The 115343-nt window shown below is 62.9% G+C and carries 100 protein-coding genes, 1 tRNA gene and 3 pseudogenes (1 of these 104 running past the window's edge); 41 read left to right on the plus strand and 63 right to left on the minus strand.

All coding sequences use genetic code 11. The annotated features are described in order from the left end of the window. Positions 1 to 124: 124 nt before the first annotated feature. Positions 125 to 625, minus strand: coding sequence for a phage scaffolding protein (locus HNO79_RS08420; RefSeq protein ID WP_048857149.1), 501 nt, complete (start codon positions 623 to 625; stop codon positions 125 to 127). 29 nt (positions 626 to 654) lie between these two features. Further along, positions 655 to 2067 (minus strand): portal protein, encoded by a 1413-nt coding sequence (locus HNO79_RS08425; protein WP_214165524.1) that lies wholly within the window; start codon positions 2065 to 2067, stop codon positions 655 to 657. A 115-nt stretch (positions 2068 to 2182) separates the two neighbouring features. Here HNO79_RS08425 and HNO79_RS08430 point away from each other — a divergent pair, with 115 nt between their 5' ends. Next, the gene (locus HNO79_RS08430) at positions 2183 to 2812 is read left to right on the plus strand and encodes a DUF2726 domain-containing protein (protein WP_214165525.1); all 630 of its coding nucleotides are present in this window, start codon (positions 2183 to 2185) and stop codon (positions 2810 to 2812) included. 191 nt (positions 2813 to 3003) lie between these two features. Here HNO79_RS08430 and HNO79_RS08435 read toward each other — a convergent pair. Together HNO79_RS08435 and HNO79_RS08440 are read right to left on the minus strand one after the other, a co-directional pair. Then, positions 3004 to 4280, minus strand: a pseudogene (locus tag HNO79_RS08435) (phage terminase large subunit). Positions 4281 to 4431: 151 nt separating this feature from the next. Next, positions 4432 to 4830 carry a terminase small subunit-like protein gene (locus tag HNO79_RS08440; RefSeq protein WP_048857146.1) on the minus strand — a complete coding sequence of 133 codons (399 nt, stop codon included), beginning with the start codon at positions 4828 to 4830 and terminating at the stop codon, positions 4432 to 4434. 336 nt (positions 4831 to 5166) lie between these two features. On the opposite strand from HNO79_RS08440, the pseudogene HNO79_RS08445 reads away from it, so the two are divergent. Beyond that, a pseudogene (locus HNO79_RS08445) lies at positions 5167 to 5831 on the plus strand (integrase core domain-containing protein). Between the two features lie 440 nt (positions 5832 to 6271). Next, positions 6272 to 10300 carry an NACHT domain-containing protein gene (locus HNO79_RS08450; protein ID WP_214165526.1) on the plus strand — a complete coding sequence of 1343 codons (4029 nt, stop codon included), beginning with the start codon at positions 6272 to 6274 and terminating at the stop codon, positions 10298 to 10300. 164 nt (positions 10301 to 10464) lie between these two features. Here HNO79_RS08450 and HNO79_RS08455 read toward each other — a convergent pair whose 3' ends face one another. The 8 genes from HNO79_RS08455 to HNO79_RS08490 all read right to left on the minus strand — a co-directional run bounded on the left by HNO79_RS08455 (position 10465) and on the right by HNO79_RS08490 (position 18503). After that, positions 10465 to 11544: a hypothetical protein gene (locus tag HNO79_RS08455; protein ID WP_214165527.1), complete on the minus strand. Its 1080-nt coding sequence runs from the start codon at positions 11542 to 11544 to the stop codon at positions 10465 to 10467. Positions 11545 to 11675: 131 nt separating this feature from the next. After that, positions 11676 to 12347, minus strand: coding sequence for a hypothetical protein (locus HNO79_RS08460; protein ID WP_200409233.1), 672 nt, complete (start codon positions 12345 to 12347; stop codon positions 11676 to 11678). Between the two features lie 137 nt (positions 12348 to 12484). Next, on the minus strand, positions 12485 to 13600 hold the full coding sequence (locus tag HNO79_RS08465) for a DMT family transporter (RefSeq protein ID WP_214165528.1): 1116 nt from the start codon (positions 13598 to 13600) through the stop codon (positions 12485 to 12487). A 185-nt stretch (positions 13601 to 13785) separates the two neighbouring features. After that, complete coding sequence (locus HNO79_RS08470; protein WP_214165529.1) at positions 13786 to 14364, minus strand: hypothetical protein; 579 nt, start codon at positions 14362 to 14364, stop codon at positions 13786 to 13788. Positions 14365 to 14690: 326 nt separating this feature from the next. Then, on the minus strand, positions 14691 to 16088 hold the full coding sequence (locus HNO79_RS08475; protein WP_244987478.1) for a virulence-associated E family protein: 1398 nt from the start codon (positions 16086 to 16088) through the stop codon (positions 14691 to 14693). Between the two features lie 97 nt (positions 16089 to 16185). Beyond that, positions 16186 to 16374, minus strand: coding sequence for a hypothetical protein (locus HNO79_RS08480; protein WP_214165530.1), 189 nt, complete (start codon positions 16372 to 16374; stop codon positions 16186 to 16188). 560 nt (positions 16375 to 16934) lie between these two features. After that, positions 16935 to 17135 carry a hypothetical protein gene (locus HNO79_RS08485; protein WP_146221651.1) on the minus strand — a complete coding sequence of 67 codons (201 nt, stop codon included), beginning with the start codon at positions 17133 to 17135 and terminating at the stop codon, positions 16935 to 16937. 528 nt (positions 17136 to 17663) lie between these two features. Next, the gene (locus HNO79_RS08490; RefSeq protein WP_214165531.1) at positions 17664 to 18503 is read right to left on the minus strand and encodes a bifunctional DNA primase/polymerase; all 840 of its coding nucleotides are present in this window, start codon (positions 18501 to 18503) and stop codon (positions 17664 to 17666) included. 94 nt (positions 18504 to 18597) lie between these two features. Here HNO79_RS08490 and HNO79_RS08495 point away from each other — a divergent pair, with 94 nt between their 5' ends. The 6 genes from HNO79_RS08495 to HNO79_RS08520 all read left to right on the plus strand — a co-directional run bounded on the left by HNO79_RS08495 (position 18598) and on the right by HNO79_RS08520 (position 23823). Continuing rightward, positions 18598 to 19566 carry a helix-turn-helix domain-containing protein gene (locus tag HNO79_RS08495; RefSeq protein ID WP_010514957.1) on the plus strand — a complete coding sequence of 323 codons (969 nt, stop codon included), beginning with the start codon at positions 18598 to 18600 and terminating at the stop codon, positions 19564 to 19566. 510 nt (positions 19567 to 20076) lie between these two features. Beyond that, entirely contained in the window at positions 20077 to 20664 is a 588-nt protein-coding gene (locus HNO79_RS08500; RefSeq protein WP_010514959.1) for a YceI family protein, read from the plus strand. Between the two features lie 26 nt (positions 20665 to 20690). Continuing rightward, on the plus strand, positions 20691 to 21119 hold the full coding sequence (locus HNO79_RS08505) for a DOPA 4,5-dioxygenase family protein (RefSeq protein WP_048855975.1): 429 nt from the start codon (positions 20691 to 20693) through the stop codon (positions 21117 to 21119). 144 nt (positions 21120 to 21263) lie between these two features. After that, positions 21264 to 21908, plus strand: coding sequence for an EcsC family protein (locus HNO79_RS08510; RefSeq protein WP_214165532.1), 645 nt, complete (start codon positions 21264 to 21266; stop codon positions 21906 to 21908). 181 nt (positions 21909 to 22089) lie between these two features. Continuing rightward, positions 22090 to 23349: an AAA family ATPase gene (locus HNO79_RS08515; RefSeq protein WP_214165533.1), complete on the plus strand. Its 1260-nt coding sequence runs from the start codon at positions 22090 to 22092 to the stop codon at positions 23347 to 23349. A gap of 9 nt (positions 23350 to 23358) precedes the next feature. Continuing rightward, the gene (locus HNO79_RS08520) at positions 23359 to 23823 is read left to right on the plus strand and encodes a hypothetical protein (RefSeq protein ID WP_214165534.1); all 465 of its coding nucleotides are present in this window, start codon (positions 23359 to 23361) and stop codon (positions 23821 to 23823) included. A gap of 598 nt (positions 23824 to 24421) precedes the next feature. Here the strand turns inward: HNO79_RS08520 and HNO79_RS08525 are convergent. The 6 genes from HNO79_RS08525 to HNO79_RS08550 form a co-directional block, all read right to left on the minus strand. Further along, positions 24422 to 25486, minus strand: a complete 1065-nt coding sequence (locus tag HNO79_RS08525) for an alkene reductase (protein ID WP_214165535.1) — start codon at positions 25484 to 25486, stop codon at positions 24422 to 24424. Between the two features lie 83 nt (positions 25487 to 25569). Next, a complete protein-coding gene (locus HNO79_RS08530; RefSeq protein WP_200409225.1) occupies positions 25570 to 25950 on the minus strand; it encodes a hypothetical protein in 381 nt (126 codons plus the stop codon). Positions 25951 to 26004: 54 nt separating this feature from the next. Further along, positions 26005 to 27096: an Lnb N-terminal periplasmic domain-containing protein gene (locus HNO79_RS08535; protein WP_148371086.1), complete on the minus strand. Its 1092-nt coding sequence runs from the start codon at positions 27094 to 27096 to the stop codon at positions 26005 to 26007. Then, positions 27093 to 29249 (minus strand): esterase/lipase family protein, encoded by a 2157-nt coding sequence (locus HNO79_RS08540; RefSeq protein ID WP_214165536.1) that lies wholly within the window; start codon positions 29247 to 29249, stop codon positions 27093 to 27095. The genes HNO79_RS08535 and HNO79_RS08540 overlap by 4 nt, the downstream gene beginning before the upstream one ends. Next, positions 29246 to 29485 (minus strand): hypothetical protein, encoded by a 240-nt coding sequence (locus tag HNO79_RS08545; protein ID WP_010514971.1) that lies wholly within the window; start codon positions 29483 to 29485, stop codon positions 29246 to 29248. Before HNO79_RS08545 ends, HNO79_RS08540 begins: the two co-directional genes overlap by 4 nt. 139 nt (positions 29486 to 29624) lie before the next feature. Continuing rightward, positions 29625 to 30224, minus strand: coding sequence for an HD domain-containing protein (locus HNO79_RS08550; RefSeq protein WP_244987479.1), 600 nt, complete (start codon positions 30222 to 30224; stop codon positions 29625 to 29627). A 350-nt stretch (positions 30225 to 30574) separates the two neighbouring features. On the opposite strand from HNO79_RS08550, the gene HNO79_RS08555 reads away from it, so the two are divergent. The 3 genes from HNO79_RS08555 (at position 30575) to HNO79_RS08565 (ending at position 33865) form a co-directional block, all read left to right on the plus strand. Further along, positions 30575 to 32071: an FAD-dependent monooxygenase gene (locus HNO79_RS08555; RefSeq protein ID WP_048855994.1), complete on the plus strand. Its 1497-nt coding sequence runs from the start codon at positions 30575 to 30577 to the stop codon at positions 32069 to 32071. An 8-nt stretch (positions 32072 to 32079) separates the two neighbouring features. After that, entirely contained in the window at positions 32080 to 32577 is a 498-nt protein-coding gene (locus HNO79_RS08560) for a DUF1543 domain-containing protein (protein WP_010514976.1), read from the plus strand. A gap of 406 nt (positions 32578 to 32983) precedes the next feature. Further along, positions 32984 to 33865 (plus strand): CPBP family intramembrane glutamic endopeptidase, encoded by an 882-nt coding sequence (locus HNO79_RS08565; RefSeq protein ID WP_214165538.1) that lies wholly within the window; start codon positions 32984 to 32986, stop codon positions 33863 to 33865. Positions 33866 to 34061: 196 nt separating this feature from the next. On the opposite strand, the gene HNO79_RS08570 is transcribed toward HNO79_RS08565, so the two are convergent. The 3 genes from HNO79_RS08570 to HNO79_RS08580 form a co-directional block, all read right to left on the minus strand. Continuing rightward, complete coding sequence (locus tag HNO79_RS08570) at positions 34062 to 34499, minus strand: lysozyme inhibitor LprI family protein (RefSeq protein WP_214165539.1); 438 nt, start codon at positions 34497 to 34499, stop codon at positions 34062 to 34064. Between the two features lie 153 nt (positions 34500 to 34652). Then, the gene (locus HNO79_RS08575; RefSeq protein WP_214165540.1) at positions 34653 to 35267 is read right to left on the minus strand and encodes a GrpB family protein; all 615 of its coding nucleotides are present in this window, start codon (positions 35265 to 35267) and stop codon (positions 34653 to 34655) included. An 82-nt stretch (positions 35268 to 35349) separates the two neighbouring features. After that, positions 35350 to 36090 (minus strand): glyoxalase superfamily protein, encoded by a 741-nt coding sequence (locus tag HNO79_RS08580; protein ID WP_187294168.1) that lies wholly within the window; start codon positions 36088 to 36090, stop codon positions 35350 to 35352. An 86-nt stretch (positions 36091 to 36176) separates the two neighbouring features. On the opposite strand from HNO79_RS08580, the gene HNO79_RS17245 reads away from it, so the two are divergent. The 7 genes from HNO79_RS17245 to HNO79_RS08615 all read left to right on the plus strand — a co-directional run bounded on the left by HNO79_RS17245 (position 36177) and on the right by HNO79_RS08615 (position 38908). Then, positions 36177 to 36665 (plus strand): hypothetical protein, encoded by a 489-nt coding sequence (locus HNO79_RS17245; RefSeq protein ID WP_244987480.1) that lies wholly within the window; start codon positions 36177 to 36179, stop codon positions 36663 to 36665. A gap of 90 nt (positions 36666 to 36755) precedes the next feature. After that, on the plus strand, positions 36756 to 37034 hold the full coding sequence (locus HNO79_RS08590) for a putative hemolysin (RefSeq protein WP_042658900.1): 279 nt from the start codon (positions 36756 to 36758) through the stop codon (positions 37032 to 37034). Positions 37035 to 37050: 16 nt separating this feature from the next. Further along, positions 37051 to 37269, plus strand: coding sequence for a hypothetical protein (locus HNO79_RS08595; RefSeq protein WP_010514985.1), 219 nt, complete (start codon positions 37051 to 37053; stop codon positions 37267 to 37269). Positions 37270 to 37332: 63 nt separating this feature from the next. Then, positions 37333 to 37614 carry a hypothetical protein gene (locus tag HNO79_RS08600; RefSeq protein WP_048855983.1) on the plus strand — a complete coding sequence of 94 codons (282 nt, stop codon included), beginning with the start codon at positions 37333 to 37335 and terminating at the stop codon, positions 37612 to 37614. Between the two features lie 72 nt (positions 37615 to 37686). Beyond that, positions 37687 to 37944: a hypothetical protein gene (locus HNO79_RS08605; protein WP_010514988.1), complete on the plus strand. Its 258-nt coding sequence runs from the start codon at positions 37687 to 37689 to the stop codon at positions 37942 to 37944. A 46-nt stretch (positions 37945 to 37990) separates the two neighbouring features. Then, a complete protein-coding gene (locus HNO79_RS17250) occupies positions 37991 to 38398 on the plus strand; it encodes a hypothetical protein (protein ID WP_244987481.1) in 408 nt (135 codons plus the stop codon). Between the two features lie 72 nt (positions 38399 to 38470). Continuing rightward, complete coding sequence (locus tag HNO79_RS08615) at positions 38471 to 38908, plus strand: hypothetical protein (RefSeq protein WP_010514991.1); 438 nt, start codon at positions 38471 to 38473, stop codon at positions 38906 to 38908. A 151-nt stretch (positions 38909 to 39059) separates the two neighbouring features. Here HNO79_RS08615 and HNO79_RS08620 read toward each other — a convergent pair whose 3' ends face one another. From HNO79_RS08620 to HNO79_RS08635, 4 genes are all read right to left on the minus strand, one after another. Further along, a complete protein-coding gene (locus HNO79_RS08620; protein WP_200409215.1) occupies positions 39060 to 40520 on the minus strand; it encodes an efflux transporter outer membrane subunit in 1461 nt (486 codons plus the stop codon). Next, complete coding sequence (locus HNO79_RS08625) at positions 40510 to 41685, minus strand: efflux RND transporter periplasmic adaptor subunit (RefSeq protein WP_214165541.1); 1176 nt, start codon at positions 41683 to 41685, stop codon at positions 40510 to 40512. Before HNO79_RS08625 ends, HNO79_RS08620 begins: the two co-directional genes overlap by 11 nt. After that, the gene (locus HNO79_RS08630; RefSeq protein ID WP_214165542.1) at positions 41678 to 44851 is read right to left on the minus strand and encodes an efflux RND transporter permease subunit; all 3174 of its coding nucleotides are present in this window, start codon (positions 44849 to 44851) and stop codon (positions 41678 to 41680) included. The genes HNO79_RS08625 and HNO79_RS08630 overlap by 8 nt, the downstream gene beginning before the upstream one ends. A 338-nt stretch (positions 44852 to 45189) precedes the next feature. Beyond that, a complete protein-coding gene (locus HNO79_RS08635; protein WP_214165543.1) occupies positions 45190 to 46062 on the minus strand; it encodes an AMP-binding protein in 873 nt (290 codons plus the stop codon). A 265-nt stretch (positions 46063 to 46327) separates the two neighbouring features. Here HNO79_RS08635 and HNO79_RS08640 point away from each other — a divergent pair, with 265 nt between their 5' ends. After that, positions 46328 to 47773 (plus strand): helix-turn-helix domain-containing protein, encoded by a 1446-nt coding sequence (locus HNO79_RS08640; protein ID WP_048856000.1) that lies wholly within the window; start codon positions 46328 to 46330, stop codon positions 47771 to 47773. A 144-nt stretch (positions 47774 to 47917) separates the two neighbouring features. Here HNO79_RS08640 and HNO79_RS08645 read toward each other — a convergent pair whose 3' ends face one another. Continuing rightward, positions 47918 to 48814, minus strand: a complete 897-nt coding sequence (locus tag HNO79_RS08645; protein ID WP_048855987.1) for a fructose bisphosphate aldolase — start codon at positions 48812 to 48814, stop codon at positions 47918 to 47920. Between the two features lie 497 nt (positions 48815 to 49311). On the opposite strand from HNO79_RS08645, the gene HNO79_RS08650 reads away from it, so the two are divergent. After that, positions 49312 to 50271, plus strand: a complete 960-nt coding sequence (locus tag HNO79_RS08650) for an alpha/beta hydrolase (protein ID WP_048855988.1) — start codon at positions 49312 to 49314, stop codon at positions 50269 to 50271. A 264-nt stretch (positions 50272 to 50535) separates the two neighbouring features. Here the strand turns inward: HNO79_RS08650 and HNO79_RS08655 are convergent, their stop codons facing one another. After that, the gene (locus HNO79_RS08655) at positions 50536 to 52137 is read right to left on the minus strand and encodes a B12-binding domain-containing radical SAM protein (RefSeq protein WP_214165544.1); all 1602 of its coding nucleotides are present in this window, start codon (positions 52135 to 52137) and stop codon (positions 50536 to 50538) included. Further along, a complete protein-coding gene (locus HNO79_RS17405; RefSeq protein WP_275878279.1) occupies positions 52134 to 52262 on the minus strand; it encodes a hypothetical protein in 129 nt (42 codons plus the stop codon). The genes HNO79_RS08655 and HNO79_RS17405 overlap by 4 nt, the downstream gene beginning before the upstream one ends. Before the next feature lie 301 nt (positions 52263 to 52563). Between HNO79_RS17405 and HNO79_RS08660 the strand changes: the two genes are divergently transcribed. Then, entirely contained in the window at positions 52564 to 52875 is a 312-nt protein-coding gene (locus HNO79_RS08660; protein ID WP_214165545.1) for a plasmid stabilization protein, read from the plus strand. Between the two features lie 829 nt (positions 52876 to 53704). Here HNO79_RS08660 and HNO79_RS08665 read toward each other — a convergent pair. The 3 genes from HNO79_RS08665 to HNO79_RS08675 all read right to left on the minus strand — a co-directional run bounded on the left by HNO79_RS08665 (position 53705) and on the right by HNO79_RS08675 (position 57476). After that, entirely contained in the window at positions 53705 to 54505 is an 801-nt protein-coding gene (locus HNO79_RS08665) for an OBAP family protein (protein WP_048855990.1), read from the minus strand. A 125-nt stretch (positions 54506 to 54630) separates the two neighbouring features. Further along, complete coding sequence (locus tag HNO79_RS08670; RefSeq protein ID WP_200409207.1) at positions 54631 to 56121, minus strand: carbohydrate porin; 1491 nt, start codon at positions 56119 to 56121, stop codon at positions 54631 to 54633. Positions 56122 to 56132: 11 nt separating this feature from the next. Then, positions 56133 to 57476 carry a GntT/GntP/DsdX family permease gene (locus HNO79_RS08675; protein WP_010515011.1) on the minus strand — a complete coding sequence of 448 codons (1344 nt, stop codon included), beginning with the start codon at positions 57474 to 57476 and terminating at the stop codon, positions 56133 to 56135. Between the two features lie 493 nt (positions 57477 to 57969). Here HNO79_RS08675 and HNO79_RS08680 point away from each other — a divergent pair, with 493 nt between their 5' ends. Next, the gene (locus tag HNO79_RS08680; RefSeq protein WP_214165546.1) at positions 57970 to 59034 is read left to right on the plus strand and encodes an L-idonate 5-dehydrogenase; all 1065 of its coding nucleotides are present in this window, start codon (positions 57970 to 57972) and stop codon (positions 59032 to 59034) included. A gap of 325 nt (positions 59035 to 59359) precedes the next feature. Beyond that, entirely contained in the window at positions 59360 to 60847 is a 1488-nt protein-coding gene (locus tag HNO79_RS08685; RefSeq protein WP_214165547.1) for an alpha/beta hydrolase-fold protein, read from the plus strand. A 131-nt stretch (positions 60848 to 60978) separates the two neighbouring features. On the opposite strand, the gene HNO79_RS08690 is transcribed toward HNO79_RS08685, so the two are convergent. From HNO79_RS08690 to exbB, 3 genes are read right to left on the minus strand one after another with little or no spacing between them, the layout of a single operon-like run. Then, positions 60979 to 61836, minus strand: a complete 858-nt coding sequence (locus HNO79_RS08690; RefSeq protein ID WP_214165548.1) for an energy transducer TonB family protein — start codon at positions 61834 to 61836, stop codon at positions 60979 to 60981. Next, a complete protein-coding gene (gene exbD / locus HNO79_RS08695) occupies positions 61833 to 62267 on the minus strand; it encodes a TonB system transport protein ExbD (RefSeq protein WP_010515018.1) in 435 nt (144 codons plus the stop codon). The genes HNO79_RS08690 and exbD overlap by 4 nt, the downstream gene beginning before the upstream one ends. A gap of 11 nt (positions 62268 to 62278) precedes the next feature. Then, positions 62279 to 63013: a tonB-system energizer ExbB gene (exbB, locus tag HNO79_RS08700; RefSeq protein ID WP_010515019.1), complete on the minus strand. Its 735-nt coding sequence runs from the start codon at positions 63011 to 63013 to the stop codon at positions 62279 to 62281. Between exbB and HNO79_RS08705 the strand changes: the two genes are divergently transcribed. Further along, a complete protein-coding gene (locus HNO79_RS08705) occupies positions 63012 to 63257 on the plus strand; it encodes a hypothetical protein (RefSeq protein WP_214165549.1) in 246 nt (81 codons plus the stop codon). The two genes, exbB and HNO79_RS08705, sit on opposite strands and share 2 nt — an antisense overlap. 142 nt (positions 63258 to 63399) lie before the next feature. On the opposite strand, the gene HNO79_RS08710 is transcribed toward HNO79_RS08705, so the two are convergent. From HNO79_RS08710 to HNO79_RS08725, 4 genes are all read right to left on the minus strand, one after another. Further along, the gene (locus HNO79_RS08710) at positions 63400 to 63582 is read right to left on the minus strand and encodes a hypothetical protein (protein ID WP_214165550.1); all 183 of its coding nucleotides are present in this window, start codon (positions 63580 to 63582) and stop codon (positions 63400 to 63402) included. A 166-nt stretch (positions 63583 to 63748) separates the two neighbouring features. Continuing rightward, a complete protein-coding gene (locus tag HNO79_RS08715) occupies positions 63749 to 66244 on the minus strand; it encodes a TonB-dependent receptor (protein ID WP_244987482.1) in 2496 nt (831 codons plus the stop codon). Positions 66245 to 66356: 112 nt separating this feature from the next. Beyond that, complete coding sequence (locus tag HNO79_RS08720) at positions 66357 to 67634, minus strand: MFS transporter (protein WP_234448178.1); 1278 nt, start codon at positions 67632 to 67634, stop codon at positions 66357 to 66359. Next, entirely contained in the window at positions 67615 to 68526 is a 912-nt protein-coding gene (locus tag HNO79_RS08725; RefSeq protein WP_010515024.1) for a LysR family transcriptional regulator, read from the minus strand. The genes HNO79_RS08720 and HNO79_RS08725 overlap by 20 nt, the downstream gene beginning before the upstream one ends. A gap of 116 nt (positions 68527 to 68642) precedes the next feature. On the opposite strand from HNO79_RS08725, the gene ggt reads away from it, so the two are divergent. Then, positions 68643 to 70394: a gamma-glutamyltransferase gene (gene ggt / locus HNO79_RS08730; RefSeq protein ID WP_234448177.1), complete on the plus strand. Its 1752-nt coding sequence runs from the start codon at positions 68643 to 68645 to the stop codon at positions 70392 to 70394. 350 nt (positions 70395 to 70744) lie between these two features. On the opposite strand, the gene HNO79_RS08735 is transcribed toward ggt, so the two are convergent. The 5 genes and pseudogenes from HNO79_RS08735 to mobA form a co-directional block, all read right to left on the minus strand. Then, the gene (locus tag HNO79_RS08735; RefSeq protein ID WP_214165551.1) at positions 70745 to 71095 is read right to left on the minus strand and encodes a hypothetical protein; all 351 of its coding nucleotides are present in this window, start codon (positions 71093 to 71095) and stop codon (positions 70745 to 70747) included. 62 nt (positions 71096 to 71157) lie between these two features. After that, a pseudogene (locus HNO79_RS08740) lies at positions 71158 to 73363 on the minus strand (outer membrane protein assembly factor BamB family protein). Next, positions 73363 to 73749: a hypothetical protein gene (locus HNO79_RS08745; protein WP_010515029.1), complete on the minus strand. Its 387-nt coding sequence runs from the start codon at positions 73747 to 73749 to the stop codon at positions 73363 to 73365. Before HNO79_RS08745 ends, HNO79_RS08740 begins: the two are co-directional and overlap by 1 nt. A gap of 192 nt (positions 73750 to 73941) precedes the next feature. Next, entirely contained in the window at positions 73942 to 74748 is an 807-nt protein-coding gene (fdhD, locus tag HNO79_RS08750) for a formate dehydrogenase accessory sulfurtransferase FdhD (protein ID WP_214165552.1), read from the minus strand. A 99-nt stretch (positions 74749 to 74847) separates the two neighbouring features. After that, positions 74848 to 75477 (minus strand): molybdenum cofactor guanylyltransferase, encoded by a 630-nt coding sequence (mobA, locus tag HNO79_RS08755; RefSeq protein WP_244987483.1) that lies wholly within the window; start codon positions 75475 to 75477, stop codon positions 74848 to 74850. Positions 75478 to 75545: 68 nt separating this feature from the next. On the opposite strand from mobA, the gene mobB reads away from it, so the two are divergent. Beyond that, positions 75546 to 76076 (plus strand): molybdopterin-guanine dinucleotide biosynthesis protein B, encoded by a 531-nt coding sequence (mobB, locus tag HNO79_RS08760; RefSeq protein ID WP_214165553.1) that lies wholly within the window; start codon positions 75546 to 75548, stop codon positions 76074 to 76076. Positions 76077 to 76216: 140 nt separating this feature from the next. On the opposite strand, the gene HNO79_RS08765 is transcribed toward mobB, so the two are convergent. The 11 genes from HNO79_RS08765 to HNO79_RS08815 all read right to left on the minus strand — a co-directional run bounded on the left by HNO79_RS08765 (position 76217) and on the right by HNO79_RS08815 (position 92245). Beyond that, a complete protein-coding gene (locus HNO79_RS08765; RefSeq protein WP_214165554.1) occupies positions 76217 to 77431 on the minus strand; it encodes a molybdopterin molybdotransferase MoeA in 1215 nt (404 codons plus the stop codon). Positions 77432 to 77444: 13 nt separating this feature from the next. Further along, complete coding sequence (locus HNO79_RS08770; RefSeq protein WP_214165555.1) at positions 77445 to 79751, minus strand: FdhF/YdeP family oxidoreductase; 2307 nt, start codon at positions 79749 to 79751, stop codon at positions 77445 to 77447. 199 nt (positions 79752 to 79950) lie between these two features. Beyond that, a complete protein-coding gene (locus HNO79_RS08775; protein ID WP_010515038.1) occupies positions 79951 to 80361 on the minus strand; it encodes an RrF2 family transcriptional regulator in 411 nt (136 codons plus the stop codon). Positions 80362 to 80707: 346 nt separating this feature from the next. After that, a complete protein-coding gene (locus HNO79_RS08780) occupies positions 80708 to 81127 on the minus strand; it encodes an RrF2 family transcriptional regulator (RefSeq protein WP_010515040.1) in 420 nt (139 codons plus the stop codon). Between the two features lie 6 nt (positions 81128 to 81133). Beyond that, the gene (locus HNO79_RS08785) at positions 81134 to 82876 is read right to left on the minus strand and encodes a putative bifunctional diguanylate cyclase/phosphodiesterase (protein WP_010515042.1); all 1743 of its coding nucleotides are present in this window, start codon (positions 82874 to 82876) and stop codon (positions 81134 to 81136) included. Positions 82877 to 82906: 30 nt separating this feature from the next. Next, positions 82907 to 85219 (minus strand): EAL domain-containing protein, encoded by a 2313-nt coding sequence (locus HNO79_RS08790; RefSeq protein ID WP_244987484.1) that lies wholly within the window; start codon positions 85217 to 85219, stop codon positions 82907 to 82909. Positions 85220 to 85242: 23 nt separating this feature from the next. Further along, a complete protein-coding gene (locus HNO79_RS08795; RefSeq protein WP_010513223.1) occupies positions 85243 to 85869 on the minus strand; it encodes a Crp/Fnr family transcriptional regulator in 627 nt (208 codons plus the stop codon). Between the two features lie 132 nt (positions 85870 to 86001). After that, positions 86002 to 86382 (minus strand): hypothetical protein, encoded by a 381-nt coding sequence (locus tag HNO79_RS08800; RefSeq protein ID WP_214176806.1) that lies wholly within the window; start codon positions 86380 to 86382, stop codon positions 86002 to 86004. A gap of 344 nt (positions 86383 to 86726) precedes the next feature. Further along, the gene (locus HNO79_RS08805; protein ID WP_214165704.1) at positions 86727 to 88061 is read right to left on the minus strand and encodes an ATP-dependent DNA helicase; all 1335 of its coding nucleotides are present in this window, start codon (positions 88059 to 88061) and stop codon (positions 86727 to 86729) included. 118 nt (positions 88062 to 88179) lie between these two features. Next, a complete protein-coding gene (nagA, locus tag HNO79_RS08810) occupies positions 88180 to 89286 on the minus strand; it encodes an N-acetylglucosamine-6-phosphate deacetylase (protein WP_010513226.1) in 1107 nt (368 codons plus the stop codon). Between the two features lie 361 nt (positions 89287 to 89647). Further along, complete coding sequence (locus tag HNO79_RS08815; protein ID WP_214165703.1) at positions 89648 to 92245, minus strand: EAL domain-containing protein; 2598 nt, start codon at positions 92243 to 92245, stop codon at positions 89648 to 89650. Between the two features lie 251 nt (positions 92246 to 92496). Here HNO79_RS08815 and HNO79_RS08820 point away from each other — a divergent pair, with 251 nt between their 5' ends. From HNO79_RS08820 to HNO79_RS08835, 4 genes are all read left to right on the plus strand, one after another. After that, on the plus strand, positions 92497 to 95241 hold the full coding sequence (locus HNO79_RS08820; RefSeq protein WP_244987485.1) for an HWE histidine kinase domain-containing protein: 2745 nt from the start codon (positions 92497 to 92499) through the stop codon (positions 95239 to 95241). A 53-nt stretch (positions 95242 to 95294) separates the two neighbouring features. Next, positions 95295 to 96422, plus strand: coding sequence for a PQQ-dependent sugar dehydrogenase (locus HNO79_RS08825; RefSeq protein ID WP_214165702.1), 1128 nt, complete (start codon positions 95295 to 95297; stop codon positions 96420 to 96422). Between the two features lie 45 nt (positions 96423 to 96467). Further along, positions 96468 to 97049: a cupin domain-containing protein gene (locus tag HNO79_RS08830; RefSeq protein ID WP_214165701.1), complete on the plus strand. Its 582-nt coding sequence runs from the start codon at positions 96468 to 96470 to the stop codon at positions 97047 to 97049. Between the two features lie 253 nt (positions 97050 to 97302). Then, positions 97303 to 98676, plus strand: a complete 1374-nt coding sequence (locus HNO79_RS08835; RefSeq protein WP_214165700.1) for an amidohydrolase family protein — start codon at positions 97303 to 97305, stop codon at positions 98674 to 98676. A gap of 41 nt (positions 98677 to 98717) precedes the next feature. Here the strand turns inward: HNO79_RS08835 and HNO79_RS08840 are convergent, their stop codons facing one another. The 3 genes from HNO79_RS08840 to HNO79_RS08850 all read right to left on the minus strand — a co-directional run bounded on the left by HNO79_RS08840 (position 98718) and on the right by HNO79_RS08850 (position 102463). Then, positions 98718 to 99749: a DUF5655 domain-containing protein gene (locus tag HNO79_RS08840; RefSeq protein ID WP_244987486.1), complete on the minus strand. Its 1032-nt coding sequence runs from the start codon at positions 99747 to 99749 to the stop codon at positions 98718 to 98720. A gap of 31 nt (positions 99750 to 99780) precedes the next feature. After that, positions 99781 to 100929: a BMP family ABC transporter substrate-binding protein gene (locus tag HNO79_RS08845; RefSeq protein WP_214165699.1), complete on the minus strand. Its 1149-nt coding sequence runs from the start codon at positions 100927 to 100929 to the stop codon at positions 99781 to 99783. 184 nt (positions 100930 to 101113) lie between these two features. Then, complete coding sequence (locus HNO79_RS08850; RefSeq protein WP_214165698.1) at positions 101114 to 102463, minus strand: amidohydrolase family protein; 1350 nt, start codon at positions 102461 to 102463, stop codon at positions 101114 to 101116. A gap of 945 nt (positions 102464 to 103408) precedes the next feature. Here HNO79_RS08850 and HNO79_RS08855 point away from each other — a divergent pair. The 5 genes from HNO79_RS08855 (at position 103409) to HNO79_RS08875 (ending at position 109014) form a co-directional block, all read left to right on the plus strand. Further along, complete coding sequence (locus HNO79_RS08855) at positions 103409 to 104104, plus strand: YoaK family protein (protein ID WP_048855796.1); 696 nt, start codon at positions 103409 to 103411, stop codon at positions 104102 to 104104. Positions 104105 to 104156: 52 nt separating this feature from the next. Further along, positions 104157 to 104702, plus strand: a complete 546-nt coding sequence (locus HNO79_RS08860; protein ID WP_283095649.1) for an aminoacyl-tRNA deacylase — start codon at positions 104157 to 104159, stop codon at positions 104700 to 104702. Between the two features lie 51 nt (positions 104703 to 104753). Continuing rightward, positions 104754 to 107705 carry a glycosyltransferase gene (locus HNO79_RS08865; protein WP_214165697.1) on the plus strand — a complete coding sequence of 984 codons (2952 nt, stop codon included), beginning with the start codon at positions 104754 to 104756 and terminating at the stop codon, positions 107703 to 107705. Between the two features lie 44 nt (positions 107706 to 107749). Then, on the plus strand, positions 107750 to 108436 hold the full coding sequence (locus HNO79_RS08870; RefSeq protein WP_214165696.1) for an NUDIX domain-containing protein: 687 nt from the start codon (positions 107750 to 107752) through the stop codon (positions 108434 to 108436). A 215-nt stretch (positions 108437 to 108651) separates the two neighbouring features. Beyond that, positions 108652 to 109014: a YidB family protein gene (locus HNO79_RS08875; protein WP_214165695.1), complete on the plus strand. Its 363-nt coding sequence runs from the start codon at positions 108652 to 108654 to the stop codon at positions 109012 to 109014. Between the two features lie 39 nt (positions 109015 to 109053). Here the strand turns inward: HNO79_RS08875 and HNO79_RS08880 are convergent, their stop codons facing one another. Beyond that, positions 109054 to 109911: an N-formylglutamate amidohydrolase gene (locus tag HNO79_RS08880; RefSeq protein ID WP_214165709.1), complete on the minus strand. Its 858-nt coding sequence runs from the start codon at positions 109909 to 109911 to the stop codon at positions 109054 to 109056. 182 nt (positions 109912 to 110093) lie between these two features. Here HNO79_RS08880 and HNO79_RS08885 point away from each other — a divergent pair. Next, positions 110094 to 110168 (plus strand) — tRNA-Val (locus HNO79_RS08885). A gap of 310 nt (positions 110169 to 110478) precedes the next feature. Further along, the gene (locus HNO79_RS08890) at positions 110479 to 110634 is read left to right on the plus strand and encodes a hypothetical protein (protein WP_214165694.1); all 156 of its coding nucleotides are present in this window, start codon (positions 110479 to 110481) and stop codon (positions 110632 to 110634) included. Between the two features lie 308 nt (positions 110635 to 110942). Here the strand turns inward: HNO79_RS08890 and HNO79_RS08895 are convergent, their stop codons facing one another. Both HNO79_RS08895 and HNO79_RS17255 read right to left on the minus strand, forming a co-directional pair. Next, positions 110943 to 111098 (minus strand): hypothetical protein, encoded by a 156-nt coding sequence (locus tag HNO79_RS08895; RefSeq protein ID WP_187294152.1) that lies wholly within the window; start codon positions 111096 to 111098, stop codon positions 110943 to 110945. 201 nt (positions 111099 to 111299) lie between these two features. Continuing rightward, positions 111300 to 112100: a hypothetical protein gene (locus HNO79_RS17255; RefSeq protein ID WP_244987487.1), complete on the minus strand. Its 801-nt coding sequence runs from the start codon at positions 112098 to 112100 to the stop codon at positions 111300 to 111302. On the opposite strand from HNO79_RS17255, the gene HNO79_RS08900 reads away from it, so the two are divergent. Then, positions 112099 to 112944 carry an alpha/beta hydrolase gene (locus HNO79_RS08900; RefSeq protein ID WP_244987488.1) on the plus strand — a complete coding sequence of 282 codons (846 nt, stop codon included), beginning with the start codon at positions 112099 to 112101 and terminating at the stop codon, positions 112942 to 112944. The genes HNO79_RS17255 and HNO79_RS08900 overlap by 2 nt on opposite strands. 24 nt (positions 112945 to 112968) lie before the next feature. Here the strand turns inward: HNO79_RS08900 and HNO79_RS08905 are convergent, their stop codons facing one another. Genes HNO79_RS08905 through HNO79_RS08915 form a run of 3 tightly spaced genes read right to left on the minus strand, consistent with a single transcriptional unit; the run spans position 112969 to position 114076 of the window. Next, on the minus strand, positions 112969 to 113421 hold the full coding sequence (locus HNO79_RS08905) for a hypothetical protein (RefSeq protein WP_214165692.1): 453 nt from the start codon (positions 113419 to 113421) through the stop codon (positions 112969 to 112971). 53 nt (positions 113422 to 113474) lie between these two features. Beyond that, entirely contained in the window at positions 113475 to 113627 is a 153-nt protein-coding gene (locus HNO79_RS08910) for a hypothetical protein (protein WP_214165691.1), read from the minus strand. Between the two features lie 29 nt (positions 113628 to 113656). Then, positions 113657 to 114076, minus strand: coding sequence for a hypothetical protein (locus tag HNO79_RS08915; RefSeq protein WP_214165690.1), 420 nt, complete (start codon positions 114074 to 114076; stop codon positions 113657 to 113659). 481 nt (positions 114077 to 114557) lie between these two features. On the opposite strand from HNO79_RS08915, the gene HNO79_RS08920 reads away from it, so the two are divergent. Together HNO79_RS08920 and HNO79_RS08925 are read left to right on the plus strand one after the other, a co-directional pair. Continuing rightward, entirely contained in the window at positions 114558 to 115202 is a 645-nt protein-coding gene (locus HNO79_RS08920; RefSeq protein WP_244987489.1) for a ParA family protein, read from the plus strand. Beyond that, on the plus strand, positions 115199 to 115343 hold the 5' end (the start) of the coding sequence (locus HNO79_RS08925) for a hypothetical protein (RefSeq protein WP_214165689.1). It continues 563 nt past the right edge of the window; only the first 145 of its 708 coding nucleotides appear in the window; it begins with the start codon at positions 115199 to 115201; its stop codon lies beyond the right edge, outside the window. Before HNO79_RS08920 ends, HNO79_RS08925 begins: the two co-directional genes overlap by 4 nt.

Below are 115343 nucleotides of genomic sequence, written 5' to 3' on the forward strand. Positions count from 1 at the left end.
CGGTTCCGCCACTGGCCGGTCAGGCCACATGAACAGGTCATGCTGAAACCCGCGCGGACCATGATCAGTCAGGATCCGCGCGGTTCATGCAGTCCGGGCGGGGCATGGCATCCCGGCCATGGTCCTATGTCGCGACCGGCCAGCGTAGGCCGGCCGCGCTGGCTGCCGCCCTGACATCCCGCGCGCCTGCCGTGCGGGCATCGAACGGGGCGGGATCGCCCGCACGTGGCGCCGGGCCGGATGCGGTGGTGCCTGTGGCCGCGCCGGACGCGGGCCGGGGCGTGGTGAACAGGTAGGCACGGCTTTCACGTGCGGCTTCCATAATCGTGTCCAGCCCCTGCGGCGCACCATCTTCGGACAGTGTGACGGCGGACAGGTCCACCAGACGCACCACATCGGCAGGCTCCACCGCGCCCATGCGGGCGGCCATGGCGCGGGCTTCGGCACGGATCACGGCACGGCTGGCGCGGGTGCGGGCCGTTGTGGCCTGTTCCGTGGCGCGGGCAAGGTCGGCCTCCAGCGTGGCGCGGGCCTGCACGGCATCGTCACGTTCGGCGCGCAGGGCGGCCAGTTCGCGGCGCATCGTGTCCATGTCGGGGGTTTCGGGAACGCTTGATCGGGTCATGTCGTGCTTCCTTCAGAACAGGGGAAAAATCAGCTCGGGCTTTCGGCCCCGATACGCGCCCATTCCGCATGGGGGCCGGGCGTGCCCGCGCGGGCGGCCAGGATCACGCACGCCGTCTGCCGCGACAGGAAGCCGCCGCGCACCGCCGTATCCAGCCCCTGCGCCAGTTGCGCCAGATCGGCCTCCGTTCCCGCGAAATAGGGCGGCCACTGCAATGCCAGCCCATCGGCCTGCAACCCCGCGTAATCGCGCCCGCCAATGCGCAGGCCGCCGGCAATAACATGGGAAAACGCGCACACCATGCGGTACAGCGCCAGCAGCCCGTATTCGCCATATGACAGGCGCATCCGGTCCGCCAGCCACAGCAGGGGCTGGTACAGCAGTTCCATCGCACGACCCGACGTGGGGGCACCCAGCCGGTCGGCCTGCGCGCGGTTGCCGTGGATCTGCTCCATCACGCTGGCGCGCAGTTCGCGGTAATGGTCGCGCATCGCACCCGCCGCGTCACCATTGATTTCCAGCAGCTTGGCATCCCCATCCAGCGGCAGGGTCAGGGCGGATGCCGCGCCCCCTGATGACGCGGGCGACCCGTCCGCATACGGGTCGGGTCCCGCGCGGATCACCAGCCTTGGGTCGGCGCTGTATTTCAGCCCCCGCCCGGATTGCGACAGCAGGTAATCGCATTCGATCACCGTATCGATAGCGGGGGCAAAGGTGCATGGCCCGTCCACCACGCCGGGAGCGGCCAGGTTGGCCATCCACACCCACGGCACGAACCCCAGCCCGTGGTGCGTGCTGCGCGTGGGATCGACCTGCACGGGCAGGCCGGTATCGACCCGTCGGGGCACGTAAACGTGGCAGTCCGCGCGGTCCCATATGCGCAGCCACCAGAATATGGCTGTCGCATCATCGGGGCCAACCTGCCACCCCTGCCCCGCCAGCGTGGCGCCCGTGACCTTGTAGCATTCGCGCATGCATGCAAGTTCGCCCGTGCCATCCCGGTGCGGGGTCAGGTACAGCGTGTCATGCACCGCAAAACGCAGGCGGCGGTCCACCGCTTCCACCAGCACGGCCACCGACCCGACCGACCCGCGCGTTGCGGCATCGATCATAAGGGCCGGCAGCGCGGTGTCCGCCGCCACCTGCGCCAGAACGCCCGGCACGGCGGGGTCGGCCGCAACCGTGGTGGGCCAGTGCGATGCACCGAACAGCAGCGATACCGCGTCATCCACCACCGCGCGGCACATGTTGGTGCGCACCGACGGCCTGCGCTGCGACAGGGGAATGTATTCCCCCGCCCCGTTATATTCGGTGCCGAACGGGTTGGGGATGGCGTCGTACTGCGTGCCGTCCAGCACGCGGGCCAGTGCGGCAAGCGCATGGGCGCGCGCGGGCAGGTCCGGGTCGCGGGGGTAGGTTTTCCTCAGTTCCTGCCAGTCCATGCTGTCTCTCCGGTGTAATGGGCAAGGGGATGCGGATTTGGTGGTGATGCGGTGGCAAAACCGCGATAGACAGGCGGCCGTGGGGCACATGACCGTGCGGAGAAGGAAAAAGAAAATGGATATCAGTCACCTGCTGCTGACCCCGGTGCGCCTGGCGGTGGAAATTGGTGTGGTTGGCGCGGCCATTGCGGTGGTTGTGGGCGCGTGGCGCAGGCGGCATGGCCATCCGCCCGCACTCCCCCCTTTCCCGCCCGCGCAGCAGCCTGCCCCCGCGCCACCGCCCGCACCCGTACCCGCGCCGGTGGCAGATGCGGGGTTTGACGTGCCGGTTTCCATGACCGATTACGACTGGGCGGTGCGGCTGTATCAGCCCACGGCCCTGCTGTCGGGGTGGGAGCGGCGCGTGCTGTCCACGCTGGTGGCGCAGGTGCCGCGTGGTTATTACGTCTGCCCGCAGGTGCGGCTGGCCGATTTCATCGTGCCGCGCGGACCGGATCGTGACGCCAACCGGCATGCGTTTTTCAAGATCGCCTCCAAATCCATCGACTTCGTGGTGACGCATGTACAAAGCGGCACCGTGGTACTGGGCATCGAACTGGATGATGGCACCCACGCCCACCCCGAACGCCAGTACCGCGACGAGCTGGTTGATGCTGCCTTCGCCCATATCGGCATTCCGCTGCTGCGCTTTTCACCCGGCGGGCGGGTGGATATCAGCGGGTATTTCCGCGCAGCCGCGGTATGATCCGGTCCGCCCGGTTCTGGAATAAGGAAAAAATAAAAGTTTTCGGGTACCATATTTCTTCAAAAAGGCGTCGTTCTTCAAAGTATTTCAGCAAAAGGCTCACCAGAACCGTCTTTATTATTTCCATATATTGCAAAACTGACCCTTCAGGCAGTCCATAACGGATCGGGATACGGACTGGGTAACCACCCTTACCGCCCCAGTGTAAACCGCGTTGGCACCCATCGCGCCGGGGCTGCGGGCGGTGTGGACAGCATGAGGTCACTCAGCGCCCAGACCAGTGCATCCGCCCGGTCGGGGGAATGCGGGCCGTGGTAGCCACTGGCGGAAAACTGGCACAACTGTTCCTCCAGCGTGGCAAAGCTGCCGTAATGGGTCACGCGGCCCTGTTCATACAGCGCGGCCACAGGCTCGGCACGCGCGGCCTTGCCCCGGCTGGCGGTCACCATGCGCAGGGGGGCATTGGGGTTGATGCCGCGCAACGTGGCCTCGACCAGTGCACCGCCAAAATTATGCTCGGCCACGATCCGCTCCGCGCCCCAGTCCATTTGCGCCTGCAATGCCGCGCGCGCCCACCCCGCCGGGCTGTCCCGCCGTGACAGGTCGGCCAGCACATGCCCGTTCCCGCCCGCATCCACGCCACACACGACAATGCCGATTTCGTCCGACCGCGTATCCTCCGGCCCTGAACAGCCCGACGGGTCCACCGCCACGACAATGCGGCGCATCGTCGCGGCCACGCGGCCACGGGTTGCGGGGGTGATGGCGGCCGCACGGCGAAAATCCTCCATCCGCCACAACGCGCCATCCACCGCCTGCTGATATTCCCCCAGCATGAAGCGCCTGCGCTCACGTTCCGGCAGGGCCTCAAGCTGCGCCATGTATTCGGGTGACAGGTTGGCGCGGTTGCCGTCGGGGTTCAGGCGCATGGTGGCGTAACGCGCGCGGTCCAGCGGCGCGCCGGATGTCGGGTCCACCCCGTCCTCAAACACGCGGTACAGCCAGTGCGCGGTGGTGGGCGGGTTGGCGTCGATATATTCCTTCAGCGCAAGGGGCGATTTCTGCGCCAGCCGCGTCAGCAGCATGTTGCGCGCGCCATAGGTGATCTGGCTAGCTTCGTTCAGGTAAACGGTGGCGAATTCCAGTCCCAGTATCTTTTCCGTCCGGTCCTCATCATCCAGCCCGCCGAACAGGATGGCCGACGCGTTGGGCATCTCCACCGTCCAGTCGGTGCGCGACAGTGCCCACGGCACGGTGGGAAAACACCGCCGCATGACGGTGGGAAACGTATCGGCCAGGACGGTGGCCCGGAGCGCGTTCAGCCGGTGGCGGAATTGCCGTGCCGCGTGCCCGCCGCCTTCAGTGCGCGGATTACCACCGCGCGTACCAGCACGAACGTCTTGCCCGACCGCGCGCCACCGCGCAGCAGGATATGGGTTGCGGGACCGCCCAGCAGCCGGTTGGCCATACGCTGGTCCGGTGTCAGGCTGAAGGCGTGTTTCAAAAGCCTGCCCCCTGAAAGTAAGAAAAAGTTTTTGGTGAAGCTTTTTTCAAAAAGCTTTGAAGAACACCGCCTTTTTGAAAAAAAGGCGGCACCCGGAAACTTCTATTCTGTTTTTTTACAGGTCCGCATCATCGGTCGTGATCGTGATGGCAATGGTGTTCCCCCCTTCCCGCCGGTCAGCGGGCGGCCGCAGGCGGGTTGCGACCCACATCCGTGCCTCCATGCGCAGCTTCATGGCGGGCACGTCGTCACGGCCGGTGGCGCGGTCGGCTATGGTTATGATTTCCTCGGCCAGCGTATCGGCTGCCGCTTCCCGCGCGGTGGCATACAGCGCGCGAAAGGCCGCATTGTCGCGCAGCCAGCGAAACACCGTGGCCCGGTGCGGCATGGCCGGATCATTACAGATCGCGCGCAGGCTGTGCCCATCAGCCAGCCGGGTGCAGATTTCCTCCGCCAGCCTGCGGCTGTACGCCCCGCGCCGCGCGCCCGGTATGGCGGGTTCGGGCATGGTCATCCTTCCCTGTTATCCGGCGGACATGAAAACGCCCGGGCTGCCGTGCGGGGCAGTCCGGGCGCGGTTGTGTCATGATAGGGCTGTTATCGTGAGAAACCGCGCAGGTGGGAAGCGGTTTGTTCTGCCCGCCGGCTGTTGCGGGGGAAAGCGGAAGGTCGGCTACTGGGCCACACGCAGGTGCAGACCACCGCACAGTATGCCCACCTCAAGACCGATCCAATTTGGAGCACGGCAGATAAGATAGCCATGACAATTGCGAGTGCATTTCTTGCTACTTAGGTGTTTAGTCTCGGGGTTTGATGGTGTTGTAGTTTCACGCGAGTGGAAGGAAGCATTATGGGACAGATACGTCATGGGAGCGCCACGACCACGCACGCCGTGCGAGCGGCAATACAGCGATCGCAGGCTTCGCTCACGGCGCTGAGCGAGGCGTTCGGGATCAATCCGAAAACGGTGGCGAAGTGGCGGAAGCGTCAGACTGTCGAGGATCAGAAGACAGGCCCCAAAGAGCCGCGCTCAACGGTTCTGTCCGAGACTGACGAAGCGATGATCGTGGCCTTTCGTCGGTACACCTTCGCGAATATCTTCTGCGCATCGTCCCTTATCGGGTTCATACCATCCTGACGGACAATGGCATCCAGTTCGCTGAACACCCCCGCAACCGGGGCACGGCATGGTCACGTTCCATGCGTTTCGACATGATCTGCGAGGCCAACGGGATCGAGCATCGCCTGACAAAACCCAATCACCCCTGGAGCAATGGTCAGGTCGAGCGAATGAACCGCACGATCAAGGAAGCAACGGTCAAACGCTTCCATTACGACAGCCATGAGCAGTTGAGGACGCACCTCAATGACTTCATCGCCGCGTATAATTTCGGGCGACGGCTCAAGACACTCAAAGGCCTCACACCCTATGAATACATCTGCAAGATATGGACTTCAGAGCCAGAACGATTCATCATCAACCCAACCCATCAAATCCCGGGACTAAACATCTAGGACTGTGTTCGACCGAGATCCCGCCACACCGGATGCCGATACGTTCGGAAACCTATGGGAATGACGCCTTTGCGGGGGAGAGCAGAATGTCGGCTATAGGGAAGAAACAACCGAAAGCAGACAGTCGCCACACTCACGCTTATGATGACCTCGCGTTCTCGCTCCGCCATAAGCAGCGTATGCGCTTGGCCCATTGACTAATGGTGAGCCTGCACATTGTCGCTCAGATTATAGCCACTGACGAAGTCGAGCCATTGGTCCGCTTCGAGCGCCTCTATGATGTGCTGCAAGCCACTGAACATTTGCCCGACGGGAATTAGAGGATCGTAATCGATCATCTTGGCTAGGTCGCGACCCAAGAAGCAGGCCTGTTAAGCGGTCGAGGTATCACATGGATGCTGTGCGTTGATTGAAAAAGTAGAAATGATTAAATTAATATCATGGCGGATGTGACACCAATTACTGATATTAACCGGAGGTTGAAGCGCGAAGATCCCGCTACGCACTCGTCGATCATCATCGATCAGGCAGCGATCCTTGATCTTGATGGTCCCGTCATCATCCTTGGTGATCCGGGCATAGGCAAGAGCATGCTGGCGCAGAAAATCGGGCAAAAGGCCGGCTTCTTCTATGTCCGCGCATCAAGTTTTGTGCGGAATGCTCAGCCTGAACGCGTGATCCCCAACGGCAAATGTCTTGTCATTGATGGTCTGGATGAGATCGCGTCTGCGGGCGACGGCGTTGATGCCATCCTCGGCCAACTGTCGAAGCTGGGCCATCCCCGCTTCATTCTGTCAAGCCGCGAAGTCGACTGGCGTGGGGCGGCCGATCGAATCAAGATTGAGGATGACTATGGGCGCGCCCCGACCATCCTTCATTTACTGGCGTTCAACCACAATGACGCGACTCACTTCCTTCGTCGTAGTTTTCCTTCTGTAGATGCCGAGAGCGTTCTCACCCATCTCGCGCACCGTGGCCTTGATGAGATTTACAAGAATCCATTGACGTTGCGGCTGATCGGAGAGGTAGCGGCGAGTGATGAGGCGCTGCCGACCAGTCGTGCGCAATTGCTTGATCGCGCCTGCCAGCTGCTCGTGCAGGAAGATAATCCCCGCCATCAGGACGCCGACCGTGCGCACGCCACATCCGAGAAACTCCTTCTCGCCGCCGGTGCCTATGCCGCCACCCAAATACTGTGTGACATTGCGGGACTGTTCAATGGTCCGGTAAGCAAGACTCCCGGTGACTGCGTCCACGTCAGAAGCATTGCCGCACACCTGCATGCCGAAGCAATCGAAGTCGCGCTCCAGACTAGGCTGTTCGAAGCAGAAAGCAGCCAGCGTTTTCATCTCCTGCATCGGGTCATCGCCGAGTATCTCGGCGCGAAGTGGCTCGCGCACTGTTTCCAGTCCGGCATGTCGGAACGGCGGCTCTTCTCGTTGTTCGGCCAAGGCCACGGCGTACCGACATCGTTACGTGGGTTACACGCCTGGATGGCTCATTTCGATGATACGCTAGCAGAGGTCTGTGTTGCCGCAGATCCCTATGCTGTGTTGCGCTATGGGGATGCCGAGACGGTGCCCGTCCATATCGCGCGCCGTCTACTCGGCGCCCTAGCTTCGCTGTCCAATCGTGACCCGTTTTTCCGCGCGGAAGATTGGGGGCGGCATCCGGCAAGCGGTCTCATGCGTACCGAACTTAAGGACGATATCCTGACTCTGATCGGAACACCCGATCAACACATGCAGCTCACGCTGCTGCTTGTCGAGGCGATGGCGGGAAGCAAGCTCACTGCGATGTTGGAGCCGGAATTGCGCGCGATGATGCTCGACAAGGCGCGTACCTACAGCGTGCGTCACCGCGCCGCCGACGCGCTGCGCGTAATGCGCCGGATCGACAATCCCGCCGAGGCAATCGAACATCTACTGGCGCAAGGGGGTGAAGATGATCTGCGGCTGGCCTGGGATTTGTTGTATGATCTTGGGCTAGATACCGTCGCGAGGGATCTGGCCGTCCGTAAGTTCTATGCGCATCTCGACGTCACGGTCAGCAACGCTGCTCAGAGTGACGACAAATATGTACGTCTCAACGGGAGATCGATCGAGGCATTGACGAGCACTCAACTGGAAGAGCTGCTTGACGTAGTTCAGAATTATGGTGAGCGAATGATCAGTAAAAGTGGTCATTGGTATAAGTGGCAAGCTGTCGATCTAGTACATCGCGCCGGGCTTTGCGCATTGACGACTAATCCCGGGATGGCCGCGGCTGATATCTGGCGACGGCTGTCTTGGGTTGGTAACACCCCATACCGTAAACTAGAGTCGACCAAAGCGCTCACAAAATGGTTCAGCCTACACCCGGCGGTTCGGCGCGCGGTTCAGAGCTATGTCGTTTTCGACGCCGGCTACGAGCATATCTACCGCGCTACCGATGACCTCGACTATTGCGGTCTGGACCTCAAGCCAAATGCGAATGAGGTCATTGCGCTGATTGAGGAGTTCGGTCGTCGCCTCGGAGACACAGCAACGGACCTGAAAATGCTAGAAGAACTTGTCCAGCTCGTACCACGCGGAAACGTTAATGCCGCGACTGTACGGCAGGCTGCAGCCAAAATAGGAAATGGCGCGCCCAAATTTATGGCGAGGCTCGATGAGTGGTCGAAGCAGCCTGTCCATAAACGGCAAACTGAACGCGAAGCGGTTGATCAGGAACGCGAAGCTCAGCGGACTGCAGACCAGCAAACATTACGCGACACACTTGCCAAGGATCTTTCATCGGTCGACTTGGGCACACCGAACCTGTTGCATGATGCGGCCTGCATTTATCTGGGCAAACGCACGGACCTTTGTTCGGGCTTAAGCTTTGGAGCACGGCCAGAAACGCGCTTAACGAATGTGTTAGGGGCAGAACTCAGCGAGCGGGTGATGCAGGGCTTTATGGCCAGCTGCGACCGTAATGACACGCCGTCCGCGCGCGATATTGTCGAGATGCGCCTTGACCGTAAGACCTATTCTGTCGCGCTTGTCTTTGTGTGCGGGGTGGTCGAACTGCTGCGGCGCGGCCTTAGTGTTGATCATCTGACGGTCGAAGTGCGCGAGGCAGCGTTCATGGCAGTGCGGCGGATAAGGATTTTACATTGCATCGACTTAACGCCGCTTGAAAATGCCGTGCTTTACGATGATTTTACAATCGAACGCTTCTTTCGCACGTCGATCGAGCCGCAACTCCAACGCAAGAAAATCGACATAGAGGATCTCTCTTTTCTCGACAGGGATCCGCGCTGGCGGCCCTTAGCGGGGAGGCTGGCGGTGGAGTGGTTGGAACGTTTTCCGTCTCTTCCGACAACGGTCTTGGAGAAACTACTCGACCAAGCGACCCGCCATGCCAATCCGGTTGAACTGCAGTCTCTGGCGCGTAAATTCCGCAGCCGCCGGTATTTCCGCAGAACGAAATTGGCATGGCTCGCGCTCGATTTTCTGGTCGATTTCGGTGCAACCTACGACATGCTAGTGAAAGTTGCGGCGGATAATCCCGATTTTCTCTGGTGTATTAGAGACCGCGTCTCCTGCAGATGGGGCGATGAAGATCAACGGCTTTCGGTCGCCCAGTACCAGTTTATTGTCGAGCGTTTCAGCCATGCCTGGCCGCAAACCTCGCATCCGCAGGTCGGCTCGAACGGAAATACCAATCCTTGGGATGCGACAGCGATAATCGAGAACTGCGGCTACGCTATTGGCGGCGACCCGTCGCGCGATGCGACCACCGCGCTCGAACATCTGATCGCCGTTGTCGATCCGAGCTACCTTGATCCATTGCGGCATGCCTTGGCGCTTCAGCTGCGTGTGCGGCGCGATTCGGAGTTCACGCCGATGTCGGTTGAGGGTTTCACCGCCGTCGTCAGCGGCGGGCTGCCGTCGACGATTGACGATATGCGGGCATTTTTTGGCGACCGCATCATAGCCCTCGACGACCGGATGCACTCAACAGCAACCGACATGTGGGAAGCCTATTGGAACGGCGCGAAACCACGCGACGAGAATTTCTGCCGCAACCGCCTGATCGAACATATCTCCGGCCAGTTGCCTGACGCAATCCGCTTCGTACCGGAAATGTACATGCCACAGCAGAAGCGCGCGGACATTGCCGCGATCCTCGGTGGCATTGGTCTGCCGGTCGAGATTAAGGGGCAATGGCACCCCAAAGTCTGGACCGCGCCGGTCGAGCAGCTTGCTGCACGTTATCTGCATGATTGGCATGCCGAGGGCCGGGGCGCATACATCGTCCTGTGGTTCGGCGATCTGCCGGGAAAGAATCTGCCCGTCCATCCTGACGGGTTGGCACGACCGAAGACCCCGGATGACCTTAGGACGATGCTCATCGACCGTCTGCCCGAGAATCTCCGCGATGTGATCGATGTCTATGTCGTCGATGTCTCGCGACCTGATAAAAAAGTATCCCCGAGCGTATGATCAATCCCGACTTTTCAGAGCGCAGCCATGGAGGTTTGAGTGGCCCACGATCATGTCGGCTTTCGTGAGGCTCAGCTTAGCGTTTTTATGTCCGGGTTGAAGGCGACACCTGCCATCCGTTTTCCCATATCAACCTTGGGCGGCAACGCCGCCAGCAACAGTATTTATGGTCCTGCGCCCTGCCGGCCCGGTATGTCCTGCACAACATCAAATACAACATCCGTATACGCGCGCTGACAGTACCGGAATCCCGTCAGCGCAGACACCACCTCCACCGGAATATCGAAATAGAAATCCAGCATGCCGGGCGGATAGCCACTTTCGGTTTCCTCGCGGTCCATCGCGGCAATGGTTTCGTGTAACGCTGCGGGCGGGGTGCCGGTTATGGTCAGGTCGTGCGGGCCTGCGGCCTGTCCATGGTGGCTTACGGTCCAGATCTGCGTGCCGTCATGGTAGAAACTGGCGGCGCTTTCATACCGGCGTTCATCCACGGTGCAGGTTGCAATGGTGGCGCCTGCGGAATACGCCGCCAGCCGTGCTTCATGCGCCCGCGCCATGGCCGGGTCGTTGCACACCACCACCGTCCACCCATCGGGCAGGCTGGTGATGGACGTGGGCGCGGGGCGGGCATCGTCCTGTGGCGTGCCGGTATCCGTCAGGCCCATGCGGGCGCACACGGTGGCGCGGTCGATGCCGTGAAACGCGAACGCCGTGACCGCATACCCCGCCGGACGGGGCGGGCAGGTTTCGCGTATGTGGAACCGCAGGCGGATGGGCGGAAAGATGTCCTGCGTGCCCTCGGTCACCTGTGCGGGGGCGAAGGTCACGCCCGCCTCCCCCACGCGGTAGGGATAGACGATATTTTCCGCCGTGCCGTCGCGGTGGGCGCACATGATGACGGCGGCCTGTACCGGCCCGTCGCCACCGGGCAGCAGCACGGTGCAGTTGGCAGCCACAGCCGCCGCCCGCGCGCCCGTCCGCAATGCCGCGTCCTGCACCGCGTCGCGCGCGCGGTCCAGCTGTATGGCGCTGTCGGCCTGCGCGTTTGGCGCGGCCACCGTCCCGATCACACCCAGATAACGGCCCGGCGCCATGACCGCGCCAAACGGGGCGAACACGCCCTGCGCCGCCAGTAGCCGCTCCACCTCGGGCCGCAGGTGGGCGGCAAGGCGGTCAAAATCCCGCCGCGGCGTGGCCAGCCAGTCCGGCAGGTCGGTTTCGGCCCAGCCCGCATACCCATCCATGTCCCGCCTCTCCTCCCCATGCCGGTTGCCGGGCATGATGGGTGGCGGGGGGCTGGCGTGTCAATCCGGCCCGGCCGTGCGCGGCCTCCCGGCCTGAAACGGGCCCGCGCCGATGGGGTGGTCGTGGCGCGTCAGTGCCCCATGAACAGCCGGCTGCCCAGTGTGAAGGCACCAGCCAGCAGGACCAGCATGCTGCCAAGTGTGGCCCACAGTTGCGCGGGCTTCAGCGATGACAGGATCTGCCCGATCGTCATGTCGGCGGGATTGGCCGTGGCGGTGGCCTGTGCTGCCGCCTGCTGCTTTTGGGCCTGTTTTTCCGCAATCTTCTTTTTCCACGCATCAAACATATCGTTGAAAGACACGTTTACGAACGAATCCGTGGTGAACGGGAACGGAATGGGCAGCACGATCCAGTCATAGGGTTCCAGCAGCCCTTCCTGCCGCACGCCTTCTTCCATAACGACAAACACCGGCAGTCCCTTGCAGTACGCCATGCCGGCCTCGATCTGGTTCCACGGCGTGGTCAGCTTCACGTCCTTCAGGGCACGTTCGTTCTTGCCGCCCCGCCGTTCCGTGCCGGATTCAATATAGACCCGTTCTTCGGCAATGATCATCGCGCCGACGGATTCATTTATGGTCTGGATGATTTCCTTCAGCGGGGCTTCCGCCGCGAAGCGCGTCCGGCCCACGGTCTGGGGTTCAAAGCCTGCATCACGAAGCTTCTGTTCAATCGCTTCGATAAATTTTTCCTGGGCCTCGGTTGATGGGGAACCGGCGCTGACGAAAATCTTGGGCTTGTCCACTATCTCAATTCTCTTCCGCAATGAATGTCCTGATCAGATCATTCCCCTATACCGGTCACCATGTCGGGAGGGAACGGCAAAAGGCCGGACATGCCATGATTTCGCCATAATACCGTCGCCCCCCGCTCCCGGCGGGGTCAGGCGGCGTGGGTATGCCCGTCCGGCCCGTGCGTGTGGTCCGGGTCGTGGGAATGGCCGTCCCCGTCATGGTCGTGGCGGTGATGCAGGTCGGGGTAATGCGGATGGCTGTGGACCAGCCGGGTGTGCACGTGGTGGTGGGTGTGCGGTTCGCCCACCGGGTCATCGGGGCCGTGTTCGTGCTGGTGGTGTTCGTCATGCACATGGCGGTGGGTATGGGCCATGACCGTGTGCTCGTGTTCATGGTCGTGGCGTTCGCTCAGATGCAGCCACAGCCCCACGGCCATGAACGCGCCCGCGACAGCCAGCCGCCCCAGGTCATGCGCGTGGAACAGCACGACCGACACCACCGCCCCGATAAACGGGGCCAGCGCGAAATACGCCCCCGTACGCGCCGCCCCCAGGTGGCGCAGCCCCAGCATGAACGCCACAAGGCTGACGCCATAGCCAAGGAAACCGATACCCCCTGCCGCCGCCACCACGGCGGCACCCGGCATGCGGGCATGCTGCAGCACAAGGGCCGCGCACAGGTTGACGCTGCCCGCCACCACGCCCTTCAGCATGGCGATGCGCACCGGGTCGGCAGCCGACAGCCTGCCGCTGAGGTTGTTGTCAATGCCCCAGCACACGCATGCCGCGATGATGTAAAGCGCCCCGGGCGCAACCGCCGCGTGCCCCTGCCATGACAGCACGCCCGCCCCCAGCACGATGCACGCGGCACCCACAAGCAGCCTGCGGTCCACGTTTTCGCGAAACACCACCCATGCGATCAGCAGGGTGGCGATGCTTTCCATATTCAGCAGCAGCGACGCGCTGGCCGCGTCGCTGCGCGCAAGGCCGGCCATAAGCAGCAGCGGCCCCGCCACCCCGCTCGTGGCAATCACACCCAGCAGGCACGGCAGGTCGGCGCGCGTCAGTGGTGCCTCGTCATGACTGGGCAGCCGCAATGCCGCACGCGCCCCCAGCACCACCGCCAGCCCCAGGCCGGAGCCAAGATACAGCAGCCCCGCCGCCATCTGTGCCGACATATCCCCCAGCAGCAGCTTGGCAAATGGCGTGCTGGCCCCGAACAGCACGGCAGACAGCAGGGCAAGGACAAGACCGGTTCTGTTCATTCCCTCCCCATACCACATCACCGGCCTGTATCACGACCTTTAGCCAACAGCCCCGGACAGGCGCCGCGTTTTGCCAGCACAGGCGGCAGCCTGCGAGGTATCCGGAAAAAAGCATGACCGGCCACATCCGTCAGGGTCATGCTGTTCCGTTACCGGACGGAAACGGCACGCGGCACGCCCGTTCGTCACCACCGTTCATGCAGGATATCCAGCGCCATGTGCAGCGTGCGGATGCGCGTGCCGGGGGCTTCGTCCATGCCGCATACGTCGCACACCACCCGTGCGCGCGCGGGGGTCAGCAGCGACAGGGCGCGGTCCATGGCGCGGCGGGCGTGGACGCTGGCCTCCGTGTCCTCCATCGTGCCACCACCGCCCGCGCCGGTATGGGGGGTGTAGCGCTGCACCAGCCGCCCGCCCCGCGTGGCGCGCCGCCATATGGCCCGGAACCGCAGGCCCGCCGCGTGCTGGTCTGCCGTCAGGGCGGCATTGGCGCGGTAAAACAGCCGGTCCAGCATGCAGGTGTCGCGCGTCAGGCGCACGGCCTGCGGCCGGGTGCGCGGGGCCAGTTCCATGCGGGTGGTCTCCACACCGCGCGCGCGGGCGGCGGGACCGTCGGCCCCCATGTCGGGTTTCAGCCCCATGGCGATGTCACGCGCGGCAAGGCGCGCACGCCGGTCGGCACGCAGCAGGGCGGCCACGCGGCGGCGTTCCCCATCGGGGGTGGTACGGGGGGCATCCGGGGTACGGGGCTGCGGTACGGGCATGGCGTTTCCTGTGCGGTCTGTATGATATTTTCATACTAACCGGCACGCATGCAGGCAGCACGCCCGCGCGTGCCCCAGCGCCGCCGGGCATGGGGTACGCCGGGCATGGCCTGCGGGCCACGGCAATCCTGCCATCCCGTGCGGGCGTGCCCCTGTTCCCACCGTACCCCATGAAATGGGAAATGATATAAGGAAGGAGGGTATATAGGGGGCCGTCAGGGTTTGGGGGGTTATGGGGTACGGTGGGAACACACACCGTCATGCGCATGGGCCGGGGTCGCCTTTTCGGGCAGAGGCGGTGCCTCCCCTGCCCCCACGCGGACGGATCAGGGCGCGACCCACACCCATTGCGGATCCCCGCCAAGGCGCAGCCTGCGCCGGGTCCAGCCAAGGCTGCGCAGCAGGGTGGCCACGCGGTTCTGCGCCGCGCGGTCCTGCCGGTCGCGTGGCAGGCCAAGGGCCAGGTGCAGCACATCGGCCATGCGCACATGTGGCGCCGACCGCATGCGCAGCCACATGGTCACGGGCGTGCGCCACGGGTCGTCATGCATGCGGTCGTCCTGCGCGCGGCGGGCGGTGGCGCCCACGGCGTCATCATCCAGCCACAGGGGCACGGGGGATGTGGCCTCCATATGGTCGGCTTCCGCCCATAGCTGCGCGCGCCACGTGGCCACCCACGCCACATCGGCATGCCGGCATGCGATGGGCCAGTAGCGGCGGTTGCCCGTGGGGTCGGTCAGGTACTCGGCTTCGTTGGTGGTCCCGGCGAAAACGCACTGGCGCGGGCGGCTGACCTCGAACGCGCCATAGGTGGGGCGGTACCGGTCATGCTGGCGGCTGAAAAAGGCCTTGGCGTCGCGCAGGGTGCTGCGGCCCAGCGCCTGCAGCTCCGCCATTTCCACCCCCCATACACCCAGCAGCCCCTGTGCCGCATCCTTCTCCCCCAGGTCGCGCGGCAGGTCGTCCTTGAACCACGCCGCCCCGAACAGGGTGGACAGCAGGCGGCTCTTGCCCATGCCCTGACGCCCCTCCAGCACGGGCACGTAATCGAACTTGCACCCCGGCTGGCGCACCCGGCGCACGGCGGCGCACAGGAAACGCGTACCCACGGCACCGTGATAGGCATCGGGCGTGCAGCCCAGCGCGGAATGCAGCCATGTATCCAGCCGGGGCACGCCGTCCCACCGCAACCCGTCCAGCCATTCGCGCACGGGGTGCGTGCGGCACATCCCCGCGACGGTGCGGCACGCCTGATCAGCCACCGCGCGGCCAACCGGCAGGTCATAGGCGCGCTGCAGGTAGGCCTGCACCAGTCCCACATCCACGTCCTCCATGCCACGGGGATAGGGTCCGGGCAGGTCCGGCGCGCCGGCATAGGGCGGCGGCGGGGCACGGGTGATGATATGACGGCAGCTGAATTCGTCCCACGCCACCATTCCGCGCAGCCGCGCGTCATGCCCCAGCAGCACAAGGCAGTTGCTGAGCGACGGCACCACCCGTCCCCCCGCCCCACGGACCAGCAGGTCCATCCACGCGGTGGCAACGGGGGCGGCAGGGTGATCTTGCATGCGCAACGGGCCTTCTGGTCTGGGGGCGACGGCGGGACGGCCCACGGGACCCCGGCGGCCCGCACCATGCAGCGCCCGCCCCGAACCCGCCCGCCCGCCGCTGCCCGCGTGGGTGGCGGGCAGGATAATGCGCAGGGGTGCAGGTGGCGTGCGCAATCATTCGATGGCGCAATGCATCCCCGCGCCCTGCCCGCGGAACCCCACCAGACACATACAGGCGGCACGGAGCCGGAGCGAAAGCCACCCCGGATATTCAGTCGCGCCGCGCAGGTAGCCCGCAGCGCGCGTGCAGTCGGTCACATGCCGGCCTGCACCACGGGCCATCATCCGACCGGACATGGACCAATGACACGCGCACCGCCGCATGGAGGGAGAGGCCACGCCCCCGATGGCCAGCTACGTCAGGCAGGAACCCGCCACGACGTGCGGGACGGCTGGTCATATGCCGGACCCGCACTACGGTCAGCCATCCGAACGGGTATTGACCAGCGACGGGTGCAACGTAGCGTGTGACCTGACCGGCCCATGCCTCCACCGATCTCCGGCAGCGTCGAGAAAAATCGGCCACACGGTACGGGACGACCGCTCATGTAACGGACCCGCGCCAGAGCCAGCCACCTGAACATGTACGGGACAATAGACGCAGCGCCACATGGGGCAGGAACGGGGGGCCATGCCTCCCCGGCGATGTCCGGCATGCTGGAATGAACCGGCCACGGCGTGTGGAATGGCTGGTCACGTGCCGGACCAGTACCACAGCCAGTTACCCGGATCGGGGCGGCCACATACTGCCACCCCACGGGACCGGGCGTATGTCGCCCCATGCCGGGCGCCGGGCCGTGAACCGTAACGGATGGTATGTCCGGTAAACAACGCGCCGCACTGCCTGCCGCGCGGGGGCGGGACAGGCGGTGCGGCGCGATGATCCGCCCTGCATGCAGCATGGCGGCATGTGACCCGGTCAGTATCCGTGCAGATGCTGAACGGTCCGGACGGGGCGTGTTACCCTGCGTTGCCTTCCGGGATCGGGCATGGCGAACGGCGTGGCCGGTCATCCTGCGCCAGAGAGAGGATCCGGTTATTCAGCGCATCCACTTCCGCCAGCAGGGCGTAAATCACATCAACAGCAAATTTGTTGTTCTTGGTACATACATCGATCGCCAGTCGGATGGCGGACGGATCAAGACATTCGCCCCTGTTCAAATGGAAAGGCGTATGTCCGTTCGGGAATACTTGCTGCAGGACCATCTTCAGGCTCCTTTTACCAGATCATTAACTTTCCATACCCACCAACGATCTTCCGGAAATGGATATGAAATTACAAGTAAAAAAAGCGCGTATAATGATGTTATATAGAGTTATATGAAACGGATATGTCGGTAACCATTCATAAATATTCATTTCAGGTGCAGTTTATGGAAAGGACTATATTCCTTCTATTCTTTTCACAACCACGATCCTGCCTGTCAACGGGCGCAAAATGGGCCCGTCTGTGGCCCGGATGACACAGTGAGCGATGTGGATAACCCGATCCGGGACATACGCGCCGACCCGACTATTACGCATGCGGACCGCCCTGATGGCTGCCGCACGGAAACGGCCGCAGCCCGTGCAGGGCCGATTCCCGGCACCCATCATGGTTGCGTTCACAGGTTTCACGAATGGAAATGGGGCAGGCACCGGATGACACGCCCTCCGCATGACGGGCGGGCATGTGTGACCCCTACCATGTCAAGGTAGTGCCCTACCGGTCGGGCGTGGGTTGCGCAGCCCCGCGTTCAGGCCCGAGCGGATGGTGGCGCGGGCTTCGGGCATGGGTATATGCCGACGCTGTGCGGCATGTAACAGCGTATCGCGGGCCTGCGTAAGATCCATCATCCCTGCCCCGCACCACCGGCCCAGCGTATAGGCACGCGCGTTGAGCGTGGTGTTGGCCATGCCCGGCGGCGCGTCGCATACGGCATGCAGCGCGCGCATCAGCACGCCGGGCGCGCGGTCGGCCACCATGCGGGGCGCGGGCGTGACGGCAGGGTCCGGCGCGGGGGCCAGCAGCCGGGCCAGCCAGCGCGGAATGGGTGGCGGCGGAACCTCCCACGGGGGGACGCGCCATGTATAGGCCCCGCCCGTAGCCGGGTGCGTGCCCGGCGGGATGGTCACCGCCTGCCGCCCCCGGTGCGGGTCCAGTCCCGGCGCGGGATATCCCGCCTGCCCGCGCAGGGGCTCGCCATCATGGCGGAAGAACAGGACCGCGCCACCCGACCCGCCGGTGCGCGTCATGGGACGTGGCGGCAGCGGGCCATGGCGGCGCACAAGGGCGGACAGGGCCGCCACCCCATCGGCCGCATGCGTGCCGGGGCGGTCAACATCCAGCGCGAACAGGCCGGACGGCCCGCACACCACCCGCCACCCACAACCGGGCCAGCGCGCGGCCCAGCGTGCGAGGGTGTCGGGACAGGTGGTGGCGTGGTCCACCGCACCGCGAAAACATGCGGCCCGCGATCCCGCCCGCACCGGCAGGACATGCCAGCCCATGCGGGCCACGCGCAGCAAATCGGGCGGAATGGTGTGCATGCGCGGGTTGTATGGGACATATCCCAGTACGTCAAGCAGAAATGGGATATATCCCCTCTACACAGGCCCACCGGATTATGGGACAGTTCCCATTATGGAGACACGATCCCCCGCCGCCGCCGAGATCGAGCGCCGCATGGCGCTGCTGAACCTCAATAAAAAGCGCCTTGCCGAACTGGCGGGCCTGAACGAAACCTACGTGCATGACATCCTGCGTGGCAAGTCACGCAACCCCGGTGGCGACCGGCTGGAAAAAGTGGCCGCCGTGCTGGGCTGCACCGCCAGCGACCTGCTGCGCGGGGGGGCTGCGGGCGGGTCGGGCACGGCGGCGCTGCGGCTGAAGGCGCTGCGGGAACGCGCGGGCTATACCGTGCGCGGGCTGGCGCGCGACCTGGGGCTGGGGGAAAAGTTTTCCAGCTACGCCTTTTATGAAAACAAGCTGAAGAAGGATTACATCCCGGTTGAGCTGGTGCGCAAGCTGGTGCCGCTGCTGACCGACCGGGGCGATCCCCCCATTGCCGCCAGCGAGGTCTGGGCCCTGTGCGGTATCGTGCCGGGGGCGACCGACCTGAACGAAAGCATCCGCCGCGCCGAACGCGCCGCCATGCCCATGCAGGCCGATGACGGGGCGATCACGGTACATGAATACGACATCTCCCCGCAGGCCGGCGCCGGCGCGATCGTGGATCATACCGCCTGTGGCGATGGGGAAGGCCACCCCACGCTGGAATCCTGGCGCATTCCGCGCGACTTCATCCGCAACTACCTGCCGGACACGGCGGGCCTTGCGATCATCCGGGTTGCGGGCAATTCGATGGAGCCGGAATTCGCCGCGGGCGACCGGGTTCTGGTCGATACCGGCCACCGCGTCCCCTCGCCCGACGGGGTGTACGTGCTGTGGAACGGCATGGGCGTGGTGATCAAGCAGCTGATGCTGGTGCCCAATTCCCGCCCGCCGCGCATCCGTATCATAAGCGTCAACCCCACCTATCCCGTGGATGAGGTCGATGCATCCGACCTGGTGATCAACGGCCGGGTGGTGGGCAAGTGGGTGTGGAAATAGGCACACCCACCCCGGACGTGGCGGACAGCATGCCGGTTTACAGACAGCGGCGGAAAACACCGACATGCCGAAAAAACCGGCATCCCTTACCATTCCGCAGGCGGTCTGAACGGATATATCCGGCAATCATACGGACGTGTCCGGGCGGGCCTGAGGCTTCGGAAGGCGTTGCCTGTGTGGAAAAAGGTGACGCGCGACAGCTTTTCCTGTTTCTGGCAACACCTTGAACATGTGCGGATGCCGCATCTGGTGGCTCATGCGTAAAATGGAATGCATCCCCCATGCACCAGCCAGAATGGAACAGCGCACGGTCCGGCCCCATGCCCGCTGCCCATGCCGGACCGGCGCCATCGTCCCGCCTGCCCTTTCCCCCGTCCCCTGCCCTACTGACGCCGCATTCGCGCATTAGGCACGCATCCGTTCCCCGCCGCCCGGATGCGTCATGCCTGCTGCCCCCACACCACGCCACAACCCCACGCCCCCATGGGCGTTAGCCCGGTCATGACAGACATGATCCCCCGCCCCGTCCGCCTGCCCGCCATGGCCGTGCTTGGCATGGCCCTTCTGGCCCCCCATTCCGCCCGGGCCGAAAGCCAGCACCTGACCCTGACCCCCGCCAACACCACCGTGCTGCTGCATGCCGACAGCGTGGTGGGCGCGATGGAGGGGCAGTTCGCCAAGGTGTCCGGCACGCTGGACTACGACCTGTCGCGCCAGACCTGCCATGTGGACCTGACCATGGACGCCACCAGCGTGCACATGGACACCATAGTCGAACGCAAGGCCGCGAAATCGGGCAACATGCTGGACAGCGACCGGTTCCCCACCACGCATTATGTGGGCGACTGCAGCCCCCGCGTGGTGAAGGGGCAGGTCCTCTCCCGCATGGTTGGCCGCCTGACCATGCGCGGGCAGACCCACCCCATGACATTTGACACGCAGATGGTCTTTACCGGCAACACCCTGACCATGCTGGACAGCACCGGCACGTTCGATGGCCGCCAGTGGGGCATGTCCACCATGCTGCATACCGTAAAACCCCGCATGCGCACCGAAACGCGCATCACCCTGCCCGCCACCCCGGCCGCCCACGGCTGACATTTACCCCACAGGAAGCGCGCCCCATGACCGACCAGACGACTACCCCCCGGACGATTGACGAAATCACCAGCTACCACGCCCATGTCTATTTCGATGGCGCAGCCACCCGCGACACGGCCGCCCGCCTGCGTGACCAGATTGCCGACCGCTTTGCCGTCCGTCTGGGCCGGTGGCACGATGTAGCGGTCGGCCCGCATGTGGCCCCGATGTACCAGGTGGCGTTCGGCACGAACCTGTTCGCGACGCTGGTGCCTTGGCTCATGCTGAACCATGCCGGACTGAGCATCCTGATCCACCCCGGCACCACCAACCCGCGCCGCGACCACATGCGCGACAGCATGTGGATCGGCCGCCCCCGCGCCCTGCTGTCCGACCGGCTGCCCGAACATACGTTCGAACCCGACGGCGTGGGCGAAATCAACACCCACCCCGATGGCAGCGCCATGGTGTAACCCGCCCGGACATGCCGCAGGCCACCGCCACCCCGCGGCGCATTCACGCCCCGCATGCCAGCGCCCCACGCATGCCTGCATGATGGCAGGACTGTTTATCTTTTCGTGTTTCCATAGTACCTGATCGTTTTTTGTGGGAATACAATGGCAGGCGAACACCACGGTCAGGACCCGTCCTTTCTCCGCTTCCTTGAATGGGCGTATCAGGCGTCTGTCCATGGCGTGGGTAGAACCGGCACGGCGCAGGACATGGCGCGCACCTACCTTGCGCGCCACGGTAATGACCCCCACCGCGCCGCGCGCGCCCTGATCCGCTGGCAGAACACCAAGGCCGCGACGGCGGGGTTCATAAGCGGCCTGGGCGGCCTTGCCACGCTGCCCGTCGCCCTGCCCGCCAATGTCGCGGGCGTGCTGTATGTGCAGGTGCGCATGATTACCGCCATCGCCGCCATGGGCGGCCACGATATCCATGACCCGGCGGTAAAGGCGGCCTGTCTGGCCTGCCTGTCGGAAGTGGGGATGGAGGAAGTGGCCAAGAACATCGGCCTGTCCCTTGCCGGGTCCACCGTCGTGAACAACCTTGGCAACCGCATGGCGGCCGAGGCCAAGAAACACCTTGCCCGCCACGCCCTGCACGCGGTTGCCGCACGTGGGCTGGCGCACACCGCCGCCATCGTGCCCGTCCTGGGCGGCGTGATTGGCGGCACGTTTGACGGCCTGAAAACCAACCGCATCGGCCGTGCAGCCATCCGCAGTTTCATTGTAAAACATATGGCCTCGCTCAGTTGATGACTATAAAGAGCAAGCGTTTTACGATTCTACGATACGTTATTTTTAAATAAATCCCGAAGTGTATAAAACTTATTTATTTAAAAATTTTATATTTCAGTATTTATTAATAAATATTGTTGTATTGTATTTTTAAATTTATTTTTTACCATGAACGGCATGTAACAACAAGGATCATGAAATGCTAGAAGTATTGGCACGGAACTATAGAGGTTTTAAAGATATACGGGAGAGAATAAACAAAGTTATTTTCTTAGTTGGAGACAACTCTTCAGGAAAAAGTTCATTCTCGTACTTGGTAAATTATATAATAAACTCTGAGTTGCGGTTTAATCCGCACTTAGATACAATGTCACATTCAGAAGAATATGATTTTTTCTCTCCTTTTTTTGATTACAACGATGTTACAATCGGCTTTAAGTTGTGCAAAGGAGAAGACATATACTTTAAATTTATTACTATTAAAAAGCCTAGAATATACGAAAAGCCTAAAATTTCAAAAGCTACATTTATACACAATAAAGATGCTTATGTATTAAAAAATGTCTCAGGGCATGCGAATATAAAATATTTAAAAAATAAAGAAAAAATAGAAAATATTGACGACGCTTATATAATACATGATTTAAATTCTGGATTTAAGAAAACGTCCGTAAAACTTGGTGGAATGAATGTAAATGACAACAACATAGTAGTCGAATCTTTATTTGATTTGGATTCAAAAAAAGATTATGCTAAAAAATTTATTATTTCGTTTGGTAGCACCATATTAGATAACTTTAGATTAATATCTCCTCTTCGAGCAAATCCATCTGTTTATTATGAATATAATTCCCGAATAGAAAAGACAGGAGAACATTTTGCTTCAATGATGTATAGAATGTTCAACAATCCAAGGACAAAAAAAGAGGGAAGATTTATAATAAATAAGTTTGGAAAGGAAAGTGGTCTTTTTGAAGATGTTAATGTTGAAAGAATGTCTAAGAATGTAGAAGACTCGCCCATAGTACTTTCTGTTGAAAGGAATGGGAATAATTTTATGTTACCTCAACTTGGGTTTGGGGTATCCCAGTCTCTGCCAATTATAACTGAATGCGCCCTATCTATTGTCTTAAAAAGATCCAATATGAGTTTTGGCATACAACAACCAGAACTGCATCTCCATCCTAAAGCTCAAGCTGCATTTGGGGATTTCATATTTTATTGTGCTTCAAAAGATCTTGGGATGATAATAGAGACGCACAGTGACTTTATAATAGATCGATTTAAAATTGCTCTACGCGATTCCGAAAAAAAAGTAGAATCTCGGATACTGTTTTTTCAATCGACAGAAAAAGAAAATAAAATACATAATATTGAAATATCTGAAGATGGTTGTCTAGGAACTTATCCTGATGCGTATAGAGATTTCTTTATAAAAGAATATATAAAGACGATATGAGGTATTTTTATGTCGAAAATAATAATAGACACGTGTGCATTTTCCTTACCTTGGATGGGGAATGTAAAAAAAGATATTTTGTCACAAACAAACAAAAAAGTATTTGTATGCTTTTCTGAAACAGAAAAATGGAAAAAAGAATTCACAGAGGAATATATGAAATTTTTAAAAATTGCACAAATGGCACAAGTTTTAATTAAAATAGACTCAAAAAAAATAGAACAGATAGAGAAGGAGTTAATTAAAGAACCATTTTGGGGAGAGTGTGATGCTTGCGATGATGAGCACATATTTTCCGTATGTTTAGAATGTGATATAAACTTTATATTTAGTACTGATCAGAGAATGTGCAGATGTCGAAATATTTCGAGGCAAGACAATAAACTGAAGCATATAGGAAAATATAGCGTAAACTTTAAAATGATTAAAACAGAACAACAATATGGAAAGCAAAAAAGTATCATTTTTAGATAAAAATATTAACGGATCTGACATGGCTATGCCAATAAAAGCTTAATATGTCATACGAAAACACATCGCCTCAGGCGACTAGAAAGGTCGCCGTTTTCGGACTCCTTAAAACGTGGTAGCCATATTCATACAGTGATGATTCCCGCCCGATGCAGGAAGCCGGACGCTTATGTTGGCTATCCGAAATAAAAAACGAGCAGGTTCAATGCTTTGTTCAAATACATGCATGGTATGCTTGCCAGACGCTCGACTTCTCCAATTTTTGTCATGAAAAGGTCAAATACCCCAAATAATTCAGCGAAGGATGAAACCATATGCATCAAGAATTTCTGGAGACAAGCGAAGCGACATTTGCAGCCATACGCAGCCATACAATGGAATACCTTGGCAGGACTTTTATCTCTTCATTACGGAATATAGATGGCATTTTAATTACCTCAACCACCGCTCGCTCAGTGGGCTAACATCCCGATCGGAGTTCTCACTTAATCTCCTTCAATCAATGCCAACCCTTTAATTTATATTATTGACCATTCATTCAAGATTCCATCTGGAGATGCAGACAAGCCCGCCCGCCTGCATCCCCGCATTACGATGACAATCAGTCCCCCGCCGCCCCCATGGTGGGGTAGTCGATATAGCCTTCCGGCCCGTGGGTGTAGAAGGTGGACGGGTCGGGCGGCGTCAGGTCCACACCCGCGCGCAGGCGTTCGGGCAGGTCGGGGTTGGAGATAAAGGCCTGACCGAAGGCCACGGCGTCGGCGCGTCCGTCCTCGACGGCCTTTTCGGCGCTGGCCGCGGTAAACTTTTCATTGGCGATATACACGCCGCCAAACTGTTTTTTCAGCTGCGGGCCAAGGCTGTCCGGTCCCTCGGCCTCACGCGCGCACAGGAACGCGATCTTCCGCCGCCCCAGTTCGGTCGCGACATAACCGAATGTCGCGGCGGGGCTGGAATCCCCCATGTCATGCAGGTCGCACCGGGGCGAGATATGCACCCCCACCCGGCCCCGGCCCCATACGCCTGTGGCGGCGTCCGTGACCTCCAGCAGCAGTCGGGCGCGGTTTTCGATCGACCCGCCATACCGGTCGGTGCGGTGGTTGGTGGAATCCTGCAGGAACTGGTCCAGCAGGTAGCCGTTGGCGCCGTGGATTTCCACCCCGTCGAACCCGGCCACCTTCGCCAGTTCCGCGCCACGGCGGAAGGCGTCGATTATGCCCGGAATTTCGTCCGTGCGCAGGGCGCGGGGGGTGACATAATCACGCTTGGGCCGCAGCAGGCTGACATGCCCCTTCGCCGCGATCGCGCTGGGGGCGACCGGGGCCTCCCCATTCAGGAAATACGGGTCCGAAATCCGGCCCACGTGCCATAGCTGCAGGAAAATCCGCCCGCCTGCGGCATGCACGGCATCGGTAACCGTCTTCCACCCCTGTGCCTGCGCATCCGTCCAGATGCCGGGCACGCCTTCATACCCGATCCCCTGTGGCGTGACCGGCGTCGCTTCCGACAGGATCAGCCCCGCCAGCGCGCGCTGGGCATAGTATTCGGCCATCATGTCGGTGGGAACGTGCCCGGCACCGGCGCGCAGGCGCGTCAGCGGCGCCATGACAATACGGTTGGGCAGCGTCAGGTCGCCTGCCGTCAGCGGCGTGAACAGGGTTGGCATGATACGTCTCCACGGTTCTCGTTTCGGGCGATGATGGGCGGATCACCGCCCGCCCGCAACCCCCCCCGCCCGTGGGGTCGGCCCTACAGCCCCTGATGGGTGCGTACGGCCGATGCCGACAGGGTATGGTGCCAGACGACATCGTTATTGAAAATAATGGTCAGGCTTTTGCGCATTCCGCGCGAACCACTTGAAAACACGCCATAATACGGGATGAAATTCGTGCCGTTGGGGCGCGTGGTCATGAAATCGTATTGCCAGATCTCATGTCCGCCATCAGTAAAACTTATTACCATCGGGTCGCCAAACAGGGTGCGGACCTGCTGTTTCGTGGTCTGGTCGTCATGGATTTTCTGGTCGATGGTTTCGGCAGTTTCGCGCCGGATGGACGTATTGCCCGTCGATGCGCAGCCCGCAACCGCAAGGGCCGCGCCAAGACACGCCGCAATGGACATCCGTTTCATCAGTACTGCTCCGCTTTCCATGTCGGGGCCATGTTACGGGACGGGCGATATATTTCAATGCATGTCAGCGCGACCCGGCCCTTCCGGCGGAGGCAGGTCCGCACGGATGGCGGCGGAATAGCCGGGGTCGATCACCGCATCGCGCGCGCGGTGGATGCGGCTTGCGTCATGCACGGCGGCAAAACCGGGATAGCGGCTGCGGTCATACGGACCAAGCAGGTCCATGTCGTACGCCATGGCCGCCGTATGCCCGCTGAGGATCACGCGCCAGTCGAACCGGTAACGCAGCCGCGCCCCCGCGCGGGCCAGGATGCCGGTGGTGCAGTTATCGGTCAGGGTATTGTACCACACGGGGCGGTAGATGATGTCATGGATCGCCCCAACGTAGCTGAGGAACAGACGTTCGCGGACTTCGGGCGCAATGTCCAGGCGGTACAGGTACACCCGTTCGCGCCGGATGTCGGTGCGCACGCCAATCAGGTCGCGTTCATCGGCGGTGACATAGAACAGTTCGTAATGGTGAAAGAACCCGGCAATGGTGGAATAGGGAAAGCGGGCCTGGCGCCGTGTCTCGATGGAAACCGCAAGGTGCTGCCCGTCGGAAAACCCGAAGCTGAGGAACACATGCGCGATCGCCTCCCCCGCCCAGTAGGAGGTCACCATGTCCACGCTGTCCAGCCGCGTCAGGTCATACGTCGCGTCGTACCATGCCGGGGTATAATCGGTTTCGGTGCGGTGATAGCGGAAATTGCGCACGTTATGGACATGCACCACGTCCCCCACCCGCCATGCATCGGCCGGGACGGCATATTCCCCCGCCCAGATCCGGTCATTGCGCGGCGGGTCGGTCACGTACCATACCGCCAGCGCCGTGACCGCCACGATCCGCACCGGGCATGACAGCGCCGCAGGCCGCAGCCAGCGCGCGCCGACCATGATGGCGGGAAAGGCTGCCGACAGCCCCAGCCGCAGCGCATCGGGCAGGATGGTGGAATAATAAAGCGCCCCCACCCCCAGCAGCAGGCCCAGCCCCTGCACCGCGCGCAGGCCCCACCGCGCCACCCGGCGCGGCCATGTGCGCGGCCTGCGGGGCGGGTGGCCCGCCGTCCCGCCGGGTGCCGGGTCCACCCCGCGCCGGTCCGTCATGACCGCCCGGCCCGCCGTGCCGCGTGGCCCGACGCCACCCGTGCCGTGCCCGGCTGCATGTCCCGTGGCGGGTTCTGGGCCAGTTGCAGCAGCAGGATGCGCTGCACCTCGGCAATGGTGGCGGGATTGGACTGGGTGGAATGTTCGGAATTGCGCACCACCAGTTCGGACTGCACGCCGGGTATGTGCGCGCTTTCATACGACACTACCCCGTCATCGGCATGGCTCAGGTCGCGCGGGTTGCCACAGACGGGAATGATGGAGTGGGTCTGCACGTCGGGGTCGATGGGAATGGTGGGCAGCGTGCGCATGAACGCGCTGTGGGGCGACATGGCATATACACTGCCCAGCCGCAGCACGCGGTTGTTCAGGTGCGTGCTGTCCCCCGCCCCGGTCACGATGTCTCGCGCGGTTTCGGTCACGCGCACCGGCAGGCTGACCATGCTGCCCACGAAACGCGCAATGGACATGGCCGCAAGGTAGCTGCCGTGCTGCGGGGTGGAAATGAACACCACGCGCTGGATTTCGGGCATGGGGGTGGGGAACATCGTCTCGCGCACCAGTTCGCGCGTGCTGTCGTTCAGGTGGAAGGACGACAGCGGCCGCCCCGCCGTGCCGTCCCACAGCCGGTCACCGGGGTTGATGACCAGCATGCGCGCCAGCAGCCCGCCCTGGCTGTGGCCCACCAGCGTGATATGCCCCAGCGCCGGGTCCGCCTTCACCCCGCCCAGACTGTCCACCGCCTGCGTGATCGCATGCCGCAGCTGCCATGCCGAATACGGGATGGGGTTGGATGTGGCGTAGGAGAAGAACCAGAAATCGAAATGGTCGCGGATGCGCCGGTCTTCCAGCAGGTCATTGACCATGATGGCCCAGCGGTACGGGCTGGACGCCGTGCCGTGTATGAATACCACCGGCATGTTGCCATGGTGGTGCGGCGTCATGGCGATCAGGCGCGGACGGGTGCCGTCATAGGTCGTGCCGTCAAAGAAACCGCGATATTCCTTGGTCCACAGCGCGGTGTCCACCAGGCTGAGCGCGCGCGCGGCGGTCTGGTCATATTCGGCGGGCACGCGGGCATGGCCGATGGGGGTGTCCGGGCTTTCGTCCATCACGCGCAGGACCAGCCGCCCGGTCAGGTGGTCACCCAGCACCTGCGTACGCGGGCTGTCGATTTCCAGCAGCAGGCTGGCGGGCACGCGCAGCCTGTCCGACACGCTGAAGCTGCCGTCATCGGGGGTTGCGGGGCCACCATCAGCCGTCCCGGTGGGGTCGCCGCTGGCCGGTCCCCCGCTGCCCTGTGGCGCGGGCGGCGTGGGCACGGCACGCAGGGCGTCATCATGCGCCGGACCGGTCAGGTCGGCCACGGCAGATGGCTGGGTCAGGTGCTTGGCTTCATGCGGGGTATCGGGGGCGGCCGGGGCCGGATGGCCCGCTGCCGGGTCGGGACGGGCCAGTGCGGTCAGCGGCTCACCCAGACCGGGGGTGCGGTAGATATTGGGTATGCCACCCACCCCCAGCGTGGCCGTGGGCTGCAGGCGTTCAAGCAGCCGCCCGTGCCAGCGCAGCTGCGCAGGGTCGGCATCCAGCACGATATCGCCCCATGGCAGGGCGCGCGTCTGCGCCGTGACGGACACGGGGGCGGGAAAGGCCGCACTCAGCCCGAGGTTATACAGGTCGCATGCCTGCCGGAAGCGTTCATCATACGGGCTGGGGCCACCGGCCCGGCCGGGCTGAAGGAAGGCATAGGCATAGACCGCGGCAGCAAGGAAATCCTGCGCATGGTGGTGGCGCAGGCCCTGCCGGTAACTGAGTTCCGCCAGCGCGAACAGCACATCGGCCTCGTCATCACGCCCCTTTGCCTGCGTGCGCAGGGTGGCGATGGCGCGGTCGGGGTTGTCGCGCCATGCGGGCAGCAGCCCGTGGCGGCGCAGCACCACCATGGTCGGATCGCCCGGCCTGCCGCCCTGCAGCGCGGTGCGCGTGGTGTCACGGTAGCTGTGCACCAGCGATACATGCCGCACCGTAACCGGCCCCGCGCACCCCGCCAGCATGACAAGCGCCAGCATGCCGGCCCCCCGCGTGGCATGGCGCCGGGACGGGCCGGGACGGCGTGCGGGCGCATGGCGGCAGCCCGGATGGGTTCGTGTCATGACAGCAGGTTAAGCACCAGTCCGTCCCCCGCGCAATGCGCTGGCACCAACTGCGGCCACGGGCAGAAGGCCGGTTCCGGGCAGCGGGCACCGGGCCAGCCGGGCTGACCGGACCCGACGTGGCCGATAATGGCTTCGGGACCACGCGGCATCGTGACATCGAACGCGCGCAGGCCCGGTACATCCGGTTTCCGGATGCCCCCTGTCGGCATGACTGTCGGGCCGACATCGGTCATCCTGCGCCCGGTGGGCCCGGTGCGGCCTGCCGGTACATGATGTCCGCCGGGTCGATTTCAGTGACCATGGGGAACCACGCCCGCGCCGCGCCATGCGGCAGGGGACGGGGCATGCGCCCTTTCCCCCCGCACCGGACAGTCAGCAGCCGGTATCGCGGTTTATGTTCCCCCGCGTCGCGTCATCCACGATCCGGCGGATGGCTTTCGTCAGGTCGGAACATTCGGTGTATGTCCGCCCGTAGGACAGGTTGAAATCATAATTGAAGCCGGGCGGGTTGCGGCCCGCATTGTGCTGCGTGATGGTTTCCAGCTTGTCGAACGCCTTCGCCAGCCGGGCTTCGGGGGTTGTAGCGTTTTCGTATTCATCCCACAGCGCAAGGAATTCGGCCCGCAGGGCGGGTGGCAGGGGGCGCATGATCGTGTCGAGATCCGCGCGTTCGCGGGCCGACTTGTCCCCTGCCGCGTCCTGCGCAATGGCGGGGATGTCACCGTTCAGGGCCTCGCCCAGATCATGGATGATGCATATCCTGAGCAGTTTCAGCAGGTCGATGCCCTCCATCCGGTCCGCAAAGCACAGGACCATGAGGCATAGCGACCATGAATGTTCCGCCGTGCTTTCGGGCCGTCCCTCCCATGTGAAGGATGATCGCAGGACATCCTTCAGGCGGGCTGCGTCCTTCAGGAAGGTCAGGCGGTCGCTGATCTGCGCCGCCGTCAGGCTGTGGTTGTGGTCTTTCATGCAGGTCGGACCCATGTGTCAGGCGCGTCCACCGCCGGGCATGCCGGGGCGCGCAGGGAAAGGAAAATACGGTTTCGCATCACCTGCAACCCTATCACCGCCTGCCCGTGCGTAAATCGCCTTCATGTGTCCACATGGCCCGCGTCACCCCGGCGGGGTGATGGACGGGCGATCCACACAGGGCACGGGGCGGACGCCCCGCCGGAAACCGGCCCTTTCCCAATCGGTTGCAACGCATCGGGCGGGCGCGGCGTTAAGGGCCGGCCTGATGCGGGCGGGCGGCGCGGGGCAACGCCACCAGGCGCCTGCGGTATCAGGCCGGCCCTTCCATTGCCTTGCGGATGCAGATCATGCCGAAACCTGTCCTTGTTGTTGGCGCGGGGCCTGTGGGCCTGACCATGGCGGCGGAACTTGCCCGCCATGGCGTGCCGGTGCGGCTGGTGGACAGGCTGCCTGCGCGCGATGGGCAGTCGCGGGCGCTGGCCATCTGGGCGCGCACGCTTGAACTGCTGGACATCGCGGGCTGCGCCGACGCCTTCATGGCCGCCGGGCTGCGTGCCCGGACGCTGGACATCCATGCGGGGCGCACGGTGCTTGCCCGCATTGCGTTCGGTGCCATTGCCTCGCCGTTCGCCTGCCTGCTGATGCTGGCGCAGCCGGATACCGAACGCCTGCTGGAAGATCACCTGCGCACGCTGGGGGGGCACATTGAACGTGGCGTGGAACTGACGGATTTCGTGGATACGGGCACGGGCGTCACCTGCACCCTGCGCCACGACAGCGGTGAGGTCGAGACGATGGACGCCGCCTGGCTGATCGGCTGCGACGGCGCGCATTCCCTTGTCCGCCGAACGCTGGGGCTGGCATTCACGGGTGCCACGCTGCCCACGCGCTTCATCCTGGCCGATGCGCATGTCACGGGCCTGCCCACGGCGCCCGACGCGCTGGCCATGTTCTGGCACCCCGACGGGGCGGCCATGTTCTTTCCGGTACCGGGCGGGCGGTACCGCATCATTGCCGATGTCGGGCCGGCGTCGGTGCATGCGCCCGACCTGCGGGCGGTGCAGACGATCGTCAACCGGCGCGGGCCGGGCGGGGTTACGGTGTCCGACCCGGTATGGCTGTCGGCCTTTGGCGTGAACGAACGCCGGGTGCGCGACTACCGTGCGGGGCGGGTGTTCGTGGCGGGGGATGCGGCACATGTGCACAGCCCCGCAGGCGGACAGGGCATGAATACCGGCATGCAGGACGCCTTCAACCTGGCGTGGAAGCTGGCGCTGGTGGAACGGGGGCAGGCCGGGCCCGCGCTGCTGGACAGCTATGGCATCGAACGCGGCGCGGTGGCGCGGCAGGTGCTGTCGGATTCCGGGCGGGTGACCCGCATCGTCCTGCTGCGCAACCCGCTGGCCCGCCTGCTGCGCGCGCTGGTGGTGCGGGGGGTGTCGGGCCTGCCTGTCATACGCCACATGGTGGCGGCGCATCTGTCGGAAATCATGGTGGCGTATCCCGGCAGCCCGCTGAACATGGGGGATGCGGCGGGGCTGCGCGGTCCACGCCCGGGGCAGCGTTTCGCCCCCGCCCGTGGCCATGCCGGGGCGCATAGCCCGTGCCTGACGCTGGCGGCAACGGACCATGACGCCGCCCGCGCGCTGGTCGCCCGGCATGCGGGGCTGCTGTCGCCCCATATCCGCCCCCCGCCCGACCCGCGCGGCATGTGGCTGCTCCGGCCCGACGGGTATGTCGCGGCCACGGCGCGCGCCGACCGGCCACAGGTCATTGACCGCGCACTGGAGCGCATCCGCGCCGGTGCGCCACCGCACCGTGACAGCGGGCCCGTGGCGGGATAGGGTGCGGCATGAAGCTGTTTGTATTCTATCTTGGCGGTGCAGCACCCGGTGCCAATATCGAGGTGCATGACGTGCAGTTCGCCGTGGCGGAAAAACCCGAGGACGCATGGCCCGCCCTGGCCCGGCGATGGTACGGCACGCGGGCGTCACTGCATATCGACGCCTATGGCATCGTAAACTGGGCCGACGGGTTCGCCGTCAGCCTGACTGCGGAAAAACCGGCAGGCGGGCAGAAGCTGTATTTCGTCAATATGGGCGGCTACGCCCCCGGCGCGTTACGCGAGGAACATGAATTCACCTTCCTGGTGGCCGACAGTGCCGAGGCAGCGAAGGCAAAAGCCCGGCAGACGCTGCTGCCCGGCCTTGGCCACCGCCACCGTGACAATTTCATGGAAGTTGATGACTGCGTGCCGCTGGAACAGATCGACGGCCTGCACATCCACCTGACCCCCTGCCCCCATGGCACCCCGGTGACGGCTGCGTGGCAGGGATACCAGCGGATCTAGCCGCGCGCGGCAGCCGTCGCGCCGGACCATGACTGCCCGCATCCGTCCCTTGACCCAACGGAAGTATCCTGCACGCCCTGTGGCTGAAAGACCGCGGCTGCCGACGGACAGCATCAGAAACCACGGGCAACGCCTTCATACGGCGGACGCCATCAGCAGACAGGTCGGAAAAACCGACGCGGCCTGCAGTCATTCACCCATAAAGACGTCATAAAAGTTTCCGGGTGCCGTCTGTTCCCAAACAGCGACGGTTCAGGCGCAGGTCAGCGGGCAGTCTTGCACAGGGCTGCCGACATCAGGGCGCGTGCATCCGATGGCCGTTTCCTGCCGATAGTGCCCTTTTTTCTGGACACCTCCACCCGTCCATGCATCCATCGGGCTGATGGCAGCGTGATGAGCACCGGGGATGAGATCCATTTTTTCCGCATCCGGGTCCGGCGGCAGGGGGGTGGCGGTGCGCAACCTTGTCCTTTACCTGCTCATTGCCTTCGCGGGTGGCATCATGGTGTCATCCATCAGCCGGTTCCTTTTCCATGGTTCGCTGCTGGCCCTTGCCCACCGGGGGCTGACCGGACAGATCATGCGCGCGCTTCTGCTTCTTCTTGGGTTTGTCGCCCTGCCTACGATCGTTTTACTGAAGCTGAACAGGGAACCTTACACATATTCCGGGTGGAATACTGACGGGTGGCCCATATATGCGATCCATGGGTTCCTGTCCGGTGCGCTGCTCATGGGGGGCATCGCGATCATCATTGGCCCGCCACGGATCAGCCATATGGTTCACCAGCCCGCCACTGTCTGGCCGGATATTGTCCTGTCGCTGCTGCTGTGGAGCATACTGGCGTTGGGGGAAGAAGGCCTGAACCGGGGATATGCCTTCGTGCAGATGGCCCGCGCGCTGTCCTTCTGGCCCGCCACATTACTGGGCAGCGCGGTATTTGCAGCGGAACACCTGCCCAACCCCGGGGAAAGCCTGATGGGCGTGATCAATGCGGGACTGCTGGGATCTGTATTGTCATATGCACTCTACAGGACCGGGTCCGTGTGGTTTTCCGTATCATTCCATGCATCGTGGAATTTCTTCCAGACATCCGTATTCGGTCTTGCAAACAGCGGCAGCGCGACAGGCACGGGCCTGCTGCATGTCATCCCGACCGGCCCCCGCTGGCTGACGGGGGGAAGCACCGGCCCCGAAGCCAGCGTGCTGGTCATACCGGCCTGCCTGATCCTGACCGGACTGATCCGCGGGATAACGGCAGGCAGGCCCCACGGCCAGATGGACACGTAACGCCCCCCTTCCATGCTGCCGTGTGGTGTCCTGCATGGCGATCGCCGCCTGCTGGCGGGCCGTCACCTTATCTGAAGAAAAGGCGGCACCCGGACCCATCCGTTATTTCAAGGCAACGGGGCGTCTTCAGACCGCGTGCTGCCCGGAAGACGTGGCGCCCCCTGTGTGCCGCGCCCGCCGCGGTTCCGCAACACCGTCATTCCTGCGCCGGAAATATTGGCCGTGGCAATGTGGGCGGGGTGCCGTCGGGATATGTCAGCCATAACTGCCAGATGTCCCGTATCCGGCTTTCGGTCAGCGTCTGGCTGCATTGCAGTTCCATGCTGCCCCGGATTGTCCCGCCGGACCACGCCGCGAACATTGCCCTGCATTCCATGGCGCGGTACTGTTTCCACCGGTCCTGCGCCTGACGGAACTGCGCCAGGGCATGTCGGGGATCGGATGACTGGCGCAGACGCTGCTCCGCCGCCATGACGTAGCGATCAAGCATGGCCTCCGTCCGCTGCCCCGCTGCGCGCTGGCAGGCCTGGATTTCCGGGGTCGTCATACCCGGACACCGTGCCGCTGCGGCCGGGGCCGTGCACGGCAGGGTCATCGCCCCGGCCAGAAAAACACTCCCGGTTATCGCCTTCATCGAACAAAACCTTTCGTGACGGTCATGCCGGTCCATCCATGCCGTGGTCATGTGGCTTTTTTTCGTCCCCAGCCTGCCCGCAGGCGTGGGCTGACCGGCAGGGTGCGCCCTGTTCAGGGCATCCGGGTGGCAACCGGGCACGGCCCTGCCCGCTCAACCGGCAGTCCAGCCACGACTGGCAAATATGTTGTGATATATCCTGTATATCTCATCCTGCTTCTTCATATTGTAGTCCTGTACATCCGCAGCCCCTGCCCCCGCCGCCCGTTTTACGGTGGCGTAACGGTCCCGGTCATCCGGATGGGTGCGCAGCCAGTCGCGGAACAGGACATGCCGGGCGTGTTCGGGGCAGCCGGGGCCAAAGACGTGCAGGTTGATCCGGGGGGCATCATGGCGCAGCATCCGGTGGTGGTACCAAGTGCGCTCCCGCACCGTCAGCCTGTAGCCCAGCGCGGTCAGGTGCGGCAGATATGCATCTTCATCTTCCGGGTCGCTGACTGTCAGGTCGATATCGATCACGGGTTTCGATGGCAGGCCGGGCACCGCGGTCGATCCGACATGCGTGATCCCCCGCGCCCCCCCATGCAGGGCGGCGGCAAGGACCGCCCTGGCGGTTTCAAAACGCGCGGCCCACTCCGGCGCATGGGGCTCGATCCTGATCACCTCCGGCACGGGACGGCCGGCCACCCACGGGTTTTCGTCCGGGTCGCCTTCATCGAACGTCATGATTGCCGATGGCGCTGGCCATTGTTCCGCGCTGTTGCGCATGCACGCCTCCTCCCCATCCATTCTGCCGGGCACAGTCACCCGCGATGGCCCGCCCGCGCATCAGCAGGCGGGCGCCAGTCCGTCAGGCCATCTGGCCCAGGTCGAGATTGCGCGGCGTTTCGGGCAGTTCCTGCGGGTGTTCGTCCCCTTCCGCCAGGCCAAAGGACAGCTCCGCCGCGCGGAAACTGCCCGTGCCCGACCCGAACAGCACCCCGAAGCCGATATAGACCGCTGCCTCGGGCACCGCGATCGTAACGCTGCGCCGGGTCCACCCGGTCGTGCCCGTAATCGGTCCGGCCGCCCCCCGTTTCAGCCCGAGGTTGTCGAAGGCCAGACGTTCACCGCCATGGCCACGGGCATGGATCCACACCCGCCCGCTGCCGGTTGCGTCATTACAGCACATCCGCGCGCGGAAACTGACCGCCTTCCCGCGATACCGCGCGGCGGAAATGCGCTGCATGATGGTGACGAAGTCACCGGGCTTTATGGTTCCAATGGGCTGTAACGCCCGGCTTTCAATCAGCACGGCGGGCACACCACCGGGCCCCGCGCCAGCCAGAAGGTCATGACGGAACAGGTCGGCCCGGCCGGAGGCGAACCACCCGTCGGGCAGCCTGTCGCCCGTCGTGCCTGCATGCGGCGTGGGCGCGGGGCCGGATGGGGCGGTCTCCTGTTCATGCCGGGCGGCCAGAACATTCCAGTCGCTGTAGCCCAGCTGCCGCGCCACCAGTTCCAGCGCGGTGGCATGGCTTATGGTCAGGTGCCGCTGCGCAAGTCCGTCACGCAGGATGCGGGCCATCATTTTCGGGTTCGGGGTCTGCATACGTCTCATCTCCGTCCGCGGCGAACAGCGGGGGTATGGTCAGGGCCTGCATTCCCGACATCCATTCGCCACATCCGGACAGGTGCGTGCACGATACGGACCGACGCATTCACCAAACCGGTCCCTATGTCCCGGCGCAGGCGGCAGGCTGCGTCCTGAGCCTGCTGTCAGCCTGTCCGAAAACGCGGCGTCTGGCAAGAAAAACACGCCCCTCATGCACGCCCCGCCGCGCGGCGCTGGTCCCACCCGTGGCGGGCATGATAAGCCGGGGCGTGCACACACCCTTCACCTGCGCCAATGACCGCTACCGCACCGATACCCGCCACGGCCACCCCCATGGCGCGGGACAGGCACGCGGCAGCGTGCTGCCCGCGCCGCTGGTCACGCGGGCGGATACGGGGGACACGCTGTGGCTGGAATACGTGGCGGGGGCACAGGACATGCTGTACTGGCTGATGTGGTACGATGCCACGGGCCGCCCGCGCGTGACCTACAGCGCGGTCATGGACCACCCCAACCTGTGCATCATGCTGCGCGCGCTGGGATACGGCCACGCGCTGCCGCCTGCGTCCTGACCGCCGCGCGGCGCTGGCCTCGGCGGGCGTTTGCTGGTAGCTGATGGAACCATGTTACATCCGGATACACACGATACGGGGATCGCGCCCATGACAGATTTCCTTTCCACCGCGCGGCAGGCGGCACGTGGCATGGCGCTTGGCGCGGTTGCGCTGCTGGGCGCATGCGCGTCGGGCCACCACGCCCCGGCCCATGCATCGCGCATCGGCATGGCCAATCCGGCCTCGGTCTACTGCCAGCAGCGTGGCGGCACGCTGGAAATGCGTTCCTCGCCACAGGGGACAAGTGGCTGGTGCCACCTGCCCGATGGTACGGTGATGGAGGAATGGGCCCTGTTCCGCCGCGATCACGCCACCACCACACCATGACGCGCGGGCGGTGCGCATGACGCGGCCTGCCGCCCTGCGTGTCGGGGCCGTGGCCATGGTCGTGTGCCTGGGCGCATGCGACGATGCGCTCATGGCACGGCGCACCCCGCCACCTGCGGACTGCGCGCGCCGGGGTGGGACATGGCAGGCCAGCGATACCGGGCATACCGGGCACTGCACCCTGCCCCCCGGCGCACGGGTGGCGGGGTGGACGATTATGCCGCGCCGCCATTAAACTGTCATGCGTGCGCCCCGTTCCTTCCCTATTACTGCCCCACTGCCCGGACATGAGTGGCATATGAAATACAATGGATTTTCTTCCGTCCTGACCATCCTGCGCGGTGCGCTGCGGCACGGGACACTGATTATCGCGATCGGGGCCACCGTCGCCCTGCCCGCGGCGCAGGCCTGGGCGCGGCCATGGGGGCCAAGATGGGGCCCGCCACCGCGCCACCGTGTGTGGCGTCGCCCGCCGCCGCCGCCACCATATTATGTGCCGCCGCCCATGCGCATGGGCCGGTTCTACGGGCCGCCACCGCCGCCCCCACCGCCCATGATGCCGCCGCCGCCCGTGTGGTAGGATGCAACCTTGGCACCACCGCTTCGTTTTTCATCCACACAGAACAGGGAGGACAGAGTGCCAGCCGTGCCCATGACCCGACAGCCCCGCCCGTGGGCCATCCGCCGCCTGCTGCCCGTCATGGTGGCGCTGGCGCTGCCACTGGGCGCCTGTGCCAAGGGTAAATTCGGGGAAGATTTCTGCATTTCCTGCGCCAGTGAAAAACAGGCCGCCACCACAACGGCAGCCGGCACCGGCCCCGCCACGGGTACGCCCGCCACCGGCGCTGCGCAACGCCCGCAGGGTGCCGTCACATCCACGCAGGCCCCGTCGGGCACGCGGCACCTGTAAGGGAGAAACGGGGCCACCGGGGGACGTGCGGCGGCGAATATGGGGCATGGACCATGGGGCCAGCCCCACACCGCTGCGCCGCATTACCGGATCATGCCATCCGCCTGCGCCGACACCCGGTCACGCCAATGTGTCCATGTCGGCCCGGATCGCGGCAAACCCGTCCCCACAGCCCACGTTTGCCCCATACCACCCGCATGAATACACAGGAGGACAGACGATGCGGCAATCCGTTTTCTGCGCCCTCCCGATCACATTGGGGTTGGGAATAGGCCTGCCGGCGAAAGCATATTCCGCCACGCCCGCAACACCGCAACAGGTCGCGGCCTGCAAGGTCGATGCCCTGCGGCTGTGTCCGCTGGACATACCGGATACAAGACTGGTTGAAGCCTGCATGCATCGCCGCGTTGCCGATCTATCACCTGCATGCCGGGACACCGTGCAGGGTAAATGACGCCGTCCCGTAAACTCCGGGGGCAGGTCGTGGCACAGGCCCGGACCGCCCCGCCGACGTTCGGAGGCAGACATGAAAATCTCACGAAACCTGACCGAAAACATTTCCGACATGACGACCGCCATCGGTGATTTCCTGACTGGTGCACAGGGGGACCGTTCCGGCGCGCTGTCGGTGCTGAACGACATCCTTGGCCCCCTGCCCGCGCCGGACCAGCCCAGCATGCTGGAACACCGGGCGGAGGAAATGGGCATGCTGCCGCTGATCCGCACATGGCAGGAACGCGACAACACCTCGGTGGCGGATGAAAGCACCATCCACGCCCTGTTCCGCCCGGCGGAACTGCAACGGTTTTCCAGCCAGACCGGCCTGTCGGACCGCGCAGCGATGAATATCCTGCGCGACCTGCTGCCCTCGGCCATCCGTCATCGCGCCATCAATGCCCGCGCGGCGTGGCAGCAGCACACGGCCCATACGGATGCCACCGCCCAGAGGGCGGCTGGCGAATAACAAGCAGCCAACAAACCGGCGGTGGCGCGCAGGCCCGCCGCCTTCCTGCCCGCCCGCCATGGGGTCCCCCTCCCCCATGGCAGGCGGGCTTTTTTTTTTGGCCCCGTTTTCCGGACTGATGGCGATCCCTGACGCATCGTGAAAAACACCCTCACCAGAAACTTTTTGCTGACCTGCCGGGTGGCTGCGTGCCGCCCCCGCGAGGGGACGCGGCATCCGCCGTCCAGCCCCCGCCCATGGCGCGCATGAGGTCGATGCCGCTGACAAGGCGCCGCGTATCGAGTGTTATCAGGTCCTCGCGCGCCTGCAGTTCGGCGGTCTGGGCAATGACGACCTGCAGGTAATCCACCGCCCCTTCGCGGTACTGCACTGCGGCCAGGCTGTCGGTGCGCGTGGCGGCCACCACTCCCTCCCCCTGCCGGGACGCCGCATCGGCCAGATGGTTGAGCAGCGCAAGCTGGTCCTCCACTTCCCGCAGGGCGCTCAGGGCTGTCTGCCGGTAATCGGCCGCCGCCTGCGCGTATTGCGCATGTGTCAGGGCAAGGTTGGCGAACCGCCGCCCCCCGTCGAATATGGCCAGTGTGGCCAGCGCCGGGCCCAGCGCCCACACCCCGGTCCCGGCCGATGCCAGCATGCCGGTCGTGCTTTCCGACCCACCATTGGCCCCCAGCGTGATGTTGGGGAAAAAGGCCGCCCGCGCCACCCCGATCCGGGCATTCGCCGCCGCCATGTGCCGTTCCGCCGCCGCGACATCGGGCCGGCGTTCCAGCAGGCGCGACGGCGCGGTTACCGGAATGACCGGCACGGCTGGCAGGTCATCAACGGGTGGCAGGGAAAAGGTCGAGGGCTGTTCGCCAATCAGCACGGCAATGGCATGTTCGACCACCGCCCGGTCCGCCACCTGCTGGTCCAGTGCGGACTGCGTGGTGGCAAGCTGCGTGCGGGCGCGGCCGACATCCAGTTCATTCGCCGCCCCGCCGGTAAAGCGCGTTGTCGTCAGCGCCAGCGCCGCCCCGTACGCCGCGATCGTGCGGTGCAGCAGGGCAATGCGGGCATCAAGGCCGCGTAGCTGGAAATAGTCATCGCCCAGTTCCCCCTCCAGGCTGAGGCGGACGGCGGCAAGGTCGGCCGCACTGGCCTGCGCGCCCGCCCGCGCCGCACGGACCAGATTGCGGATGCGGCCCCATATGTCGGGTTCCCACGATACGGTGCCGCCCGTGGCCTCATCGGGGTATTCATAATACCGGCCCGTGGCGGCAAACAGTGCGCGTTCGCGCTGGGCGCTGGCGGTTGCGTCAATCTGTGGAAAGAAATCGGCCCGCGCCCGGCGCACCAGCGCGCGCGCCTGATCATACCGCGCAACGGCGCTGGCCAGTTGCGGGCTGCCATGTTCGATCCGGTCTTCCAGCCGGTTCAGGCCGTCATCACCCATGGCCGTCCACCACGCGCCGCGCGGCGTGGCATCGGCAGGGCGCGCCGGGGTCCACGGGCCGGCTTCGCGGAAGGTTGCGGGCATGTCCGGCAGTGTCGGGCGGTGGTAGCGCGGCGCAAGGTTGCAGCCACACAGCACGACCAGCATGGACACCACCACCCGGCCGCGTTCAGGCGCCATGCCCGGCCTCATGCGGGTGGACGGTGTCGCCATCGCCAATGTCGTCAGGGGGGTTGGTTATGACCCGGTCCTGTGCCGACAGGCCCGTGACCTCCAGCTCGGTCCCGAAATCGGTCACGATGGATATGGGCCGGATGCGGACATGGTCGCTTCCGTCCACCAGTGCGACACCCGTTCCCTCGCGGCGGAACAGCAGGCTGCTGGCGGGAATGCGCACCGCCGGCGGGGCCTGTGGGCCGGGACCGTCAAACCTGAAGGTCACCTGCGCATAGGCCCCGGGTTTGAGCAGGTTGGCCGCATTGTCATACACAAGCTGGACCAGCATGGTGCCCGACTGGGAATCCACCGCGTCGGCGGAATGGATCAGGCGGGCGTCAAACGGGCGGGTGCCGTAATCGGGCACCGTGAAGCGCGCGGCAAAACCGTCATGCATCCGCGCGGCATAGGCCTGCGGCACGCGCACGTACAGCCGCAGCCGGGTCACGTCCGATACGGTAAACAGCGGCTGGCTGGCTGCCGTTCCCGCCACGATCAGCGCCCCGATATCGGTGGCGCGGCTGGTCACCACCCCGGCAAAGGGGGCGATGATGCGCTTGAACCCGGACAGGGTTTCCAGACGTTCGACATCCGCCGCCGATTCATGGCGCGTGGCCTCGCTTGCCGCAAGGTTGCCCCGGCGTTCGTCCGTCTCCTGCTGCGATACGGCATTGAGGGCATTCAGCCTGTCCCATCGCCGCGACGTGATGCGCGCAAGGTCGCGCTGTGCCGTGCGCGTGCCCAGCGCCGCCCGCGCGCCCGCCAGCTGCAGGTCCACATCAGGCGTGTCGATTTCCGCCAGAAGCTGCCCCGCCGTGACCTTCTGCCCGATATCGACATACCACTGCCGCAGGTAGCCACTGGTGCGGGCATAGACCGGTGCGCTGTACCATGCCTGCAGGATGGCAGGCAGCACCAGCGTGTCCACCGCATGGCCGCCGGGGTGCACCACCGTCACGGCGGGTATCAGGGCCGCGACATTTTCACCATGCAGCCGGTGGCGGTCATGCAGGCGCGTCAGCGTGCCAGCCACCACGATGATCCCGAACACGCACGCCCCGCCCACGATGATCCAGCGCAGGCGCGGCCCTGGCCCGCCATGGACGGTGGCGGCGTGGGTATCAGCCATTGGCCCGCGCCCCGTCCGTTGCATCACCCGCCGCCCCGTCCGCGCGCGATCCGTGGATGATGGTGAAAAGCGCCGGCACGAAAAACAGCGAGGCACAGGTGGCGAACATCAGCCCGCCTATCACCGCCCGCCCCAGCGGCGCGTTCTGTTCCCCCCCTTCACCCAGCCCCAGCGCCATGGGCAGCATGCCGATCATCATGGCCAGCGCGGTCATGATGACGGGCCGCAGGCGGGTGCTGCCCGCCGCCTGTGCCGCGCGCGACGCATCGCCATGTTCGCCCATCTGGTCGCGGCAGAAACTTATGACAAGGATGGAATTGGCCGTCGCCACCCCCATGCACATGATCGCCCCCGTCAGCGCGGGCACGGACAGGGGCGTATGCGTGGCGAACAGCATCCAGCATATGCCCGCCAGCGCCGCCGGCAGGGCAAGGATGACAATGCATGGATCGATCCAGCTCTGGAAATTGATGACGATCAGCAGGTAAATCAGCACGATCGCCCCCAGCAGCCCGAACCCCATGCCCGAAAACGCCGTGGTCATGGCCTGGTACTGCCCGCGCAGCGTGACGGTGACCGTCCCGGGCCGTTCGTGGTCCAGATGGCGCAGGACAGCCAGCACGTCGGACGCGATGGCGCCAAGGTCGCGGCCATCGCCACCGGCGAACACGTCAATCAGGGGGCGGATGTTGTACTGCGCCTCCACCGGGGAGGTCGCGCCGCGCGTGATCGTGCCCAGCGCGCCCAGAACCTGCAGCTGTGGCGTCGAGACCCCCGTTACCGGCAGGCCGATGATATCCGCCAGCGAACTGATCCGGTATTCGGGCATCTGTACCGCAATGGGGTATGTGACCATGCTGTGCGGGTCCAGCCAGTACAGCGGCGCGGTCTGCACCGTGCCCGCAATCGAGGTGGCGATGGCTGTGGTCACGTCACCTTCGGTCAGGCCAAGCTGGCTGATGCGCGTGCGGTCCGCCTCGAACCGCAGTTCGGGGTAATGGCCGGGCTGCTGGATGCGGGCATCAACCAGCCCGTCAATGCGGCGGATGGCATGCAGGATCTTCTGCGCGAACTGCCGCGTCTCATCGGGGTTGATGCCCGATACCTGTATGTCGATCGGGGCGGGTGCGCCGAAATTCAGGATCTGGGTGGTGATGTCGGATGGCAGGAAGGCGAAGCTGGCCTCGGGGAACGCACGCGGCAGGTCACGGCGCAGCGCGCGGATGTAGCGTTCGGTCGGGCCGTGGTTTTCCTTCAGCGCCACAAGGATGTCGCCATCCTGCGGCCCGATCGTGCCCGATGCGTTATAGGCGGTGTTGATGGCGCTGGTGGGCAGGCCGATATTATCGGTGATGGAGTCCAGCTCGCCCGCGGGGATGCGCTGGCGGATCAGTTTTTCAATGCGCTGGAACAGGGCCGCCGTCTCCTCGATCCGCATGCCGATCGGGCCGCGCACATGCAGCGTCATGGTACCCGCATCGACCTGCGGAAAGAAGTTGCGGCCAAGGAAGGGCAGCAGCCCCATGCTGAGCACCGAAAAACACACGAACCCGATCACGAACCGCCCGCGATACGCCATCACGCTGCCCAGAAGCGCGGCGTAACGGGTGCGCAGGGCGTCGAAACGCCGCTCGAAACCATGCTGGAAACGGGTCAGGACCGTCTCGCGGTGGTTCACGTCCTCATGCGCGCGCAGCAGGAACATGGCCATGGTCGGCACCAGTGTGCGCGACAGGATGAAGGACATGACCATGGCGAACATGACCGACAGCGCCATGGGCACGAACAGGAAGCCCGCAACGCCGGGCAGGAAGAACATCGGCACGAACACGATGCAGATGCACACCAGCGACAGGAAGGCGGGGACGATGATCTCCGCCGAGCCGTCGATGATGGCCGCATGCACGTCCTGGCCCATTTCCAGATGGCGCTCGATATTCTCGATCGTGACCGTCGCCTCATCCACCAGTATGCCGACCGCCAGCGCCAGACCGCCCAGCGTCATGACATTCAGCGTCTGCCCCAGTGCCGCCAGTGCCGCGATCGCCCCCATGACCGATAACGGGATGGAGGTCGCGACAATCAGCGTGGACCGCCATGACCCCAGGAACAGCAGGATCATGAGGCTGGTCAGCCCGGCCGCGATCGCCCCTTCGCGCATGACCCCGTTGACGGCCGCGCGGACGAACAGCGACTGGTCATTGACGGGCCGGATTTTCAGCTGCTTCGGCAGGCCGCGCGTCGCATCGGGGATCATCGCCCTGATCCCCTGCACGATGGCGATGGTGGATGTCGCCCCCGATTTCAGCACCGTCAGCAGTGCCGAACGCTGTCCGTTTACATGCACCACGTTCTGTTGCGGCGTGGACCCGTCGCGCACATGGGCCACGTCACGCACCCGCACCACCGCGCCATTGACCGTGCGCACCGGCAGCATGTTCAGCAGGTCAACGGACAGGGGCGCGTTGTTCAGGCGGAAATTGTACTGGTATTCCCCGATCTTGACGAAGCCCGCGGGCGTGATCTGTGTCTGGGTGGACAGCGCGGTGCCCACGTCCTGCGCCGATACCCCGCGCGACTGCAGCTTTGCCGGGTCAAGGTCCATCTGGATCTGGCGCACCTTCCCGCCATAGGGAAACGGGATGGCCGCCCCCGGCACCGTGATCAGGCGGTTGCGCACGAAGTTGAAGCCATAGTCATACAGCTGCTGTTCGGTCATGCCCTCGCCCGACAGCGCCAGCTGGACGATGGGCACGGTGGAGGCATTGTAATTCAGGATCAGCGGCGGCGTGGTGCCGATGGGCAGCTGGCGCAGTATGGTCTGGGCAATGGCGGTGACCTGCGTGTTGGCGATGCGGATGTCGGTTCCGGGCTGGAAAAACACCTTGGTCACGCCGATGCCGGTCAGGGACAGCCCCTCGATATGCTCGATATTGTTGACCGTCGTGGTCAGCACGCGCTGGAACGGCAGTTCGATGCGCCCGGACATGTCCTGTGGCGACAGGTTGCTGTATGTCCACGCCACCGCGATGACGGGAATGCCGATTTCGGGGAAGATGTCCTCGGGCGTGCGGATGGCGCACAGCACGCCGGCCATGGCGATCAGGATGGCCATCACGACAAAGGTATAGGGACGGGCAAGCGCCAGCTGGACAATTGCATTCATGCCACCTGCCTGTTTCCTGTCGGCTACGCTGCCCTATGGTTTTCGTGGGGCCCGGCTACAGGTAACGCCCGGTCCGCTGGCCGGTTTATGGGGGTGCGGATAATTTTGCACCATGGCGCATGGGCCGGGTCTGTGCGGCCCCGGCGCCAGACATGCCGCAGGGTCTGGCGACCGGGTGGAGACAGCCGGCGTTTTCTTCAGGCAGGTTCAGGCGGCATGTGGAAACAGGTCATTGGTCAGGTCGCAACAGAAGTTTCCGGGTGTTGCCTTTTTTCAGTAAAGGCGGCGTCCCCCGAAGCGTTCTGGGAAAAAGGCTTCACCAGACATCCCTTCGTGTTTCAGGACAGGCAAACAGTGCCGCCCTGTGTCAGCACGCCAGCCACAAGGGCGCTCTGCCCCGTTCGCCATGCCATGTCGATCATGCCGTACGGCAGCGCCCCGTCGCCGTGTGGCGACAGCATGTCCATCGTGTAGGACACCAGCCGCCCGTATTCCGCCACCGTATGGACGCTGCCATGCGCCCCACCCGCGCGATACAGCATGAACAGCGGGTCATCCGCACAGGTGGTTTCGGGCGGGCAGTCAGGTTCGTACCAGTCCACGACCGCGTCATACCGGTGGTCGCGTCCGGCCTGCATCGGCAGGGGCGCATCCGCTGGGGCCGCCACCAGCACCATCCTGACCCGGCTGCGCGACCCGGCCATGGCCAGCGCCCGGTCCAGCATGGATTTCATCCCGGCCTGCGTGGCGTCATGGCCCGCATCCCCACCCGCGATAACCGCGACGGCGCAGCATTCCGACAGCCCCGCCGCCATGGCGGGCGCGTCCAGCCCACCAGCCAGCAGCACATGCACCGCGCCAATGCGCATGCATGCCAGAACCGCCACGATCCCGTCCACGCCCGGCGGCAGGGTGACCGCCACCGTGTCCCCGCGCCGCACCCCCTGGTCGTTCAGCGCGTTTGCAAGGCGGCAGACGCGTTCATGCAGGCTGCGGTAGGACACGATTTCCGGCCCGGTAATGGCGGCCCGGTCCGCATGGTCGCCCAGATGGCGGTCCACGCACAGGGCGGACAGGTTGAGCATGCGCCGCCCCTGCCCGAACGGCATCGGGGCGGGCTGCCGCGCCATGCGCCCCGTCACGCGCGGGATGCAGGCCCGAACGGGCGGGGCGGACAGCGTGGCGTAATCGTTGTGAAAATGGCTGGTCATGGTCGTGGTCCCTGTTCGTTGCGACGCACCGGCCCGTGCGCCGGGCGGCGGTCAGTTGAAGGAGAGGCAGCGCATGGCGGGCAGGACCGCAGGCCCATGCCCGCGTCCGGAAAAGCCCCGGCCCCCGCCCGGCCATGCCGTGGCACCCGTGCCGTTCCCGTCTTTTTTTCGTGTCCCGGACTGTGACAAATCCCGATTGCGGGCGGAAGACGTTTTGCCGTTTAAAGAAGCGAACGCAGCGCCCCCGATTGCAAAGATTGCGAAGATGAAAAAAGCCGCCACCAAGACCTTTACCGGTTCGCGCATCCGCCACCAGCGCAACCGTGCCGGCATGACCCAGAGCGCGCTGGCAACCCGCCTTGGCATATCCGCCAGTTACCTGAACCAGATCGAGCACGATGTCCGCCCCCTGCCCGCATCGCTGCTTGACCCGCTATGCGATATATTTTCGGTCGGGGTGGATTATTTCAGCGATACTGAAGAAACGCGCGGCATACAGGCCCTGCGCGAAATACTGGCCGACCCTGTATTCGATACGCAGGCCGTCCGGCGCGACAGCATCCATGCCGCCATGCGCGCGGCCCCCGATCTGTGCGCGCAGTTCATACGGCTGTATCGCGCCTACCTGCTGCGGCATGAACATGCGGCCGCCCCGCTGGTGGGCAGCACGCCGCCCGCCCGGACGGGACCGCAGGCGACGGGCGACCGGGTGGAACCGTACGAGGCCGTCAACGACTGGGTACAGACCCAGCGCAACTATTTCGACGAAGTTGACCGCACGGCGGAACAGCAGTCCGAACGGATGCATCTGGATGACGCCAGTCCCGCCGAACAACTGGCCCGCTACCTGCTGGACCATCACGGTATCCGCACCGAAGTGGATCTGGGACTGAGCCGCAGGGGCCTGATGTGGCATATGGACCGGCGGCGGCGCACGCTGTTCCTGTCGCGCATGGTGCCATCGGAAAGCAGCACGTTCTGGATGGCGCAGGCGCTGGGCCAGATCGAACATCAGGCCGTGTTTGCCCGCACCATCCGCCGTTCCCCCCTGCGTGAGGCCGAGGCCCGGGGGCTGGCGCGCGTCTACCTGACCAATTATTTCGCGGGCGCGCTGCTGCTGCCCTATGACCGTTTCCGCGCCACCGCGCATGAGGTGCGCCATGACCTGGAACGCCTGCAGCGCCATTTCGGCGTCAGTTTCGAACAGGCCTGCCACCGCCTGAGCACCCTGCAGCGTCCGGGCAGCGAGGGCATACCGTTCTACTTTCTCAAGACCGACATCGCGGGCAATATCCTGAAAAGCTTCAGCGCGAACCGCTTTGCCCAGTCCCGGTTTGGCGGTCCCTGCCCGCTGTGGAATATCTTTCGCGCGTTCAGCACGCCGCTGCAGGTGCAGGTCCAGCTATCACAGACGACCGATGGCGCGGTGTACCTGAATATCGCCCGCACCGTGGGGCGCAACAGCATATCCTACCTTGACCGTCCACGGCTGACCGCCGTGGTGCTGGGGTGTTCCATTGCCGATGCCGGGCAGCTTGTCTATTCCGCCGGGCTGGACCTGAATGATCCGCGCATGATCATTCCCATCGGGCCGGGCTGCCGCGCCTGCACCCGCGAAAACTGCCACCACCGGGCGCTGCCCATGGTCGGGCACCGTGTCGATATTGATAATGAAGGACGCGGCATCGCCCCCTACCGCGCAGTGCCGTAAGGAAATCTTTAACGAAAGGACTGACGGAAACAAAAGGTTCTGGTGAAGCGTTTTCCAAAAGGCTTCAGAACCTGCCGCCCTGAAAAAAAACGGCCCCCGTTTACCGGGAGCCGTTTTTCATGCCTGTAGCGCAGGCGACAGGGATCAGTCCTTGTGGGTCGATGCCGCGTAGATCTGGTCGATGGATTTCGCGAGGGCTGCGTCAAATTCCGCGTCCGTCATGGTGTAGCGCAGGTCTTCGAGCAGCGCGCGCGAGAAGCTGGCGATCATGCCGTGGTTCTTTGCCAGACGCTCGCACGCCTCATCGCGCGGGTAACCACCCGACAGCGCCACCACGCGCTGCACGCGGGGGTGTTTGATCAGATCAAGGTAAAGGTCGGCCTTTTCAGGGATCGAGACCTTGATCATCACCTGATAGTCACCGGGCAGCGCATCCAGCCCACGGTGCAGTTCATCATGCAGCAGGGCTTCCGCACCGGCCTTGTCCGGGCTCTTGATCAGGACTTCGGGTTCCAGGATGGGCACAAGGCCACGGGCCGCGACCTGTTCGGCCAGGGCGAACTGCTGCTTCACGATCGCGGCAACGCCCTCACGTTCGGGCAGACGGATGACCGAGCGGGCCTTCGTGCCGTAAATGCCCTTGCTGACCGCCTGATCCAGCATGGCCTCCAGCGTGGGGATGGGCTTCATCATCTGCACGCCCCCCGCCTCGGGTTCCAGCCCCTTGTCCACCTTCAGGAAGGGGACAACGCCCTTTTCGCGCCACAGATAGGTCGGCACGGGCGTGTCCTTCACCAGCCCGTTCATGGTCTGCTCGAACAGGATGGCGGCGAGGATCTTCTTCCCCGTGAACGCTGGCGCGGTGATGACCCGCACCCGCATTTCATGCATCAGGGCAAACATCTGGGCATCGGTGCTGTAGGCGCTGTCGGGTATGCCGTAATGCCGCAGCGCGCCCGGCGTGGAGCCCCCGCTCTGGTCCAGCGCTGCTATGAAGCCCGCGTTTTCCGACATGTTCTTACGCATCTGGCCAACAGGCATGACGATCTATCCTATGCTTGATATATATCACTCGTGGGTGAATGATTATTATATGTAACCTTCCGCGAGTTCATTGATTAACAAATTAAAATATAGGTGAAGGGACGTAAATACAAAAAATAGGCACGACCCTGCTCCCGTTTCCGAACAGTCGCGTAAGGCGATATCACGCGGGCATATTCCGCGCATGCGCCCGGGCGGTCAATGCGCCAGGTCAATGCATGCGCCCCGGCCGGACCGGCGGGCCGGTCCCCCGCATCAGCCCGGCGCGCCGTTTTCCGGGGCTGCCGGCCACCGCCAGTCACGGCGCGACTGCATGGCGGCCACGGCAGCATGCCTGCATTGCGCGGACGGGCACCATGTGCGCCCATGTGTCCGGCAGAGGGGTGCAGACCGGACATTTTTCAAATAACACTTTATGTTCAATCAGTTGGACGTGATGAGGCCTTTCCCGCCGCGCACCCTATCGTGGGCATGGATAACGTGGAGAAATCATCATGTCCCCCAATCCTGTCGCCCCGGAGTTCCGCACGGCCCTGGAGGTCCTTCCGTCCTTTGATGGCATTTCGGATGCGACCCTGGACGCAACCCGCAAGGCGTTCATTGCCGCCATCCGCAATGTCAGGGTCCGGCATTATCCCGATGTCACGGTCACGACCGGCCACGTGCCCGGACCGCCCGGCGCGCCACAGGTGCCGGTCGTGACCTACCGGCCCGTGGCCAGCCACCCCGGCGCGCCCGCGCTGGTCTATATCCACAGCGGCGGCATTGTCAGCGGCACGCCGGAGGTGGATGACGCACGCTGCCGGCAGATCGTCAGCGAACTGGGCATGGTCATATTTTCCGTTGATTACCGCCTGGCGCCCGAAGCCCCCTATCCCGCCGCCATCGAGGACTGCTACGCCGTCCTGAAATGGGTGCATGGCCATGCGGCGGAACTGGACATTGACCGGCAGCGTATCGTGATTGGCGGCGACAGCGCGGGCGGTGGCCTGACGGCGTGTCTGGCGCTGATGGCGCGCGACCGGGCGGAGGTCCCGGTGCTGTTCCAGCTTCTGATCTATCCCATGCTGGATGACCGGACCGGGACCACGGTCATGCCGCCCCCGGTCATGGGGGAATATATCTGGACGCGGGCCGCCAATCATTACGCATGGAACGCCTATCTGGGCCAGATACCGGGCGGCGCGGGTGTTCCCGGATATGCCGCCGCCTTCCGCGCGGCGGACCTGACCGGGCTGCCGCCCGCCTATATTGGCGTGGGGTCGCTGGATCTGTTCCTGGACGAGGATCTGGACTATGCCCGGCGCCTGATGGCCGCAGGCGTGCCAACCGAGGTCTGCGTCATTCCCGGCGCCTATCACGTTTTTGACGTATTCATTCCCGACGCACCGCTAAGCCGGGCGTTCACACAGTCCTATTTCGCTGCCCTGAAACGCGCCATTACGCGGGACTGACCGCGACACGACCGGTGGATGGAAAGCGGAAGCGTGCGGGTGCCGCCCTTCTTTGGAAAGGCGGCATTCGCGAAGCAGGCCCTGCGCAGAATGCAGGCCGGACCCATGAAATGGCGCGCGCAATCACATTAACGTGCGATAATGACGTGGCCGGACATGCGCGTATGTCCCCTGCCCCGTTACCCGACGGGACCATGCAACCGGCATGCATGCTTCCCCACTACGGCGCGCCGGCACGCGCCGCGGGGGACAGGACGGTACGGATCAGGCCGGGACCAGTTCCGCGCCAGCCGATATCACGGATGGCGGGGCCTGCCAGCGGCCCGTGTCGACATTGCTGATTTCCTGATCGATTTCACACACGACCTGCCGGGCAAATGGGCCAAGATGCAGGTAAAGCGCGCTGGTCATCACCACATACGGCAATGCCCGTGGGTTATGCAGCGCGCAGTCCACCAGCATGCGCCAGAACTGTCCCGCTGTTCCCGGCCCCGCGCGGTGAATGCGCAGCAGAAGCCGGACAAAGCTGCGCAGATCCCCCTTCACCATCCGGTGTGTCCGTTCACGCCGCAACATCCGGCCCAACCGCCGCACGCGGCCGAAATAGGCCACGGGGTCATAAATTGCCTTCAGCACCGTGCGGTAATCGTTCAGCACGTCACGGCGCGGGCGCTTTGTTTCGAAATTCAGCCCTGCCGTGCACTGGTCGCCCGACTGCGTGTCCCCGCCGCCGGAAAACAGGCGCCCTTCGGCCAGAAGGCGGCGCGTCAGCTGGGTCGTGGGCAGGGCATACAGCAGGCCGACCATGCAGACCGGGATCGAGGTATCCTCGATACAGTCGATCATGCCTGCGGCCACGCTGCCCTTCTCGCTGTCAAAGCCGACGATGAAGCCCGCGTTGACGAAAATCCCGGCCTTGTGGATCGTCTCGATGCTCTGGCGCAGGCTGCGGCGCGTATTCTGCTTTTTCTGCATCAGCACGAGGGAATCCGTATCCGGGCTTTCGATTCCGACGAATATGGCGAAGAAATTGCTTTCGGACAGGCTACGCAGCAGGTCGGCATCATCGGCAAGGTTGATGGATGCCTCGGTCGAGAATTCGAAGGGGAAGTTCCGTGCATCCTGCCAGCGCTTGAGGTCGGGCAGGAATTTCTTTAGCGCCTTTTTGTTGCCAATCAGGTTGTCATCAACAAAATCCACGTGCCCGCGATACCCCAGCGCGTACAGGGCGTCGAGTTCAGCCATGACCTGCCCGTTCGTCTTGGTACGCGGCACCCGGCCATACAGTTCGATAATGTCACAGAATTCGCAACTGAACGGGCACCCGCGCGAAAACTGGACGCCCACATGCAGGTACTGGTCCAGCTTCAGCAGCTCGAAACGCGGCAGCGGGCTTTTTGTAACATCCGTCTTGCCCATTGGCGCTTCAAACACGCCGTGCCGTTCACCACCGCGCCAGGCGGCGATGAAACCGGCCATGATTTCCTCCGCCTCGCCCAGGACCTGAAAATCCGCCGCGCGGTAAAGATCCGGGCTGGATGTGACATCGGGGCCGCCCACCACCACCGGCCGTCCACGGGCATGGCATGTCTCGATGATATGGAGGGCGTCGTTGCGCTGCGGCAGCATGCCGCCGGTCATCACCATGTCGGCCCAGTCGATATCATCATCGCTCAGGGTTTCGGTATTACGGTTGACCAGCCGCACATCCCAGTGCGGGGGCAGCATGGCCGCAACGGTAATCAGCCCCAGCGGCGCCGCTGGGTAGCGCGCATCGGCCAGATCGCAGGCCGCCTGATAGTTCCAGAATGAACTGGCGTTGAAAAGCGGAAAGACCATCAGGACCCTGCAGCGATCGGACATCATGCTGGCACCTGCTGGCGTGCCTCCCGTTCCGGATTGAAGTGACCTCCCCGGCTGGGGGCGTGGCCCATGCGGACGGACGGATCCATCTGTGGCGGAATGACATTCTGCGGACGAACGGTCGTCATATGGATCTTCCATCTGTATATGGAACCGTTCCTACACCCCCTGCCCCGTCATGGCGATAGATGATTACTGGCGATATATGATGGTTTTATTTCTCAATGTAACAGAAATAAGGCACTTTTCAGTGTCCTGCCTGTAAAATGGCGCGTGGATTGTGAAAAAAGTTCCCTGTACCGCTTTTTCCAGGGTCCGGAAACGGCACGACAGGGCCATGCGGTGATACCGAAAACTTTTCCCGTCGCCGTGCATTGTCACGGCAGGGCGGCCTGCACGCCCCAACCGCAGGAAACGGGAGCATGGATCATGCCACGTGGTGACAAATCCGCCTACACGGACAAGCAGAAGCGACAGGCCGAACATATCGAGGACAGTTACGAACAGCGTGGCGTCAGCGAGGAAGAGGCCGAACGCCGCGCATGGGCCACCGTCAACAAGGAAACGGGCGGCGGCAAGAAAAGCGGATCGGGCCGGGGTCACGCCGTGACGCACGCCCCGTCACGCAAGGGCGGGGAAACGGGCGAGGCTGCTTCCGCCCACCGTCCGGCGGCAGACCGTTCGGCGTCGGCGCGGAAAGCCGCCGAAACCCGCCGCAGGAACGCGGAAAAACGGGATTAGGACCAGTCATCCCACCGCGTGCCGCAACAACCCGACAGTCATCCAGCGCGGCTGTTTGAAAAGAGACCGCTGGTCAAAACAGCAAAAGTCTCTGGGTATCGCCTTTTCCAAAAAAGGCGATGTCTTCCGAAGCGGTCTGAAGGCTGGATATGTTCCGGACAGAATGTTTCAGGCAGCCCTTTAACCTTTTCTGACCGGATGGCGGTGCGTGCACGCGATGCTTACGCCGCAGCGGGGTAACGGGACGCAATCCCCGGCGCCTGATACCTGCACGGAATGCGCGTGCCATATGCCCGCGATCACGGACGGCACGAACCAGCGAACGCGGCAGATCATCATGCCCAGCCCTGATGGTCTTTATCGTGCGGCCGGGGCCAGCCGGTAAAAAAATGCTTATCGGCCGGAGCGGTTGCGCCGTCCGTAAGCTGCGGTTCAAACAAACTCCGCCATATTTCAGGGCTGAGGCCCGGCAGGCGAAGACCTGTTTCGCCGGCAGGTCCCATAATGCGGCCTGCTGGCAGGTTTCGCCGTGTTCAACCGTGCCGAGCGGTGTGCATCATTACCTTTTTTTCCGAATTTCCGGACAACACTTCATAAGTTAAGGACGCATCCGGACTGGTCAGGCAGGGATGATCCGCCCTGCGGGACGTATTCTCGGCTTCCTGTCCACGTAAGTTCACCTGTAAAACATGATGTCAGATAAAATACCGTAACAGTATTTCCATGAAATGACAGGGACCGTGTCCGTTCTTTTCCTGCGCCGTTGCGGGCAATGGCGCGCCGGGCCGGATATCGGGCAACATTGCCCTCCCGACGGAAGGCTGCCCGTCTATCCCTTCAGGTTTTTTACCGGCCGTTCCACCATATGCACCTGCATGGCCGTGCCCCCCTGCCATGAATTCGCACCGGGCACGATGCGGGGCGTGGGAATATCGGCGCGGTTCTTTTTCTCGCCTGCGGTGGATACCCCGAAACGCCGGTCCCGGTCATCCAGCAATGCCTGCCGGACCTGCCCGTCTGCGGTAAATCCCATCATCAGCTGCGGGATGCCAAGCGGGAAGTCCGGGTTCCGGTCAACCTGCCATGTATGCCATGTCTTGCCATACGTGGTCACAAGGTCGGTCATGAACGCATGTTCCCCCAGATCGGGCACGCCGGGGGCGACCAGCATGCCGGACTTCACCTCGTAATGATGGCTGTGCCACAATTTCTTTTCGTCTTCCGGCAATGTCCGGAACAGACGCTCGCTTACAATGTATTCAATGCCGATCAGCTTGGCGTTCTTCTGGTTGGCTTCGTAAATCACGCATTGGTGGAAGTCCTCGGTCAGGTGCGTGCAGAAATGATTGGCCTCGACCTGGCGGCCCATGTCATCGGCATAGAAATGAAACCCGTTCAGGTATTCACTCATCGCATCAATGGGCCTTTTGACCTGTAGCGCATCCGCCGCCGTGTCCAGCACATCGCTGCGTGCGGATTTCGGGCTGCCGGGCGCCGGGGCCAGTGGCCTGTCCGCCGCGCGTGCACGCCCCCCGCGCCCGGCCAGCGCGGCAAGGGGCGCTGCAACAAGTGTTGCGGCAAGGCTGCGGCTGAAACAGCGGCGACAGGTAAAATTGTGCAGGAACGACATTGTCCGTCCTTTCTGGCCATATGAACCGTGTCGCCATAAAGCCCCCGGGCCGCCGGGGTTGCCTGCCGCCTGCTGCCGGACGCGCCCGGCGGGGCGACAGGGCAACGCCGCCTGTCCGTGGTGTGTTACATGAGCTGGATATGGCTCTTGAATCCCAGCAGCGCGGCATCGCGCAGGTTGGACTGGGCATTGGGGTGGATGTAGTATTCGAACAGGGGGGTGAAGATCACACCCGGCATGACATGTATCGCGTAATTCGCTTCCATGACGACCGTGTCGCGCTGCACGCCGGTTGCATGGTTGGGCAGGCTGCTCCGGTTTCCGATGTCGATCATGTCCTGTTCCGTCATCGTCACGCCATCGGCAATCCGTGTATAGGTCAGGGCAAAACCCATCGTGTCATACGGACGCGAGCGGAAGTAACCGCGATTGATCAGTGCCGCATACACAAGGTATTTGCGCAGCGACGTGCGTGGGTCGTTATATATCGCGCCGGACAGCGCGGTCAGGCCGGAATCCTTGTCATGGTAATGCAGCAGGCGCTGGTCGAACATGACCCATGTGGACCATGACGCGCCATGCTGCCTCTGTTTGCGGCCCGTCAGCGCATAGGGCGCGCCGGCCACATCAAGGTAATTGTCGTTCTGCGGCGTGCTGAACAGCTGCGCACCGAATTTGTAATGTCCCGGCAGGGTACCATGGCGGAACACGGGTTCCCACGCAGTTTCGATTGGTGCTGCATAACCGATGATGTTCGCGCCATTGAACTTGAAACCTGTGCGGTGCTGGTACACCTGGTAAATCCCGTTTTCAATCGGGTACAGGCCGGTCTGCACGTAAACCGACCGGGCGGGGCGGCCACGTACGCGGAACCCCCATGTGCCCGCGGGGTAGCCCGCGTCGTAATTGGTGTCGGTAATGCCCTTGGGCCGTCCGCAGAAACTGCCGTTCTGGAAGTTGCAGAACAGGGGGCTGGCCGCGAAATCCGATATTTCGGACATGCGGCCTGCGGCAATCGCCAGCCGCCCGCCCAGAAGCGTTTCCTCCCCATAGGCATAGACAAGGTGGACCACCACGTTGCCACCGCCGCCATAATCTTCGGATGCATGGTTCAGCCAGTCGCCAAACATGCGGTTGGCGGTCGTGCCATACCGGCCCACGGTTATCATATGGGTGGCGAACCCGCGCCAGCCCGCCAGCCTGTCCCAGTCCACATCCAGCTGCATGGCGTACTGCCCGGCATTGCTGGCCCCCTGCTTGTAATTACTGAACCCCGGCGTGCTGCCCCGCGTGGGCGGCGTGATCGCGCCTGCGAATTCATTGGTATTGTCCACAAGGAAGTTGATGCCGCGACGGCGCAGCCATTTTGACACGGGGTTTGGCGCCACCGCTTCGGGTTGGGAAAACGGCGGCACCCATGTCTTGTGCGAGGCATGCCTGGGCAACGGGCGCGACACCAGCAGGCTGGGGGCCGATCCGATGTCACGATCCATGACCTGTGCCCCGGCGGGCATGGCCCCGTACAGCAGGCCGCCCAGCGCAAGGGCGGCGGCCTGCATTGCCGTCCGCGCGATATTGCGCGCATGCACCGGCATTGCGGTATCAGGAAACAGCATGATGCGTCCCTTCAATGCACGAAAATGGAAGCGATCAGGCAGAAGACCAGCCCGCATACCGCAATCAGCGTTTCCAGCACCGACCATGTCTTTATGGTCTGCGGTACGGTCAGGCCCAGATATTCCTTGATCTGCCAGAAACCCGCGTCGTTCATCGGGCCAAAGGCCACCGATCCCGCCCCGGTCACCAGCACCATCAGTTCGGGTGAAACCCCGGTGCTGTGTTCCAGGATGGGGGCGACAATGCCCGACGCCGTTGCCATCGCCACGGTGGACGACCCGCACGCCACGCGCACGATGGCCGCCAGAACCCACGCCAGCACCAGCAGCGGCATGTGCGCGCCAAGGGCGGCATCGGTAATGGCGCGCGACACCCCGCTGTCGATCAGCACCCGGCCAAAGCCACCGCCCGCGCCGATCAGCAGCATGATCAGCGCCGTGGGCCCAAGGCATTCGTTGGTGAAGCGCAGGATGGTGGCGGCCGAAAACCCCTGCGCCACCCCCAGTACATAAAAGGACAATAACGTCGCCAGCACCAGCGCGATATCCGTATTGCCCACGAAATGCAGCACCGTGTTGGCCGTGCCATGCACCGTCGTGATCTGGTCAGCCAGCGAACCGACCAGCATGAGGATGACAGGCGACAGGATGGTTGCCACCGTCAGGAAAAAGCCCGGCATGTTGTCCGCGGGTTCATGCTTCACAAACTGTTCCGCCAGCGGGTTGGCTTCCGTCAGCGGCACACGGGCCGAGGCAAACCGCCCGAAGACCGGCCCCGCGATCACCGCGATGGGGGTGCCGATCACGACGCCCAGCATGATCGTATGGCCGATATTGGCATGGTACGCGCTTAACGCCAGCAGGGCCGCCGGGTGGGGCGGAATAAGCGCATGCGTGACCGACAACGCCGCCCCCATGGGCAGCGCCACCCGCAGCAGGGGCATGCTGGTGCGGTCGGCCAGCACGAACACCAGCGGGATCAGCAGGACGAAGCCCACTTCAAAAAACACCGGCAGGCCGATCAGCAGGCCAATCACCATCATGGCCCAGTCCACGCGTTCCCGCCCCGCGAACGCGGATATGGTCAGCGCGATGCGGTCCGCACCACCGGATTCCGCCAGCATCTTGCCCAGCATGGTGCCCAGTGCAATGACGGTGCCAACATGGCCCAGCACGTGGCCCGCGCCATTTTCAAACGACGCAACGACATGGTCCGCCGGCATGCCCGCAAACAGGGCAAGGGCGATGGAGACGATAAAAAGGACAATGAAAGGGTTCAGACGGAACCGGGCGATCAGGACAATAACGGCCAGAATTGCCGTTACAGCAAGAGAGATGGCAAATGCCGTGCTCATCCCGTAAATACTCCCATGGTTTGACACCACGCCTAACGCGCCCGATCGGTGGGAAGCCTGCGTCATAAAGTAAATGTTATGACATTATTGCCCGGATTCGACCAGAACGGCTGCCTTCCCCGTCAGTATCTGGAATAAAAACAAAACATTACAAATATAGGCAGATTTTCTGTTACAATTCGGTCAATCGGGCATTGTGCGCGGCACAATATGGACGGAGTGGACCGCATGCCCGGGTTCCATTATTAAATTATTATATAATGCGCTGTCGTGATGGCTGCTGGCGGCAACTTTTTCGCGCGTGCCCGTGGCCCCTTCCCTGCCGCAACCTTTCATCCATCCGGATCGTTTGGGTGCCGCGCGGTACAGCCGCGCACCAATATGTCACGCATACAGGACCGGGCCGATATGATTTTCCGTGGGGCAGCCATGGCGTCACGCTGCGTCCTGCCCCTGCCTGTATGGACGGGACTGATCAAAGGCAGGCAGCACCATGAATGTGTACAGTACCAAAAACAGGGAAGAGACAGTTACCCGGACCGAAGCCCTGGTCATCCACGCCCGGCGCGACCTGCGTCTGGACACGCGCGCCCTGCCGCCCCCCGGCCCGGACGAAGTGCGGGTGAACATGGCGTGGGGCGGCATATGTGGGTCGGACCTGCATTATTTTGCCCATGGCGGCGTGGGCGCATCCGTGCTGCATGCCCCGATGGTGCTGGGGCACGAGGTTTCGGGCACCGTTGCCGCAGTGGGGGGCGCGGTGGACGGCTTTGCCGTAGGGGACGCCGTGGCCATTCACCCCGCGCGGCCCTGCGGCGCATGTCCCGAATGCAGCCGGGGGCAGCGCAACCTGTGCCGGAACATGCGCTTTCTGGGCAGTGCAGCATACGACCCGCATACCGATGGCGGGTTCAGCCGCGCCATGATCGTCAGCGCGGCACAACTGCGCCATCTTCCCCCCGGCCTTGATACCCGCCGCGCCTGCCTGGCCGAACCGTTATCGGTGGGGCTGCATGCCATTGCGCGGGCGGGCGATGTGCGGGAACGTAGCGTGCTGGTGCAGGGTTCGGGGCCAATCGGGCTGCTGCTGGTTGCGGGGCTGGTCCACCATGGAGCGGGCCGCATTGTCGTGACCGACCTGGAGGATTTTCCCCTGCGCTGTGCTGCGCGACTGGGCGCGGATGCCTGCCACAACACGCGGCATGACACGGTAGATGAAGAATTCGATATCGTATTTGAAGCCACAGGCGTGCCCCGCGCGCTGCCCGGCGCCATAGCCCGCACCCGGCGCGGCGGCATACTGGTGCAGGTGGGCATGTTCCCGCCGGGCGACGTAGCGGTGCCGGTGGCCCAGATCATCAGCCGCGAACTCGATTTCCGTGGCACGTTCCGCTTTGATACGGAATTTGACGCAGCCCTTGCCCTGCTGGCCGAACGGCCGGAAATTGCTGATATCGTTGTGACCCAGCAGTTTCCGCTAAGCGACTTTGCCGCCGCCTTCGCCCTTGCCCCGGACCGCACACAGGCGGCAAAAATACTGCTGTCCCTGCCGGATTAGAACAATGATACCCCTTCCCGCTGTTGTACTGTCGGGAAGGGGAATATCCATTCATCCGGTCCTTCTTCTTTCCCGCCAGCATGCGCAAAATATCCTGAAAATAAAAAGCGTCAGGTCACATCGTCTTTTAAAAAAAGACGGCAGCCGGAACCTGTCATCAGGTCCACCGTCCCGCCAGCACACGCGTCGCCCGGCCGTTCAGGCATATCAGGCGGATGAAACATTTCGAGAGTTTTGTTTCCCGGCTTTCGCAATACTATCCGCGCATTGTCTGATGGTGTTACCGCCTGTCATAATGACGCGCGACCGGAACGGGAGAAGACACATGGCCGATGTATCAAGACGTAACTTCGTAACCGTCGGGGCTGTTCTGGCCAGTGCGGCTTCGACCATCGGGCTTGGCATGCAGCAGGCGCACGCGGCGGGGGGCGGGCATGGTTTCATGGCGGCGTCCTCCGCCGGGCCGGACGGCGACGACGGCCCCGGTCCGCATAAAAAGAAAACCCCCGGCCTGCAGGGTATCTGCGCGCTGTGCGAAGTTACCGGCGGTGGGGAAAAGGTATACGGCATCGCGGTGGAATACGATGTCGCCATCGACCCGGCCAGCCTTACCCCCGATACCTATGCAACCGCCGTTTTTCCCGCCGCCACGGGGTTCTTTCCCGGCATGCCGGATGAACCAGACAAGAATCACACGACCGCCACCGCCCGCCCGCGCGCCATTGCCGCCATCTACACCAATGCCGGACCCGCCCTGCGCCCCGACGGCAAAAGTGTCCCGGGCCGCTACGTCATTACCGAATTCCACCATGACCCGGACCTCAGCCTGCCCACGACCGACAGTGACCGGGTCAGCCTGAAGCAGAACCGTGCCGTCAGGACAACGGCTGGCGCGGTGTACGCCGCCAGCACCACCGTCTGGACCAATGCCGACCGGCGCGGGAACCGTGTCGCGATCCGTGGCGTGGATGCGTGGGAACAGAATCACTGGTGGTGGGACGATACGCGTTCCACCTGGCTGGAATACAGCATCTACCTGCCGAAATCCTTTCTGGCCGAAGGCGGGGAAAACCGTGCCTACCCGCTGATCCTGGCGGTAACCCATTCGGGCACCAGCCCCGATGGCACCTGCGCGCAGACGCTGACCGAACAGTGTATCGCAAGTATATGGAGCCTGCCCGAAGTGCAGGACCGGCGCGAATGCGTGGTCATTACCCCGCGTTACGAACGCACGACCATGAATGATTACTGGGAACACACGTCCGATGTTGAAAATACATACCGACTGGTTGAATCCCTGCTCGGCAATACATGGAATTTCGGCAACCCGAACCTTGCGGACAGATGCGACAAGATCCTGAAAATCGACCCGAAGCGGGTGTACTGCACCGGCTGGTCCATGGGGGCCATGACGTCACTGTGGCTTATGGCGCGCCACCCGCAGACATTTGCCGCCGGGCTGATCATTGCAGGCCAGCAGCGGCCGTCAGACCTTCTGCCACTGGCCAGCCAGAAGGTGCTGATCATTACCGGATCGAAAGATGACAAGGCCACGCCATGGAACGAAAAATGCGTGCCGGTCTGGGAAAAGGCCGGGGCGAAGGTCGTCCGCCCCAGACAGTATCTTGACCCCACCATGATTTTCCCCGTGGAAAGCCAGCAGAAGCTGACCGACCAGATCAACGGCTACCTGTCCGCGAACGCCAACATCACCTTCCTGACGTTTGAAGGTGTCGACCACATGGGCTCCGCGCGGAAGTTCTTCCATATCAATGCCGCGCGGGACTGGCTGCTGGATCAGGTAAAGGCATAAGGAACTTTTGCGGCTATCCCCAGGAAATAAAAAAAGCTTCAGAAAACGTCGCTTTTTTTACAAACAGGACAGCACCCAGAAATGTCTGTTCCACAGATTCACCACCACGGCGCCAGCGGACCACGCAGGGGTCAGTCCTGATTGAGGTGAAATTCAACCGGAACGGTCAGCGTAATGGGATCTCCCGGCACGCTGTCGGGCGGAATGGGCAGGGGCTGCGCGCGCCGGGGCAACGCCATGGCTTCCTGATCCAGCAGGGGGTGGCCGGAACTGCTGGCCAGCCGGACAGACAGCACATGGCCCCCGCGGTCCATGGAAAAGGTTACGGTGGGCGTGCCTTCGTGCTGGCTGTCCATGGCGGCGGGGGGATAGCGTTTGCACTTTTCCAGTTGCGCCAGCAGCGCGCCCTGCCACGTAAGCGGATCATGCGCCGCGTGGGCGGAAGATGATCCCGCCACCGGTGCCGCCTGCGTCGGCGCGGGCGGGGCGTCGGTGGACGGGGGCGCGGTCGTGGCCGCGGCTGGTGGCAGCCTGTCCGGCACCCGCTTTTCCTGCGACAGGGCCGGCCGGGTCTTTTTTCTGGGTGGCCTGCGGTTTTCGTCCTTCGGCACGGGCACCGGCGGGGTGGGGACAGGCGCAGGGGGGGCCGTAATGCGGGGCGGCGGGTCGGGTTGCGGGTCCGGTATGGACAGCGTCTGCTTCGGGCCGACCGCAACATCGGTCGGCGGCGCGGGGGTGGACACCGGTTCGGGCGCCATATCTATGGCAATGGCCGCAGGCGGGGGGGCAGGCACGGGTACCGGCGGGGATGGCAGGCGCATGATCCACCCCACCGTTCCCCCCGTAACCGCCAGCACACCCAGAAAGGACAGACCCCAGCGCATGGCGTCCGCACGCCGGGCCTGCCGGTCCCGGCTGTCCTGCCAGTGGGCAAAAGACAGCGTGACGGGATCGCGTTGCGCAACCAGTGTATCAGCCACGTCCGTCATGGCCCTGCCCCGTCATCGTGCCCCTGCAGGGTGACCAGTGAAACCCTGAGGTACCCGGCAGCGCGCAGCCTGTCCATCACCCCCATCAGCGTGCCGTAATCCACCGCCCTGTCGGCACGCAGGAAAATCCGTTCGTCGCGGTTGCCCCGGCTGGCGGCCTCAAGGGCTGGTGCCAGTCCGTCCATGGTCACGTCATCCTCGCCCACCGCAAGGCCGTGATCGGCCTTCACGGTCAGGAACACCGGATCATCCGGGCGCGGCGCGGGCTGCTGGGTGGATGACGGCAGGTCCACCGGCACGTTCACCGTGGTCAGCGGGGCCGTAACCATGAATATGACAAGCAGGACCAGCATCACGTCAATGAATGGCGTGACATTGATCCCGCTGGCTTCATGCGGGCTGTCATCGGCGTGGCGGATACGGGTGGCCATGATCGCGCCCCCTATTCCGCCGCCGCAAGGGCGTTGTCCGCCCGCGCGTCAAGCCGCACGACACGCCCCTGCCCCATCCGCGCCCGCCCCAGATCGCGTGAGACCAGGCGCATGACCAGTGCCGTCAGGTCCGCCACCTGCGCACGGCATGCTGCTGTCTGGCGGGCAAGGTGGTTGTAGATCACCACCGCCGGAATGGCGGCGACCAGCCCGAGTGCTGTCGCCAGCAGGGCTTCGGCAATGCCGGGGGCCACGACGGCCAGGCTGGTCGCCCTGCTGGCCGCAATGCCGGTAAACGAGGTCATGATGCCCCACACCGTACCGAACAGTCCGATGAAGGGCGAGGTCGCCCCGATGGTGGCCAGAACGCCAGTGCCGCGCAGCAGCCTGCGCCCCTCGGCCGCTTCCAGCCGTTCAAGATGCAGGGCGATGCGTTCCTTTACCCCTTCGCCATCATCATGAATGTCGGCGGAACGGTGACGCTCGGTTTCGGCGGCCATGACCAGCGCGTGGGCGATGGAGGTATTCTCACGGGTCCATTCCTCGCCCAGATCAAGGGTATTGGCGTCCTCCAGCGCGTTTTCCGCCGCCCGCAGCCGGACGCGCATGCGCAGCAGTTCGGCCGACTTGGCAACGAAAATGGTCCATGTCAGCACGCTTGCCGCCCCCAGCAGCAGCATCACGCACCGGACGACGGGACCGGCATTGAGGAACATGTCCCACGGGGAAAACGGAATCGGGGTCATGCACGACCTCCTGTACACTGCGGGTTCGCCATCGTGCCCGCGCGCGGCGGGCAGTCGGCAGGGTGAAGGAAAAGGCAGGCGCGCCCACGGGCGCGCCGTCCCGGCCGGGGGGCGTTGGCCATCTGCCACGACAACAGCATCGGCACTCCGGTTACGCACGCCGCCCGATGCCGGGACAGTGCGGGAAGGACTGGCCCATCGGGGTGAGGCACCGGCGATGGAGAGTATGGGTTCGGGTGACTAAATAATGCGTATGATAATTATTCGCAATATAATTCCACACGAACTGCGCAACATATCATTGCACGGCCCCATCCCCGCCAGACGCCCCGCCCACACGGCAGGCATGGAGGGTTTTTTCCAGACAGACGTTCATACCCTGCCGATCAGGGGCGGCCCCCGCACCGCAGGTCAGGCAGGCCATGGACAATGGATCGGCCACCGGGGGCGCCCTGCCCCACGCCGGTCATCATGGACCGATCGCACCAGACAGCATTATGGCCCACCGCATGCGGCAGGCCATCAATGACCGGGTTATAAAAAGAAAGGGATATACCGATGCCGTCCATCCGGGGTGGACCAGCCCGACCGCACACCGCAATGTGGCGATCTGGCCGTTCCCGTCATCCGGCACGGCAGGGACACCGGGTGGACCCGCATGGTCGTGGTCCGATCTGGATCAGGCACAAAGGACAGGCAGCCGTGATCGCACCGCCGCCTGTCCGGTCATGCCATTCAGAAGGATGTCGAGACCGTTCCGATCATGGAGAAGTTCGCCATCGGGTAGTAAAGCGGCGATCCGCCACTGGCAATCCGGTTGCCGTTCAGGCCGTAGGTCGGGTGCGCGTTGGTGGAGAAGCTGTAAACACCCGCCGCCTTGTACGTGCCCGTCAGGTTGGTGAAGTTGAGCTGGAACGTCGGGGACTGCGCGCGCCAGATCTTGGGGAAATGGTACCCGAGGGACAGCGTATCCGTGTAGTAGTGGCTCATGTATTCATCATTCATGAACGACGAATACTGACGGCCTGTATAATGCAGGCTGAAGTTCATGAAGAACGGACCCTCATTATAGGTCGTCCCGATGCTGAACATCACCTTTGGCGTCATGACCGGCGTGTTGCCCTTGGTCCGCAGGTAGTCCATCTGGCCATTTTCCGCCGCTGCCGGCAGGTTGTTGTCCATGGTGGCATGCAGGTATTCAAACGACACATAAGGCCGGAGACGGTGAAGCAGCGGGCGCGTGGACAGCATCACGTCAACACCACGTATGGTTTCGCCACCGGCATTGACGGTTTCACTGACCGCGTCATTGTTGGACGTATAGGTATTCAGTGTCAGCAGCCGGTTGGTGATGTTGAAGTTGTACAGGCTGACATCGGCGATCAGGAACTTGCCGGAATAACGGTAGCCCAGTTCTTCCTTGATGGAATACTGTGGCTTTACGTTTGCGCCCGATGTCGTCATCGCACCGCTGGTCAGGCTGTAGCGTGTCACCAGTCCTTCGGGCGACGGCGCACGGAAATCACCTTCCGCGTTGACATAGATCTGGTGGTGCGGCGTCAGGTTCCACGACCACGAAAAACGCGGCATGGGCGACACGAAATTGCTGGTCATCCTGCTGTTCGATCCCGGCAGGTAGCTCTGCCCGGTCAGTTCTTCGGTAAAGATCTTGAAGCCTGCGGTCACGGACATCTTGTGGTTCAGGAAATACTGCGTGTCTTCCACGAAACCGGTGTGCGAGCGATACGTGCCCAGATAATTCGTGGCGTAATAGATCGAACCATCCGCCAGGTGGTAATAGGTGTATGTATCGTTATCCGCGTACTGCCCGGACGTGACCTGGTTCATTTTCTGGACCGGGGTCTTGAGGGAATAGGAACTCTGTTCGTACCAGTAGCCGATCTGCCCCTCGTTGTTCTTCAGGTGCCAGTGCAGGGTGCTGACCACGCCGCCCTGCTGGTTGAGGGAGATGGCCGGCTCCGACACGTCCTGATAGGCGCTGGTCACCGCACCATCCCCGTTCAGGTCAACCGCCACCGGCTCGGACCCGGAATAGGTGTGGCCTTCCTGCAGGCGCGCCGCCGTATTCAGCGTAAAGGCCGAACGTTCGTAATACGGCACGATGCTGAGTGACAGCTGGTGGTTCAGGCGCAGCTTGACCGGCAGCGAGGTGTAGAACGTGTCCTTGTCATTGCCGTGCACGCCATAATAGCTCTGCGGGGAACTGGGGATCGGATCGGCGTCGTAGTTGAGCGGGATGCTCGGCTTGGTCCCGTTCATGTCGGCTTCCAGGTTCGCCATGGTCGGGAAACGGTTCTGGAAGTTGTGGCTGTGATTGTAGCCCAGGAAGAAGTCGATCGTGCTGCCGTCGTTGAACTTCTTCTGCAGGCGGTAATCCAGATGCTTGCGGTCGCTGATGCCCGACCCGCGCCACGCTTCCGCACGGGTATGGGACAGGGAGATGTAGCTGGTGACACCAGAATGCCCGATCTCGCCCGAATCAACGCGCAGGAATTCGCGCGAGGTATCAAAGGTGCCGTAGCTGCCTGAAATCATGCCGCCGAATTTTTCCGACGGTGCGCGCGTGGTCACTTCCAGCGAACCGGCCGCAGCGGAGTTGAGCGGCGCACCAACCGAAGTGGAGCCTGGCGACATGGATTCCGCAGCGATATTGTTGCTGTCCACATAGTTCTGGATGAAGCCGGTCGCTGACGATGTGGAGCCGTTGGAAATCGGCATGCCGTTGATCAGCACGCCAATATCATTGTCGTTCAGGCCACGGCTGCTGATCGCGCCGCCATCAATGCCGCTGGGGTCGGACGATGACACGTTGACGCTGGGCAGGTTGCGGATCAGGTCCAGCGGCGCGCTGGTCGGGCTCTGCATCGCGATATAGTCCTGCGTCACCGTCTGGACTGCGTGCGCCGCCGTTTCCCGGCGCATCATGCCGCCGCCGGGCGCGCTGTTGCGCTGGGCCGTAACGCTGATGCTTTCGGGGTGGTCAGGGGACTGCGTCGTCTTGGCACTGGTGTCCGTGGTGGCGGCACCCTTCTTTACCACGCGGGCGTGGGATGTGGGGGTGACCGACGGGGCCTGCTGTGCCGAGGCGGTTTCCATGGCACCCAGTCCGCCAAGGACCGTTGCCATGACCAGACAGCTTTTTCTGCTCCGCAGGGCACGGGCCAGGGTGGACTTGGTGGCGTTCGGACGGAAGAGCACATGAAACGGCATTGGCAACGTATCCTAGCAGGGCGTCAACGTTCCGACATCGTTTCAAAAACGGACCCGTTGATAAAGGGGCCGCGACTGGGGAAATTATCAACCTGATGTTGATAGTCCCGCCTCAGGCCGGGCGAGTCCGCCGCAGAAGGCCCGCCGCCAGCAGCAGCGAAACCAGCGCCAGAACGGCCAGCGCCGAGACATAGAGCATGGGAATGCTCTCCAGCCCCGTATGCGCGATCAGCGCGGCATTGACCAGCGGCGCCAGGCTGCCGAACACCACAACGCCCGATGAATACCCGATCGCAAGCCCCCGCCCCCGGCTCCCGCGCGGAAACAGCAGGCTGATGAAGCCATCCAGCACCGCGAAATACATCAGCGCCGCCATGTTGAACACCAGCGGCATCGCCAGCAGCGCATAGGAATGACGGTGCAGGACGGAAAATGCAAGCCATGGCAGAATCATCATGATCACGCACCCCAGCGCGGGCGGGCGTATGTCGTGGGTGCGATCGAAATAACTGGCCAGCTTCCACCGCAGCGGCGTGAACACCAGCTGCACCGCGTATGTGGTCAGGCTGACGACATAGACGGTGCGGGTTTCGATATGGAAATGATGCCGCGCGTAATACGGCATGTAGATCCCCAGATAGGTAATGCCGCTGCCAAGGGAAATCATGCCCGCAACCAGCAGAATGCGGATGATGGTGCCCGGTTCGACAAACGGGGCGGCAACGACCGGCCCGGCGGGCAATGGCAGTGAAAGCAGCCGCCGGCGCAGCACCAGCCCGGCCATGCCCGCGCAGATTCCGCCCAGTGTCGCAATGCGGAAGCCGTAGCCGTCAAACGCGGCGGGCGGCAGCACCACGCTGAGGGCAAGCGCCATGGCGGCGGCCAGGAAGGAGGCAAGGATCTGCCCGATGGGCTGCCAGCTTGCCGCGCGGGCTTCGTGGTGGGGCGAATTCTCGATCAGGCACGACGTGGCGCTGCTGAACTCCCCCCCCAGGGAAAACCCGTGCAGCAGCCGCGCGCCAATAATGGCCACGGGCGCCAGCACGCCAATCGTGTCGTAGCCCGGCGTCAGCGCAAGCAGCAGGCTGCCCAGCGTCATCAGCCGGATGCACAGGATCATGGTCGGCAGCCGCCCCCTGCGGTCGGCATAGGTACCCAGGACCACCGCCCCCAGCGGGCGGCCGACCATGGTCAGGCCGAACGTGGCCAGCACCAGCGCCAGTGGCGAGAACGCCAGCCCGGTAGGAAAGAATGTCTGGGCGATGGAGCCGGAAAAATAGGCATATATAACAAAGTCATAATATTCGATCACACTTCCGATGACGCAGGCACAGATCACCAGCCAGCGACCGGGGACGGAACTGCCCATTTCAGGAAGAGGACGTGCCAAGATGGCTGATCATGAAGTCAATGAACGACCGCAGGGTCGGCGCATTGTACCGTTCCCTGTGGTACAGCAGATAGATGGGCCGCGACGGCAGCGCGTATTCCGGCAGCAGCGCCTGAAGCTGCCCGTTATGCAGGTCGGCCTGCACCACGTCCTCGGGCAGCATGGCCACCCCCAGCCCCGCCAGCGTGGCGCGGTGCATGGCCTGCGTGTTGTTGAACAGCATCCGCCGCTTCATGGGCACGATCACCTGCCCCTCGGCTCCCTCCAGCCGCCATTCACGCTGCCCCCATGCCTGTGGCGAAGTGGCGGAATAGGCAAAGGCCAGCCCGTCATGGGTAGCAAGCTGGTGGGGGTTCACGATTTCCTCGTGACAGGCGACGTAGGCAGGCGCGGCGCACAGGGTCATGCGGTAATCGCCCAGCCTGCGGCAGATCAGCGATGAAGGTTCCGGCGTGCCCAGCCGGATGGCCACGTCGAACTTGTCGCGCGTCAGGTCCATTGCGCGCGCGCTCAGCACCACCTCGATATCCACGGACGGGTGCCGCGCCAGATAACGGGCAATGCACGGCGTGACACTTTCAATGCCATAGGTAATGGGCGTTGTTATACGCAGTGTCCCCGCCGGGCTGTCCTGCGCCGCCTGCGCCAGTTCCTTCGTTTCATCCACAAGACGGAGGATTTCCTTGCATTTGTCAAAATACAGGGCACCAAACGGGGTCAGGCTCTGCCGTCGGGTGGTGCGGCGCAGCAGGGTGCTGCCCAGTTGTTCCTCCAGCACGCGCACGTAATTTCCCACCATGGTGGACGAAATGCCACACCGTTCGGCGGCGGCTGTCATGCTGCCGGTCTCGACAACGGCGACGAAGATGGAAATGGCCTGAAAAACGTTCATTATGAACCAACAATTGATAATCTTCTTACCGTAAGCGCATTTATCGGCCCACGTAAAGTTTGTAACGGTAAAGGTACGATATTTTGGTTCAGAGTATGAAAGTTGCTGATTCCAATATGCAAGCATCTGCCGCCCGTCCGTCTCCTTTCATCCGTTCGCAAAAAAAACGTCTTGTCGCCAGCGCGGTGGGTGCGGTCATGCTGATTATTGGCTCAGGCACCCCGGGCCGGGCGCAGGATACGGGCGACACCGCCCGGGCACGCCATTTCATGGTGGCAACCGCCAACCCGATGGCGTCCCATGCCGCATCTGTCGTGCTGGAACATGGCGGCAACGCGGTTGATGCCGCCATCGCGGGCCAGATGGTGCTGGCCGTGGTCGAACCGCAGGCATCGGGCCTTGGTGGCGGGTCTGCCATCATGTACTGGGACAAGGGCAGCAGGAAGCTCGACTTTTACGACGGGCTGGCCAGCGCCCCGGCCAGTGTGCCGCAGGACTACGCGCATGATGCGTCGGGCCAGCGCCTGCCCACCGATGCGCTGGAACGCAGCGGCCGGGTGGTCGCGGTGCCGGGCACGCTGCGCACGCTGGCCCTGCTGCATGCCCGTTACGGCAGGCTGCCGTGGGCGGACCTGTTTACCGACGCCATCCGGCTGGCGCGTGACGGGTTTCCCCTGCCGGGCTACCTGCACCTTGTCCTGACCGAACGCCCCGAACTGTCGCGCCTGCCCGCCTTCGCGCAGTATTTTGACGACAGGGGGCACCCCCTGCCACAGGCCACCACGCTGCATAACGAAGCCCTGGCGCAGACGCTGGAGCACGTGGCGAAAGATGGTGCGGAATACCTGTATAAACCCGAATTCGCCGCCAAGATCGGGGCCGCCGTCGCCACCGGGGCGTATCCCGGCAAAATCGTGCCGTCGGACCTTGCCGGTTACCGGGTGCGCGAACGCGCGCCGCTGTGCATTACCGCGTTTGGACGCCGGATCTGTTCCGCCGCCCCGCCGGTGGCGGGTGGCCTGTCTGTCCTGCAGCAGCTGGCCATACTGGACCGCCTGAACATAGGCCACTACGCCCCCGGCAGCGTGGAGGCGGCCCACCTGCTGCTGGAGGCATCGCGTCTGGCGGAAGCCGACCGGCGCAAATACGCGGCCGACCCCGATTTCGTGCCCGTGGCGACGGCACAACTGCTTGATCCCGCCTATCTGGACAGCCGGGCGGCACTGGTGTCCGACAGCCGCGCAATGGACAGGGTCGCGCCGGGCACGCTGACGCAGCATGCCTTCGCACAGCCGGTATCCGATGCGATGACCGTTCCCGCCACCACGCATCTGGCCATACGTGACAGCAAGGGCAACGCGCTGTCCTTCACCACCACCATCAACCTGAATTTCGGCGCGGATATCATTGTCGATGGCGTGGTGCTGAATAACGCCATCACCAATTTCGCGACCCGTCCGGTGGTGGATGGCCAGACGGTGGCCAACATCGCGGCACCGGGCAAACGACCGATCACGACCATGGCCCCGACCATCGTATTCGGCAAGGATGGCCAGCCGGAAGTCATCATTGGCGCCGGTGGCGGCGCGCGCATCATTGATTCGGTCGTGCAGACGCTGGTGGGCTATCTGGCATGGGGGCAGAATATCCGCACCGCCATTGAACAGCCGCGCATCGGGGCACAGAACCGTGGCCAGGAACTGGAACGCGGAACCGCCGCCGCGGGGCTGGAGAAATCCCTGCGCGACATGGGGCACAAGCCCAAAATCGCGGTCATGAACGCAGCGGTGCAGGCCATTACGGTCGGGCCGGACGGCATGCAGGGCTGGGGCGACCCCCATCGCGACGGCGTGGCGATGGGCCAGTAAACGCCACCGGCCCGCACGGCTGACCCCCCCCTCCCCCATCATCGGACAGGATCATAGGATCCGGCGCAGGGGAATGCAGATCCACCCGAAACACACGGACATCCTGGCATCTTAAACAGGATGTCCGTCTGTTCAGGTCTGTAGCAGATGCCCTTAGCGGTGGGGGCAGGGAAATATCCTGTCCAGATCCGGCCTGCGCGTGGCCCTGAATGACGTGACGGCATGGGGCCAGACCAATAAAAGGCGGCAATTCATCCGCACGGATGTGCCCCGTCCAGTCGTGGCCCGGACTGGCCGTCGAGGGGTTCAGGCAGGGGACGGCAGCCATCTGTTCATGACCGACATATTCATCAAAACGGCCCCAGCCCCGTTACCCGGACTGGACATATATCAGGACATGGGCAGAACCGGGACAGCGCCGGGTGGCAGAAAGTCTGTGATGACAGACCCGTGCGCAACGGATGAGACTGTTCAAAAAAAAAACCATTGGAAAAACAGGAAGAAGTCTTGGGTATCGCCTCTTCCAAAAAGGCGACATCTTCCGACACTTCCTGAAAAAGCATCAACAGCATCTGCCTTATGATTGCTGGATATTTTCCGGACGGGTTTTGCAAACACTCCCCGATGCCGTGTAACCGGGCTGCCCCCATGGGGCCGCGGCCGATTTCCACACGGTGCAGAATTCCAATACCGGTACGCATAAAAAAACCGGGGCCGCATTACACGGCCCCGGTCGGGATCGGTCACAACAGGACGGATACCCTCAGTTCACGTTATCCAGTGCGTAAACCACCAGGTCATCCGTCACCGGCGTCATCATGAAGTGGTGGCCACCGGCCATGATGGCGACGTACTGCTTGCCCTTGTATTCATACGTCATGGGCGTCGCCTGTCCGCCACCGGGCAGGACATCGTTCCACACCTCGCGTCCGGTATGGATGTCGAAGGCGTGGATCATGTTGTCCGTCGTCGCGGCAACAAAGATCAGACCACCGGCGGTAATGACCGGGCCGCCATTGTTGGGCGTGCCAATGGTCAGCGGCAGGTGGGTGGGCAGGCCGAACGGGCCGTTGGCGCGCGCGCTGCCCAGCGGGTGCTGCCACAGCACCTTCTGCGTGTGCATATCGATGGCGGTGATCATGCCATAGGGCGGGCGGTTGCACATCATGCCCGTATATTCATCCCAGAACGGGGAGACCACGATGCCATACGGTGTTTCCGCCATGGCCCCTGCCCCTTCGGCACCGCCGCCACCGGGCTTGTAGTTGGGGTCATCCACCGGCATCAGTCCCAGCTTGTCCGCCTTCTTGCGGCTGACCAGCTGGTCATACATGGGCGTGTTGTTCCAGTTGGCGATCAGGATGCCGGTCTTTTCATCATAGGCCACGCTGCCCCAGTCGGACCCGCCGTTATAGCCGGGATATTCCAGCCACGGCTTGTCGATGCTGGGCGGGGTGAACTCACCCACATAATGGGCACGGCGATATTTCAGGCGGCAGTACAGCTGATCGATGGGGGACATGCCCCACATGTCAGCTTCCTTCAGCGGTGCGAAGCCCAGACGCGGCATGCCAACCGACCACGGCTGCGTCGGTGCGCGCGTATCGCCCGGTACCATGCCCGGAGATGGCGCGGGCCGTTCCTCCACCGGCAGCACCGGCTCACCCGTGCGGCGGTCCAGCACGAAGGTCTGGCCACGCTTGGTCGGCATGATCAGCGCGGGAACGCTGCTGCCATCCGGCTTGGTGAAGTCCATGAGTGTCGGCTGCGACCCGATGTCGTAATCCCACACGTCCTTGTGCACGGTCTGGAACACCCAGCGCGGCTCACCCGTTTTCACGTCGATCGCGACAACGGCGGAAGACACCTTTGTTTTCTTCAGGTGAACGCATGGCGCTGTAATAATCGGCGGCGGAATTGCCGGTCGGCACGTAAACCAGACCCAGCGCATTGTCGCCAATCATCGCAGCCCAGGAATTGGGGGTGCCACGGCTGTAATGTTCGCCTTCCTTCGGTTCGCCATGTTCATGCGGACGGTTGACGTCCCATGCCCACAGGAAGCGACCGGTTTCGGCGTCGTAACCACGGATCACGCCCGACGGTGCCCAGCGGCGCTGGCCATCGAGGACTTCCTGGTTGGTGATGATCGCGCCATTGACGATCGGCGGCGGCGCGGTTTCGGCCACGAAACCGGGCACGGACTCACCCATCCCCTTCATCAGGTTGACCATGCCGTGCCAGCCGAAGCCCTCGCACACCTTGCCGTCCTCGCTGTCTACTTCGATCAGGCGTTCATCCAGCGTGGCTTCAAGGATACGGTGGTGGCAGTGCTCGCCTTCCGGCACGGTGGAGGACGTGTAGTACACAACCGCCTTACACGCCGCCGTATAGGGAATGCTGTCGTATTTTTCATTGGCGTGGAAGTGCCAGACTTCCTTGCCCGTGGCCGGGTCGATGCGCATCATGTCGTTCATGGCCGAACACATGTACAGCCCGTCCCCCACCTTGATCGGCGTGGTTTCGGCGGCCCACTTGTTCACCTGCCCCGGCGCGGGCTTGCTGCCGGTATGGTAGATGAACGCACGCTTCAGATGGCCGACATTGGACGGCGTGATCTGGTCCAGCGGCGAGTAGCGCGTGGCCCTGTCATCACGGCCATAGCCGGGCCAGTCATCATGCGCGGGGTTGGCCGTGACCTGCTCGACCATCGGCGTGGCCTCGCTGGGTTCGGCGGGCGGGCCGTCGGGAATGTTGGCGGCATTCACGCCGGGCGCCTGCGGCGCGTTGGGCGACGGAGGCGAAAATGCATCCTGCGGCGGCGTGGGCGTGCCGGGGGATACGGTGGCGTTGCCATTGCCCGGCGGCTGGTCGGCGGGGGGTACCTGCGCCAGTGCGGAGACACCGGCAGTACCGGCAATAATGGTGGCGCCCAGCAGCAGGGTGCGCAGGATCGGGGTATGGTTGGACATCATGCGACCTCCCGCACATGGGTTGTGCGTGCCTGTTCCGCACGCCGCAGCACCGGCAGGCACAGCGCCACGCCAATGGCCAGCAGGGTGGGACCGAACACGCGCGGCAGCAGCCCCCAGCCGTCCAGTCCGACCTCCCAGAATGCCCACAGCCATGTAAAGGCGCATGCCCCCAGATACAGCAGGCCACCGGCCGGACGGCCCATGGCCATCAGCACGCCAGCCACCGTAACCACCAGACCGCAGACAACGTAGTAAAGCGAGCCACCAAGGAACGCGAGTTCCGCGCCCATATAGACCAGTGGCAGGCCGAGCAGGATGATGATGACCGCAAGTAATAGCGTCGCCCATCCTGCGGCGCTGTGCGGTTTCATGAAAGCAGACATAATGGATGTTCCTCCAGTATCATGAGGCGGAGGCTAGTCCCGCGCCCGTTAAACGCGAAAAAACGAAATCGCGAGGTTGGTCACGACTTTATTACTATTGTTTCAGAACTATAAGTATTCCGCCACAAAATGGCTGTTGCCATGTCGGATCGTGAATCCAGACCTGCCACGGTTGCAGACAAAATGTTTTTTTTACTTCTCGATGACCAGATCGGGAACCATTACGGATGCAGCCCGCGCGGGTGCGGCCAGATACAGCCCCGCCTCCGCCGCCACCCGCAGCGCACGCGCCGTTGGCGCCGATACCGCCACCAGTCCCGGCATGCCCGCCATGATCGCCTTATGCGCCATTTCATACGAACACCGGCTGGTAATCACGCAGAACCCGCGCCCGAAATCCACCCCGTCGCGCAGGCCCGCCCCCACCAGTTTGTCCAGCGCGTTGTGGCGGCCGACATCCTCACGCACATGCATGATTTCACCATCAGGCGCGCACCACGCGGCGGCATGCAGCATGCGCGCGCGGGCATTGAGCACCTGCCGCCCCGGCAGCGCCGCCAGCGCACGGCCCACCGCCATCAGGTCGGGCGGCGCGTCAGGCACCGTGCGGCGCGGGCGGTCCAGCACGTCACGCGCATCCGTGCCGCATACGCCACAGCTGGTGCGCCCCGTCATCGCCCGCCGCCCGCGCGCCAGCAGCCGGTGAAAGGACGGGCCGTCTATGCGCATCTCCACCCCCGCATGATCGTCCCCCGCCCGGACCGTGACATCTTTCAGCGCCGCAAGGTCGGGAATGATCCCTTCGGTCAGGGCGAAACCCGTGGCAAAGTCACGCAGGTCCAGTGGCGTCGCCATCATCACCCCATGCGCCATGCCGTTGAAGGACAGGGTCACGGGGGTTTCCTCGGCAATGTCCAGCGTGCGCCGGATGGCTGGCGCGCCGGGCGCATGCACCGTCATGGCGCAGGGTACGATGGCGGGCGGCAGGGGGCGGGTCATGGCATGGTCCTTCGTCCGCCATGGCGGATCACGACGGGCGGCCTGCGCCCGGCGCGAAATGGCGGGGCAACAGGTCGCCGCATGGCGGCTGTCATGACGTCAGTCACGTACATATTGCCGGGCCATGGCGTAATCGTCCGGGGTATTGATGTTCATGAACGGGTCCGGCCCACCGGGCGGCACGACAAACGCCACCCCACGCGCGCCCAGTGCCTCGGCCAGCGTGCGCACGCGGGTCACCTCGCGCCGGGTGGCGGGTGTCATGTGGCCCAGTTGCCTGGCCAGCAGGTCGCGGCAGCCCACCGGCCATGCCGCGACAAGGCTGTGCCGTTGCCCGCCGCTGACGGCAAAGGACGGCGCAGGCAGCAGGCGGGACACAAGGTCGGCAGGGATGAACGGCGTATCGCCCGGCACCGTCACCAGCACGTCACACCCCTGCCCCGCCGCCCAGTCCAGCCCGGCCAGCACGCCAGCCAGCGGCCCCACGCCCGCAACCGTATCGGCCAGAACCGGCAGGCCATGGGCCGCAAACCGCGCCGGGTCGCCATTGGCGCTCAGCGCAATGGCGGCGCAGCACGGACGCAGGCGGGCAACAATACGCCCAAGGCAGGTCTCGCCCCCCAGCACCAGAAGCGGCTTGTCACCACCGCCCATGCGCTGCGCCATGCCACCTGCCATGACCAGGCCGGCCACGCGTGGCGGCTGCACCCCGCGCATCACTGCCCGCATTGCGCATGGCGGCCCGGGGCCGTACCCTGCGCCGGTCTATTGGCCAGTCCATTCAGGAGGTGCGTTTCATGTCCCATCCACCACGGCAGGCGGTGATCGGCATAACCGGGCGCAGCGGGTCGGGCAAGACGCACCTGCTGTCGCGCCTGCTGCCGGTGCTGCGGGCGCGCGGGCTGGCTGTGTCCACCATCAAGCATACGCATCATGATATCGACATGGACCGGCCGGGCAAGGATTCCTGGCTGCACCGCAACGCGGGTGCGGCCGAAGTCATGCTGGCGACGCCGGGCCGGTGGGTGCTGCAGCATGAATGTACGGACGCGCCCCCGTCGCTGACGGACCTGCTGGCGTCCATGCGCCGCACCGACCTGGTGGTGGTTGAAGGATTTCACGCCACCACGCCCGCCTGTATCGAGGTCTATCGTCCCGCCACCGGTAAGGAACCGCTGTTCCGCCATCAGGACAACATCATCGCCATCGCGACGGATACACCCCACGACCCTGCCCTGCCCGCGCACCTGCCGGTGCTGGATGTGAACGATGCCGGGGCCATTGCCGATTTCGCATGGCGGCATGCCTGTTCTGTCGTGCTGGACTGAAGGGGGCATTGTCTCATCCGGAAGTCATATTCAGGGGTTCAGGAATTACTTTTTCATCAAAGGCAGCGTTCGCGGGAGCGTTTTGAAAACAGCTTCACCAGAAACGCCACCCGGCTGTCACGCCCGATCGGGGACATGACCTACATATCAGCGCGAAGCGGCATACCCCATGCAGGCTGCCCCGCCCGGATCGGGCTGTCCTGCGTTACGGCCAGCAGCGCATCCGCGCGGGAAAAGGCGATGATGTCAGACGCCCCTACCGTTGGCACGCGCCGGCACAGCCAGCCCTGCGGCCCCGGATGCAGGCTGACGGGAATGAACAGCGTTACCCCCGGTGGCGCATCCGCCGTGAAATCGGCCGTGGCGCATACACCGGGCCGTGGCATGTCCTGCCCCATGATCGTCCGCAGATAGGGCCACACGAACATCAATGCGCAGATGGCCGCAGCCCCCGGGTTGCCGGGCAGGCAGAATATGGTCTGGCCATCATGTTCCAGCACCGTCAGCGGACGGCCGGGCCGGATCGCAACGCCCCGGAACATCACCCGCGCGCCCGCATCGCGCAGGATATCCAGCATATGGTCCGTATCCCCGACCGATATGCCGCCGGTGGTCACCATGACATCGGCACCGCGCCGCGCGGCATGCAGGCAGGCGGCCTGCCGTGCCACGTTATCGGTGGGGGCGGCATGGGTGGTCACGCGCGCACCGATGCCTGTCAGCATGGACGCCAGCATGGGGGCGTTTGAATCAGGGCATGCGCCCGGCGCATCCGCCGCCAGTTCCGCACCATTGGACACGACCGAGACGCGCGGCCTGCGGATGACCGCGACATCGCCCACACCCTGACTGGACAGAAGGGCGACGTGCCGCCAGTCCAGACGCTGACCGGCAGCCACAAGCCGCGTGCCGGACGCAAATTCCTCCCCCTGCCTGCGGATGTTTGCCCCGGATGCGGGCAACGGCGCCGTCGGGGCAACGGTCCCGTCCACAACCGCCATGCGCTCGGCAGCCATGACACAGTCCGCACCCGCCGGGATGTGCGCACCGGTCAGGATGGCGCGCGCATGACCCGGTGCAAGGGATATCGCCGCATCCCCCGCTACCGTCCGACCCGCGACCGGCAGCCGGCCATGCGCCACCATGGCGTCATGTGCAAAGGCATAGCCGTCCATGGCAGAAATATCGGCAGGCGGGCGACAGGTCCGCGCCATGATGTCGGCCGCCGCCACCCGTCCCGTCGCCCGCGCCACCGGCACGCGGGTTGCGGGGGGCATGACCCGCGCGGCACGATCGCGCACCAGCCGCAGGGCGGTGGCGTAATCCACCTGCCGCGCGAAACTGTTGGTTTTCATGATCGGACCGGGTTCAGGCCGGTTCGGGCTGGGCTGCGGGCGCGGCGGCGGTCACGCGCACCGGTATGGACTTGGCAGCGGGCGTTCCGGCGATCTGGTCAAAATGCGACAGTGGCAGCAGTGGGTTGAGTTCGGGATAATACCCCGCAATCGACCCGCGTGGCATGGGGTACGGCACCACCATCAACCCGTCCACCCGGCGCTGCGTGCCATCGGTGCTGATGGTTTCAAGGTCGGCCATCGCCCCGTCCACCAGACCGCGTGCCGCCATGTCGTCTTTATTCATGAAGACGACCATGCGGGTGTTGTACACACCACGGTAACGGTCATTATTGGTATAGACCGTGGTATTATACTGGTCGTGCGACCGGATGGTGGACAGGCGCAGCATGTCCGGGCCGCCTATGGGCGTGTCCTCGTCCAGTCCGTCAAAGAGCAGGAAATTGGCCTTGCCCGTTGGCGTATTCCATATCCGCTGGCGTGGCGGTACCGGCAGCGAAAAGCCCTTGCCCTGACGGATGCGCGTGTTGAAATCCGCATACAGGTCGGGATAGACCTGCGCGATCGTGTCGCGGATCAGGTCGTAATCATCGACAAAGCCTTCCCAGTCGATCGTGCTGTCCGGCAGGGTTGCACGGGCCATGCGGCAGACGATCTCGATTTCCGAACGCAGGTCGGCGCTGGCGGGGTGCAGCACGCCGTGGGACCGCGTAACACCGGACATCGCATCCTCGATGGTCACGAACTGCGGGCCGGTTTTCTGCATGTCGATTTCGGACCGGGCAATGACCGGCAGGATCAGCGCGTCACGTCCATGCACCAGGTGCCCGCGATTGAGCTTGGTGGCGATGCCCACGGTCAGGTCCAGGCGCGCCATCGCTTCATACGCCACGGGCGTATCGGGAATGGCGTGGATGAAGTTGCCACCCATGCCAATGAACACCCTGGCCGTACCATCAATCATGGCCTGCACGGATTCAATGACATGGTGCCCATGTTCGCGCGGCGGGCTGAAGCCGAACGCCGCCTGAAGCCGGTCGAGGTAGATGGATGTCGGCTTTTCATCAATACCGACCGTGCGGTCGCCCTGCACGTTGGAATGGCCGCGCACGGGGCAGATACCGGCTCCGTCCTTGCCAAAATTACCGCGCAGCATCAGCAGGTTGGCGATCTGGTGGATTACGCGCGATCCCTGCTGGTGCTGTGTTACGCCCATGCCGAAGCAGATGATGGTGGCGTTGGAGGCGGCATAGATCCCCGCCACCCGGCGGATCTGTTCTTCCGACAGGCCCGAGGTGGCGACGATATCGGGCCACCGTGTCGCCTCGATATCCGCCTTCAGCGCCGCAAACCCGTCGGTATGTTCAGTAATGAAGGTATGGTCCAGTACGGCCGGCTCGCCCTTGGCGGCGGCATCTTCATCCATCTGGAACAGGGTTTTCATCACACCCTTGAGGAACGCGACATCACCACCAATGCGCACGTGACAGAACTCACTGGCGATGGGTGTTGACCCGAAGGTCGCCATCTTGATCGGGTCCTGCGGTTCGGTAAAGCGGATCAGCGCGCGTTCAGGCATGGGGTTGACCGCAACGATCGGCGCGCCGCGCTTACGCGCATGCACCAGTTCGGTCATCATGCGCGGGCTGTTGGTGCCGGTGTTCTGGCCAATGATGAAAATGGCCTCGGCATGGGCAAAGTCCTTCATCTGCACCGTGCCCTTGCCGATACCGATGGACATGGGCAGGCCACGGCTGGTCGGCTCGTGGCACATGTTGGAACAGTCGGGGAAGTTGTTGGTGCCAAACGCACGGACAAATACGGAATACAGGAACGCCGCCTCGTTGGAGGTTCGGCCGGAGGTATAGAATTCCGCCTGGTCCGGATGATCGAGCGCGCGCAGGTGGCGTCCGATCATGGCATAGGCTTCGTCCCAGGTGCACGGCACGTAATGGTCGGTCGCGGCGTCATAGCGCATGGGCTGGGTCAGGCGGCCCTGCTCCTCCAGCCAGTGATCGCTGCGGGACATAAGGTCGGTTACGGTATGGGTGGCAAAGAAGTCCGCGCCAACCTTGCGCTTCGTCGCCTCGAACGCCAGCGCCTTGGCCCCGTTTTCACAGAACTCCAGTGTCTTTTCACGGTCGGGGTCGGGCCATGCGCAGCTTGGGCACTTGAACCCGTCCGGGTGGTTCATGGCCAGCAGCGCGCGCGACCCCTTGGCCAGCACGCTCTGTTCCATCAGCACCCGCGCGGTGGCGTTCGCCGCCCCCCATCCGCCGGCGGGATGGGTATAGGGTTTGAATTCCGGTTTGTCAGACATGGCAACCTCCCCGTGTGTGCACGCAGGAAACCGCCCCAATCGCCGTATTGCAATCGCAAACGGCAAGATTTTACCATAAATAACAGAGATTTATATGATCATAACCGCAGATTATCAGGTGTGGATACCCATCCGGCCTGTCATCTGTATATAACCGAATATAGTTATGGACGTCCATAGTCCTGTCATGACGGTCAGACTAGATATTGCGCGGCATGATGTCGTGCAGCGTGGTCTGGTCCAGAACCCCCATGAAGGCATCCAGCGACCGCGACAGCAGGTGCCGCAGGCGACAGATGTCCGCCAGCACGCAATGCTGTCCGTTTTCAGGCTGGCACGACACGATGGCCTGCATGTCGGCCTCCATCAGGCGCACGATATCCCCGATGATGATGTCCTGTGGTATGCGCGGCAGGTGCAACCCGCCGGACCGGCCCCTGCGCGCCTCCACGATTCCGCTGTTGGACAGACGGTTGACCACCTTGACCAGATGGTTGTGGGAAATGCCATGATGGGTGGAGATTTCATGCACGGACACGCGTCGGCCTTCATTGCAGGCAAGATAGACAAGCACGCGGATGGCATAATCGGTATGAAGGGTCAGGCGCATGACGGGGTGTTCACGGCCTCCCTGTCCCGGTGGCTGTCGCATATGCCTGTCGCGGCGATGGCGCGGTTCCCTGCCCTGATGGCGGGCACGGCCCCGTATTGTAACATGCGGCGCATGGGTATCCTGTGATCAGACATGGTGACGATATAAAACAAGTATTAAAAAAAGACCGGATCGGTACACACTGCAACCTAAAAGTGTGCTGCCACACTCCCCATAAATAATTTTTATTGTGTTATAAATATAATTTATACGTTTCTCGTAATAATTTAAGGAAATCATCTTACTGATTCAGGTTCTTTATGCAGAAAATAAATAAAACCCTCTTTTATTATTTTTTATGGAATCAATGTTTCTTCTGCCCGGTTAACATATCATGCAGCGTCACGCCGTCCAAAACTGCCATGAATGCACCGATGGACCGCGTGATCACCCCGCGCAGGCGGCAGGTATCCGCCAGAATACACGGCTGTCCCTTGCCCGGTATGCATGGCACGATGGCCGCCGGCAGGTCGGCTTCCATCAACCGCACGACATCGCCAATCAGTATATTCTGCGCCGCCCCTGCCAGCTCCAGCCCGCCACTGCGCCCACGCCGCGCCAGGACGATGCCATTGCTGGACAGGCGATTGACAACCTTCACAAGGTGCGTTTGCGAAATCCCGTGAACATCGGCAATTTCCTGAATCGCAACCCGTCTGCCCGGGTTCTGTCCCAGGTAGATCAGGATGCGAATGGAATAATCGGTATAAAGTGTCAGGCGCATGGCACCTCATGACGCCTGCAGCGCGACTTCGGTATGATCTGGCGCAAGGATATGTTCCGCCAGCACAAGATTTGCTGCCGAAATGGGTGGAGAAATGTAGAAACCCTGAATTCGGTCAACATTCATCGCAACCAGGATGTCCATCTGCTCCTTTGTTTCCACCCCGCTTACGGTCACGCTCAGGCCAAAGGCATGGGCCAGTCCCGTCAGGTGGGCGATCACGTCACGCGCCTGCTGGCTGTGTTCAAGGTCGCACACCAGCCGGCGCGATATCTTGGCCTGCGTGAAACGGATGTCACGCAGCACCGCAATCGGCAGCGTCGCCAGCCCGAAATCATCCAGCGTCAGCTGGAACCCCAGATCAGCCAGTTCCTGCAACCGCAGCAGCACCCTGTCCGACCGGCGTCCCGCCAGCACGCTTTCGGATATTTCCAGCACGTAATCGCTGGCGTCGCCGCCCTGCCGCTTGATCTCGGCTTCAAGATCATTCTGGAACCCGACATTGAGCAGATCCAGCCGTGACAGGTTGATGGTCAGGTTGGGATAGGTGGACAGGCTGGAATTCCACAGCCGCATGTCATTCTGGAATGACTTGACCAGACGCGGGCTCATGGCCTGCGCGAGTGCTGCGTCAAGGAACACGTCGCGGAAGCTTTCCGCCGCCAACAGCCCCCGCAGCGGGTGGTGCCAGCGCAGCAGGGCCTCGATCTGGTCGCACCGGCCGGTCTCAAGGTTCAGGATCGGCTGGTAATACAGTTCGAACTGGTCCTTCTCCACCCCCTCGCGCGCATCGGTCAGGATCTGCGCGCGTTCCAGCGCATGCTGGTGCAGGGTGATGTCGAACATGCGCGCCTGGTGACCACCGGCGCGCTTGGCGGCATACAGCGCGATATCGGCGTTTTTCTGCAGCGATTCCGCGCTTTCCTGACTGGCGACGGGGCTTATGCCGATGCTGCCGGACACATTGACCACGGTATTGCCGACCTCGATCGGCGCTTCAAGGATAGCCAGCAGCCGTTCCAGAATGGCCGTAAGCTGCGTGGTGCGCAGTGTGTGGTTGAGGATAAGCGCGAATTCGTCCCCACCCAGCCGGCATACCGCATCCTGCGGGCTGACCAGTTCCTGCAGCCGCCGCGAAATGACCTTCAGCACCACATCGCCCGCATGGTGGCCATGGATGTCGTTGATCTGCTTGAACCCGTCGAGGTCAAACATCACCAGCATGATTTCACGGGTGATGTTGCGGGCCTTTTCCTCTACCGCTGCCTGCAGCATGGTGTTGAAGCCGCCACGGTTGAACAGCCCCGTCAGCGGGTCGGTCGCCGCCAGCGACTTCAGCCGGTCACGGGTGTTCATAAGTTCCGTGATCTCGAAACGGGTCGCGACATAGCCCTCGATCGCACCCAGCGAGTTGTGCTTGGGCATGATGGTCGTCGCCACCCAGTACAGCGTGCCGTCCTTGGCGCGGTTACAGATGTTGCCGCGCCAGATATCCCCCGAACGGATGGTACGGTACATCTGCCGGAAGAAGCTGGCGTCATGATACCCGGAATTGACGATCCGGTGCGTGGCCCCCAGCAGTTCATCACGCGGGTAGCGGCTGATTTCACAAAAGCGGTCATTGACGTAAGTGATCACGCCACGCACGTCAGTAATGGCGACGATCAGGACATTGTCCACCACATCGGCCCAGAAATCGGAATCCTTGTGGGTGAGCGCACGCAGGCGATCATCGTGTTTGAGTGACATGGCGTTGCTCCATCTGTCGCCTTGAATGGATCAGGACTTTGCTTTGGCTGCGGGTGCCGGGGCCGGTTTGGCGGGCTTGGCCGCGGGTTCCGGGGCTGCGGGCTGTTCCGCCGCCGGTGCCGCCGCCTGCCTGGCCGCGCTGGCGCGGGCGGCTTCGATTTCGCGGATGACGGCAGGCGCGCCCCCCTTACGGACCCACTGTTCCAGATCGCGCGGCGCCAGCGGCTTGGCGAACAGGTAGCCCTGCATCACGTCACAGTTCAGTTTTTCCAGCAGGTCACGCTGCTGTTCGGTCTCCACCCCTTCGGTCACCACCGTCATGCCAAGGCGCGAGCCAATGCCGATCACGGCCATGGTCACGGCCTGCGCGTTGGTGTCGTATTCGAAATCATTGATGAAGCTGCGGTCGATCTTGATTTCCGTCAGCGGCAGGCGCGTCAGGCGCGACAGCGACGAATACCCCGTCCCGAAATCATCCATCGACAGGCCACAGCCAAGGTTGCGGATGGACTGCAGCACTTCCTCGGTATCGCGGCTGTTGTCCATCATCACGCTTTCGGTGATTTCCACCGTCAGGCGCGCGGCCTTGAGGTCGTGGTCCTTCAGCAGGGCGGCGATGTGTTCAGGCAGCGCGCGGTTGCGGAAATGCACCGCCGACAGATTCACGGCCACGGTCGGCACATGGATGCCGTCGCGGTCCCATTTCACGATCTGGCGGCAGGCCTCCAGCAGCGACCACCGGCCGATGGCCTCGATCTGGCCGGTTTCCTCCGCCACCGCAATGAAGCGCGAGGGGAAAATGTTGCCAAGGTGCGGATGGTGCCAGCGCGACAGGGCTTCCACCCCGCTGAGTTCAAGCGTATGCGTGCGCACCTGCGGCTGGTAATGCAGCTGCAGCATGCCCTGCGCCAGTGAATCACGCAGCGCGGAGCCCAGCACCAGACGGTCCTGCGCCACCTGGTTCTTTTCAAGGTTGGCGAAGCGGAAGATGCCGCGCCCGTCCTCCTTCGCCTGCCGCATGGCGGTATCGGCATGGCTGAGCAGGGATTCACTGTCCGGCCCGTTGGCGGGGAACGTGCTTATGCCGATGGAACACGAGATGGACAGCGTGTTCTGGCCGATCTGCAGCGGACGGCCGATGGTTTCCAGAAGTTTGTGGGCGATTTCCTCGATCCGCTTGCCTTCGCAGTCGGGCACCACCACCACGAATTCATCCCCGCCCGAGCGGCTGATCACGTAATCATCCTTGGCGATGGAGCGGATGCGCCCTGCGATCTCGACCAGGAACTGGTCGGCATAGACATGGCCCAGCGCGTCGTTGATGTCGCGGAAGCGGTCGATGTCCAGCATGAAGATTGCCAGCGTCCGGTTACCCGGCTGGGCGATGATGTCTTCCATCACCCGGTGCAGCGCACCACGGTTCAGCAGGCCGGTCAGGGAATCATAACGGGCAAGCTGGGTCAGGTGCGTCTTGGTGGCGTGCTGTTCCAGCGCCAGCGCGCAGAACGGCAGGCACGATCCGACCAGCCGCTGCGGCCATGCGCCAAGCTGGTTGGGTTCGCGCAGGTACAGCGCGAAAATGCCCGTCACCCGCCCGTCGCCCGCCAGCACCGGGGCGGCATAGCACGACTGCAGCCCCAGCGAACGGCACATGGACTGGTAATTGTCCCATACCAGACGGCCGGTATAGGACGGGTTGGCCATAAGCTTTTCCACGTCGGACGGCGACGGCACGGTGGTTTCCAGCGCATTGCGGATGCGCGGCGGCAGGGCGGACGTGCAGATCACCCGCCACGGCTGCGCGTCATCCAGCACCAGCAGGGCGGCGACGGAATTGGGAACGAAGGCCTCGACCTTGCGGCAGATCAGTTCCCCGAGATCCTGGATCAGCATGTCGCTGGCCAGCGCCTGCAGCACATCGTTCTGCAGGATCAGGATCTTGCGGCGCTGGCTTTCCTCCGTGACGTTTTTCATCACGCCCATGTAATAGGTCAGCTTCCTGCCATCCTTGTCGATCTGCACCTTCGACAGGGACAGTTCGCCGCAGATGTATTCGCCATCCGCCCGCGTGAATTCCACTTCGCGCGACGTGCCGACAATGCGGTTGTGGCCACTTTCGCGGTTGCGGTCGATGTAGCGGTCATGCTCATGACGCAGGCGCACGGGCACCAGGCAGTCCACGTTGCGGCCCATGACTTCGGCACGCGGGATGCCCCACAGGGATTCCGCGGCCTGGTTGTAGAAGATGATTTCGTTGTCCTGGCCGATGATGACCGTGGCGTCGATCGCCTGCTCCAGTGCGGGCAGCAGGATTTCGGTGGTGAGTGCTGTGATCTCGGACATCTGCGTGCTGTCTTTCTTCGCTGTCATTCGGAATGGGCCACGATCGCGCGCAGGCGGTCAGGGTCGAGAATGTGTATGGCGCGCCGTTCGCGGGAGATGAGCTTCTCCCGGTGAAAGGCGCTGAGCAGACGGCTGACCGTCTCGGTTGTCAGGCCGAGGAAATCGGCTATGTCGGCGCGGGAAATGCCGGGATCGACCGGCCACAGTTCGCCCCGTCCCATCCGGGTTCCCTGCCCGATCAGGAAGGCGGCCAGCCGTTCGCGCGCCGTCTGGCGCCCCAGCATGAGCAGCCGGTTGTGAAACCCGACCAATAGCTGCCGCGTCGTACGCAGGGAGGCCGCGCACGCGCCGGGCGATGTTTCATGAAGGTGCCGCAGGTAGGGTGCGGGCACACACGCCACGCGCAGCGTGCGCATGGCTTCGGCACTATAGTGATAATGGGTGCAGGGATAGGCAGGCAGCACGTCGCCTTTATGAGCGAAGCCAATGATCTGTCGCCGTCCATCCGGCAGGGACTTGAACAGGCGCGCCCCCCCGCTCACCACATGGAAGTGCATGCTGGCGGGAGTGTCTTCCGTCATGAATTCCTGCCGGTCGCCAAAACTGCGCTCCATTCCGGCCGGATGATTATGAGGCTGCGTTAAAGACATCTTTATCTTTTTCTGTTCCCAACAGGACTGCGATAGTCGTGATTAATGACATAATTTTGCCATAAGTTAATTTGTAAAATACATGCAGAATAAACATTCGGAATTGTTTAATTTTTCGCACATCTTATATTTTCATGTAATTGTCGAACGACTGCTGCAGCCTGTTCTGTAAGTATCCCGCCATGCGCGGCCTGGTGGCTGGTCTGCAGGGTTTGGCGCGTCCCGACCGCTGAGGTCTCCACGGGCGACATGGCACGGTTGCATGGATATGCGGTCCGTCCGGCTGCCGCCATGATCTGGATCACGTCTGGCCCGGGCATGCTCCCCGTCGCCACGCGGGTCGGGCACAATGCCCGGTTTACCGCGATCCGTCAGGGGGATCGCGCTGCTCTTCTCCCTCTGCGCCGCCGGGGCATGTCGCCCGGAATACTGCGGCGCCAGTTCGGTTGCCTCGCCTGTCACGACCGGGATGGATGGCCCCGTCGCGTGGTGAATGCCCGGCCCCGTTGTCAATAACGATAAAGCCGGGCGGCCTGCCTACACCCGCGTGGACAGTGTAAACGGCCGGTATGGTCAAGTAATCACCCGCCCTGCATTGCAGCAGTCCGGACGCGATCTTTCTTTCGTTACCTGTTATCGTTCCCTGCTGCACAATGCGGCAGGGGTGGAGCCATATGCTGGTCATGCCATAAGCATGAGCCATGACCATTGCGCAAACAGTTTAATATTTCATGAAAATATATTGAAATATATTGAAATATGGAAATAAAATTTGTGAAAAATACATCTGAAAATAATTTTATCATGTAACGGAAATATTTTTTTAAATAATCCCCCCGGGGGTAATACCCTACCCGTCAGGCCCCGCCGCGCGCCGTGTTCCGGTGCACGGGCAGGCCCGTCAGGATCATGGCAGTGGACGGGCGCGTGGCCGCCACATACAGCAGTTGCTGCGTTTCCAGCACGTTCGTCGTGGCCCGGCGGGTAATATCACCAATATCGACAAACACACGGCCAAACGTACTGCCCTGCGCGGTATGCACGGTCATGGCATACACGGCCTGCAGCCGCCCGATGCCACGACGGAACACGAAACGGTGCTGCCAGCGCGCGCGTTCTTCCGCCGCTTCGCGCCTCAGGCGGCGTTCGATGGCCGCCATGTCCGCGCCGGGACGCAGGATGGGCACGGGTACCTCCTCGCCTGTCAGTGTCCGTAGCACAACGTCATACACCGGCAGTTCGGTGGTCCAGCCCGCGACCTTTGACGTGGCGGGAAAGGCATGGCGCAGGATGGCAGGACGGATGTCGATCACTTCCGCCTCCTCATTGGTGGCGACGACAACACGCCGTCCTTCCACATCCATCACCGGGGTACGCGCGATCACGCGCTCGCCCGCGACAAAGGGCGTGGGCGTCTCCCCCCCATGCACCCAGCGGCGCACCATGCGGTTGACCGCATCCACCCGCGCATTGGTCCAGCACAGGTACCGGAAGGCGTCGCTATCGGCGCGGAATTCATCGGATGTGAAGGCGCGCTGCATCCATGCGTCGGGCGTGCGGGGCACGAACAGGCCGGCGCCGTCATGGTGATTGGCGCGACACCATGACCAGTCCAGCGGGCCGCCCTGGCTTTCGCGTATGGCCGTCGCGGCGGCGACCAGCGGGTTGCCCGCCGCCTGCCGCACCACTGTTTCCAGATGCGAGGCCGAGCGGATGGCGAATGACGGGCTGATCGCCTCCCCCACCGGCGGCAGCTGCGCCGGATCCCCCACGAACAGCACGAACCGGTCGGGCACCAGTTCACGCACCCAGCGCATCAGTTCCGATCCCACCATGGAACATTCGTCAATGATGATGACATCGGCGGTAATCGGTTCAGGCCGGTCGGCGCGCTGCAGCACCTCGCGCCCGCCATCCTGCGTGCCGGGCTGCAGCGACAGGACATTATGGATGGTGCGGCAGGGCGCAAGGCTGCCCACCCGCGCCTTCAGCACGGCGGTTGCCTTGTGGGTCGCGGCGGTAAAGACGACCTCCGCCCCCTGTTTGCGCAGGGCACGGGCGACACGCTGCATGAGCGTGGTCTTGCCCGTCCCGGCATAGCCGGTCAGCAGGTGCGTGGCGCAGGTTTCGCGCGCGGTCAGGATTTCCGCCAGCGCACGTTCCTGGCATGTCGTCAGCTCCAGGCGTGCCATGGACCGGAACACAGGAAACGGGTGGACACCATGGGGCTGGGAACATTCCTTCCTTCATACGCGAACGCACGCAGTATTAGGCGCGCTGGCGCGACAGGGCCAGCGGAAATGCCCCGGCCTATGCGCAGCGGCGACCGGCCACCCAGACTTCCTGCACCGTCAGGTCCGGCCCCATCACCACCATGTCCGCGCGGCGTCCATGCATGATCGCGCCGCGGTCATGCAGGCCCAGCCAGTTGGCGGCATGGGTGCTGACCAGTGCCGCCGCCTGTGGCAGGGACGCCCCGGCCTGTATGGCATTGCGCAGCGCCTGGTCCAGCGTCAGCACGCTGCCCGCCAGCGTGCCGTCCGGCAGGCGCGCCACCCCGTCCTGCACCATAACGGCCTGCCCCCCCAGCGAACTGGGGCCATCGCCGCCGCCGGTGGCGCGCATGGCGTCGGTCACGAAAACCAGCCGCCGCCCCATGACCCGGTGCGCAAGGCGGAACAGGGCGGGATGGACGTGATGGGTATCGAAAATCATCTCGGCATAGGCGTCATCGCTGCACATCAGCGCCGTGGCGGGACCGGGCGCGCGCGCCATGACGGGCGGCATGGCGTTGAACATGTGCGTGCCACCCGCAACCCCGCCGCCGCCACATATGCGGCAGATGGCGCGGTCCGTCTGTTCATGATCCGCCTGCGTGTGACCGATGCTGACCCGTATGCCCGCATTGACGAACTGCTGGATGGCGGTATCGGCATGTTCCACTTCCGGCGCCAGCGTCACCAGCTTTACGGCGCCGGTCCTGATCACCGCGCTGACCCGCGCGGGCACGGGCGGCAGGGCGTGTGCCGGCTGCGCACCAAGGCGGTGGGGGCTGATGAACGGCCCCTCCAGATGCGCGCCGGGAATGCTGGGGCCGCCATAGGTGCCATTGCGCATGACATCAGCCACCGCGTGCAGCGCATCGGTTATGTCCGACCATGGCGCGGTAATGGTGGTGGGCAGCAGGGTCGTGGTGCCCTGCGCCATGTGGAACATCGACATGTGGCGGATCGCGACCACACCATCCATGGTATCCGCCCCGCCGCCGCCGTGGACATGGGCATCAATGAAGCCAGGCAGGATATAGCGGTCCGGCACGTTATGCGACAGCGGCCGCACGTCGGTAATTGAGGTATCGAACACGACACGACCCGGCATGACCCGGTCTGACAGGACGATATGGCCATCAATATTCACGGTGCTGCTTTCCCTATTCCCTCAGGTGGACGCTGTCTGTGCGTGTTACCGCGTTGCGGCAGCGGACACCATAACCTGACGGACATATGCCGGCCATTGCATGCCGCCAGCCCGCATGGCAGGGCCTGCGGGCGGATGCACCGGGACAGCGTGTCCCGCGTCCGGTCCGGGAACGGGCAGGAATTATGTCAGCAGCCCGCACGTCCTGCCGGGCAGCGGGCAGCGGGCAGCGGGCAGCGGGCAGCGGGCAGCGGGCAGCGGGCACATCATGGTGTCAGAAGCACGGGGAAACAGCGCCTTTATGAAAAAGGCAGCACCGGGAAACTTTTTCCTTTCCAGCCAGAATGGTACCCGATGATTTTCACCCGTTCCGGTGCGGGGACGCCTCAGCCCCCTTTCCCTTTCCGGTCACCAGTCCGTCAGGCTGATAGGCGGAAAACCATGCCGCCAGTTCTTCCGCCGGCAGCGGCTTGGAGAACATGTACCCCTGCAGCACGTCGCAATCCATGTCCGCCAGCAGGCGCCGCTGCTCCTCATGCTCCACGCCTTCGGCCACCACGGTCATGCCCAGGCTCTGACCGATGCGGACCACGGCCATGACCACGGCGCGGACCTTTTCAATGCTTTCCAGTCCGGTCATGAAGCTCCGGTCGATCTTCACCTCGTTCACCGGCAGGCCCGCAAGGTTGGACAGGCTGGAGAACCCGGTGCCGAAATCATCCATCGACATGCCGACCCCCATCTCACGCAGTTTCTGCGCCACGCGGATGGTGCGTTCGTAATTGTCGATCATGGTAATTTCGGTAATCTCGATCGTCAGGCGCTGGGGCGGAATTCCGGTTTCATTCAGCAGCTTGTCAACGAATTCCGGCAATGTTTCGTCACGGAAGTGCAGCGGCGACAGGTTGACCGATACCACCGGCACATCCACCCCGTCGCGCATCCACTGCGCCATCTGCATGCATGCCGCGCGCAGGGACCATTTACCGATCGCCTCGATCTGGCCGGTTTCCTCCGCCACGGTAATGAAGCGCGCGGGCGACACGAAGCCAAGCGACGGATCGATCCAGCGCGACAGGGCCTCCACCCCATATAGCTGGCCGCTGCGGGCATGGACCTGCGGCTGGTAGAACAGGCGCAGCCGGTCATGGGTGATGGCGTCGCGCAGGGCGGCGGCAAGGATCAGCCGGTCGCTGGCCTGCTGGTTCATGCGCGGGCTGAAGAAGCAGCAGTGGCCACCGCCATTCGCCTTGGCCTGGAACATGGCGGTTTCGGCGTTTTTCAGCAGGGTGTCCCCATCCTCGCCATTTTCGGGGTGGACGGCCACACCCAGGCTTGCGGACAGGCTGACCGGCACCGCGCCGATATGGGTGGGCGTGCTGAGCACCCGCAGGATCGTGGCGCTGAGGGAGGATGCATGCTGCTGTTCGCCATTGGTAACAATGGTGAACTGGTCCCCCCCGCTACGCACCAGCGTGTCGTCAATGGTCAGCACCTCACGCAGCTGACCTGCGATGTAGGCGATCAGCTCATCCCCCGCCGTGTGGCCAAACACGTCATTGATATGCTTGAAGTTGTCTACGCCCACAGTCAGCAGCATAAGGTTGCCGCGCACATGGCGGCGCAGCATGCGGGCCATGTTCTGGCGCAGCCAGCGGCGGTTGGGCAGGCTGGTCAGCAGGTCGAAATCCGACAGGCGGTTGATATGTTCCTTCGCCTCGTGCCGTTCAATGGCCAGCGTGCACAGGTGCAGGCTGGTGGCCACCGCCTTCTGGCACGCGGCATCGGGCAGCGCGTCGGTGCGGGAATAGCAGGTGAATACCCCCGCTATGCGGTTGTTGCGCAGGATGATGGGAGTGGCGCGCGCGGCCTTGATGCCGTTATGCAGCGTCTGTTCACGCAGGTGCTGCCAGCGCGGGTCGTGGGCGATGTCGGGACATTCGGTTACGTTGCCGGTGGCCGCCGCAATGCCGGAACAGGCCGCGCCATCGCCAATGGGCAGCGTGTCATACAGCTTGACCAGCGACAGCGGCAGGCTGGCGCGCCCCTTGCATTTCAGGTGTTCGTCCTTTTCCACCAGGTAGATGGCGGGCATGACATCGGGAATGTAGTGTTCGATGCGGCGGCAGATGAAGTCCATGACCTCATGCAGGCTCAGATCGCTTGAAATTGCTTCCAGCGTGTCGCGCTGCAGGCTGTCCAGGAAATGCTGTTCGGTAATGTCGGTCAGGACGACGACAATGTTCTCCACCTCTCCGCTTTCGCTGAAGACGGGGTTCATCGCCGCAGACACCCATATGTCGCGGCCACTGGCGTGGCGGGCGCGGATTTCCAGCGTGAAGCCGCGGGCGTTGCGGGCACCTTCATGCAGCTTGTTCAGGATGCCGATATCGGTCGTGTCCCCCGCCAGGATGACCGACAGGCCATGGCCCGTCACCCGTTCGGGGCCGAAGCCGAACATGTCGCTGAAGGCGCGGTTGACGTAAATGATGCGGAATTCGGGGTCCAGAATGGCGACGCCCCGGTCGGTTTCACGCACCACCAGCGACAGCAGGCGGATCTTTTCCCGGTCATCCACTTCCTGCGAGATGTCGCGGATCAGCGCCATGTAGCCGATCTTGCCATCCACCGCGATGCGCGACAGCGACAGGTTGGCCCAGAAGCTGGTGCCATCCAGCCGTTCCACCAGCACCTCGCGGCTGGTGCCGACGATCTTGTTGATCCCGGTTTCGCGGTTGTGGCGGATCAGGTCGTCATGGGTGGAGCGGATGTTGCGCGGCACAAGCACGTTGACATTGCGCCCGATCACGTCCTGGCGTGCGCAGTGCCACAGCCTTTCCGCCGCGCGGTTGAAAAAGGTGACGGTGTTGTTTTCATCAATCAGGACAACACCAAGAATGGTCTGTTCCAGTGCAGGAAGGACGGTAACCTGCATGTCATCTATCATGTCGCGGGGCATCGGGCTGCTTGTCTCCTGCTGACTGAAAACGAACGGGATGGGGGTGAACGGCGGCACCGGTTCCAGACATTTCCGGGCCGTTGCAATAGGCGACAGCCAGCATGGTGTTTCATGCACCCGCAGGGGTTAAGAAAGGGTATATGAAAGTATATATAAAATATTGTATTATACATTCATGTATTCACGCATGGCGCAGGCAGGTTACGGTCGGGGGCGAACGGGCATGGCGCGGCGTTACATCACAATGAGGTGTGCACGACGGCCCTGTTGCCGCCGCCACGGGGGCGGTATGCTGGCGCAACCGTCATACCGCCCCCGCAGGGGGCGGGCACGGCAATGGAACAACCCCGGCCGGGCGGCACGTGCCCCCACATGGCCATGGCAGGAACGTGCATGGGACCGACACCGGCATATCACGCAATGATGATGGCAGGGATCGCCCCCCGCCCCGCCTGCCCGCATGGCGCGGCAGGCCCCATGCCACGGGGGTGGCCGGCATGACGTGGGCCACCGACCATATCCAGCCCCATGGCTGGCTGCTGGCATGCGACGCGCGGCTGGAACGGATCGTGCGCTGGTCCGCCAATGCCCCGCGCTGCGTGGGGCGCGACGGGATGCTGGACGGCCTGCTGCTGCGTGAGGTTGTGGGGCGCGAGGCCACCCACAACATCCGCAACGCCCTCGCCACCCATGGGGAGGCCCACCGCCGCCCCGCGCTGGTGTTCGGCCAGGAAGCGCCCGATGGCAGGCGCTATGACGTGGCCATCCATACCGCGGGGCGCGACATCCTGCTGGAATGGGAACCCGCGGCCCGGCCTGATGGCGACGGGTCTTACATGTCGCTGCTGCGCACCATGATCGACCGGATCCGTGAAATCACGGATTTCGACCGCCTGTTCCGCACCGTGGTCCGGCTGTTTGCCGGGGTGCTGCGTTTCGACCGCGTGATGCTCTACCGCTTTGCCGAGGACGGATCCGGCAAGGTCGCGGCGGAATACCATGCGCCAGACCTGGAAAGCTTCCTTGGACAGCACTTTCCCGCCAGCGACATCCCCGATCCCGCGCGCAGGCTGTACAGCACCAATCTGATCCGCGTGATCGGGGATGCGGCCGCAACACCCATTCCCGTCATCTCGCCCGCCGGCATGCCGCCGCCGGACCTGTCGCATGCGCACCTGCGGGCCGCGACATCCATCCATTCCGACTATCTGCGCATGATGGGGGTGGCGGGGTGCGTGTCCGTCTCGCTCATGGTGGATGGACGGCTGTGGGGCATGATCGCGGGGCACCATTACAGCCCCCACATCATGAACATGAGCCAGCGGATCATCGCGCGCATGTTTGGCGAATTCCTGTCGCTGCAGATTACCAACCTGCTGCGCACCAAGCGGCTGTCCATGACGCGGCAGACCCATGCGCTGATCGAAACGCTGCTGAAGGGCGCGGCCCCGGTGGCGGACATGCCTGCGTACCTCATGTCGCACCTGACGGACATGCTGTCCTTCGTGCAGTGCGACGGGGCGGCGCTGTGGGTGGGCGGGCAGTGGACCCTGCACGGTGCGCATCCGCCGCCTGAAGCCATGACCGGGCTGCTGGACCTTGCCCGCCAGCGCGCGGGCACGCAGATCTGGCACACCGCCTGCCTGTCGGCACTGATTCCGGATGCGGCGGATTACGCGACACAGGCGGCGGGCGTGATGATCGTCCCGATTTCATCGCAGCCAGGCGACTACCTGCTGGTCTTCCGGCGCGAAGTCGTACGCACCCTGAAATGGAGCGCCGACCCAGCCAGCCGCCCCCGTGCGGAAGCCGAGGACGGATATTTCGGCCCCCGCACCAGCTTCGCCATCTGGACCCAGCAGGTCACGCGCGAATGCCTGCCCTGGTCGGGCGATGATGTGGAGGCGGCGGGCCTTGTCCGTTCCGCCCTGATCGAGGTCATGGGCGCATACCACCAGCTGCAGCTGAGTGAACGCGCCACGGCCGACCTGCGCCAGCGCATGCTGAACGAGGAACTGAACCACCGTGTGAAGAACATCCTGTCGGTGGTGCAGTCACTGGTCAGCCAGCCGCTGGAACCCGGCGGCACGGCGCAGGACCACGTCGACCGGCTGCGCGGGCGCATCCGTGCGCTGGCCCTGGCGCATGACCAGGCGGTGCGCAGCGAGGGCGGCGGCCTGCTGCGCGCGCTGCTGGATGCGGAACTTGCCCCCTATCGGGAACGTTGTTTCATCACATGCGACGGGCCGCCTGTCTGGCTGACGGGCCGCGCCCTGTCGGTCCTGGCGCTGGTGGTGCATGAACTGGCCACCAATGCCGTCAAATATGGTGCGCTGGGCCATGCCCGCGGGCGGCTGGACATTACATGGCTGCATGATGCCGCGCGGGATGAATGGCGCATTGCATGGCGCGAAAGCGGGGGGCCGGGCATTACGCCACCCGCGCGCCGGGGCTTCGGCTCCGTCCTGATCGAGCGTGGCTTCCCGCACGAGCTGGGGGGACACGCACATGTCAACTACCGTCCAGGCGGGCTGGAGGTGGTCATGGGCCTGCCCGCCCGCCATGCCACTGCCGCCCCGCCCCCCGCGGCGGAAGATACCGTCCCCGCCGCAGCCACCCCGGTCCCCGGAAAGGAGGAGAACGTGATTGACGCCGATATCCTGCTGGTCGAGGACCAGTTCCTGATTGCGATGGAAGCCGAATGGGCGATCGAGGAAAGCAATCTGGGGCAGGTCCGCACCGTGGCTTCGGTATATGAGGCATTGACCGCCATCCGCACCCGCCTGCCTGATGTTGCGATACTGGATGTCAACCTTGGGGATGAAAGCTCGATCGAGATCGCGCACATGCTGCGCGCGCGGGGCGTGCCGTTCATTTTCGCGACAGGCTATGCCGACCGCACAATGATCCCGCCCGACCTGCGTGATATCCCGGTGGAGCGCAAGCCATATTCCGCCACCGCACTGGCCGAACGCATCCGCCAGCTTGTCTCGTGACCGCGCGGCTTACCCGTCCCCGCCATGCCATCCGTCGTGACAGGAGTGCTTATATGCCCCGCATTTGCGCAATCCTGATGGGGGCGGCCAGTGCCGCGTCCCTGCTGTCCGCCGCGACTGCACGGGCGGCGCCCCGCACCGACCTGCTGCAGGTGCCGCCGGGATTCCATGTCAGTGTGGTGTCCGACCACGTACCGAACGCGCGCGAAATGGTGCGCGGCGCGCGGGGCACCATATTCGTGGGCAGCATGGGCGCGGGCAGCCTCTATGCCCTGACCGGCGTTGACGGCGGTGGCCCGGTGCAGGTGCGGACCATTGCCCTTGGCCTGAGCCTGCCCGTGGGCGTGGCCTATCATGATGGCGACCTGTATGTATCCGACATGCGGCGCATTGTGGTGCTGCGCGATATCGAGGACCATCTGGACACGCCACCAAAGCCGGAGGTCGTGGCCGACAACCTGCCCTACCGCCCCGGCGACCATTCGTGGAAGTTCATTGCATTCGGGCCGGACAACCGTCTGTACGTGCCCATTGGCGCGCCATGCAACATATGCGACGTGGGACGTGAATTCGGGCGCATCATATCCATGAACGCCAATGGCACGGACCGCCGCGACGTGGCGTACGGCATCCGCAACTCGGTCGGCATCACGTGGCAGCCGGGCACGGGGGTAATGTGGTTTACCGATAACGGGCGCGACAACATGGGTGATGACATGCCGTCCGATGAACTGAACCGGGTGGACGTGCCCGGTCAGTCCTTTGGCTACCCCTACTGCCATCAGGGCAACATCGCGGACCCGCAGTTTGGCAGCCGGCACCCGTGCAGCGAATTCACCCCGCCCGCCCTGCTGCTGGGCGCGCATGTCGCGGCACTGGGGCTGCGGTTTTACGAAGGCACCGAATTCCCTGCCCCCTATCACGGCAGCCTGATGATTGCCGAACACGGGTCATGGAACCGCAGCCAGCTTTCGGGGTACCAGGTGGTCAGCGTCGGTTTTGCCGCAGATAACAGGCCCCAGCCCCCCACCGTGCTGGTGGGCGGGTTCCGTCAGGGCCAGCGCGCATGGGGCCGTCCGGCCGATGTCCTGCCCCTGCCGGATGGCAGCATGCTGATCAGTGATGACCTGTCCGGCGCCATTTACCGCCTGACATATGGTGACGCCGTGCCGACGCACTGACCCCGGCGTCCCGGTTTTCCCTTTTTCGTTACGGAGGTTCCCGCCATGTCCCCGCGCGCCCTCGCACTGTCCCTTGGCCTTGCCCTTGCCGCCCTGCCGGTCCTGACCCCCGCCAAGGCCACCGTACCGCCAGCGGCCCCGCATCCTGCCATTCTGCCCGACACCACGCAGCCACCCCCGCCCCAGCGCACGTACCGGCATTTATGGACCGATGACAGGGGGATCAGCCATATCACCACCTGTCCGGTGCATGACTTCTTCCTGAAAAGCATGTCACCCCCCGCTGGCCCGCAGTGGCAGGACCCCATGGAACCACAGGTGGCAACCATCATGGTGACCGTGCAGCCCGCCCGCTGGAACGGCACATGGCACCCCGACCCGAAGCCCCAGTGGATCGTGCCGCTGCAGGGCCGGTGGTATGTCCGCGCCATGGATGGCACACGCGTGGAAATGGGACCAGGCGATATCCTGTTTGGCGAGGACCAGAACGTGCGCCCCATGGAAACCGGCCCCTATCGCGGGAAAAAGGGCCATGACGCGGGCAATATCGGCAATGGCCCGGTCACGCTGATGGTCATCCAGTTAGCCAATGCGCCGATCCCTAACCAGCCCTGCCGCTATCATTAAAATAGCTGGACGTTATCCACAGATTCCGGGGATAGGGAGAAAGATAACCCTGTGGAAAAAAATGGGAGATCCGGATTCCTGCCGTATTTTCAACGGGTTTTCCCATGCTTGTGGAGTTTGCCCCGCACGCCACGTGCCCGGAACGGCCCCTTTTGCGGGCCGGCGTGGCTGCGCATGTGGTTTTGGGGCTGTGCAGATCGGCGCGGGCGGAGAATAATGATCCGTTTTCGCAATGATGGTGGGAAGCAGCAGCATGGGTCAGTTCGTTATTCGCGGTCAGGTCATCAACCCGGTCACCCCCGACCAGGCAACGCTGACAGACTGCGTGGTGCATGTCGGGGCGGATGGCCGGATCATTGCCCGCCACGCATCCGACAGCCCCATGGCCACACAGATTCTGGACCATGCCGCCCGGCAGGGCATACCGGTCCGCACACTGTCAGCGTCACAGATGCTGATGCCCGGTTTCACGGACCTGCATGTCCACGCCCCGCAATGGCCGCAGATGGGCCGCGCACTGGACCTGCCGCTGCGTGACTGGCTGGAACAGCGGACCTTCCCGCTGGAAGCCCGCTTTGCCGATCCCGCTTTCGCCGCCCCGGTCTATGACGAAATGGTCCGCACCCTGCTGGCCAACGGCACGACCACTGCCGTGTTTTTCGCAACCATCCATGAAGAAAGCAGCCTGCTGCTGGCCCACACCTGCCTGCGTTACGGGTTGCGCGCCTTTGTCGGACTGGTGGCGATGGATGATCCGGCGCTGTGTCCCCCCCCCTATCGCAATGCCAGCATGGAACAGGCGCTGGCCGCCACGCGCCGCTTCATCCATGCCGTGCGGGCGCTGCCGGGCAACGAAGGGGAACTTGTGCGCCCCATGGTCACGCCGCGCTTCATCCCGGCATGCACGGATGGCCTGCTGCGGGGACTGGGCGAACTGGCGACGGAGGAAGACTGCCTGATCCAGACCCACTGTTCCGAAAGTGACTGGGAACATGATCATGTCCGCCAGCGGACCGGCGTGAACGACACGATGGCGCTGGACCGCTTCGGCCTGCTGCGCCGGGGCACGGTGCTGGCCCATTCGTGCCACATGACGGCAGAGGACATGGCGCTGGTGCAGGCGCGCGGGGCGGCGATCGCGCACTGCCCGCTGTCCAATGCCTATTTCGCGGGTGCGGTGCTGCCGCTGCGCGCGGCATGGCAGGCTGGCGTGCATGTGGGACTGGGTACCGACCTGTCGGGCGGGTATTCGCCATCTGTCGCGGTCAATGCCGCCATGGCCGTGACCGCGTCGCGCATGCTGGATACCGGCACCGACCCCGCCCGCGCGGCAGCGGACCGTGGCCGGCCGGGTGCGCGTCTGACCTTTGCCGAAGGACTGTGGCTGGCCACACGCGGGGGGACGTCGGCGCTGGATATCGCGGCAGGGCAGTTTGATGCGGGGCAGGCATTCGACGCCATCCTGATCGACCGCACGGCCCCCGGCAGCAACATCCTGCCCCCCGTTCATGGCGAAACAGACCGTGTGGCGGCGGACGTGGTGCAGCAGATCCTGTGCAATATCGGCAGGCCCAACATCCGGACCGTATGGGTGGCGGGACGCAAGGTGCATGACACAGGGGCGTAAACGGGACTTAAACACGCCTGTACCGTTCTGGTATGGGCGTGTCAGGAACTTTCGTATGATTTTTCAATCAGGGGTTTGGCACGCTCCAGATCATTGAGGTTACGCAGTGTCACCTCAAGGTCGCCCGTTCCGAAATGGCCCTTATTTTTAACGTTGCGTGTGAAGCCTTTTTCCAGCGCGACGGTATCCGGGTCGACCTTGAGGTAAAGCCGGAGCACATCAAGGGTCGGCTTCACTTCCAGACAGACAAAGTTCTTTATCCGCCTGAATGCAAAATAACAGTTCAAGGTTTTCTGCGTAACGTCATCACCTAGTGAAAGAAGATAGGCGACTGTATCCGAGTACAGGTTTGTAAGCGCCTCTCCCGCATCAGCCAGACTTTCTGAATTTGTCTTGTGGCGTGTTGCCCCTTTTGCGCTACCTGCAACAGCCATGGCACCATCCGTCATCGGCATGGATGGGTTTATTACCGGCTGGCTGACACGGGATGATGATACGCTTGTCAGCAGGTCCAGCATCAGTAGATCCTGCCCAAAACGTCGATAGCGGATCAGTTCAATATTTCGCCCCATCTGCTTGATGGCGTGCAGATCATAGCGGGTGAAATCCGCTGCAATACAGATCAGGCGTGGCGCACTCCATTCAATGGCATCGGCTTTTTCCTTGCCCATATTTTCCTGCACAAGAAGCCGGAAATCGGCCTTATGATCCATCAGCCAGTCAAGGTAGAACAGACCCTGATTGATAACGTTTTCATTTATATTTCTTTTGTACTCGATTATAACGGGATAACTGTTTTCATCCAGTCCCAGCGTATCCATGCGACCGCCGTGGGTTGTGGAGTATTCGGATGCCAGAAAGCGGACACCCAGTAATGCTTCCAGATTCTTCTCGAAAAGGGTCTGTAATGCCCTCTCAAGCGGCGCTGACGATCCAGACAGTTCGCTCGCTTGATTATCGCTGATCTGGAAAAGTTTAATATCACTCAAAAAACTGCTCCGGCCTGATAATCCCCGTTGGTTTTTACCGTAAACGAAAGCGTTCACAACCATTGCGGCGCGGAGGGGCGTCATGCGCCTGATCAGGGGAAATCGAACGGATTGCCTATGGCAACCCGCTGACCCCTTCCACCGCCCAGTCCCAGTCATACAGGTCAAGGTCATTCATCGTGGTGCCTTCGGCCACGCGCAGGTTGCCGTGCTGGTCACGGATGGGGCCACTGAAGGGCGACCAGCCGCCCATGATGCGCGCACGCACGGCGTCCGCCCGATCACGCACGGCCTGCGGCACACGCTGGCCCCATGGGTCACGGTCCACGCCCTCCCCCATCATCAGCAGTTGCGGGACAGGCCGCCATGTCCCCGTGAGCCGCGCGCGCACCTGCGCTATGTAGAACTGCGCGAAATCCAGCACAACCGACGCCACGTATGCATCCGGCCCGAACTGCCGTATGTCCTTGTTCCACATGGCTGCCCACAGCCCGCGTTCCTGCGCCACATGCAGGTAGCCCGCTTCGTCCATGATCCCGAACAGGAAGTCACACCCCTTGTCCGCCAGCGCGTTCGCCGCCTGGATCGCAGCCTGTGGGTCGAACCAGGCGTTGATGCTGATGACCTGCATGGTTGCATCGGGATTGACGCTGCGGGCGCCCATAAGAGCAGCATTGGCCCCGGCATAGGCCGAAGGCAGCGGAAAGGACGCAATGAAGCCCAGCCTGCCGTCCCGGCTGAGCAGCCCCGCCGCAACCCCGATCACGTAGCTGACATACCAGTGCGCGATATAATACCAGCTGACATTGGCGCGCAGGGGCCGCCCGTCGCACTGCATGAAGGCCGTATCGGGCGCGCGGGCCGCCACATCGGTCAGGAAGTCCCCATAATCCGCGCCGGTCATGACCAGCTGCGCCCCTTCCGCCACGAATTCACGCAGCAGGCGCGTGGCGTCGGCGGAATACGGCATGCTTTCCACGTACACCGTACGCAGCCTTGGAAAGGCACGGCGCACGGCCTGCACCGCGACATGGTGCATTTCGGTCCAGCCGCCATCACTGACCGGACCGACATAGCCCAGCGCCAGCAGGGCATCTTCCTCCGCGACCGGGGGCATGGGCGCAATGGTGGAAAACGGGTCCGCCAGCCCCGCCAGAAGCCGGTCCGTGGCGGTCGGGGCCGCGGCCTGTCCCTTACGGGTTACAAGACCGGTGGAAAACGCGGCCCCCGCGGTGGCCAGAAGCTGCCGGCGCGGCAGGATCATGCATGCAGTCCTTGTCACAAGGGATGGAAGATGCGCGCACGTACCTTCCGCGGCACGTCACCTGCTGACATACCCGGTACGCATGCTAACCATGCGCACGCCAGACACAAGGGGTCATGCAGCAGTAATCGCGGAAGGTGGAACCGCGCCCCTGCCTGCCGGTGCGAAGTACGGGACGCAGGTGCTAGGCGATTTTCTGTATCCGACGCGCCTGCTGCGCATGCTCGCGCAGCATGTCCTTCAGCGCCGTCATGGTGGGCTGGCAGTTTTCCACCAGCACCCTGCCGTTCACGATGGACGTGCCCGCCACGGCGGGGCCGCAGCGCAGCCATGCCTCCACCGGGTCGGTTATCGCCCCGGCCAGCGCCACCTCGTTCGCATGCCAGATCACCAGATCGGCACATGCACCCGGACGCAGGTGCCCGATTTCATCGTCCCAGCCCAGACAGGCGGCGCCACCACGGGTGGCCATGTCCAGCGCTTCACGCGCGCCCATGGCCGCAGGGCCATGGCTGACCCGGCCAAGCAGCATGGCGTTGCGTGTTTCCATCCACATGGAGGCATGATCCGTCGTGGCCGACCCGTTGCAGCCCAGCCCGACCTTTATGCCGCGTTCGCGCATGTCCAGCGCATCCGCGCTGCCGCCGCCGATCATCATGTTGGAACTGGGACACTGCACCACGCTGATCCCGGCCTTCGCCATGCGGGTGACTTCGGACGGGGATGGATAGATGTAGTGCGCGACCCATGTACGCGGGCTGGCCCATCCCATCCGCTCGAACTGTTCGGTGGGGGTGCAGTTGTACATGCTCAGGCAGAAATCATCTTCCTCCATATCCTCGCCCAGATGGGTATGCAGGCGCAGGTCGAGGCGTTCGGCCATGGTCAGGGATTCGCGCATGATGCGTTCGGACGCCGAAAACATGGAGACCGGACCCAGCGCCACGCGGCCCATGGCGCCGGGCGCGGGATCATGAAACGCGCTGACCAGGCGTTCGCAGTCGGACAGGATCGTGTCCTCATCCTGCACAAGATCAGACGGAGGCAGGCCGCCATCCGCCTGCGCGCGCGTCATGCTGCCACGCGTGGCGTAAAAGCGCATGCCGATATCACGCGCTGCCCGGAACTGTTCATCAATCAGGCGTGGCCGGGGGTGGATGTACATATGATCCATGGAGGTGGTACACCCCCCCAGCAACAGTTCGATCATGGCGATATAGGTGGACACGTAGACGGAATCCGCATCCAGCCCGGCCCATAGTGGGTACAATGCCTGCAGCCATGCGAACAGCCGCAGGCGCGTCGCAGGCGCGTACGAACGCGTCAGGTTCTGGTACATATGGTGGTGGGCATTGACCAGGCCAGGGGTGACCAGCCGTCCACCCGCATTGATGACCCGCCCAGCCTGCGGTGGGGACTGCTGCGGGCCGCCTACGGAATGAATGCGGTTTTTTTCGATGGCGATCCAGCCACCGGGAATTTCCCAGTCCTGATCAAGGTACAGATGGGCATCACAAATCAGAATATCAATCATTACTCAACCATACTGTTCCAGTTCCCGCCGCGTACGGACGGGGGAAACCGCCGCATCGGGATGCTGGAAACGCGAATACTGAATCAGTCACTATTACATTGTTATTTACAAAAATTATTTAAGTGTTTTTTTTGAACATGCCATCATCATTCGCGCCTGTCCATATGTATAGACAGACGCATTCGCGGAAATGACAGAAAAGACAACCCCGGATTGTGAAAAGACATGCCGTATGGAGAGGAAAGCATATCCCTCTGGTTGTATTGTTTACAAACAATTAACTAAAAATCGGTTTTTTCAGCCTGAAATAGGCATCGGCCCGCATTTTCTGCATAGATTAATTACACATATGTTAATTTATCTATATTGGTTCATATCATTAACCACGAACAAAATCCTGATTACATTCCCATCACAAGAACAGCCATATGACAGTTTGTAGGCATAAGTTCCTATCCTGCAGACCTAAGCGATGTAGGATAAGCTGGTATTTGTGGATCATGAATCAGGTCAAACCGGGAACATACATTTTCATATATGGTATTCTGTAACCATTATATTAATATTTTTAAATGATCTGCCTGCCGAAACGAATTTATAACATTATGTTACATGCGGCGTTCGCACCATTCATGGCGAACAATGGCAGGAATGTGGCGTTTCCGTCATGGTGACATACCATTCACCAGTCAGGGACGCATGCGATGCATGGCAGGTCCCGCAACATCCCTATGATCAAAAATTCTATAATAAATATAGGCCGAGCATACTGATACCGGCAACCGGAAGTTGCGGTGACTGTACCACGCGCCATTCTGCCTCGCCATGATGTGATCAGGTCGCGCGCGCATGCCCCGTGGTGTTTCGGGTTGCACATCCCCCGCCCCATGGCGGATACCACAGGTCATGGGCGGGCGGCTTCCCGCTATGGATGGAACACGGGGCATGCTGGTTCACGAAGGGGCATCACGCAATATAGGTACCGACCTGCGGCTGGGCTGTACGCTGGCGGCGGCGGCGGGCGGGGTGAATGTGGCCGGGTTTCTGGCACTGGGGTATTACACCGCCAACATGACCGGCAACCTGTCAGCCCTGGCCGTTGGCGTGGGCGATGGGGGCATGGTGTCCGTCCTGTCGTGTATCGGGCTGGTCGGGGCGTTTGTCATGGGCGGGTGTGTGGCCACGCTGCTGGTGGGGGCGGGGCGCAGGCTGGGCATGCGCGCGGTCCATGCCGCCAGCATTGCGCTGGAGGGTGCGCTGCTGGCGGCGCTGGGGATGCTGTCCATCCTGCTGCCCGCATGGATGGAAGCGGGCGCGCTGGGATACGGCATGGGTTTCCTCATGGGGCTGCAGAACGCCACCGTCACCCATATTTCCGGCGCGCGGGTCCGCACCACCCATATGACAGGCATGCTGACCGACCTGGGCATGGAACTTGCGCAATTGCTGCAGGACCCCAGGGCAATGCGGGTGCGCGAACGGGTGCGGCTGCATGGCGCGATCATTGCCTGTTTCGCGCTGGGGGGCGTGGGTGGCGCGATCGGCTACCGGCTGTATGGCATGCGGCTGCTGGTGCTGCTGGGGGGCGGGCTGGTCATGCTGGCCATACCGGGGCTGTGGCGGGCAAGGCACCCGCGCTGAGGTCGCCTGTCAGGCACTTGCATGGCACCGGGTGCTATTTTATCCTTGGTGCATGAAGCGCGGGCACGCCCGCGACCAGCGGGAGCAGAACGTGATACAACAGACGAAAGCCACCGAATTCCTGGCCGCTCGCGGCGTGCCCTTTTCGGTGCATGATTATGAATACGCCCCCGGCGGCGGGCTGATCGGGATGCAGGCGGCGCAGTCCATCGGGGCAGACCCGGGCTGTGTGCTCAAGACGCTGGTGGTGGAAGTGGACCGCAGGACACCGGTCTGCCTGGTGGTGCCCGCCGACCACAAGGTGAATTTCAAGAAGGTCGCGGCCCTGTTCGATGGCCGCAACGCACGGATGATGAGCCCAGAAAAATCAGCTGACCTGACCGGTTTCCGCTCCGGCGGGACCAGCCCGTTCGGACAGGAGCATCAGTTGCCCGTCGTCCTGTCCGCAGCCGCGATGGCGTGCCCGCATGTCTATATCAATGCTGGCGACCAGGGACTGGTGGTGCGCATTACCCCCGCTGATGCGCAGAAGGCGGCAGATGCGCAGGTGGCCGATATTTCCGCGCCGCCCGCCCCGGCGGAACCAATCAAAAATTAACCTTTGACGTGCATAACCCGTCCCTGAACAGAACAGGGACAGGAATGCACGATGGCTGTTTCCTCGGATAATGCGGAAATGGCTGCCGGGTGGGCCACGTTCGATCCCGCATGGTACTACGCCCGCCATGCGGCGATGCTCGACCTTATGGATATTCCGCCCGAACAGGCGCAGGCGTTTTATGAAGCACACGGCGCGGCGCTGGGCCATTCGCCCAATCCCTTTTTTGATGAGGACTGGTACCGCGCCACCTATCCCGATGTTGCGCAGCAGGTGCTGGCGGGCACATGGCGCAGCGGGTTCGACCATTACCTGAATGCGGGGCTGGACACGCACGACCCGCACTGGCTGTTTGATACGCGCACCTATCTGGCGGCCTATCCCGACATCACGCCCGCAACGCTGGCAGCCGGCGGCTACCGCAACGCCTATGACCATTACCTGCGCACGGGCGATGGGGAAATGCGCAGCGGGTCGTGCTTTTTTGATCCCGAAACCTACCTTGCCCTGCTGGCGGAATGCCAGCACGACACCACCACGCACCCCTTTGCCGATTACCTGCGCCGGGGCATGGCCGCCCTGCCCTGCCGCAGCGTATCGCTGTATTTCGATGCGGAATGGTATGCACAGACCTATCCCGACGCCCATGCGGACATTACGCAGGGCATGTGGCGCGGAGCCCTGCACCATTACCTGTGCAATACCACGCCGCAGGCGTTCGATCCGGGACCATTCTTTTCCGAATCCTTCTATGCCATGGTCAACCCGGACGTGCTCGGCGCGATCGAGGCCGGGAACCTGCGCAACGGCTATGCCCATTTCCTCAGTGACGGCGTGCATGAACAGCGCAAGCCGTGTTCGACACTGGACCTTGCGCAGTACATGCGCGACCCCGGCGTCCAGGCCGATATCGCCGCCCGCCGCGCGCGCGACGGGCTGGGCCATTACCTTGCCGCCCGCCCCGACCTGAAACCGCCCCCACCGCCGATGGTCACGGAAGAACAGGCCCGCACCCTGTTCCGCCACATGTGCAACGCCCGCCTGCCGCTGCTGCTCAATGGCGGGATCGATTTCACGTCTGATGCGCCGCCTGCGCTGAGCGTCATCATCGTGGCGCATGACCAGTTTGCGCTGACCATGTCCACCCTTGCCTCGTTACGCGCGAATTATCACGGGTCGATGCAGGTCCTGCTGGTGGATTCCGGGTCGCGCGATGGCGTGGCCGGGATCGAGGACCACGTGCGCGGGATCGAGGTCCTGCGCTTCGCGGGCAATATCGGGTTCGTGCGCGGGTGCAATGCGGCGCTGGCGCGGGTGCGGGCACCTGCCACGCTATACCTCAACAACGACGTGGACCTGCAATATGGTGCGGTGGCGCGCGCGCTGTCGCGGCTGATGGCGGACGAGGCGACCGGCGCGGTCGGGGCCCGCGTCATCCGCACGCATGGCCTGCTGCAGGAAGCGGGCAGCCTGATCTGGCGCGACGGATCTGTGCAGGGCTACATGCGCGACGCCCATCCATGCGTGCCCGAAGCGGGGTTCGTCCGCGCGGTGGATTTCTGTTCGGGCGTGTTCCTGATGGTCCGGACGGACGTACTGCAGGTGCTTGACGGATTCGATGAAAGCTTCGCCCCCGCCTATTTCGAGGAAACCGACCTGTGCATGCGCATCCGCACCCTGGGATACCGGATCATGTACGACCCGGGCGTCTGCCTTGTGCATTATGAATGTGGCACGTCGGATGGAACCAGCGCGTCACGACTGATCGCGCGCAACAATGACCTGTTCACCCGCAGGCACGGTCCCGCACTGCGGCGCAGGCTGCTGCGGCATGACCCCCTGCAGGCCCGCGCCCGGCATGCGGATGACGGGCGCCACATCCTGTTCATCGAGGACAGGCTGCCGCTGCGCCACCTGGGATCGGGCTTCACCCGGTCGAATGACATCGTGACCACACTGGCGGGCCTTGGCTATCATGTTACGGTCTTTCCCATCTTCCGCCCGATCGAAAGCGCCGCGGCACTGGCCGCCGCCTTTCCCGAGACCGTGGAGGTCATCCACGACCGCGAACTGCCCGACCTGCCCGATTTCCTGCGCGCGCGCAGCGGGTGTTTCGACGCGATCTGGATCGCCCGCACGCAGAACGCCGCCCGCGTGGCCAGTATCCTGAACGATGCCGCATCCTGCATTCCCGCCGACCACATCGTGGTCGATACCGAGGCACTGGTTGCCTGCCGGGACATGGAATACGACCGCCTGCATGACATCACCCCGTCACCACCGCTGTCCGAACGGCTGGAACGTGAACTGCGCCCCCTGTTCCTGGCGCAGCGCGTGGTCGCGGTCAACGCGGCGGAGGCGGACCTGCTGCGCGCCGCGGGCTTTGACAACGTGTCGGTCCTTGGTCACGTGCAGGTCCCAAGGCCCACCGGGCCGGGATGGGCCGCACGGCGGGATATCCTGTTCCTTGGCGCGGTTCATGAAATGCGCTCGCCCAACCTCGACTCGCTCGCATGGTTCAGTAGCGAGGTCCTGCCCCTGCTGGTAGCGCAACTGGGCGCGGATATCCGGTTCACCGTTTGCGGCCATACCGGACCGCGCGTTGACCTTGGCCCGCTGCGCCACAATCCCAACGTGCGCATGCTGGGCCGTGTCGCGGACACTGCCCCGGTTTACGACCAACACCGCGTGTTCGTGGCACCGACCCGCTATGCCGCCGGTATTGCCTACAAACTGCATGAAGCCGCCGCCAACGGCCTGCCGGTAGTCGGGTCGCCGCTATTGTGCCAGCAGGCGGGCTGGCGCGACGGGCAGGACATGCTGTGCGCCAGTGTTACGGACCCGGCGGATTTTGCGCGGCAGGTCGTGCGCCTCTATCATGACCAGACCCTGTGGGACACGGTGCGGGATAACGCACTGACCCGCATCGCCACCGAACATGCCCCGCAGGATTACGCCAGCCGGGTGGCGGACATCATGAACGCCGTATTCACACCGGGATAAGGGCCAGACCTGTTTCCGGCACGTCACCAACAGGAACCGGAAACATGACCCAGACGGAAAATATTTCCTTTGCCCCCGGCATTGACGCAACCCTGCACGACCGGGTGCTGGACGCACCGCATTTCCGCCGGTGGTATCAGGGCATGCGCGAACGCTTCACCCTGCGCCACGTGCTGGTGCGCGACGCCATTGCCTTTGATGCACACCGCATGGGATTCATACTGGTCGAGGCCGATGCCCTGCATGACGGCCACCGCGTTCCAGGCATTGCATTGCTGCGCGGGGATTCCGTATCGGTGCTGCTGGTGCTGAAATGCCCCGGCTATCCCGACCGGACCGTGGTCACGTGCGAGGCACGGGTGCCCGTGGCGCGGCCCGATCTGCTGGCGCTGCCAGCGGGGATGCTGGATGGCGGCGCGTTTGTCAGCACCGCGCTGCGCGAACTGTCGGAAGAAGTCGGCGCGGACCTGCAGGTCCGTGCACAGGATCTGGTGAAACTGACCGATGTCTGGCTGTCTCCCGGCGGGTGTGACGAGGCGATTGGCCTGTATTATACCGAACTGCACATAACCGAACCGCAGGCCCGTGCCCTGTCGGACCGGCAGACCGGCCTTGCACGGGAAAATGAATATATCCGCCTGCATGTCCTGGACCTGTCGGACCTGCCACATATCGGCATGACGGACGCCAAAACGTTGCTTTCATGGCACATGTATCAGGCACGGCGGTAAGCGCCGCTTTTTTTGTTGACACAACCCCGTGAGGACACTCATAAAGTCTGGAAGCAGACTGCCTTGTGCACCTGCTTCTTGGACGTTTCCTCCCTAAACTCAGCGGTGCATATGCACCGCTTTTTTTTGGCCTGTTTTATCAAAATTTCCTATAACTGTCTGTCGTGTCGTATACTCGGCACCCCACCCATACGAGAGACGGGAAAGAAAGCAGAATGAGCGGTATCTTCAATGATGTAATGGGCAAGCTGAGCGACCTTGCAGGCGCATCTGGCCTGTCGCAGCAGGTGCACTCCTATCTGTCGCAGCTGCTGACCCCCGACACCCTCAGCACGCTGGTGTCGCAGGCGGAACAGGCCGGACTGGGGGACAAGGTCCGGTCATGGATCGGGGACGGCCATAACCTGCCGATCTCCACCGATGAGCTGCGCAGCCTGCTCAGCAGCCAGCAGGTCCAGGCCATGGTGGACAAGACCGGCCTGCCCGCCGCCACCATCCTGCCCGTCCTGGCCCACCTGCTGCCCGAAGCCGTCAATACCCAGACGCCCCAGGGCCAGGTTCCCACCAAGACGGCCTGACTGCATGACGGGGGCCGGGCCCTTGCGCCCGGCCTTCCGCTATTCAGCCGCCTGTTGTCCCAACAGGCCGCCATACAGGACCAGACGGTCCACCAGATCGCGCAACACTGCCTGCACCGCGGGAAAACCCGCATGGGGCGCCAGCGTGTCCTGATCCATGTACAGTGCCCGGCTGATTTCCAGCTGCAGCGCCTGCACGCCACGGCGCGGGCGCCCGTAATGCCGCGTGACATACCCGCCTGCAAAGGGGACATTACGCGCCACGTCATACCCATGGCCAACCAGCACCTGTTCCACCAGCGCCGTCAGCTGCGGTGAACATGCCGTGCCCCATGCATTACCCAGAACAAAATCAGCCTGCATGCCCCGCCCCTTCAGCGCGGGCATGGAATGGGCATCAAGCAGGATGCAGCAGCCATGCCGCGTCATGCTGTCATCCACCAGGCAGCCCAGCGCGTCATGATAGGGCTGCCAGCAGGTACGGATCCGGGCCTCGGCCTCGCTGAAGGGCAACGGGCGCGGATAGATCGGCCCGTCATGGGATACCATGCGCGCAATCGTGCCAAACCCCGCACGTACCTTGCTGCTGGTCGTATTACACCAGTCAGGCAGTTTTTCGCTGAACATGGTGGGGTCAAGTTCCCATGCCTCGCGGTTGACGTCGCAATAGGCACGGGGAAAGGTTGCATGCAGCAATGTGGCCCCCTGCCCCGGCGCCGCCGCGAACAGCTGGTCCACGTAGCAATCCTCGCTCCGGCGCAGGGCGCGGGCGTCCAGCCGGGACATGCGCAGGAATTCCGCCGGATACTCCCGCCCGGAATGGGGAGAGGCCACGATGACGGGTGTCCCCCCTCCATCGGGACGATGGATGTGGAAGGGCGGCACGACCGGGTCCATCACGGCGTTTTTTCCGCACGCAACAGCCGTGAATGGCCGCGCAGGATCACAGGCAGGAAGGCGGGAGAGCACATGCACGCCATAGGGACAGGTGGCTGCTTTGGGGTCAATGTGATTTTTTTTAAAACAGGGGTTGCATCCCCCTGAAAGGGTGAGTAAAAGCCACCTCACCGGAGCCGATTGGGCGCATAGCTCAGCGGTAGAGCACTACCTTGACATGGTAGGGGTCACAGGTTCAATCCCTGTTGCGCCCACCACTCGGCTCCGGGTATTCCGCCAAAAACTAGCGTGTTGTGTGATAATCCCATATGGGGTTTGAGTCATTAGCGTCCACTATGATCCATCATGCACCAGCATGAATGTGTGCAAAAGTGGTGCAGTATGTTCTGCATATGTTTTCATATAGGCGCCTGTACCCCTGCTCCCCTTCCATTATAATCACCCCGCTGCGGCACCCATCCGGTTGATGCCGGTCACACTACCGCAGCGCCGCATTTGCCCTGCACGGCGTCTTTCCTGACGTGTTGCGCAGCGTAATTGCGGCGGAAGAAGCCGCAGGCATCTCGCATGATGATTTCCGCACCGGTTGTAGCCCATCCGCAATTCGTGAACGTGACGCCGCTGGTGCGTCGCGGCGGACAGGATCGACCGTTCAGCCCTATCGCACACTTTGAAGCCAGGCTGCACGACTGCCGCTATATTCCCTGCGTGGGCCGTCTTTGACAGGGATGAGACGCGACCATCAAGAAAGCCACGGCTGCCGCTGCCGGGAAGATGCCTGATACCTGATCACCTCAGGCGGCCATGAGCGGAAACCGCGCATCATTCCGGTGTCAGTTGCATGACATCCTTTATCTGTCGCCGCATGGACGGTCGTATTTGGCAAGGACTTCAGCAGACCGATACGTTTTCAAAAGAGAATTGATCGGGCACCAATATTTGCATTCCCGCCCCGTTGATCGGTGCAGGGTTGAATTTGTGTAACCCCTCGATCTCAGCCCAGGGCTACACATGCCATTTCAGGAAACGGATCATTTCAACGTCCAGCCGACGGCGAAGCCACAGGCTGCGAAAACGCCTGCGGCAATGAGGTCGCTCAAGGGCGAATATGGTGGGGTAAACATCATCATCCCCTCCACCGCACACACTGCGACGGCAAATATTACAGTTGCGACCTTTTTATTCATTACCCCTCACCTTCCAACTCGCCTGCATGTTCAGCCATGACGCGTTGATACGCCGGGACAAACGTCAATTGCGATGCTGTCCTGCCAATCCCGAAGCGCAATATGAAGAGCCGTGGGCTACCGCATATACCCGTATGGACAGGACGCCCAAACATCCGGGACACTTCTGCTGACATATTCGATTGCACAGAACCTTGCCCGTCATCCACGGTCAAAGACCTTACCCTGGAAACGCTTGCACCGCTCCAGGCGACAAGCCCTGACGGGGAACCATAAGAAATCCGATAGGCAGGGAAAGGATGACGCCGTCCGATAAAAACATGCGCCACAAGCATTACGGACGCCATGCAGACCGTCAATGAACGGAACTGTCACACGACATCCCTTCCTGTCGATTTCAGGGGCTGGCTGGAACGAAGAAACCGGGTTCAGACATGTCAGTGCCGAATGGGAATGCTCAGGCCGCCAAAGTTTTTTGACACATCGAATCCATAAGCCCCGTGCCGACAGCATGACGGCGCTGTTCATGGGATAGATATCTTCAGGCAGATGCCCCCCATGTGTCGCCGGATAGCGCATTAAGCCCTCGCATTCCGTAACCTTGTCGCGCTGGAAAGCTGGTCGTTTTATGCCCGTCAGTCGATCGGGAAACATGCAGGACCGTGACGACCATATCATCGCGCGATCGTTTTTTTCCGTTATTGTCATATGCTGGTATAAAAGATCACCCTTCAGGCTTTTTCCATAATGTCTGCCAATAAAAGACTTCTGGCCTGTCGTACCGGTCTGGTACGCCCGCATGAGGAACAGACCGCGATAACCAGCCAGACAGAGAACCGGAGACTGCCTTATGCGGTTCATGCGCAGATCAATGATTTTTGTGGCGATGGTCGTTCCCGTCTCACTCCTTTCCATAACGGCCCGTGCGACCACGCCTTCCCCACCGGTCGTCCAGACAGCCGTCGCGGCGCCGGGACCGAAAGGGCCGCTGGCGGGTACCATGCTGTCACCCGGCAGTGGTGTTCCTGTCGTGCTCATGATCCCCGGATCGGGGCCGACGGATCGGGACGGGAACAGCCCGCTGGGGCTAAAGGCGGCGACACTGAGGCTGCTGGCCGAAGGGCTGGCCACACGTGGTATCGCAACCGTTCGCATTGACAAACGGGGCATGTATGCAAGCGCTGGCGCCATTCCCGATGCAAATGCCGTAACAATTGGCGATTACGCAACGGATGTTCATTCATGGATCGCGTCCATCCGGCACATGACGGGTGCACGATGCGTCTGGGTTCTGGGCCATAGTGAAGGCGGTCTGGTTGCGCTATCGGCAGCGCAGGACAGCATGGATATCTGCGGCCTGATCCTGCTGGCGACACCCGGTCGTCCAACCGATCAGACGCTTGCGGAACAGCTAAGGGCCAACCCGGCAAATGCACCGGTGCTGGATCAGGCACTGGCCGCGATTGCGAACCTGAAAGCTGGACGCCACATTGATGTCAGCCAGTTCCATCCCGCCCTGCAGCGGCTTTTTCATCCTGCGATCCAGGATTTCCTGATCAGCGAATTCACGATTGACCCGGCAAAACTTCTATCCACGATCCATAAACCGGTCCTGATCGTGCAGGGTGAACGTGACATGCAGGTCAGTGTCGCGGATGCGCACGTCCTGAAACAGGCCGACCCGGCGGCGAAATCCATCATGCTGCCAAATACAAACCACGTGCTGAAGCCCGTCACGTCCGCTGACCGTCGGGTCAATCTTGCGACCTACGCCAATCCCGACCTGCCGCTTGTTCCCGCCGTCGTGCCAGCCATAGCGGAGTTCGTCCTGTCCGCTTCACGCTGATGCATGCGGACCTGTTCCGTCACATTACATACCGGAACAGGTCCAGCCGGATTCATACCGCGGCCATTCTACCAATGGCTGCCCAGCATTGTGTGGCCCGGCAAAATTACGGAAGTTCACCATGACGATGCACCCGAACAGCAGGAGCACGGCGACCCCATACCCCACATCATGGAGCAAGCGGATATCCAGCACGGCCTGCGCCATCAGGGTCAGAAAACCGGGCATGACGATGATGGTCGTTGCAATATAACCTGCGCCGCTGCTGACACGCCGTACGGCAAGATCGTGTTCATCCAGAGACACGAAAGCAGAGCCAGACGGATGGATGGGCAGGGAAGTATTGACGGTCACCGGCACCAGCTTCGCTGGCAGAAGGCGCGCTGGCGCGACCAGTGCGCGTAGCGTGGCAACAAACGCAACCCACAGCCTGACGGCGAAGCTCCATATCCGACATGTGAAAGCCGGATCCTCCATAGACTGATATCGCACCGCCAAGCAGGCACGGCACAGCCGTGCAATGCCGCTGTTCACAATTGCACCATCCACCTGTGCCCAAAGTGACCTTCCTGCCTGCGGTTCATGCGTCCCTCCCCTGTAGCCGCAGCGATGCCACGCGTTTGAATGGCGTGATTGACAAAAATCGTTTTCACCGGAACATCAAAAACCGCAGCTATTTTCATGGTCAGTTCCGGACTGCATAAGACGCCTGTCACGGCATAATAAAGCGACGGAGTTCTGCATCCAGCCGGGACAGGGCTGTCCCGAAATCAAACCCGTTATTATCGAAGACGATGTCGCTGAAGGCGCGTGCATCATAACCCTCGGTAATCATGTCCTGTATCCGGTCATGCTCCCCGACATCAAAATGCCGTCCGCGCCGTGTGTCGGTTATTGTTTCATATGACGCTTTCAGGCTGACAAATACCGTCCTGATATTGTTTTCGTTAAATTTCCTGCGAAAATAAATCCAGTTCATGCAGGTCAGCGGGTATGCAATGACAACGCATTTCCCCTGCCGGAGGTGCCGCCCCCCCTTCACGCACGATGGCGCGGCTTGTCTGCAGTATTGAACAGAACCATGGACGGTTCGGATCGGACAGGTCATCCCCGTCAATAAACGCAGCCCCATTGCACGCCGCTATGGCGCGCCCCAGACTGGTTTTGCCTGAGCCGACAGGTCCATTCAGAAATACCGCGCATTTTGACATCCGCGATATCTAGACCAGATCATCGGAACAATCATGCCCGATTGTCAGAAAAGTCAGGTTCGAGTCCGAATTAACCCCGGTGCGGTCAGGACAGGGCAAAATGGGTCGGTCGGTTACGCCCCCCGTTTTCATTGCCGCAGATTCCCCAGACGCGGCAATAAATAGTTATTCATGCCCGTTAATCCTGCAAAAACCCGAGACGCTCGTCTTGTGCCATGACGGATATCTGTCCCGCCGCATTACGTCCCGCATGCATCAGAAACGGCAATCCCCTGCCCTGAATGGCAATTAGACATGTCTAATTTCCCTTAACAGGCGTAACCCCCTATGGCGCAAAAGGCTGGAAATGTTAGAAGCAACAGGCTTGAAACGCTGAAGATGATGAAAAAACGGGAGAAGTGGGTGAGCAAAACAATCTTGGTCTCATCACCGAAGGGCGGCAGCGGAAAATCAGTTATTGCCCGGCATCTGCTGACCGCAGCGGCGCAGGACGGGTTAAACGTGATCGGCATAGACTATGACCGTCAGGGCACGCTGGACAAATGGGGGCAGCGGCGCGCGCATACACGCAGCAAGTTCCCGGATTTCGCCCCTGTACCGGTTGTTACCGGCACGCTGCAGGACTGGCGCGCACCGCTAAAGGCAGCGTCCAAGGCCGACCTGATCGTGATTGATACACCGCCAAGCGTTGAAGACCATATGGCCGCCATAACCAGTCTGGCGCAGGCGGCGGATCTGGTCATCGTGCCGTCTGTCTGCACACAGGATGATGTCGATAGTGTCGCGCCGTGGATAGAAGCACTCAGCACCACACATTGCCGGAGCATGCTGGTCCTGAACCGTGCCAACCGGCGGACAAATTCGTTTGCGCGGGTGCGTGGCCGCCTGATCAAGATTGCTGATGTCTGCCCGGTCGAACTTCCCCAGCTTGAAGACGTGCATGTCCCCAGCGCACAGGGGCTGACGCTGCTTGATTTCACCAAAAGCCGGGGGCTGGAATCATTCGAGGAACTATGGACCTGCACGAAGCGGAGGGTGTTTCAGTGAGCAAGGGCCAGCGCCTCGGTCGCAGCAGACTTCTGAAACTTCTGGAAAAAGATGACGCCCCGCAACCGGTCGACAGCCGCGCCGAAACCCTGACATCGCAGGTCGTGGTGCAGGACGATGTGGTGGCGGTGATCCGGGATG

Origin of the sequence: Komagataeibacter oboediens, assembly GCF_018491655.1 — a bacterium.
Lineage (GTDB): Bacteria > Pseudomonadota > Alphaproteobacteria > Acetobacterales > Acetobacteraceae > Komagataeibacter > Komagataeibacter oboediens.

What these genes read in the sequence shown, in the direction of transcription:
- HNO79_RS08420 (WP_048857149.1), bottom strand. Translation starts at nt 625, where the DNA reads ATGACCCGATCAAGCGTTCCCGAAACCCCCGACATGGACACGATGCGC.
- HNO79_RS08425 (WP_214165524.1), bottom strand. Translation starts at nt 2,067, where the DNA reads ATGGACTGGCAGGAACTGAGGAAAACCTACCCCCGCGACCCGGACCTG.
- HNO79_RS08430 (WP_214165525.1), top strand. Translation starts at nt 2,183, where the DNA reads ATGGATATCAGTCACCTGCTGCTGACCCCGGTGCGCCTGGCGGTGGAA.
- HNO79_RS08440 (WP_048857146.1), bottom strand. Translation starts at nt 4,830, where the DNA reads ATGACCATGCCCGAACCCGCCATACCGGGCGCGCGGCGCGGGGCGTAC.
- HNO79_RS08450 (WP_214165526.1), top strand. Translation starts at nt 6,272, where the DNA reads ATGGCGGATGTGACACCAATTACTGATATTAACCGGAGGTTGAAGCGC.
- HNO79_RS08455 (WP_214165527.1), bottom strand. Translation starts at nt 11,544, where the DNA reads ATGGATGGGTATGCGGGCTGGGCCGAAACCGACCTGCCGGACTGGCTG.
- HNO79_RS08465 (WP_214165528.1), bottom strand. Translation starts at nt 13,600, where the DNA reads ATGAACAGAACCGGTCTTGTCCTTGCCCTGCTGTCTGCCGTGCTGTTC.
- HNO79_RS08470 (WP_214165529.1), bottom strand. Translation starts at nt 14,364, where the DNA reads ATGCCCGTACCGCAGCCCCGTACCCCGGATGCCCCCCGTACCACCCCC.
- HNO79_RS08480 (WP_214165530.1), bottom strand. Translation starts at nt 16,374, where the DNA reads ATGACCAGCCGTCCCGCACGTCGTGGCGGGTTCCTGCCTGACGTAGCT.
- HNO79_RS08490 (WP_214165531.1), bottom strand. Translation starts at nt 18,503, where the DNA reads ATGCACACCATTCCGCCCGATTTGCTGCGCGTGGCCCGCATGGGCTGG.
- HNO79_RS08495 (WP_010514957.1), top strand. Translation starts at nt 18,598, where the DNA reads ATGGAGACACGATCCCCCGCCGCCGCCGAGATCGAGCGCCGCATGGCG.
- HNO79_RS08500 (WP_010514959.1), top strand. Translation starts at nt 20,077, where the DNA reads ATGATCCCCCGCCCCGTCCGCCTGCCCGCCATGGCCGTGCTTGGCATG.
- HNO79_RS08505 (WP_048855975.1), top strand. Translation starts at nt 20,691, where the DNA reads ATGACCGACCAGACGACTACCCCCCGGACGATTGACGAAATCACCAGC.
- HNO79_RS08510 (WP_214165532.1), top strand. Translation starts at nt 21,264, where the DNA reads ATGGCAGGCGAACACCACGGTCAGGACCCGTCCTTTCTCCGCTTCCTT.
- HNO79_RS08515 (WP_214165533.1), top strand. Translation starts at nt 22,090, where the DNA reads ATGCTAGAAGTATTGGCACGGAACTATAGAGGTTTTAAAGATATACGG.
- HNO79_RS08520 (WP_214165534.1), top strand. Translation starts at nt 23,359, where the DNA reads ATGTCGAAAATAATAATAGACACGTGTGCATTTTCCTTACCTTGGATG.
- HNO79_RS08525 (WP_214165535.1), bottom strand. Translation starts at nt 25,486, where the DNA reads ATGCCAACCCTGTTCACGCCGCTGACGGCAGGCGACCTGACGCTGCCC.
- HNO79_RS08530 (WP_200409225.1), bottom strand. Translation starts at nt 25,950, where the DNA reads ATGAAACGGATGTCCATTGCGGCGTGTCTTGGCGCGGCCCTTGCGGTT.
- HNO79_RS08535 (WP_148371086.1), bottom strand. Translation starts at nt 27,096, where the DNA reads ATGACGGACCGGCGCGGGGTGGACCCGGCACCCGGCGGGACGGCGGGC.
- HNO79_RS08540 (WP_214165536.1), bottom strand. Translation starts at nt 29,249, where the DNA reads ATGACACGAACCCATCCGGGCTGCCGCCATGCGCCCGCACGCCGTCCC.
- HNO79_RS08545 (WP_010514971.1), bottom strand. Translation starts at nt 29,485, where the DNA reads ATGACCGATGTCGGCCCGACAGTCATGCCGACAGGGGGCATCCGGAAA.
- HNO79_RS08550 (WP_244987479.1), bottom strand. Translation starts at nt 30,224, where the DNA reads ATGAAAGACCACAACCACAGCCTGACGGCGGCGCAGATCAGCGACCGC.
- HNO79_RS08555 (WP_048855994.1), top strand. Translation starts at nt 30,575, where the DNA reads ATGCCGAAACCTGTCCTTGTTGTTGGCGCGGGGCCTGTGGGCCTGACC.
- HNO79_RS08560 (WP_010514976.1), top strand. Translation starts at nt 32,080, where the DNA reads ATGAAGCTGTTTGTATTCTATCTTGGCGGTGCAGCACCCGGTGCCAAT.
- HNO79_RS08565 (WP_214165538.1), top strand. Translation starts at nt 32,984, where the DNA reads ATGAGATCCATTTTTTCCGCATCCGGGTCCGGCGGCAGGGGGGTGGCG.
- HNO79_RS08570 (WP_214165539.1), bottom strand. Translation starts at nt 34,499, where the DNA reads ATGAAGGCGATAACCGGGAGTGTTTTTCTGGCCGGGGCGATGACCCTG.
- HNO79_RS08575 (WP_214165540.1), bottom strand. Translation starts at nt 35,267, where the DNA reads ATGCGCAACAGCGCGGAACAATGGCCAGCGCCATCGGCAATCATGACG.
- HNO79_RS08580 (WP_187294168.1), bottom strand. Translation starts at nt 36,090, where the DNA reads ATGCAGACCCCGAACCCGAAAATGATGGCCCGCATCCTGCGTGACGGA.
- HNO79_RS08590 (WP_042658900.1), top strand. Translation starts at nt 36,756, where the DNA reads ATGACAGATTTCCTTTCCACCGCGCGGCAGGCGGCACGTGGCATGGCG.
- HNO79_RS08595 (WP_010514985.1), top strand. Translation starts at nt 37,051, where the DNA reads ATGACGCGGCCTGCCGCCCTGCGTGTCGGGGCCGTGGCCATGGTCGTG.
- HNO79_RS08600 (WP_048855983.1), top strand. Translation starts at nt 37,333, where the DNA reads ATGAAATACAATGGATTTTCTTCCGTCCTGACCATCCTGCGCGGTGCG.
- HNO79_RS08605 (WP_010514988.1), top strand. Translation starts at nt 37,687, where the DNA reads ATGACCCGACAGCCCCGCCCGTGGGCCATCCGCCGCCTGCTGCCCGTC.
- HNO79_RS17250 (WP_244987481.1), top strand. Translation starts at nt 37,991, where the DNA reads ATGGACCATGGGGCCAGCCCCACACCGCTGCGCCGCATTACCGGATCA.
- HNO79_RS08615 (WP_010514991.1), top strand. Translation starts at nt 38,471, where the DNA reads ATGAAAATCTCACGAAACCTGACCGAAAACATTTCCGACATGACGACC.
- HNO79_RS08620 (WP_200409215.1), bottom strand. Translation starts at nt 40,520, where the DNA reads ATGGCGCCTGAACGCGGCCGGGTGGTGGTGTCCATGCTGGTCGTGCTG.
- HNO79_RS08625 (WP_214165541.1), bottom strand. Translation starts at nt 41,685, where the DNA reads ATGGCTGATACCCACGCCGCCACCGTCCATGGCGGGCCAGGGCCGCGC.
- HNO79_RS08630 (WP_214165542.1), bottom strand. Translation starts at nt 44,851, where the DNA reads ATGAATGCAATTGTCCAGCTGGCGCTTGCCCGTCCCTATACCTTTGTC.
- HNO79_RS08635 (WP_214165543.1), bottom strand. Translation starts at nt 46,062, where the DNA reads ATGACCAGCCATTTTCACAACGATTACGCCACGCTGTCCGCCCCGCCC.
- HNO79_RS08640 (WP_048856000.1), top strand. Translation starts at nt 46,328, where the DNA reads ATGAAAAAAGCCGCCACCAAGACCTTTACCGGTTCGCGCATCCGCCAC.
- HNO79_RS08645 (WP_048855987.1), bottom strand. Translation starts at nt 48,814, where the DNA reads ATGCCTGTTGGCCAGATGCGTAAGAACATGTCGGAAAACGCGGGCTTC.
- HNO79_RS08650 (WP_048855988.1), top strand. Translation starts at nt 49,312, where the DNA reads ATGTCCCCCAATCCTGTCGCCCCGGAGTTCCGCACGGCCCTGGAGGTC.
- HNO79_RS08655 (WP_214165544.1), bottom strand. Translation starts at nt 52,137, where the DNA reads ATGATGTCCGATCGCTGCAGGGTCCTGATGGTCTTTCCGCTTTTCAAC.
- HNO79_RS17405 (WP_275878279.1), bottom strand. Translation starts at nt 52,262, where the DNA reads ATGACGACCGTTCGTCCGCAGAATGTCATTCCGCCACAGATGGATCCG.
- HNO79_RS08660 (WP_214165545.1), top strand. Translation starts at nt 52,564, where the DNA reads ATGCCACGTGGTGACAAATCCGCCTACACGGACAAGCAGAAGCGACAG.
- HNO79_RS08665 (WP_048855990.1), bottom strand. Translation starts at nt 54,505, where the DNA reads ATGTCGTTCCTGCACAATTTTACCTGTCGCCGCTGTTTCAGCCGCAGC.
- HNO79_RS08670 (WP_200409207.1), bottom strand. Translation starts at nt 56,121, where the DNA reads ATGCTGTTTCCTGATACCGCAATGCCGGTGCATGCGCGCAATATCGCG.
- HNO79_RS08675 (WP_010515011.1), bottom strand. Translation starts at nt 57,476, where the DNA reads ATGAGCACGGCATTTGCCATCTCTCTTGCTGTAACGGCAATTCTGGCC.
- HNO79_RS08680 (WP_214165546.1), top strand. Translation starts at nt 57,970, where the DNA reads ATGAATGTGTACAGTACCAAAAACAGGGAAGAGACAGTTACCCGGACC.
- HNO79_RS08685 (WP_214165547.1), top strand. Translation starts at nt 59,360, where the DNA reads ATGGCCGATGTATCAAGACGTAACTTCGTAACCGTCGGGGCTGTTCTG.
- HNO79_RS08690 (WP_214165548.1), bottom strand. Translation starts at nt 61,836, where the DNA reads ATGACGGACGTGGCTGATACACTGGTTGCGCAACGCGATCCCGTCACG.
- exbD (WP_010515018.1), bottom strand. Translation starts at nt 62,267, where the DNA reads ATGGCCACCCGTATCCGCCACGCCGATGACAGCCCGCATGAAGCCAGC.
- HNO79_RS08705 (WP_214165549.1), top strand. Translation starts at nt 63,012, where the DNA reads ATGCACGACCTCCTGTACACTGCGGGTTCGCCATCGTGCCCGCGCGCG.
- exbB (WP_010515019.1), bottom strand. Translation starts at nt 63,013, where the DNA reads ATGACCCCGATTCCGTTTTCCCCGTGGGACATGTTCCTCAATGCCGGT.
- HNO79_RS08710 (WP_214165550.1), bottom strand. Translation starts at nt 63,582, where the DNA reads ATGGACGGCATCGGTATATCCCTTTCTTTTTATAACCCGGTCATTGAT.
- HNO79_RS08715 (WP_244987482.1), bottom strand. Translation starts at nt 66,244, where the DNA reads ATGCCGTTTCATGTGCTCTTCCGTCCGAACGCCACCAAGTCCACCCTG.
- HNO79_RS08725 (WP_010515024.1), bottom strand. Translation starts at nt 68,526, where the DNA reads ATGAACGTTTTTCAGGCCATTTCCATCTTCGTCGCCGTTGTCGAGACC.
- ggt (WP_234448177.1), top strand. Translation starts at nt 68,643, where the DNA reads ATGCAAGCATCTGCCGCCCGTCCGTCTCCTTTCATCCGTTCGCAAAAA.
- HNO79_RS08735 (WP_214165551.1), bottom strand. Translation starts at nt 71,095, where the DNA reads ATGCGTACCGGTATTGGAATTCTGCACCGTGTGGAAATCGGCCGCGGC.
- HNO79_RS08745 (WP_010515029.1), bottom strand. Translation starts at nt 73,749, where the DNA reads ATGTCTGCTTTCATGAAACCGCACAGCGCCGCAGGATGGGCGACGCTA.
- fdhD (WP_214165552.1), bottom strand. Translation starts at nt 74,748, where the DNA reads ATGACCCGCCCCCTGCCGCCCGCCATCGTACCCTGCGCCATGACGGTG.
- mobA (WP_244987483.1), bottom strand. Translation starts at nt 75,477, where the DNA reads ATGCGGGCAGTGATGCGCGGGGTGCAGCCGCCACGCGTGGCCGGCCTG.
- mobB (WP_214165553.1), top strand. Translation starts at nt 75,546, where the DNA reads ATGTCCCATCCACCACGGCAGGCGGTGATCGGCATAACCGGGCGCAGC.
- HNO79_RS08765 (WP_214165554.1), bottom strand. Translation starts at nt 77,431, where the DNA reads ATGAAAACCAACAGTTTCGCGCGGCAGGTGGATTACGCCACCGCCCTG.
- HNO79_RS08770 (WP_214165555.1), bottom strand. Translation starts at nt 79,751, where the DNA reads ATGTCTGACAAACCGGAATTCAAACCCTATACCCATCCCGCCGGCGGA.
- HNO79_RS08775 (WP_010515038.1), bottom strand. Translation starts at nt 80,361, where the DNA reads ATGCGCCTGACCCTTCATACCGATTATGCCATCCGCGTGCTTGTCTAT.
- HNO79_RS08780 (WP_010515040.1), bottom strand. Translation starts at nt 81,127, where the DNA reads ATGCGCCTGACACTTTATACCGATTATTCCATTCGCATCCTGATCTAC.
- HNO79_RS08785 (WP_010515042.1), bottom strand. Translation starts at nt 82,876, where the DNA reads ATGTCACTCAAACACGATGATCGCCTGCGTGCGCTCACCCACAAGGAT.
- HNO79_RS08790 (WP_244987484.1), bottom strand. Translation starts at nt 85,219, where the DNA reads ATGTCCGAGATCACAGCACTCACCACCGAAATCCTGCTGCCCGCACTG.
- HNO79_RS08795 (WP_010513223.1), bottom strand. Translation starts at nt 85,869, where the DNA reads ATGTCTTTAACGCAGCCTCATAATCATCCGGCCGGAATGGAGCGCAGT.
- HNO79_RS08805 (WP_214165704.1), bottom strand. Translation starts at nt 88,061, where the DNA reads ATGGCACGCCTGGAGCTGACGACATGCCAGGAACGTGCGCTGGCGGAA.
- HNO79_RS08815 (WP_214165703.1), bottom strand. Translation starts at nt 92,245, where the DNA reads ATGCCCCGCGACATGATAGATGACATGCAGGTTACCGTCCTTCCTGCA.
- HNO79_RS08825 (WP_214165702.1), top strand. Translation starts at nt 95,295, where the DNA reads ATGCCCCGCATTTGCGCAATCCTGATGGGGGCGGCCAGTGCCGCGTCC.
- HNO79_RS08830 (WP_214165701.1), top strand. Translation starts at nt 96,468, where the DNA reads ATGTCCCCGCGCGCCCTCGCACTGTCCCTTGGCCTTGCCCTTGCCGCC.
- HNO79_RS08835 (WP_214165700.1), top strand. Translation starts at nt 97,303, where the DNA reads ATGGGTCAGTTCGTTATTCGCGGTCAGGTCATCAACCCGGTCACCCCC.
- HNO79_RS08840 (WP_244987486.1), bottom strand. Translation starts at nt 99,749, where the DNA reads ATGACGCCCCTCCGCGCCGCAATGGTTGTGAACGCTTTCGTTTACGGT.
- HNO79_RS08845 (WP_214165699.1), bottom strand. Translation starts at nt 100,929, where the DNA reads ATGATCCTGCCGCGCCGGCAGCTTCTGGCCACCGCGGGGGCCGCGTTT.
- HNO79_RS08850 (WP_214165698.1), bottom strand. Translation starts at nt 102,463, where the DNA reads ATGATTGATATTCTGATTTGTGATGCCCATCTGTACCTTGATCAGGAC.
- HNO79_RS08855 (WP_048855796.1), top strand. Translation starts at nt 103,409, where the DNA reads ATGCTGGTTCACGAAGGGGCATCACGCAATATAGGTACCGACCTGCGG.
- HNO79_RS08860 (WP_283095649.1), top strand. Translation starts at nt 104,157, where the DNA reads ATGAAGCGCGGGCACGCCCGCGACCAGCGGGAGCAGAACGTGATACAA.
- HNO79_RS08865 (WP_214165697.1), top strand. Translation starts at nt 104,754, where the DNA reads ATGGCTGTTTCCTCGGATAATGCGGAAATGGCTGCCGGGTGGGCCACG.
- HNO79_RS08870 (WP_214165696.1), top strand. Translation starts at nt 107,750, where the DNA reads ATGACCCAGACGGAAAATATTTCCTTTGCCCCCGGCATTGACGCAACC.
- HNO79_RS08875 (WP_214165695.1), top strand. Translation starts at nt 108,652, where the DNA reads ATGAGCGGTATCTTCAATGATGTAATGGGCAAGCTGAGCGACCTTGCA.
- HNO79_RS08880 (WP_214165709.1), bottom strand. Translation starts at nt 109,911, where the DNA reads ATGGACCCGGTCGTGCCGCCCTTCCACATCCATCGTCCCGATGGAGGG.
- HNO79_RS08890 (WP_214165694.1), top strand. Translation starts at nt 110,479, where the DNA reads ATGATGATTTCCGCACCGGTTGTAGCCCATCCGCAATTCGTGAACGTG.
- HNO79_RS08895 (WP_187294152.1), bottom strand. Translation starts at nt 111,098, where the DNA reads ATGAATAAAAAGGTCGCAACTGTAATATTTGCCGTCGCAGTGTGTGCG.
- HNO79_RS08900 (WP_244987488.1), top strand. Translation starts at nt 112,099, where the DNA reads ATGCTGTCACCCGGCAGTGGTGTTCCTGTCGTGCTCATGATCCCCGGA.
- HNO79_RS17255 (WP_244987487.1), bottom strand. Translation starts at nt 112,100, where the DNA reads ATGGTACCCGCCAGCGGCCCTTTCGGTCCCGGCGCCGCGACGGCTGTC.
- HNO79_RS08905 (WP_214165692.1), bottom strand. Translation starts at nt 113,421, where the DNA reads ATGGAGGATCCGGCTTTCACATGTCGGATATGGAGCTTCGCCGTCAGG.
- HNO79_RS08910 (WP_214165691.1), bottom strand. Translation starts at nt 113,627, where the DNA reads ATGAAAATAGCTGCGGTTTTTGATGTTCCGGTGAAAACGATTTTTGTC.
- HNO79_RS08915 (WP_214165690.1), bottom strand. Translation starts at nt 114,076, where the DNA reads ATGGGGCTGCGTTTATTGACGGGGATGACCTGTCCGATCCGAACCGTC.